This window comes from Curtobacterium sp. VKM Ac-2922 (assembly GCF_022815645.1).
Lineage (GTDB): Bacteria > Actinomycetota > Actinomycetes > Actinomycetales > Microbacteriaceae > Curtobacterium.
On the sequence record NZ_JALGRO010000001.1, the window covers coordinates 1 to 115,343 of the forward strand.

The following is a 115,343-nucleotide window of genomic DNA, read 5'->3' on the forward strand; positions in this document are numbered from 1 at the left end:
TCGCCACGATCGACGTGGGTTGGTAGCGGTGAGACCGTGCACGGCGGACGGGAGGCGCGGCGCCAGCGGCCACCGCGCCACCCGTCCGGCGGTGGTCCGGACCACCGCAGCGCGCTCGTCCGCTCGGGTCAGGCAGCATCCACCGGTGTCGGCCGGACGAGCCCCAGGAACGCGAGGTCGTCCGCGACCTTCGTGATGAGTGCGCGGTCGAGGGACGGGATGTCCGGCGCACCCAGTGGACGGACCGACCGCACGGCCTCGGAGAACGCGTGGGCGGGCACGGACGAGCCGGCATGCGGTTCCTCGGGCGCGGCGAAGGCGTGCAGGAGCGGCAGGACCGAACGCGCCCGGTCGTCGTCGGGCAGCGCGTCCAGTGCCTGGCGGAATCGGTCCAGCCACTGCCCGTGATCGGGGACGCGCTCGATGTCGTGCCCGTCGTCGATGAGCCAGTCGACGAAGGTGTCGAGCGAGACACCGTCGTCGTGCGGGTTCACGACGTTGAACGTGTGGTGCCCCCGGGCGACGGACGCGCCGATCTCGTTGATCGCTGCGGCCGTGAAGTCGGCGGGCAGTCCGTCGTAGTGGGACGGCAGCCGCTCACCGTCCGCGCCGAGCCGGACGAACGACCCCGGTGCCAGCCCGGTGGTCAGCACGCTCCAGATCAGCCGCGTGAAGACGTCGGGCAGGTTCACCTGGCCGCGCCAGCGCGGGTGCGCCAGCACCATGTCCGAGCGGAACACGGCCACGGGGACGCCGTACTGCTCGTGGGCGTCGTGCAGCAGCACCTCGCTCGCCCACTTGCTGGCGCCGTACCCGTTGGCGTACTCGTCGGCGACGGTCCACTCGGGGATGGTCGTGCGGATGTCGGCGTCCTCGTCGAGTGCGCCGGGTGCGGACGGGTCGGCGTCGACGGAAGCGGTGCCTCGTGCACCGCCCGCGACGGCGACGCTCGAGACGAAGGTGACCGGCACGCTGCCGGCTGCGACCGCCAGACGGATGACCTCGGCGGTGCCGACGACGTTCGGGCCGAACAGGGCCGGGTACGGCAGGACGTGGTTCACCAGGGCGGCGGCGTGTGCGACCAGGTCCACGCGGGCGGCCAGGTCGAGCCACCGCTGGTCGTCGAGGCCGAGGTGGTGTTCGCTGACGTCGCCGGCCAGCACCTCGAGCGACCCCGACAGGTCGGCGAAGCGCGCGGCGAACGCCGGATCGGCATCGAACGCGGCCGACAGGCGGCGCCGGGCGTCGGCATCGTCCGCGCCACGCACGATGCACACCAGCGTTCCCCCGACCGGGGCGAGTCGTTCGAGCCAGTCGATGGCCATGAACCGGCCGAGGTAGCCGTTGGCTCCGGTGAGCAGGACGGTGCGGAGTCGCGACGGCGCTGCCGTGGCGCGGGCGACCGGTGTCGGTGCGCCGCCGAGCATCCGCTCGAGCCGCAGGTCGCTGGCGTGGAGCGTCGACGGGCTGGCACCGTGCACGCGGGTCACGGTCGGCCGGTCGTCGGAGGCGGAGCGCTCGACGAACGCGGCGACGGCGGCCAGGTCGTTCGTCGGGTCGGTGATCACGCCGACGGGGACGTCGGTGTCGAACACGTCCTCGAGGATCCCGGAGAAGGTCAGCGCCGAGAGCGAGTCCCCGCCGAGGTCCGAGAAGCGGGCAGCGGCGGCGGTCGCCGGCGGCACTTCTGCCCCCAGGAACTCGCGGGCCGCTCGGACCACGGTGTCGACCGTCGGCTCGTCGTCGGCGCGGTCGCGCAGCGCGGCGACGAGCGTGCCGCTCTGCTGCGCGTCGACGGCGTCGTACAGCGCGGTGAAGCGGTCGCCGTACCGTTCCGTGAGACGCGGGCGCAGGAGCTTCCGGGCGTCGGACAGCAGGCCGTTCTCGACGGTGAAGGGCTCTGGTTCGACGATCACGCCGCGGGGCACCTCGTACGGGGCGAGACCGTGCTCGCGTGCGGTGCGTTGCAGGGCCGCGAGGACCTCGCGCTCTGACGCCCCGGCGACCGTCGGCACGACGACCGCGACCAGGAAGGCGTGTCGGCTGTCGCCGTGCAGCGCGATCTGGTGCACCTCCGGCGTCCCGCCGTACGTCGCTTCGAGTGCGGCCACGGCGACGAACTCCCCCTGGGAGAGCTTGATGACGTTGTTCCGGCGGTCCAGGTACTCGTACGTGTCGGGTCCGGTCTGCGCCATGATGTCGCCGGTCCGGTAGAAGCCGTCCTCGTCGAACACCGTGGCGGTGACGTCGGGCCGCTGGAAGTACCCCGCGATCACGGCGGTGCTCTTGACGAGCAGTTCACCGCGCGGGTGCGGGCGGTCGGTGACGTGGTAGCCGAGTTCGGGGACGTCGACGAGCTTGTGGTCGGTGACGGGAGGCTGCTGGACGACCCCGTCCCGCAGGATGCTGCCCGCCTCGGTGGAGCCGTACAGGTCGTGCAGCGGGGTCCCGAGGCACTGCTCGATGTACGTGCGGAGTTCCGGGGTCAGCGGGGCGCTGGCGCAGATCGCCTGTCGGATCCGTCCGCCGAACGCGCGCACGCGCAGGTCGGACTGGACATCGTCCCGGATCGCCGCCGTGTCCGTGCCGCCGGCTGCGAGTCTGCGCTGTTCCTCGCGGTCGCCCTCCTGCCGGACCATCTCCGCGACGCGGGGCACGAAGACGAACTCCGTCGGCGAGAAGACGCGGAGGTCCTCGAAGAGCGTCGACAGGTCGGTCGAGGTGGCGAGCGCGACCGTGCCGCCGCGGCCGAGGGTGGCGAGCACCGCCGCGCGGCCGGTCAGGTGACTCATCGGCAGGTACGCGTACCCGACGACGTCGGCGGCCGTGGCCGTCCCGGTCGCGCTGTCCGTCTCTGTGTCCGTGTCCGTGTCCGTGTCAGTGGGAACCGCACTGGCGGCGGTCGCGACGGGGTCGGGCCGGAGCGCGTGCCACAGCCGCTCGACCATGGAGCGCGTGTACATCGCCCCCTTCGGTGTGCCGGTGCTGCCGGACGTGTAGAGCAGGAGCGCGAGCGGGTCCTCGCCGGGGGCGGGCTGCCACGGTGTCGGACGCGGCATCCCCGCACCCTGCGCGACGAGGTCCTCGAGCGTCACGTCCATGCCGGCTCCGGCTCCGGCTCCGGCTCCGGCTCCGGTTCCGGTTCCGGTTCCGGTTCCGGTTCCGGTTCCGGTTCCGAGCAGCATCGTCCGCACGGGGTTGCCCGATGTCGCGGCGACCGCCGCGGCCGTCGATGCCAGCTCGTCGGTCGCCGCGATCCAGACCGGTGCGGTCTCGTCGGCGATCGACCGCAGCGCTCCGACCGGCGCGCTCGCCTGCAACGGAACGCCCACGGCGCCGAGGATCCACGACGCCAGGTCGAGCGTGATGACGTCGGCAGTTGCGGCACCCAGGACCGCGATCCGGTCCCCGGCGGACACGGTTGCGCCGAGTGCGGCTGCGAGCGCACTGGCCCGGTCCCACAGCTGCCGGAAGCTCGTGTCCGTGACGGCGGCTCCGGAGCGCTGCCGCAGCGCCGGGCGGTTCGCGTGCTGTTCGAACACCGTCTCGATCGACGTGTCGTGCTGCTGCTGACCCATCATGGTCGTCCTCTCCTGGTTCCTGTCAGCGCGCTCCTGCGCACCGGCTTCCGTGCTCGGCGAGCGCGATGCCTGCCAGAGCCCTCCCCCGATCCAGCACCCACCTGCCGGTCCCCGTGAACACCGGCCCGCGCCGCGCACGAACGGTGAACGACCCGTCGGGCCGGAGCGCGACGTCGGCACCGTCGATGCCGAACCAGCCGCCGTGCGCCGCCGTCCGTGCCTTCGCAACCGCTTCGGCGGCTGCGAACAGGACGCTGTCCGGACTCTCAACCCCGGAACGCCAGAGCGCTTCGAGACCGGCGGCGACGGTTGCGTCCCGCAGGTCCGCCACCCGCGCGAGCACCCCTTCGGGCAAGGGGTGGGCGGGCGTCGCGTCGATACCGATCCCGGCGTGGTCCTGACGTCGTCCCACGGCGCAGGCGCGCAGTCCGGCGCAGTGCGTGATCGTGCCGACGACCCCTGCGGGCCAGACCGGCGCTCCGCTCCGTGCGACCGGGATCGATCCCGGTCCCAGGCCCATGACGGCAAGGGCCCGCCGTCCGAGCACGCGTCCGGTCACGAACTCGGCACGTCGCTCCGGCAGCGCGGTCGCGACCGCGTCACGCTCGTCGACGGCAAGGGTGCCCTCCAGGTCGACCTCGGCGGTCGTGACGACCACCGAAGCCGGCATGATGGCCGCCCACGGAGATCGCCCTTGAAGTTGCATCCTGCAATTAGATGCCTGCTCCCTCGACGTTCCCCGGGTTCCGGTCAGTCGAGCGGTCGCGGCGCGCCGGGTCGTCTGTCGGTCTGGAATGGCGCGACGCCCGGCCCCGCGAGCTGTTCCAGCACATGGAGGAGCACCGCGGGCTCGATGCCGTCGGTGTGGGCGAGCAGGTGTTCACGGACCGCAGCAGCGTGGATCGGTCGGGCCGCGCCGACCAGCTCGGACCCCTCGGCCGTGATCCGGACGAGGACGCCGCCGTCCACGCCGTGACGACTGAGCAACCCGCGCTCCTCCATCCGCGTCAACTGGTGCGAGAGCCGGCTGCGGTGCCAGTGCATAGATGCGCCGAGATCGTTCTGTCGGAGCTCGCCGTCGCCGAGCTCGACCAGCCGGGTCAGGATCCCGAAGTCCGGGTCCGACAGCCCCGTGCCGGCCTTGATCTCGTCGGCGACGCGCTGCCGGACATGCTCGGACGCGGCCTTCCACGCGTGCCACAGGCGTTGCTCTCGAGCGTCCAGCGGTGCCGTCATGCGATGAGCCTACCGACCAGGTGTTGACATGACAACACAGTCGGCGCACGCTGTTGCCATGACAACACCAGCAACGACCACACCACCGGTCGCACTCGTGACCGGCGGCAACAAGGGCATCGGCCTCGCGATCGCGCGAGGTCTCGCCCGGCAGGGCTTCACGGTCCTGCTCGGTGCACGGAGCATCGAGCTCGACCGACGAGCCGCGTCCACGCTCGACGGCGACGTCCGCCCCGTCGTCCTCGACGTCACCCGGCAGGACGACGTCGACGCCGTCGCAGCATCCACAGGGCGCGAGTTCGGTCACCTGGACGTGCTGGTGAACAACGCCGGCGTCAACACGCTGACGTTCCACCCGATGGACCACCTGCCGAAGCCGACCGAGGAGACGGTCGACGACATCAGGAACGTGTACGAGGTCAACGTGTTCGCCGTCGTGCGGACGATGAACGCGTTCCTGCCGCTCCTGGAACGCTCGGACGCACCCCGCGTGGTGAACGTGACCAGCAGACGCGGTTCCATCGGTGACCCGGGGGCCTGGGTCGGGCAGCCCTCGATGGCGTACTCCAGCTCGAAGACGGCACTGAACGCGCTGACGGTGCACTACGCCCGCGAGTTCGCGCACACGGCGATGAAGATCAACGGCACAGCACCCGGACACGTCGCCACGGACTTCAACGACTTCCGCGGCACGAGGACACCCGACGACGGCGCCGCCGTAGCGGTCCGGTTGGCAACGCTGCCCACCGACGGGCCGACCGGTGCGGTCTTCGAGGACGACGAGCAACTCGCCTGACGGGCGCCCGTGACGCTCTGCGCGTCTCGGGCGTGACGGACGGGAGGCCCGGTGCCAGCTGGCACCGGGCCTCCCGTCCGTCGGTGGTCGCGACCCGCGACGGTCGCTCCGGGATCTCGGTGTCAGGCTCCGGTCAGCCGCACCGTGGCGTCGCGCGCCGCGGCGAGCACGTCATCGTCCGACGCTCCAGTTCCCTGCGCGGCGAAGAGCGCGGCACTCACGGTGTCGAACGCCATCTGCGCACGGAGCCGCTCCGCACGCGAGGTGGTCTGCGGGAGCACGCGGTCGACCACGACGTCGAACCAGGACCGGCGGTCGGTCCCCTCGGCGGCCAGTTTCTGCATGATCGGGCGGTTGGCATGGGCGAACCGCATCCCCTGCACACGGTCGCGGCCGGTGGACTCGACCCACCGCAGCGCAGCCCGTCGCACCAGATCGGCGCCGGGTTCCTGCTCGTCGACCCACGCGATCAGGTCGTCGATCTCGTCACGCCGACCGTCCAGCAGCGCACGGACGATCGCCTCCTTGTTGGCGAAGTGGTAGTACAACGACGACTTCGTGATGCCGAGTGTCACGGCGAGGTCGCGGATCGAGGTGCCCTCGTACCCGCGCTCGGTGAACTGCTCGAGGGCCACTCGCAAGATCTCCGCTTTCGTCTCGCTGCCGCTCCTGCGTCGCGTCGTCTCGTCCATGCCTCCATCGTACTTGCAGAACGATCGTTCGGTCAGTAGTGTCCACAACTGCCGAACGATCGTTCGGTCAGTGAACGGAGTCGACCATGACACACCCCAGATCCAGCCCGACCATCGCCGTCGTCGGGGCCGGCCCCGGTGGACTGCTCGCCGCCCGAGTCCTCCAGCTCGGCGGCCTGTCCGTCACCGTGTACGACGCTGACGCCTCGCTCGATGCCCGCGACCAGGGCGGGACGCTCGACCTGCATGCCGACAGCGGTCAGATCGCGATCGAGGATGCACGGCTGACACGGGAGTTCACGGCGATGGCTCGACCCGAGGGACAGGCCCACCGCCTGCTCGACCCCGACGGCACGGTCCTGGTCGAGCAGGTCCCGGAGGCGGACCAGACGGCCGCGCCGGAGATCGATCGTGCACAGCTCCGCCGGATGCTCGCCGATTCCCTGACCCCTGGCACGATCCGCTGGGGAACCCGGGTCACCGCTGTCTCCACCGGCAGGACGGCCGGGGTCGGCGACGCCGGCGTGGTCACGCTCGAGGACGGGACGACCGAGACCGCCGACCTGGTCGTCGGAGCGGACGGTGCATGGTCGCGGGTCCGTGCCGCGCTCACCGATGCGGTGCCGACCTACACGGGCGTCACCTTCGTCGACGCGCTGTTCACCCACGCCTCTGAACGGCACCCCGAGATCGCCGCACTCGTCGGCGACGGCCACATGTGGGCGAACGGCGACGGGCGGACCCTCGTGCTCCAGCGCAACAGCGGCGACGTCATCCGCGGGTACATCTCCATGCGTACCGAGCTCGACTGGCTCGCATCCGCCGAGCTCGGCACGGCCGACGGGCGCGGTGGCGTCGTCGACGCGAACGGCACCCAGACGACGGACACCGACCGCGTTCGCCGCGTCCTGCGCCAACGCTTCGCGGGCTTCGCGCCAGCGCTGCTCCGCATCATCGACGACAGCGAGGGGACGCTGCCGAACCGACCGATCTTCGCGCTCCCGACACCGACCGTCTGGGGACACCGCGCCGGGATCACGCTCCTGGGTGACGCGGCGCACGTCATGTCACCCTTCGGCGGGAACGGGGTCAACCTCGCACTGCTCGACGGTGCCGAACTCGCCCGAGCCGTCGTGTCGGCGGTCGACACAGGTGCACCCCTCGACGACGTGATCCGCGCGTACGAGACGCGGATCACCGAGCGGGGCGCTCGCATCGGACGGGCCGCCAACGACGCGATCGTCGAGCACTACGCGGTGGGTGGCCCCGACCCCGACGGGATCCCGGGCTTCGACGATCAGGCCCAGCGCTGGCAGGACGGCGCCGACGCGTACCGCGCACACGAGCGCCAGCGGTGACCGCCGACGCACACCATGCCTGGTGTCCGTCCGTGGTCCGGACCGTCAGATCCCGGTCAGCGCTGCCTCGTCGGCCGCGGCCTTCTGCACCGCGAACTGGGTGCGGTGCAGCTCCTCGTACCGCCCGCCCGCGGCGAGCAGTTCCTCGTGCGTCCCGCGTTCGACGATCGAGCCGTCCTCGACGACCAGGATCAGGTCGGCGCTGCGGATGGTCGACAGGCGGTGGGCGATGACCATCGCGGTCCGGCCCTCGAGCGCCTCGCTGAGTGCCGCTTGCACCGCCGCCTCGGACGTCGAGTCCAGCGCGGCGGTCGCCTCGTCGAGGATGACCACGCGCGGCTGCGCGAGCAGCAGCCGGGCGATCGTCATCCGCTGGCGCTCCCCGCCGGACAGCCGGTAGCCGCGCTCCCCCACCATCGTGTCGAGCTGGTCCGGCAGCGAGCGGATGAGCGGCTCGAGCCGGGCACGACGCACGGCGTCCCAGACCTCGTCGATCGACGCCTCGGGCCGGGCCAGGCGCAGGTTCGACAGGATCGTCTCGTGGAACAGGTGGCCGTCCTGCGTCACCATGCCCAGCGTGTGCCGCATCGAGGCGAAGGTGACGTCGCGGACGTCCGTGCCGCCCAGACGCACGGCACCGCTGTCGACGTCGTACAGGCGCGACAGCAGTTGGGCGACGGTGGACTTGCCCGCGCCGGACGTCCCGACCAGGGCGACGGTCTGCCCGGGCTCGATCCGGAACGACACCCCGTGCAGCACCTCGTCGCCGCCGCGGGTGTCGAGAGTGGAGACCTCCTCGAGCGACGCCAGGGACACCTTGTCCGCTGACGGGTAGGCGAAGCGGACGTCGTCGAACTCGACCGCGACCGGGCCGTCGGGCACGGTGCCCGCATCGGGCTTCTCCTGGATGAGCGGCTCGAGGTCCAGGACCTCGAAGACCCGCTCGAAGCTCACGACGGCACTCATGATCTCGACCCGGGCGTTCGCCAGGCTGGTCAGCGGCGCGTACAGACGGGTGAGCAACAGCGCCAGGGTGACCACGTCGCCGGTGTTCAGCCCGCCACCGAGCGCGAGCGACCCGCCGACCCCGTAGACCAGCGCGAGTGCGAGCGCGGAGACCAGGGTGAGCGCGGTGACGAAGACGAACTGCAGCAGTGCGCTCCGGACCCCGATGTCCCGGACGCGGGCGGCGCGGACACGGAACTCCTCGGCCTCCTCGTCGGGACGGCCGAACAGCTTGACCAGGGTGGCGCCGGGTGCCGAGAACCGCTCGGTCATCTGCGTGCTCATCGCCGAGTTGTGGTCGGCGGCCTCACGGCGCAGTGCAGCGAGACGGCTGCCCATCCGGCGTGCGGGGATCAGGAAGACGGGGAGCATGACCACCGCGAGCACCGTCACGAGCCACGAGGTGCTGAGCATGACGACCAGGGTGAGGACCAACGCCACGATGTTCGTGACCACGCCGGACAGCGTGCCGCTGAAGGCCTGCTGCGCGCCGATCACGTCGTTGTTGAGCCGGCTGACGAGCGCACCGGTGCGGGTGCGGGTGAAGAACGCGATCGGCATCTTCTGCACGTGGTTGAACACGGCGGTGCGCAGGTCGAGGATGACGCCCTCACCGATCCGTGCCGAGTACCAGCGGGTCACCAGTGACGTGGCGGCGTCGGCGACGGCGACCAAGGCGATGACGACCGCCAGCCAGACGATCGTGCCGACCGCGCCCCGGGCCGCGATGACGTCGACCACCTGGCCGGCGAGCACCGGCGTCGCGACCGCCAGGAACGCGCCCACGACCGACAGGACGATGAAGACCACCAGCTTGGCCCGGTAGGGCACCGCGAACGTCATGATCCGCCGAACGGACTCGCGGGAGATGCCGTGCTTGCCGTCCCGGGCGGTGGAGATCTTGTAGAGCGAGCTCCAGGCCACGCCTTCCATGCTCATTGCGGTTCCTTCCGTGGGCACCAGGTCGCACTCAGGCGGTGTGGTGCCCGGGCTCGGGCTCCGTCGCGGTGACGGCGAGCCGGGAGCAAGGATACGGCGCCGTCGGCGCCGCCGACGGGCCGGTGTCCGCAACGGGTCGGCGGCGGCGCGGTTCCGCCGGGGGCCCGCCGCGGGTAGTCTGGCGCGCCATGACGGACGACACGGTGGTCGCGTGGCTGCTGGACTCGGACCCGGCGCTGCGCTGGCAGGTCGAGCGCGACCTGGTCGGTGCTCCCGCAGCGACGTGGCAGGCGACCCGGGCGCGGGTCGCGACCGAGGGCTTCGGTGCAGCGCTGCTGGCCCACCAGGACCCGGACGGCCAGTGGGCCGGCGGCGCGTACTTCCCCGCCGACCCCGAACCCGAGGGGACGGCGGGCCAGCCGTACACGGCGACGACCTGGTCCCTCAACACGCTGCGCGACTGGGGGCTCGACGCCGCCGTGCTCGGGGACACCGCGGCGCGCCTCGACGCGAACAGCCGATGGGAGTACGACGACCTGCCGTACTGGGGCGGCGAGGTGGACTGCTGCATCAACGCCTTCACCCTGGCCAACGGCGCCTGGCTCGGCGCGGACGTGGACGGCGTCGCCGACTGGGTGCTCGAGCACCAGCTCACCGACGGCGGGTGGAACTGCGAGTGGGTCGACGGGTCGACGGTGTCGTCGTTCCACTCCACCCTCAACGTGCTCGACGGGCTGCTGCAGCACGAGCAACTGACCGGCGGCACGCACCCCCGTGCCGCGGAACTCCGCGCGGCGCGACACCGTGGGGCCGAGTACCTGCTCGAGCGCCGACTGCTGTACCGGAAGTCCGACGGCGAGCTCGTCGGGCCGTGGGTGCGCCGCTTCGCGTACCCGTCACGATGGGTCTTCACGGCGCTGCGCGCGACCGATCACCTGCGAGCCGCCTGGTTGCAGGACGGCACACCACCAGACCCGCGTGCCGCCGACGCGGTCGAGCTGGTCCGGGGTGCCCGGAACCCGGACGGCACCTGGCCCCAGGGCGAGCGACCACCCGGCCGGCAGTGGTTCGAGGTCGACGTGCCACCCGGCCAGCCCTCGAAGTGGCTCACGCTGACGGGAACGCGCGTGCTGCGGTCGTGGGACGAGGCAGACGCCTGACCCTGCTCCGGCTGCCGCGCCGGACGGTGCCGCCGTACGCTGACGCCATGACCCAGATCCGCACCGGCTGCGACCTGGCCTCGGCGGACGACGTCCGCGCGGGCATCACCGCCCACGGCGAGCGCTACCTGTCCCGCGTGTTCACGCCGCGGGAGCGTGCCGACACGGGGGACGACCCGGAGCGCCTGGCGGCGCGGTTCGCCGGCAAGGAGGCGGTGGTCAAGCTCCTGCGTCCGTCGCCGTCCGACGCGGTGCCGTTGCAGGACGTCGCGATCGTCCTCGACGCGCACGGTGCGCCCGTCGTCGAGCTCTCCGGCGCAGCCGCCGACCTGGCCGGATCGGTGGGCATCTCGTCCATCGACGTCTCGTTGTCCCACGAACGGGGGCTGGCGCTCGCGACGGCCGTTGCCCTCTCGCAACGCTGATCCGCCGAGGCCCCGGCGAGCCTGTGGTCCCGCTCAGGGACGCGTCCCGACAGTGCGGGTTCCCGCACCCGCACGGCGGTTTCCCGAGGCACCCCGCTCCCTATCGTTGCTGCCATGCACCAGGACCAGAACACCGCAACGACCTCGGATGCCGTCACTGACCCGTCCGTCGAACGGGCCGTCCGCCAGGCCCTCGCCGACCACGGACGCCTGACCGTCGACGCCGCGGAGGTCGCACCGACCGCCGACCTGTACACGCTCGGGCTCACCTCGCACGCCACGGTGAACGTCATGCTCGCGGTCGAGAACGACCTCGACGCGGAGTTCCCGGACAGCGTGCTGAACCGCGCGACCTTCGCCTCGGTGGACGGCATCGTCGCCGCAGCCGCGCTGGCGACCTCGTGACCATCACGCAGGCGGACGGCGCGGTGCTGGCGCCCGTGACGGTCACCGCCGACCGGTTCGCCGAGCGCACCGCGGCGGTCGCCGCGATCGCCGCGCAGCACGCCGACGAGGTCGACCGCGACGCCCGTCCCCCGCGCGAGGCCATCGCCGCGATGCGCGAGTACGGCCTGCTCGCCGCAGCCGTGCCGACCGACCTGGGTGGCGAGGGCGCGACCGTGACGGAGCTGTCGACGATCGCGACCGAGCTCGGGCGTGCCTGCGCCGCGACCGGCATGGTGTTCGCGATGCACCAGGGCCAGGTCATGGCGCTCTGGCGACACGGTGGCGACGGTGCCGGCGTGCTCGCGATGGTCGCAGCGGTCCGCGACGGTGCCCTGGTGGCTTCGTCGACGACCGAGAAGGGCGTCGGCGGTGACGCACGTCGTTCCACCTGCGCCATCGAGGCGGTCACGTCGACCGACGCACACGAGCTCGGCACGCACCGCGACGACCTGGTCCAGAAGATCCGCCTGCGCAAGGACGCGCCGGTGATCTCCTACGCCACCGAGGCCGACGTCGTCCTGGTCACCGCACGCCGTGACCCCGACGCCGCGGGTTCCGACCAACGCCTGGTGGGGTGCTGGACGAAGGACACCGTCCTGACCCAGACGTCGACGTGGGACACCATGGGCCTGCGCGGCACGTGCAGCAACGGGTGGGTGCTCGACGCCGAGACCACCTCGGACGCCGTGTTCCGCGACGACTACGCCGCGATCTCCGCGCAGACCGTGCTCCCCGTCTCCCACGTGCTGTGGGCGTCGGTGTGGCTCGGCATCGCCGCGTCCGCAGCCGAGCGTGCCCGGGCCGCGGTCCGCAAGCAGGCCCGCGCGTCGGTCGGCACCACGCCGCCGAGCGCCCTGCGCCTGGCCGAGCTGCTGGTCGACCTGCAGTCCCTCGCCGACACCGTGCGCCACGCCGCGGAGCGCTTCGACGGCGTCGCCGACGACCCGCAGGCGCTGGAGTCGAGCGCGTACGCCCTCGCCGCGAACGCGCTGAAGATCGGCGCCTCGGAACGGGTGACCGACCTGGTCACGAAGGCGCTGCGCATCGTGGGGATCGCCGGCTACGCCGCGTCCGGTCCGATGAGCATCTCCCGACACCTCCGAGACGCCCACGGTGCCGCCGTCATGGTGAGCAACGACCGTCTCCTGCAGAACGACGCCGGACTGGCGCTCATGACCGGAGTGATCCTGTGACCATCACGGAACCCACCACCCGCACCGGGTCGACGAGCACCCCGCTCGACGCCGCCCGTGCGGACCTGCGAGGGCGGCTGCTCGCCGACCGGGTGCTCTTCGACCTCGGCTCCCCCGGCCTGTACGGGCGCAGCGCCGTGTTCGAGCGGGTGTACGCGGGCATCGACGCCGCCGGGGTCCGCGCGATGGCGGACCTCGACCTCGAGGTCGTCCGCTTCCCGCCCGTCGAGCCGCTCGCCGCGTTCGAGCGCACCGACTACATCGCGTCGTTCCCCGATCTTGCCGCGTCGATCTCCGGGTTCACCGGCGACGACCGCAAGCACCGTGCGCTGCTGGCCGCCCGCGAGCGCGGCGACCGGTGGGAGGACTTCCTCGACCCCGCCGACCTGATGCTGACGCCCGCCGTCTGCCACCCGCTGTACGGCACGCTGACCGGCACGATCCCGCAGCAGGGGCGCACGTTCGACGTCCTCGGCGACTCGTTCCGCCGCGAACCGTCGCTCGACCCGATGCGCCTGCAGGCGTTCCACATGCACGAGTTCGTGCACGTGGGGACGCCGGCGTCGGCCCGGGCGCACCGCGACGACCGGATCCCCGTGATCCGTGACCTGCTGACGTCCTTCGGCCTCGAGATCGACGTGGTCGCCGCGAACGACCCGTTCTTCGGCCGCGTCGGCACGATGCTCGCCCGCAACCAGGTCGAGCAGTCGCTCAAGTACGAGTTCGTGACCCCGGTCTACGGCGAGGCCGGCGAACCGACTGCGATCGGCTCGGCGAACCTGCACGAGGACCACTTCGGCACCTCGTTCGACATCCGGACCGCCGACGCCCAGGTCGCCCACAGCGCCTGCGTCGCCTGGGGTCTGGAACGCGTCACGATCGCCCTCTTCGCCGCGCACGGCACCGACCCGGCATCGTGGCCGGCCGACGCCCGCCGCGCGCTGGACCTGTGACCACGACGCACGGGTGGTCGGGTTCCCCGGCCGTCCGTGTCGCGGTGCAGACGCCGCCGTCGGCCCGCGCCGGCGTCGTCCTGTGCACCCCGCTCGGCCAGGAGGGCGTGATCGCGTACCGCACGCTGCGCCTGCTGGCAGACCGCCTGGAGGCCCGTGGCATCGCCTCGGTGCGCTACGACCCGTCCGGACGTGGGGACTCCGACACCGACACCGACCCCGACGCGCTGGTGCGGTCCGCACAGCACGCGGCGGCCGTGCTCCGCACGACCGGCATCGCGCAGGTCGTCTTCGTCGGGCTGGCCTCGGCGGCGCTCGTCGCGTCGGCTGCGGCCACGGACGACGACGCCCTGGTGCTCTGGGACGCGCCGGAGTCCGGCCGCGCCTGGCTCCGCCGTCAGCGGGCGCTCGCGACCATGACGATCGGCCCCGACCGCACGGTCGACGGGGTCGAGACCCTGATCGGCATCGACCTCGACACCGACCAGGTCGCTGCCGTCGCTGCGCTGCGCCACGGCCCGCGTGCCGACCGCACGCTCGTGCTCGTGCGCCCCGGTGCCCGTGCGCCGAAGGGCCTGGGCGACGTCCCGGTGGTCCAGGTCCCCGGCAGCGCCGAACTGCTCGACGCCACGAGCATCCACGCCCGTATCCCCGCGGCAGCCGTCGACACGGTGGTCGCCTGGGTTGACGAGCTCGTACCGGACACCGCGGTGCCGACGTCCACGCCCGACGTCGCAGCCGTCCTCGACCTGGACGGCGGCGTGTCCGAACACGTCGTGCGGCTGGGACCCGACCAGCTCTTCGCGGTGGAGACCGTGCCGGCCGGCGTCGGCGAGGACGCCCCCGTCGTCGTCCTGCACAACGGCGGCGCCGAACACCGTGTCGGCGCATCGGACTACCAGGTCGCCCTCGCACGCGCACTGGCGCGCGACGGAGCCCGTGTCGTGCGGGTGGACCGCCGCGGCACCGGGGAGAGCAGCCCGGTCGCGGCCGACGAACGCGACTTCCTGTTCGCGCAGGAGTGGGTGGACGACCAGTCCGCCGTCGTCGCGGCGCTCGATGCCCCGCACGACCGACTCGCCCTGGTCGGGATGTGCTCCGGCGCCTGGGTGGCCGGCCGGTCTGCCACCGAGGCCCCGCGGCTCGTGGTCGAGATCAGCCCGAACGACTACCGGCGACGTCCCGCGCAGCCCGGCAGTCACAGTGACGCGGTCCGCGCGGTGGACTCCCCCTCGCCCGCGCGGCAGTGGGTGCGCGACCGGTACAACGTCGTCGTGCCGAAGGCGGTCCGCGAACGCATCGCCCGTCGCGACCGGGTCGGCGGGGTGCTCGAGCACGTCCGACCGCTCGTGACGAACGGCACCGACGTCGTGCTCATCGCCGCCGACGAGGACGCGGCACTGTTCGCCCGGCTCGGCGGTCCCGCCGCGCTGCAGCGCTACGCGCCCGGTGGCCGGGCGGGTTCGGTCACGATGGTGCACGTCCCCGGCGGCGACCACGCCCTGTTCTCACCCGGCATGCGGCGGGCCGTGGTGGCCGAAGTCCGCGCACGGGTCGCGGCGACGTTCCCGGTGCGCGCCTGAGCGTGTAGGCACGAGGGGTGCGACGAGCGACGGTGACGGTGATGGCGGCGGCGCTCGTGGTGCTGCTGACGGGGTGCTCGGCACCGCAGGGCGCTCCGCCGTGGCCGCGTCCGACCGACCTGGCCGCGCGCGCCGAGGCCGCCGGCCTGCACGACGTCTGGGGGCAGCGGCTCGCGGAGCACATCCACACACACCTGACGATCACCGACGGTGACGACCCCGTCGTGGTGCCGGGAAACATCGGGCACTCCGAGTCACGGAAGTTCGCCGCCGAGATCCACACGCACGACACGTCGGGCATCATCCACGTGGAGTCCCCCGAGCGCCGGCAGTTCACACTCGGACAGTTCTTCGACGAGTGGGGCGTGTCCCTGGGCCCGGACCACGTCGGTGGGCTGCACGGCGACGTGACGATCTGGGTCGACGGCGACCGGTTCTACGCGAACCCGCGGTCGATCACGCTGCGCGACCTCGAGCAGGTCGACATCGTCGTCACGACGTTCGGGCAGGCGCCGCACCGGCCTGCGGCGTTCGACTGGCCGCCGCAGTACCACTGACACCTCCGGGTCCGGCGAGGGCGTCGACGACCGCCTGCGGGTGCTCGACGTGCGCGAAGTGCCCGCAGTCGTCCAGCAGCACGGTCCGGACGTGCGGCAGCACCCGGATCAGCGCCGCGAGGTCGTCGACGCGGGCGAACACGTCGTCGCGCCCGGCCACGGCGGTCACCGGGCAGCGGATCGTGCGCCAGCGGTCCGTGTCGTAGGAGGCGGCTGCTGATGCCGCGCCGAGGAACCCGAGGGGGCGGAACTCGTCGACGAAGGCGTCGAGCACGCTCCGGTCCAGTGCCCGCACGTGCGTGAAGACCGGCGCGGCGAGCAGTCGCAGCAGCCCGACGCGCGCCAGTCCACGCAGCATCGACACCGCCGCGCCGCGGGTCACCGCGAGACCGGCACGCAGCAGGGCGAAGGCCGGCAGGGACAGGAGCCCGCGGAGTGGATGACGGGCGGCATGGACAGCTGCGAGTGTCGTCCCCGAGACGATCCCGATCGACCTGACCCGCTCCGGGGCCACGACCCCCAGGTGCAGGGCGATGAACGCGCCCATCGAGTGGCCGACGACGTCGACGGTCGTCACGCCCAGCGCGTCGAGGACCTCGGTCAGCACCCGGGCGGCGTCGTCGACGTCCAGTGGGATCGCGGGCGCCGGGGACGAACCCCACCCGGGCAGGTCGACCAGCACCAGCCCGCGGTCGCCGAACCCGTGCGCTGCCCGCAGCAGGGGCGTCCACGTGGTCCACGACCCCGCGACGCCGTGCAGCAGCAGGACCGGGCGGTCACCGGGGCGCGCGTGCACGACCACCGGGCCGGACGAGGTCGCCACGACCGACCGCGTCAGCGACCACGCGCCGGGGTCGGACGTCAGCGGGAACGGTGCGTACGCGGTGGCGGCGACCACGTCGCGGCGCTGCCGGTCGTCGACGTTGTGCACCGTGCCTCCTGTCCGGTGCGGACCGCACACCCTGCACAGGGTTCGGAACCGACCGCGTCAGCGGTGGCTACGCGGCGGCGACGGGAGCGGTGCAGGCGGCCAGCCGGTCGAGCGCTGCGCGGTACTCGGTCACGTCCCGGGCCACTCCGGGCTCGGAGATGATCGACGCGCGGACCCGGCCGGTGACGTCGATGACGAACGTGGCGCGGTTCGCGAAGCCCTTGTGCTCGAGGAACACGCCGTACTCCTTGGCGACGGCGCCGTGCGGCCAGAAGTCCGCCAGCAGCTCGAAGTCGTAGCCGTTCTGGTCGGCGAACGAGCGGAGCGTGGCCTTGGAGTCGACCGAGATGCCGATGAGCTCGATGCGGTTGTCCTGGAACATCGCGATGTTGTCGCGCAGGTCGCAGAGCTCGGTCGTGCACGTCGACGAGAACGCCAGCGGGAAGAAGACGAGGGCGACCGGGCGGGTACCGCGGAAGTCGCTGAGGCGGACGTGCTCGCCGAACTGGTTCGGGAGCTCGAAGTCCGGCGCGAGTGAGCCGATCTCCAGTGCCATCGGTGCGTACTGCTTCCTCGGGCTGCGGGTGTGCCCGTCGATCCACGCCCCCGCGGGTTCGCGTGGGCACGATCGGCAATCGTACGCCGACGACACGCGAATGCAAGCGGTGCTCGGGATGCGTCTCATCAGGTGACTGGTCGGTGGTGGGGCCTAGAGTGGACGGCGGCCCCACCGCCGGTCGCGACCCGATCGATCGGTGGACCACACATGTCCACCACCACGAGAACGAACGAGGTCAAGGGTGACGGTGAACGACCAGGACCCGCGCAGCATCGCAGGGACCGACCAGGACCCGGAAGAGACCGCAGAGTGGCGTGAATCGCTCGACGGACTCGTCGCGACGCACGGCCACCAGCGGGCCCGCGAGATCATGCAGAGCCTGCTGAAGCGCTCGAACGAGCTGCACCTCGGCGTGCCGATGGTCCCGACGACGGACTACGTCAACACGATCGCGCCGGAGAACGAGCCCGAGTTCCCCGGGGACGAAGAGCTCGAGCGCCGCTACCGCCGGTGGATCCGCTGGAACGCGGCCATCACGGTGCACCGCGCGCAGCGCCCCGGCATCGCGGTCGGTGGCCACATCTCGACGTACGCGTCGAGCGCCGCCATGTACGAGGTCGGCTACAACCACTTCTTCCGCGCGCAGGACCACCCGTCCGGCGGCGACCAGGTCTTCTTCCAGGGCCACGCCTCCCCCGGCATGTACGCCCGCGCCTACATGGAAGGGCGCCTCGGCGAGGACCAGCTCGACGGCTTCCGTCAAGAGCAGTCGCACGCCGGCGGCGGCCTGTCGTCGTACCCGCACCCGCGGCTCATGCCCCACTTCTGGCAGTTCCCGACCGTGTCGATGGGCATCGGCCCGATCAACGCGATCTACCAGGCGCAGCAGGCCAAGTACCTGTCCAACCGCGGCATCAAGGACGCCATGGACCAGCAGGTCTGGGCGTTCCTGGGTGACGGCGAGATGGACGAGGTCGAGTCCCGCGGCCAGCTGCAGGTCGCGGCCAACGACGGCCTCGACAACCTGAACTTCGTCATCAACTGCAACCTGCAGCGACTCGACGGACCGGTGCGCGGCAACGGCAAGATCATCCAGGAACTCGAGGCGTTCTTCCGCGGTGCGGGCTGGAACGTCATCAAGGTCGTCTGGGGCCGCGAGTGGGACGACCTGCTCGCCCGCGACACCGAGGGCGCGCTCCTCAACCTGATGAACCAGACGCCGGACGGCGACTACCAGACGTACAAGGCCGAGAACGGCGCCTACGTCCGCGAGAACTTCTTCGGGCGCGACCCGAAGGCGCTCGAGCTGGTCAAGGACTACACCGACGACCAGATCTGGAACCTCAAGCGCGGTGGCCACGACTACCGCAAGGTCTACGCGGCGTTCAAGGCGGCGACCGAGCACAAGGGCCAGCCGACCGTCATCCTCGCCAAGACCGTCAAGGGCTACGGCCTGGGCCCGAGCTTCGAGGGCCGCAACGCGACCCACCAGATGAAGAAGCTCACGCTCGACAACCTCAAGCAGTTCCGCGACGAGATGCGCATCCCGATCTCCGACGCGCAGCTCGAGGAGAACCCCTACACGCCGCCGTACTACCACCCCGGTCACGACGACGAGGCGATCCAGTACATGCACGAGCGCCGTCGGGCCCTCGGTGGGTACGTGCCGGAACGCCGGACCAAGTACACGTCGATCACTCTGCCGGACGACGCCAAGTACCAGGTCGTCAAGAAGGGCTCCGGCAAGCAGGAGATCGCCACGACCATGGCGTTCGCACGCCTGCTCAAGGACCTGCTCCGCTCCCCGGACTTCGGCAACCGCGTGGTGCCGATCATCCCCGACGAAGCGCGCACCTTCGGCATGGACGCGTACTTCCCGACGGCGAAGATCTACAACCCGAACGGGCAGCACTACACCTCGGTGGACCGTGAGCTCCTGCTGGCCTACAAGGAGAGCCCGCAGGGCCAGATCATCCACGTCGGCATCAACGAAGCCGGCGCCATGGCCGCGTTCACCGCGGTCGGCACCTCGTACTCGACGCAGGGCGAACCACTCATCCCGGTCTACGTCTTCTACTCGATGTTCGGGTTCCAGCGCACCGGCGACGCGATCTGGGCCGCCGGCGACCAGATGACCCGTGGGTTCATGATCGGCGCCACCGCGGGTCGCACCACCCTGACCGGTGAGGGCCTGCAGCACGCCGACGGACACTCGCTGCTCCTCGCGACGACGAACCCGGCGGTGGTGTCCTACGACCCCGCGTACGGCTACGAGATCGGGCACATCGTGCAGGCCGGCCTCGACCGGATGTACGGCACGAACGAGGACGGCTCGCCGAAGCACGCCGACCCGAACGTCATGTACTACCTGACGGTCTACAACGAGCCGATCGTCCAGCCGGCCGAGCCCGAGGGCATCGACGTCGACGGCATCGTCAAGGGCATGTACCTGCTCAAGGCGAGTGAGCACGACGGCCCCAAGGCCCAGCTGCTGGCGTCGGGTGTCGCCGTGCCGTGGATCCTCGAGGCGCAGCAGCTGCTGGCCGAGGACTGGGGCGTGTCCGCCGACGTGTGGAGCGTCACGAGCTGGGGCGAGCTCTACCGCGACGGTCTCGCGGCCGAGCAGCACGCGTTCCTCAACCCGAACGAGCAGCCGCGCACGCCGTACGTCACCGAGCGTCTGCTCGGCACCGAGGGGCCGGTCGTCGCCGTCAGCGACTTCATGCACCAGGTGCAGGAGCAGATCCGCCCGTTCGTGCCGACCGACTACGCCACGCTCGGCGCCGACGGCTTCGGGTTCTCGGACACCCGTCCGGCCGCTCGCCGCTTCTTCCACATCGACGGCCCCTCGGTCGTCGTGCGGACGCTGCAGCAGCTGGCGCGCCAGAACAAGGTCGACGGTTCCCTCGTCCAGCAGGCGATCGACAAGTACCGCCTGCACGACGTGACCGCCGGCACCACGGGCAGCGCCGGCGGCGAGAGCTGACACTGCCTGTGACGACACCCCGCACCGACCCTGCCGCGGGCCAGCAGAACGATCGCGAACGCGCGCTCTCCTGGCTCCGGCAGGTGTCGGGCGAACTCTCGACGGCCACCATCAAGCGGCTCGAGGACACGCTCCCCTGGTACAGCGAGATGCCACCCGGTCGCCGGTCCGCCGTCGGCATGGTGGCGCAGGCCGGCATCACGTCGTTCATCTCGTGGCTCGAGGGCAGTGCGTCGACGCCGTGGATCGCCGCCGCCGACGTCTTCGGGTCGGCGCCGCGCGAACTGCTGCGTTCGGTGAGCCTGCAGCAGACCCTGCAGCTCATCCGCGTCGTGGTCACCGTGGTGGAAGAGCGCGCCAACGACGACGAGATGCTGCAGGAAGCCATCCTGAAGTACTCGCGCGACATCGCGTTCGCGGCCGCCGACGTCTACGCGCGTGCCGCCGAGGCCCGTGGGCTCTGGGACGCCCGGCTCGAGGCACTGGTCGTCGACTCGATCCTGTCCGGCGAGTACGACGACGAACTGCCGTCCCGGATCGCCGCGCTCGGCTGGCACGGACATGGCGAGGTCGCGGTGCTGGTCGGCACCGCACCGAAGCAGCTCGAGGTCGACCAGGTCCGGCGCAGCGCCCGGCACATGGACGCCGACGTGCTCATCGGCGTGCAGGGATCACGGCTCGTCGTGGTGATCGGCCGGTCGACCCCGCGCGACGACGTCCCCGACGGCGAAGAACCCGTGTCGTTCATGGCCATCGCGCAGGCCCTCGAACCCCTGTTCGGCGAGGGCCACCTGGTGCTCGGCAACGAGGTCTCGGGCGTCGTCGACGCGTCGACCTCGGCCAAGGCGGCACTCGCCGGGTTCGCCGTCGCACGCGCCTGGCGCGGCGCGCCCCGACCGGCACTGGCCGACGACCTGCTGCCCGAGCGTGCCCTGGCCGGCGACCCGCTCGCCCGGTCGGCACTGGTCCAGCGCATCTACGTCCCGCTCAAGGACCAGTCCACCGAGCTGCTGCAGACGCTCTGGTGCTACCTGGACACCGGCCGCTCGCTCGAGGCCACCGCGCGCGAGCTCTTCGTGCACCCGAACACCGTGCGGTACCGTCTGCGCCGCGTCGCGGACATCATCGGCTGGGACGCCACCCATGCCCGCGACGCCCTGATCGTGCAGTCGGCGCTCATCCTCGGCGCGATGTCCGAGTCGGCATCCGGCCGCCGGCGCCCCGTCCGCCGGTAGGGGTCCCACAATGTCGCGGCCCGATCTGTGTCGGGAGTCCACACGGGTGTTGATCGACACGCCAGACAGGATTGTCCGGTGATCGTCGTCGTCGCGCCCGGACAGGGCTCCCAGACCCCCGGCTTCCTCGCGCCCTGGCTCGAGGACGCCACCGTCCGCGAACGCATCGGACAGTGGTCCGAGGCGATCGGCGTCGACCTGGCCCACCACGGCACCGAGTCGGACGCCGACACGATCAAGGACACCGCCCTGGCGCAGCCGCTCATCGTCGCGGCGGGGATCATCACCGCCGACGCGCTGCTGGCCGACGGCCGACGCGCCCTGGTCGGCGGCGTCGCCGGACACTCGGTCGGCGAGTTCACCGCCGCGGCCGTCGCCGGGGTGCTGCAGCCGACGGACGCCGTCGCGCTGGTCGCCGAGCGGGGTCGCGCGATGGCTGACGCCGCCGCGCTCGAACCGACGTCGATGGCCGCGGTCCTCGGCGGTGACCCGGAGACGCTCGCGCAGGCGCTGGACGCCCACGGGCTGGTCCCCGCGAACCACAACGGCGGCGGCCAGACCGTCGTCGCCGGCACCGCCGAGGCGATCGCCGCGCTCGCTGCCGATCCCCCGGCCAAGGCCCGTGTCGTGCCGCTCGCCGTCGCCGGTGCCTTCCACACCCGGTACATGGCGTCCGCGGTCGACCGGGTCGCCCCCGTGGCCGCCCGGACCGTGGTCACCGACCCCACCCTGCCCGTCTGGACGAACGCCGACGGGTCCCGTGTGGACGACGGTCGGCAGTTCGTGGACCTGATGGTGCGTCAGATCGCCAGCCCCGTGCACTGGGACGCCGTCATGGCGTCGTTCCAGCAGGCCGGCGTCTCCGGGATCATCGAACTCGCTCCGGCCGGCGCGCTCGTCGGGCTGGCCAAGCGCGGCCTGCGTGGCACCGCCACGGTCGCGATCAAGTCGCCCGACGACCTGCCGGCCGCGATCGAACTGCTGCAGCGCGCCCAGCGCGCCGAGACCACCGAGGTGACCGCGTGACGGACGCAACCAACGACGACGGCCCGGCCACGAGCCTCCAGGCCGACGCGACCACCTCAGGCCGACCGGTCCTCACGCAGCGCCGCGGCCACGAGTTCAGCCGCATCCTGGGCTTCGGTGCCGCGCGCGGTGACCACACCGTGCCGAACGACGACCTGATCGGACCGATCGACTCGTCCGACGAGTGGATCCGCCAGCGCACCGGCATCGTCACCCGCAAGCGAGCGGGCGCGGACGTCGATGCCGTGGACCTGGCCCAGGCCGCCGCGCTCGAGGCGATCGCCACGGCCGGCATCGCGCCCGAGCAGATCGGCGTCGTGCTCGTCAGCACCGTCACGCACACCGTCGCCACGCCGTCGATGGCGTCGTTGCTCGCGGAACGCATCGGCGCCACGCCGGCCGCCGCCTACGACATCAGCGCCGCGTGCGCCGGGTACGCATACGGCATCGCCCAGGCGGACTCGTTCGTCAAGTCCGGCATCGCCGACCACGTGCTGGTCGTCGGCGCCGAGAAGCTCAGCGACGTCGTCGACCCGACCGACCGGTCGATCTCGTTCCTGCTCGGCGACGGTGCCGGCGCCGCGATCGTCGGCCCGAGCGACTTCCCCGGCATCGGTCCGACCATCTGGGGATCCGACGGCTCGAAGTGGGACGCCATCGGCATGACCGCGACGTACAACGAGTGGGCCGCCGGCGCCCCGCGTCCGACCATGCGGCAGGCCGGACAGACCGTGTTCCGCTGGGCCGTCTGGGAGATGGTCAAGGTGGCACGCGAAGCACTCGAGGCAGCCGGGGTCCGCCCCGACCAGCTCGCGGCGTTCGTGCCGCACCAGGCGAACATCCGCATCATCGACGAGTTCGCCAAGCAGCTCGGCATCCCCGACACCGTGATGATCGCCCGCGACATCACGACGACGGGCAACACCTCCGCCGCGAGCATCCCGCTCGCGACGCACCGCCTGCTCGAGGAGCACCCGGACCTGTCGGGCGGCCTCGCCCTGCAGATCGGGTTCGGCGCCGGACTCGTGTTCGGTGCGCAGGTGGTCGTCCTGCCCTAGGACGCGCTCGACTTCCCACAGAGCCGCCCGGCGGCGGGCGCGGAACCACCCCGTGCCCTAGGCTGGTCCACGGTCAAACGACACCCCCCTCAAGGAGACACCATCATGGCCCTGTCCAACGAAGAAGTCCTCGCCGGCCTGGCCGAGCTGATCAACGACGAGACCGGCATCGCGACCGACACGGTGCAGGCCGACAAGTCGTTCACCGATGACCTCGACATCGACTCGATCTCGATGATGACCATCGTCGTCAACGCCGAAGAGAAGTTCGACGTCAAGATCCCCGACGAAGAGGTCAAGAACCTCAAGACCGTCGGTGACGCCGTCGACTTCATCGTCAAGGCCCAGGCCTGACACGAACTTCCCGAGCGCCGTGGTCCGGCCTGACCTGATCGGTCCCGGGCCGCGGCGCTCACCATGTCCACCTCAGCAGAAACCAGTCGTTCCATGACCAACAAGACCGTCGTCGTCACCGGGATCGGTGCGATCTCCCCCCTTGCTGCGACCGCCTCGGAGACCTGGGACGCCCTGCTCGCGGGCAAGTCCGGCATCACCAAGATCGAGGACCCGCGCTTCGCCGCCCTCGAACTCCCGGTCGAGTTCGCCGGCCAGGCCCGCCACTGGATCACCGACCAGCTCACCCGACCCGAGACCAAGCGCCTCGACCCGTCGTCGCAGCTCTCGCTCATCGCCGCGCGCGAAGCCTGGGCTGATGCCGGCATCGACAACGCCACCGTCGTGCCCGAGCGGCTGATCGTCGACTGGGCCACCGGCATCGGCGGGGTGAACACCCTGCTCGACGCCTGGGACACCCTGCGTGAGAAGGGTCCGCGCCGCGTCCTGCCGATGACCGTGCCGATGCTCATGGCCAACGGTCCGGCCGCGGCCATCGAGATGGAGTTCGGCGCCCGTGGCGGTGCCCGCACGTACCTGTCGGCCTGCGCGTCCTCGACCGAGTCGCTGGCCGAGGCCTACCGCCACGTCGCGACCGGCGAAGCCGACATCGTCATCGCCGGTGGTGCCGAAGCCGCGCTGCACCCGATGCCGTTGGCGTCGTTCGCCGCGATGCAGGCGCTGTCGCGTCGCAACGACTCCCCCGAGACCGCGTCGCGTCCGTACGACGTCACGCGCGACGGCTTCGTGCTCGCCGACGGCGCCGCGGCGCTGATCCTCGAGACGAAGGAACACGCCGAGGCCCGCGGCGCGACCATCTACGCCGAGGTCGCCGGTGCCGGCATCACCTCGGACGCGTTCCACATCACGGCGCCCGACCCCGAGGGCAGCGCGGCCGCCCGTGCCGTCCTGATGGCACTCGAGCACGCCGGTGCCGCCATCCAGGACGTCGCGCACGTCAACGCCCATGCCACGTCGACCCCGGTCGGGGACATCGCCGAGTACCACGCCATGCGCCGCGTGTTCGGCGACCACCTGGACTCGGTCGTCGTCTCCGCCACCAAGGCGTCCACCGGGCACCTGCTCGGCGGTGCCGGCGCGCTCGAAGCCGCGTTCACGGTCCTGGCCCTGCACAACCGGGTCGCCCCGCCGACGATCAACCTGACCGAGCAGGACCCGGAGATCGTCATGGACGTCGCCACGTCCGCGCGCGAGCTGCCGGCGGGCGACCTGCTCGCGCTGAGCAACTCGTTCGGCTTCGGTGGGCACAACGCGGTCGTCGCGTTCCGCTCCGCCTGACACGGTCGTCCCGCCACGGGCACGGCGCCACGCGATCGCGTGGCGCCGTGCCCGTTCCGCGTCGCTTGGTCGCCGTTCCCCGTTCGGCGTTCCGCGTTCCCCGTTCCCCGTGCCCTGCTCAGCCCTGCCGACTGGTCGCAACACCCCGCTCACGTGCGCCGAGTGGTCACGTACCGTCGGTCGGGGGCGGGACGAGCGACAGAACGCGACCAGTGAGCGAACCGGCAGCGGGGAGTCGTGACCAGTCAGGTCGGAAAGGAGGCCCGGGGTGCCTCCGCCACACCGACTCGGCACCGACCGCGGCCCCGGCCACACGGCCCGGGCCCAGCGTCGGTCCCGAGCACACGGCCCGGGCCAGGCGATCGGCAGGGGACGCCTACGCGAGTGGTCACGACACCCCGCTCGGGTGCGCCGAGTGGTCACGTACCGTCGTCGGCGCGCCTCGCGAGCGACGAATCGTGACCGGTGGACGAATGGGGAGCGGGGAGTCGTGACCAGTCAGAGCCGGACGGGAGGCCAGGGGCGGCCCCGCCACCCGGGCCCGGCCTGGCACCGCACGCGGCCCCGGCCGACACCGCACGCGGCCCCGGCCACGGCCCGGGCCCGGCGTCGGTCCCGGCGATCTCGGCCGGGGACGCCCACGCGAGTGGTCAGGACTCCCCGCTCAGGTGCGCCGAACGGTCACGACTCCCCGCTCGGGTGCGCCGAGTGGTCACGATCCGTCGGTCAGGGGCGGGACGAGCGACAGAACGCGACCGGTCAGCGAACCGGCAGCGGGGAGTCGCGACCAGTCAGAGCCGGCCAGGAGGCCCGGTGCGCCTCCGCCACGACGGTTCGGGCCCGGCACCGACCCCGGAAACACGAGACGCCGCCGTGTTCGGCGGCGTCTCGCGGGTTCGGAGGAGTCGAGTGTGCTCGTGCGGCGGCGGTCAGCCCACGCGGTGGAGCCAGACGACGGGATTGCCCTCGGCGGCGTGGCGGAACGGCTCGAGCTCGTCGTCCCAGGCCTGGCCGAGTGCCAGACGGAGCTCACGGTGCAGTTCGAGGGCGTTGCTGCCCGCGACCTCCATCGCGTAGCGGACGCGGTCCTCGGGGATCACCATGTTGCCGGTGACGTCGGTCTGCGCGTAGAACACACCGAGGTCGGGCGTATGCATCCACCGCCCACCGTCGGACGCCGCGGTGGGTTCCTCGGTGACCTCGTACCGAAGGTGTTCCCACCCGCGCAGCGCTGATGCGATCGACGCACCGGTGCCGACCTGGCCGGTCCAGGTGAACTCGGTCCGACGGGCGCCGTCCTGAGCTGGCTGATCAAGCCAGGAGAAGTTCACGGCGCGACTCATCGCGCGACCTGCTGCCCATTCAACGTGGGGGCAGAGCGCGCGTGGGGAGGAGTGCACGTAGAGCACTCCCGACGCAGTCCCGGTCATGGTTCCTCCGATCATCAGGTGCGACTTCCCCATCGACCTGTGCAGGAGGCCCCTCGGCCAGTGCTGGAGGACCCGTGGACGACGCTGAGCGGCGCCGCGGGACCATCGATATGCGATTGTGATGTCCTGTCGGACACGCCCATTATGCAGCGCGCCCGCTGGGAACAGCAAGGGCGCGGGCGGGATCAGTGGAAGACGGCGCCGTCGACGTCGAGCGGGTGCCGCTCCCCAGACGTGATCCGCACGCGCAGGCGGTTCTCCGGCGGCGGGATCGGGCACGCGTACTGGTACGAGAACGCACACGGCGGCAGCACGAGTCGGTTCCAGTCGAGTTCGACGTCGGCCTCGATGTCCGGGTCGTCGAGGAACAGGAACCGACCCATCGAGTACGAGCTGTCGGGGTCGGTCTCCGGCAGTGCACTCGTGCCGTCCTGCACGATGAGCTGCAGTCGTGCGCTCCCACCGAACGGCGCTGAGCGCACCGCAACGAGTTCCGCAGCCTGCCCGCCGATGGTGGTCGTGACCGTACCCGCGACCACGAGCGGATCGCCGGCGGCGTCGAGGACGTGACCCGGAGCCTCCAGAGCGGACACCGGGACGTACCTGCCGGAAGTGACGTACTCGTCCGACACCGGGAACCGGTCGATGCGCGCGAAGCGGGCGATCGACTCCGAAGCGGGGTCCCAGACACGCAGGGTGTGCCCGTCACCGGAGCGTCCGACGGTCCCGGCGCGCCCCTCGGGGAACGTCACGGTCGACGGCACCACGGCGTCGTCGCCCGCCACCAGGACGGTGCCGTCGACCGGCACGCCGTCCACGACCACACCGTCCTCGGGGAATGCGGTCACCACCAGTCCACCGGCGGCCGGAGCCCACTGGCCGGGCACGGGCCACACCTGCTGCGGCTGGTCGACGCGCTGGGCATTGACCAACGCGAGCGGCCCCCGCGCGCTGCGCGCCCACCGGTCGCGAGCCGCCGCGGCGTCGTCGAGCTCGGTCACGCCAGTTCCTGACGCGGGTAGATGACCTTCTGCACGATGATGATCACCGATGCGGCGACCGGCACCGCGACCAGCGCACCGAGCACCCCGCCGATCGTGGCTCCGGTGACCGCGGCGATCACGACCAGGGCGCCGGGCACCTGCACCGCGCGCGACATGATGCGCGGCGAGATGATGTACGACTCGACCTGCATGTAGATCAGGTAGTAGATCGCCGCGGCGAGGGCGGTGGCCGGCGAGGCGAACAGGCACAGCAGCGAGATCACCACCGCAGCGCTGACGGTGCCGACGAGCGGGATGAGCGATCCGAGGAACGCGAACGTCGCCAGCAGCACCGGCAGTGGCGCCCCGATGATGAGCAGGAAGACCAGACTCAGGATCCCGTTGATGCCGGCCTGGCTGATCTGGCCGACGACGTAGCGGCCGACCGACGAGGTCACCTCTTCGCTGACGTCGATGTAGTTCTGCCGACGCGACGCCGGCACGAAGCGGTACATCATGCGCTTCATGCCCCGCATCGAGGCGAGGAAGTAGAGCATCAGGATGATGACGATCAGCGCGCCGGTCAGCCCGGACAGGATGCCGGTGCCCACCGCCAGGATGCCGCCGCCGAGGCTCAGCAGGTTGCCCGGGTCCTCGACGAAGGTCTGCACCGACTGCAGCGCGTGGTCGACGTCGAACGAGCCGGCGAACTGCTGCGACAGGTCCTGGACCCACTCGAGCTGCGAGATGTTCCGCACGATGTCCGGGAAGTTCTGCACCAGGTTCGTCGCCTGGTCGATGAGGATCGGCAGCACGGCGAAGACCACGCCCGCGAACCCGGCCAGCACGACCACGACGACGCCCAGGATCGCCAACCAGCGCGGGATGTAGCGCTCGAGGAAGGTGACGAGCGGGTCGAGCCCGAGCGCGATGAACAGGGCGACGCCGATGTAGACCAGCACGGTCGAGAGCTGCCCGACCAGGGAACCCGCCAACAGTGCCAGGAGCACGCCGATGCCGCCCATGAAGCCGATCCGGAAGGCGTTCACGCGCACGCCGGTGCCCCCCTTGGAGGCCTCGAACGTCACGTTCGGGGTGGGGCCTTGGCTGTCGGCCACGTCGTGTCCGTGGCTCTTGTTCTTGCGTCGCAGGTGCACGTGGGGCGGGCGGGACTCGAACCCGCGAATCGTTCCGTTATGAGCAGACTGCCTTGACCAGCTTGGCTACCGCCCCTCGTCGGCAGACCTAGGCCACCGGCTCCCCACGATACAGCGCCTCGAACGTGGTGAGCGTGCGGTTGATGTCGTGCGCCTCGATCATGGCCAGGCTGCGCTGCCGCATTGCGACGTAGTCCTCGTCCGACGCCGTCAACACCTGCCCGAGCTTGTCGGCGAGGTCCCGCTCGCTGCCCGGCGTGAACAGGAACCCGTTGCCGTCGATCAGGTGCGGCAGCGCCATCGAGTCCGCCGCCACGACCGGCAGTCCAGAGGCCATGGCCTCGAGTGACGAGATGCTCTGCAGCTCGGCGGTCGACGGCATCGCGAACACCGCAGCGTCCGTCAGCGCCCGGTACTTGACCTCGTCCGACACGAACCCCAGGAACCGGACGCGGTCCTCGACGCCGAGCTCCTTGGCGAGCGCCGTCAGCTTCGGGATCATCTCGCCGTCGCCGACGATCGTGATCGTCGCGTGCAGTTCGGCGGGCAGCAACGGCAGCGCCCGGAACAGCACGTCGAGGTTCTTCTCAGGGGCGACGCGACCGACGAACACGATGTCGTTGTCAGCGGGCCGCCCCTCGCGCGCCTGGTAGTGGGTGGCGTCGATGCCGCACGAGATCGCCAGCACCCGCTGCCCGGCGATCGCCCGCCGCAGGTAGTCGGCCGCCAGGTTGGTCGGGGTGGTGATCGCGTCGGCCAACCGGTAGGTCTTGGCGGCGTCACTCCAGGCGATCTTCAGCGCGATCGGCAGCGTGAAGCGGCCGAACGGGGTGTACTCGAGCAGGTTCTCGGGCATGAAGTGGTTCGTCGCGACGATCCGGATGCCGCGGTCATGGGCTTCGCGGGCGAGCCCACGGCCGACGATCAGGTGCGACTGGATGTGCACCACGTCGGGCTTCAGGGCGTCGACGATCGGCGCGACGTGGTGGCGGACCCGCCAGGGCCACGCGAACCGCAGCCAGGCGTGCAGCGGCCACTTGTAGGACGGCAGACGGTGCACCACGAGGGTGACGCCGTGCAGCTCTTCGTCGTAGGTGCCGTGGTGACGGTTGGCGGCCGGTGCGATGACGTGGACTTCGTGGCCCCGCTGCGCCAGGCCGACGGCGAGCTGCTCGGTGAAGGTCGCTGCGCCGTTGACGTCGGGCGCGAAGGTGTCGGCGGCCATCAGCACCCGCAGTGGGCGGTGCTCCGTCGGGTGGTCGAGCGGGGCGGGGGTGGCGTCTCCTGACACGGCGGGCGTCGTCCTCTCCTGGGCCTTCGTCCGGGACCCGTCGCTGGTACGGGTACCGGGCTGGTCGGGGTGAAACGCTACCGTACGCCGATCTGCGGGTGCGTCCGCCGCGCGGTGGACCCACCCCCTGCCACCGGAGGACACTGCCAACGCCGTGCCGCCTCGGGGTACTGCTAGCGCCGTGCCGCCTCGGGGTGGTGCTTGGCGAGCAGGAACACCCCGGTGACGGCGATCGCGCCCGCGACGACGAACCCCAGGACCGCGACGACCGGCGCGCCCGTCGCTTCACCCAGCACGACCACGCCGATGCCGACGGCGACGATCGGGTCCACGACGGTCAGGCCCGCGATGACCAGGTCGGCCGAGCCCGTCGAGTACGCGTTCTGCACGAAGTACCCGCCGAGCGCTGCCGCGACGACGACACCGACGATCGCCAGGACCGTGACCCCGTCGAACGTGTGGTTGACGAACCGGTTGAGCGTGACCTTGGCGAGCGTCGCGACGAAGCCGTAGAGCACCCCCGCGCCGATGATGTAGTACAGCGCGTTCTTGCGCTTGGCGACCAGTCGGAACGACACCAGCACCAGGACGAGCACGACCGCCAGGATCACCAGGACCGTGACCAGCTGCGACTGGGTGATCGGGCTCTCGTGCCCGACGAACGCCGCGATCGCGACGAAGATCCCGACGCCGATGATGCAGGTCCACACGGCCCGGCGAGCCCGCTGCCCCAGGGGGATGCCCGACGACCGCGACGAGAACCAGGTCGTGATGACGAGCGCGACCGCTCCCAGGGGCTGGACGACGATGAGCGGGGCGAAGGTGATGCTGATGAGCTGCAGGACGACGGCGATCCCGAGCATGAGCGTGCCGAGCACCCAGTACCCACTGCCGAGCAGGGCCATCACGTGCCCGATGCTCAGGCCCGTGGACTGTTTGCCGAGCTTGGCCTCGACGCGCTGCACCCCGCGCGACTGGAACTGCGCACCGAGCGACAGGAACACGGCGCCGATCAGGGCGACCGGGATCATCAGCGCCTGGAAGGGCGTGAGGTTGCTCACTGCCGCGGGCAGCTGGAGGTCCGTCGTCACGCGTCGAGGCTAACCGACAGGGCCGGATAACCTGGGTGAATGGCCGTCCTTGCGATCCGGATCACCGGTGAACCCGTCCTGCACGAACCCGCCACCGAGGTCACCGACTTCGACGACGCGCTGCGCGCCCTGGTGGCGGACATGTTCGAGACGATGGACCTGGCACCCGGTGTCGGGCTGGCCGGGCCCCAGGTCGGCGTCGGCAAGCGGCTGTTCGTGTACGCATGGACCGATGATGACGGCGTGCTGTGGCGTGGGGCGGCGATCAACCCCGTCCTGTGGATCACTCCCCCGCAGCCCGAGTCGGTGGAGGAGCTCGACGAGGACGAGGAGTCCGAGGGCTGTCTGTCGATCCCGGGCGACCGGTTCCCGCTGCGGCGGAGCGAAGGCGCCCTGCTGCGCGCGTTCGACGAGCACGGAGAGCCCTTCGAGATCGAGGCGCACGGGTGGCTCGCCCGGGTCTTCCAGCACGAGTACGACCACCTGGACGGCATCCTGTACGCCGACCGGCTCGTGCACCCGTGGGCGAAGCAGTCGCTGAAGTCGATCCGGAAGCACAGCTGGGGCGGTCCTGGACAGTCGTGGCTGCCCGGCCGCGACCACCCCGAGGGCTGAGCGCACCGAGCACTGAGCACCGCACGGTCTGAGCACACCGAGGACTGAGCACCGCACGGTCTGAGCGCACCGAGGACTGAGCACCGCACGGTCTGAGCACACCGACAGCGCCGCAGCGCGAGAACCGGACAGCAGGCACCGGACAGCGGGCCCCGGCCAGCAGGTGCCGGCCAGCTGCCTGGAGGCCCGGCTCAGCCCCGGTACGCCGCGATCGCGTCACGCAGGTGCGCCATCGCCGGATGCCCCGGGCAGTAGCGCACCAGGCCGTCCGCGACCCGCGCCTCGGCTTCGCTGGTCACCGCCGTCGTCCACGGTCCCCCCGAGGTCCGGGCGCAGACGGTGGCGAGCTCCTCGAGCGTCGCCGAACCACGCGTCGCCGCCACCGCGTCACGCTGCTGGTCGGACATCTCGGTGCCGGTGATCCGCCTCGCACGGCAGTCGACCGTGCGGTCGTCGTCCCACACCGCCGAGTAGGTCGTGAACGTCTCGGTCCGCCCGGACCCGTCCGTGCCGCACACGAAGGCGAACACGATCGGCGCGGTGCCCGTGGGGACGACCGCTGCCGACGCCGCGCTGTCGACGGAGTCGTCGGGTTCGGACTCGGCGGTCGTCGTGCACCCGGCCAGCACCACGGCGACGGCGAGCCCGAGCGCTGCGGCGGCGGATCGACGGAGGACGTGCACCTGTGAACGCTAACAGCTTCAACCGGAGTCCTGGCCGTGAAGAGCGGCCGACCACGACCCGCGCAGGAGAACAACGAAAAGGCCCCCACCGCGAACGGTGAGGGCCTGACGCTCCCCGAGTTGGACTCGAACCAACAACCTGCCGGTTAACAGCCGGCTGCTCTGCCAATTGAGCTATCGAGGATCAGTTGCCGCTCCGGGTGACCCCGTCCGGACAACGGGTACCAGCATAGCAGGACATCGGAACGGCCCCGCGCATCGGCACCGCAGCCCGGGCGTGCCGCAGGTCAGTACCCGGCGACCGGGTCGACGACGCCCACGAAGCCCTGCCCCGCGCCGCCGAGGAACGCCGTCACGTTCACCCGCACGCGCTCGGCCAGCAGCGGCTCGACCATCTCCGGCGTGTCGGCCTGGTGCGGGGTGATGATCGCGCCCGGGGTCTCCCAGAGGGGATGCCCGTCCGGCAGGGGTTCGGGATCGGTCACGTCGACGCCCGCGCCCGCGATCTCGCCCGTGCGCAGTGCCGCCACCAGGGCGTCGGTGTCGACCAGGCCACCGCGGGCGATGTTCACCAGGCGTGCCGACGGCTTCATGATCGAGAACTGGTGCGGACCGAACAGCTTCGCGGTACCGGACGTCATCGCCGCCGCGATCATCACCACGTCGGCGTCGGGCAGCACCTCGTCGAGCTGGTCCGTCGTCACGGTGCGTGCGGCACCCTCCACCGGCGAAGCCGACCGGCGGACGACCGTGACGTCGACGTCGAAGGGCGCGAGCAGGCGCAGGTACTCGAGCGCGATCCCGCCGGCACCGATGACGACGACACGACGTCCGTACAGCGAGACCCCCTCGGGCTCCGTCGCCCACGAAGAGGCGCGGGCCCGGGCGGGCAGCACGCGCAGGGTCGCGAGGGTCAGGGCCAGGGCGTGCTCGGCCACCGGTTCGGCGTAGGCGCCCTTGGCCGAGGTGAACAGCACGGTGTCGCCGTGCGCACCGATCAGGTCGGCGAAGGCGTCGACGCCGGCGAACGGCAACTGCACCCACGTCACCGACGGCGCGGCGTCGAGTGCGTCCTGCAGGCCCGCCGGGTCACGCGGGTCGAGCCAGACGATGGCCCGGGTGTCGTCGTCGAGCGGGGCGACGGTGCCGCCGGCGCCCGTGACCGCCGCGACGTGCAGGTCGGCGGGCGACGGCAGGATCGCGACGGGGCCCGGGGACGGCGGAGCCACGGGCAACGGCGCCCCGGCATCGGTGACGACGGCGCGGTGGCCGCGGAACTGGACGTCGGTGTCGGTCACGCGTTCTCCTGTCGGGGTGCGCGGCCGCCGGTACCGGCGGCCGCGGGGGACGATGTCGGGGCAGACGAGCGGCGGGGCGCCGAGGTGGCACCGCCGGGCCGCTTGACCGGTCGCGCCGCGGTGGCCGCGAGCGTCCGGACGTAGGGGTCGACGGGGCTGTCGAGCACCTCGTCGAAGGTGCCGAGGCCGACAAGCCGGCCCTCGTTCATGACGGCCACACGGTCGGCCAGTGCCCGGGCCTCGCGCAGGTCGCTGGACACGACGACGGCCGAGAACTGCCGGTTGCGCTGCAGCCCAGCGAGCGCTTCGAGCACGGCCTGGCGCACCAGGACGTCGACACCACGGGCGGGTTCGTCGGCGACGAGCAGCTGCGGCTCGAGCACGAGCGCCTGCGCCAGGGCCACGCGCTGCCGCTGCCCGCTCGACAGCTCCCACGTGTTCAGCCGCATCACGCCGAGCGGCAGGTGCACCGCGTCGACCAGACGGGCCACGATGAGCCCGGCTTCCTTGCGGTCGAAGCGGCGGTCGCGGACGTAGATGGGTTCGGCGATCGCCTCACCGACGGTCAGGTCCGGGCTCAGCCGGTCGGCGGCGTCCTGGGACAGGTACCCGATCCGACCGGTCAGCCGGGCCAGACGACGGGACGACGGGCGCAGACCGCGCATCCGCTGTCCGAGCACCGTCAGCTCGCCCCCGACGATGTGCCGACGGTGCGCACCCTCGCCCTCGCCGCGGGCGCCGAGCTGTCCCGCGACGGCCGCCGCGAAGCTGGACTTCCCCGATCCGGACTCCCCGAGGACGGCCAGGATCTCGCCGCTGCGGACGGTCAGGCTGACGCCGCCGACCGCGCGGATCGGGCGCGACCCCGGCACGCGGTACTCGATGGAGACGTCGTCAGCGACGACCGCCGGGTCGTTCAGCCCGATCATGGAACCCCTTCCGCGCCGCCCCTGGCGACGCAGCGCGGACCGTCAGGGGTCCGCGCGACGGACGTGGTGCACCGGAGCCGCCGGCCTGGAGGCGCGACCCGCGTCGCGGACGTGCGTCGCGCCTCCTGGACGGTCCGGCCCCACACCGGCACTGCGGCAACGCAGGCAGGTCAGGAACCAGCCTGCTCCAGTCGCTCAAGCGTACGCCGTCGCTCGGCCTGCTCGACCGGATCGGGCACGGGCAGGGACGCGAGCAGGCGCTGCGTGTACGGGTGCTTCGGCGCACCGAGCACCTCGGCCGTCGTGCCGGTCTCGACCAGGTCGCCGCGGTACAGCACCGCGATCCGGTCGGACAGCGCGCCCACCACGGCCAGGTCGTGGCTGATGAACAGCGACGCGAACCCGAAGTCCTGCTGCAGCTCGAGGAACAACTCGAGCACCCGGGCCTGCACGGACACGTCGAGCGCGCTCGTCGGTTCGTCGGCGATGAGCAGCTTCGGCCGGAGCGCGAGCGACCGGGCGAGCGAGGCGCGCTGACGCTGCCCGCCCGACAGTTCGTGCGGGTACCGGTCGCCGTAGGCGGCGGGGAGCTGCACGGCCTCCATGAGCTCGTCGACCTGCTTCCGCGCCGCACGCGGCGAGGACGCCACCCCGTGCACGATGAGCGGCTCGGCGACGCACTCCGCGATCGTCAGCAGCGGGTTGAACGACGTCGCCGGGTCCTGGAACACGAAGCCGATGTCCTTGCGCAGCTTCTTGAAGTCACGCTCGCGGTAGCCGAGCATCTCGGTGCCCAGCACCTCGAGCGACCCGCCGGTGACCTTCGTCAGACCGGCGATGGCCCGCCCGATCGTGGTCTTGCCGGAGCCGGACTCCCCCACGAGCCCCAGGACCTCGCCCGGGCGGATCGCCAGGTCGACGCCCTTGACGGCCTTGAACGCGTGCGCTCCGAGCCGTCCGGGGTACTCGATCTCCAACCCCGTCGCCCGGACGACCGGCGCGACGTCCTCGGCGATGATCGCGCGCCGGGCGATGCCGGTGCTCGCCTCGAGCCGGGGCACCGCGGCGAGCAGGCGCTTGGTGTAGTCGGCCTTCGGCGCGCTGAACAGCTCGGTGACCGAGGCCTGTTCGACGACCTCGCCCTGGTACATCACGGCGACGCGATCGGCCAGGTCCGCGACCACGCCCATGTTGTGCGTGATGATCACGATCGCGGCCCCGAACTCGTCGCGGCACCGGCGCAGCAGGTCGAGGATCTCGGCCTGCACGGTGACGTCGAGGGCGGTGGTCGGCTCGTCGGCGATGATCACGCTCGGCTCGAGGGCGAGCGCGCTGGCGATGACCACGCGTTGCTTCTGCCCGCCGGAGAACTGGTGCGGGTAGTGGTCGACCCGGGTCTCGGGGTCGGGGATGCCGACCCGTCGCAGGTACTCGATCGCGGTTGCGCGAGCGTCCTTCTTCGACACGCCGCCGTGCGCGCGCAGGCCCTCGGCGATCTGCCACCCGACCGTGAACACGGGGTTCAGGGCCGTCGAGGGTTCCTGGAACACCATCGCACCGGCGGTCCCACGCAGCTCGCGCAGCTTCTGCGACCCGACCGACACCACGTCCGTGCCGTCGAGCAGCACCGCGCCGCCCAGGGTCGCCGTCTCCGGCATCAGGCGGAGCATGCTGCGCGCGGTCACCGACTTGCCGGACCCGGACTCGCCGACCAGTGCCAGCACCTCACCGGGCCGGACGTCGATGCTGACGCCCCGCACCGCGTCCACGGCGCCACCGTCGGTCGCGAACGTCACGGTCAGGTCGTCCACGACGACGACGGGCTGGTCGGACTTCGTGGTGCTCATGCTGCTGTCCCTGCCGCGCCGGTGCCCGCGTCACGGGTGCTCACCAGCTGCTTCAGCCGCCGGCGCGCACGCAGACGGGGATCGGAGATGTCGTTGAGGCTCTCGCCGATGAAGGTCACGCCGAGGACCAGCACGACGATCGCGACACCCGGGTAGACGCCGGTCCACCACACGCCCGACGCGACGTCGGACAGCGCCCGGCTCAGGTCGTAGCCCCATTCGGCGCCCGCGGTCGGGCCGATGCCGAAGCCCAGGAAGCCCAGGCCCGCCAGCGTCAGGATCGCGTCACTCGCGTTCAGGGTCAGGATGAGCGGCAGGCTCCGCGTGGAGTTCCGCAGCACGTGGCGCGTCATGATGCGCCACGGGTTCGACCCGATCACGCGGGCGGACTCGACGAAGGCGTCGTTCTTCAGACGGACGGCCTCGGCGCGCACCACGCGGAAGTACTGCGGGACGTAGACGACCGTGATCGAGATCGCCGCGGCCGTGATGCCGCCGTAGTAGCTCGAGTTGCCGCCCGACACCACGATCGAGACGACGATCGCCAGCAGCAGGGACGGGAACGCGTAGATCGCGTCGGCGATGACGACCAGGATCCGGTCGAGCCACCCGCCGAGGTAGCCCGACACCATGCCGAGCAGGACGCCGACGATGATCGAGACGACCACCGCGACGATGACGACGAGCACGGCCGTGCGGGTGCCGAACACGACGCGGCTGAACACGTCGAAGCCGCCGACCGTGGTGCCCCAGACGTGCTCGGCGCTCGGGGCGCCCGTGCGGGGGAAGCTCTGGCCGTCGGCACCCTGCAGCTGGCCGAAGCCGTACGGGGCGATGAGCGGGGCGAACACCGCGACCAGCAGGTACACGGCGCAGATGACCACACCGACGATGAGCATGGCGCGCTGCCAGCCGGTGCTCTTGCGGAGCTGGACGACGACGGGCAGTCGCTTCCACAGGGGCTCGTGGCGGTCGACGAGGGTGATGTCGGACATCGTCAGAACCTCACTCTCGGGTCGATCAGGGCCGCGACGACGTCGACCACGAAGTTGGTGACGGCGACGATGACCGCGAGCATCGCGACGATGCCCTGGACCGCGACGAAGTCACGGGCGGACAGGTACTGGTTGAGCTCGAAGCCGAGCCCGCGCCACCCGAAGGTGGTCTCGGTCAGGACCGAGCCACCCAGCAGCATGGCGATCTGCAGGCCCATCACCGTGATGATCGGCACCAGGGCGGGACGGAACGCGTGCGTCCGGACGAGCCGGGATTCGCGGACACCGCGCGATCGGGCGGCATCGACGTACTCCGAGCCGAGCGTGCCGATCATGTTGGCACGCACCAGCCGCAGGAAGATGCCGGCGGTGAGCAGCCCGAGCGTCAGCGCGGGCAGCACCGCGTGGGACAGCACGTCGCCGATGATCTGCCCGTTCCCGGTGCGGATCGCGTCGATGATGTAGACGCCGGTGGGGTTCTCGATGCGGTCGAGGACCAGCTGGGCGCGGGTGGACGCCCGGTCGCCGAGCGGCAGCCAACCGAGCCAGACCGAGAACACCAGCTTCAGCAGCAGCCCGCCGAAGAACACCGGCGTCGCGTAGGTCAGGATCGCGAGCGCGCGCAGCAGCACGTCGGGCCACTTGTCGCGCAGGTACGCCGCGAGCATGCCGAGCGGGATGCCGAGCACCAGGGCGACGACGAGCGCGTAGAAGACCAGCTCGGCCGTCGCACCGCCGTACTGCAGGATGATCTCGGTCACCGGGCGGTTGTCCGTCACCGACGAACCGAAGTCACCGCGGACGATCTGCCCGAGGTACTCCGCGTACTGCACGATCACGGGCCGGTCGTAGCCGGCGGCGTGCAGACGGTCCTGCAGCTGCGACGGGGTCAGCCGACCGCCGACGCTGGCGGTGATCGGGTTCCCGATGACGCGCATCAGGAAGAACACGAGCGTCACCAGGATGAAGACGGTCGGGAAGATGAGCAGGAAGCGGACGAGGACGTACCGACCGATGCCGCCGCCGGCACGTCGCTGTGCCTGCGGTTTCGTCGGTTCGGAGTCGATCGCCTCCGGGGTCGTGAGGGTCACGGGGTTGGAGCCTTTCGCGGGAGGGTCACGGTGTGGGTGCCGTTCGCGTGACGCCGACAGGGGGCGCTCCTGGTGGGAGCGCCCCCTGTCGGGTGTCGGGGTTACTTGGTGATCGTGCCGTAGCGGAACTTGAACGACGCGTCGAGCTCGACGCCCTTGACGTCCTTGCCGGCCACTGCGACCGACTTGCCCTGCAGCAGCGGCAGCGTCGAGATCTGCGAGGCCTGACGCTCCTGCGCCTGCTCGATGATGTCGGCGCGCTTGGTCTTGTCGGACTCTTCCTGCTCGTCCGCGATCAGCTTCTGGATCGTCGGGTCGTCGTAGTGGTTCTGCACGAAGTTGTCCTTCGTGAAGAACGGCGACAGGTAGTTGTCCGCGTCCGAGAAGTCCGGGAACCAGCCGAGCTGGTACTCCGGGTACGCGTCCTTGGTGCGCTCCGTGGCGTAGGTGGTGTAGACCGTCGACTGGATGTTGACGGTGAACAGACCCGAGGCCTCGAGCTGGGACTTCAGCAGCGCGTACTCGTCGTCCGAAGCCGAGCCGTAGTGGTCCGGTGCGTACTGGATGTTCAGCTCGATCTTGCCGCTGACGCCCGCGTCCGACAGGGTCTGCTTCGCCTTGTCGACGGACGGACCGCCGCTGCCGTTGCCGTACATCGACTTGAACGGCGTCGCCGCACCCGTCAGCCCGTCCGGCACCATCGAGTACACGGGCGAGTAGGTGTCGTTGTAGACCTCCTTCGCCAGGGCGCTGCGGTCGACGACGTCGGCCACGGCCTGGCGGACGGCCAGTGCCTTGGCCTCGTCGGCGTCGGTCTGCCCGGTCCCGAAGGGCTGGGTCTTGAAGTTGAAGACCATGTAGCGGATCTCGCCGCCGGGGCCGTCGATGACCTGGAGCTTGCTGTCCTTGCGCAGCGACGTGATGTCGGTCGGCGTCAGGGAGCGGTACGCCACGTCGACGTCGCCCTTCTGCACGGCGAGCTTCAGGTCGGTCTCCTTGGTGAAGTACTGGGCCGTGACGTCCTTGGTCTTCGCCTTGTCGAGCACGCCGTCGTACTTGTCGTTCGCCTGGTAGGAGATCAGGTCGTTCTCCTTGTAGGACTTGATCACGTACTGGCCGGCGAAGGCGTTGCCCTTGACGATGTCGGCGGAGCTCGTGAGCTTGTCGGCCGAGAAGACGTCTTCGTCGACGATCGGGCCGGCCGGGCTCGAGAGCACCTGGGGCCAGGTCTGGTCAGCGTGGTCCAGGTGGAACACGACGGTGGTGGGGTTCGGCGTGTCGATGCTCTTGAGGTTCGCGAGCAGCGACTGCGGGCCGTTCGCGTTGTTGATCTTGATCTCGCGGTTGAACGAGAACTTGACGTCGCTCGAGGTCAGCTTGTGGCCGTTGGCGAACTCGAGCCCCTTCTTCAGGGTGACCTCGTACGTCGTCGGGTCGGTGAACTCGCCCTTCGTCGCGATGTCCGGCTTGACGTCCGGGCTGCCCGTCGGGGTGTTCATCAGGAACGGGAACACCTGGTTCTGGACGGCGAACGAGCCGTTGTCGTACGAGCCCGCCGGGTCGAGCGACGTGATCTTGTCGGTCGTGCCGATGATCAGGCCGTTCAGGTCGCCGGAGCCGCCGCTGCCGCCGCCCGCGCAGCCGGTCAGGACCAGTGCCGTCGCTGCTGCGCCGGCGCCGATCGCGAGGGCGCGCTTGCCCCACGTGGCGCGGTGGTTGGTGAACACGGATGCCATGTTCGATGCCTTCCTGGTGGTGGTTGCAGGTTCCCTGGACCGGAGGTGGATCGACTGTGTGACCGGTCAGGGACACTCATTGAGAGACACCATGCCACGGAACGGATTCCGGCGGGGGCGATTCTTTTACACCGCTGTAACGCAGGAGACGAGCGCGTACCGCATCATTCCGCCTGCGCGGATCGGCGCGTCGCGCAGGTTCGTTGCGCGGCGCAACTCCGCGGGGTGCTCCGCTCCCCGCTCCCTCCCCGCTCCCCGCTCCCCCGTGCCCTCCCCGCTCCCGGCGCCGCGTGCCCGAGTGGTCGCAACACCCCGCTCACGTCCGCCGAGCGGTCACGAATCGTCGCGCAGGCCGCGCACCACCGACAGACTCCGACCACTCGGCGCGCACCCGACGGGGTGTCGTGACCAGTCAGCGACGCGTCGAGTCACCTCCCCCACCGCCCCGTCTCCGTCGCCGCTCGTCCCCGCTCCCCGCTCCCCGCTTCCCTCCCCGCTCCCGGCGCCGCATGCCCGAGTGGTCGCAACACCCCGCTCACGTCCGCCGAGTGGTCACGAATCGTCGCGCAGGCCGCGCTCCACCGACAGACTCCGACCACTCGGCGCGCACCCGACGGGGTGTCGTGACCAGTCAGCGACGCGTCGCCGGACAGGAGGCCCGGCGCAGCACGGCAGCGCCGGTTGCGCGGGCAGTGCTGGGCGCTCGTCACGCGGCCGAGTCTCAGCAAGGCGGACATCGCGCGACCGCCGGACAGCGTCAACGGTCCGCACGGCCGAGCCTCGGCCAGGCGGACCGCACGCGATCGCCGCACCGTGGCGGCCGCGGCACGACCGCCGGACAGCGGCGGCCGTCCGCACGGCCGAGTCCCACCGGACGGGAGGAGCGTGGCGGGCTGGCAACGAGCCTCCCGTCCGGGGCACAGCCGCCCGGTGCGGCTAGGACGCTTCGGCGTCCGCCCGCAGGCGCATGCGCTGCGCATCGAGGTCGACGAGCTGTCGCTGGATCTCGGCGCGACGCTCGACGTTGCCGTTCGGGTCTGCACGCTGCAGCTGCCCGAGCAGTGACGCCTTGCGCGCGAGCAGGTCGCGTTCGACCAGCGCCACGACGATGCCGCGACAGTAGATCGCCAGGTCCTCGTCGTTGCGGGCGGGGATCGGGGCGAGCGCGAGCTCGGACACCAGGCCGCGGACGGGTGCCGGCACGTCCGAGGACAGCCGGTCGAGCCAGTCCGTGCCGCCGAGCGCGTCGACGTTGGCGACGACGGCGTCGCGGACCACGGCGAGCATCGGCGCCGAGAACGTCGCCGCGGCCGCAAGCCCCAGCAACGGGGCCCCCACCGAGGTCGGCTGCTGCACCATCGCCATCACGGCGTCGCGTTCCATGCGGGTGATCGGGTCGTTCGGCAGTGACCGGATGCCGGCGACGGGCTCGTCGGCGGGCGTGGCGATCTGTCCGCCCGGGCCGGCCTGCCCCTGCGGGACCGAGCCCTGCCCGCGCGCGTGGTCCGCCGACGCCCGCGACCGCGCCCCCTCGACCGCGCGACGGACCTCGCCCATGTCCATGCCGAGCCAGCCGGCCAGTTCGCGCACGTAGCCCTGCGTGAGCGAGCGGTCACGGATGCCTGCGAGCACGGGCGCGGCCGACCGCAGCGCGCTGACCCGGCCCTCGACCGTCTCGAGGTCGTGGCCGTCCAGGGTGCGCCGGATCATGAACTCGAACATCGGGCGCTTGTTCGTGACGAGCCGGCGGATCGCGTCGTCGCCCCGGGCCAGGCGCAGGTCGCACGGGTCGAGGCCGCCCGGCGCGACGGCGACGTAGGTCTGCGCGGCGAAGCGCTGCTCTTCGGCGAACGCGCGTGATGCCGCCCGTTGTCCGGCTTCGTCGGGGTCGAACGTGAAGACGACCTCGCCGTTGGCGTTCGGGTCGCCGCCGCTGACGTCGCCGAGCATCGGCCGCAGCGCCTTGATGTGGTCGACGCCGAACGACGTGCCACACGTGGCCACCGCGGTCGTGACGCCGGCCAGGTGGCAGGCCATGACGTCGGTGTAGCCCTCGACGATGACGACCTGCTTCTGCTTCGAGATGTCGCGGCGGGCCAGGTCGATCCCGTAGAGCACGTGGCTCTTGTGGTAGATCGGGGTCTCGGGGGTGTTGAGGTACTTCGGGCCCTTGTCGTCCTCGAGCAGGCGCCGGGCACCGAAGCCGATCGTGGCACTGGTCACGTCGCGGATCGGCCACATCAGACGCCCACGGAACCGGTCGTAGGGCGAACGGTCCCCCTGGCTGACCAGTCCGGCCGAGACGATCTCCTCGATCGTGAAGCCCTGCCCGCGCAGGTGGTCCCGGAGCACGTCGAACGACTTCGGGGCGAACCCGACGCCGAAGTGCTGCGCCGCCGCCGGGTCGAACCCGCGCTCGCCCAGGAACCGGCGGGCGGGCTCGGCCTGCGGGGTCGTGAGCTGCGCGACGTAGAACTGCAGCGCGGCTTCGTTGGCGGCGATCAACCGCGCACGGGTGTTGTAGTCGGTGCGGGGGCCGTCGCCTTCTTCGTAGTGCAGCGTGAAGCCGATCTTGGCGGCCATCCGCTCGACCGCTTCGGAGAACGTGGTGTGGTCCTGCTTCATGATGAAGCTGAAGACGTCGCCGTCCTCGCCGCAGCCGAAACAGTGGTACCGACCCACCTGGGGACGGACGTGGAACGAGGGTGACCGCTCGTCGTGGAAGGGGCACAGGCCCTTGAGTGAACCCACCCCGGCGGACTTCAGTGTGACGTAGTCACCGACGACGTCGGCGATGTTCACGCGCGCGCGGACCTCGTCGATGTCGTTCCGCGCGATGAGTCCAGCCACCCCACGATCCTAGTTCGCGTGGCTGACGCGCAGGACCGCTCAGACGGGGATGTGGACGGCCTCGCGCTCCCCCACGACGAGCCGCTTGTGCCAGGCGATCGCGCCCTGGTCGGTCAGGTTCGCGACCTGGTCCACCACGGCCCGCAACCGGCCCGCGTCGTCGTGGGCGCCACGCCAGTCGGCCGCGAATCCGGGCTCGAGCGCGTCGTCGGCGCGGGCCGCGACGGCGTCGAGCAGCTCGGTCAGGATGCGGCGCTGGTCTTCGTACACCGGCTGCCGGTCGCCCTGGGTCATCACGAACGCCGCCACGATGCCCTTGAGCACGGCGATCTCGCCGATGATCTCGGGCGGGGTGACGACCGAGGCCGCGAACCGCACGAGCGACCCGGACGCGTACGCCTGCCGCGTGGCGCTGGTGGCCGTCCGCGCGAAGCGGCCGATCAGTTGCGACGTCAGGTTCTTCAGCCGCGCCGCATCCCGCCGTGAGCCGTCGTACGACGTCATCCACAGTGGCAGCGCGCGCAGCCGGTCGAACGCCTCGAGCAGTTCGTCGCGGCTCAGGTCGTCGCCGACCCAGGCGTGCATGGCGGACACGATGTCGTTCTCGCCGACCCGGTCGCCGAGCGCGGCCACGTCGATGAAGCCCGCCACCACGGCGTCCTCGAAGTCGTGCACCGAGTACGCGATGTCGTCGGACAGGTCCATCACCTGGGCCTCGATGCAGCGCTGCCGGCGGGGTGCCCCGTCGCGCAGCCAGGCGAACGCGTCGTGGTCGTCGTCGTAGAACCCGAACTTCGTGCGACCGGACGATGCCTCGCCCACGCCCTGCGACGCCGGCCACGGGTACTTGCACGACGCGTCGAGCGATGCCCGGGTCAGGTTGAGACCGTAGGCACGATCGGCATCGGGCCCGGAGCCGTACACCTTCGGCTCGAGCCGGGTGAGCAGCCGCAGGGTCTGCGCGTTGCCCTCGAAGCCGCCGATGTCGGCCGCCCAGGCGTTCACCGCGGTCTCGCCGTTGTGCCCGAACGGCGGGTGGCCGATGTCGTGCGCCAGACAGGCGGTGTCGACGACGTCGGGGTCGAGCCCGAGCGAGTCGGCGAGCTCGCGGCCGACCTGCGCGACCTCGAGCGAGTGCGTCAGCCGGTTGCGGGCGAAGTCGAGCCCGGTCGTCGGGCTGAGCACCTGCGTCTTGGCGGCGAGCCGACGGAGCGCGCTGGAGTGCAGCAGGCGGGCGCGGTCGCGGGCGAAGTCGCTGCGGCGGTTGCTGTGCTGCTCGGGCAACCACCGCTCGGCGTCGGCCGGCCCGTACGAACTGGTGCTCATCCGCCGCTGTGGTGCAGCTCGGCGGCGGCGAGGACCTTGCGGAACTCGGCGTCGACGTGGCGGCTGTCGAGCCAGCGGTCGGGCAATGCCGTGCGCTTGGGGTGTCCGGCGCGACCGCGGGGCCCCTCGGCGTCGGCGCCCGGGTACGGCGCGTCGTGGTCGAGCTGGCCGAGCAGGTCGGCGATCTCCTGCAGCGAGGATGCCATCGACAGCCCGGACCGGACGTCGCCGCCGATCGGGTACCCCTTGAAGTACCAGGCCACGTGCTTGCGCATGTCGCGGCAGCCCTGGTCTTCGGACCCGAAGAACTCGACGAGCAGCTCGGCGTGCCGCTGGAACGCGACCGCGACCTCGCCCAGGGTCGGCATGTAGCGCAGCCCTTCGCCCCGGAACGCCGCGGCCAGGTCGCCGAACAGCCACGGACGCCCCAGGCAGCCGCGTCCGACGACGACGCCGTCGCAGCCGGTCTCGTCGACCATGCGCAGGGCGTCGGCGGCGGACCAGATGTCGCCGTTGCCCAGCACCGGGATGTCCGTCACCGCTTCTTTCAGGGTGGCGATGGCGGACCAGTCGGCCTGGCCGGAGTAGTGCTCGTTCGCGGTGCGGGCGTGCAGCGACACCGCCGCGACGCCGGCATCCCGCGCGATGCGGGCGGCGTCGAGGTAGGTCAGGTGGTCGGCGTCGATGCCCTTGCGCATCTTGACGGTGACGGGGACGTTGCCCGCGGCCCGGACCGTCTTGGTGACCAGGTCGCGGAACAGGTCGGTCTTCCACGGCAGGGCGGCGCCACCGCCCTTGCGGGTGACCTTGGGCACCGGGCACCCGAAGTTCAGGTCGATGTGGTCGGCACGGTCCTCGGCCACCAGGATCGTTGCGGCTTCGGCGACGGTGTTCGGCTCGACGCCGTACAGCTGGATCGAGCGCGGGGTCTCGGACTCGTGGTGCTGGATGAGCTGCATCGACACGGGCGTGCGTTCGACGAGCGCTCGCGAGGTGATCATCTCGCACACGTAGAGCCCAGCGCCGTACTCGCGGCAGAGCCGGCGGTACGCCATGTTCGTGATGCCCGCCATCGGCGCGAGCACGACGGGCACGTCGACCTCGATGGGGCCGATGCGCAGGGGCTTGCGGGGCGCTTGTGTGATCGTCATACCGGTTCCATCCTCCCACGTCGGCGCCCGCCGGTAGCGTTCTCCACATGACGACCGACGCCATCGCCCGCTTCGACGCCGACGCAGCAGCCCGCGGGCTGCAGGTCGACGTGGTCGAACGTCCCGCAGCCGACTCCCTGGCCCAGGCCGCCGAGCTGCTCGGCATCGACCCGGGCGACATCGTGAAGACCCTGGTGGTGAAGCGCCACGACGGAGACTTCGTGCTGGCGCTGGTGCCCGGCGGCCGCAGCATCGCGTGGAAGAAGCTGCGCGGCGTGGTCGGGGTGAACAAGCTCTCGATGCCCGACGCCGCGACGGCGCTGCAGGCATCGGGCTACGAGCGCGGCACCATCACGCCGATCGGTGCGACCGGTGCGATGCCGGTGTTCGCGGACGAACGCATCGTCGGTCGCCGGGTCGCCCTGGGCGCCGGCCGCCACGGCGCGAGCGCCTTCGTCGACGCGGACGCCCTGATCACCGCCTACGACGCGACCGTCGCGGACATCACCGACGAGGAACCCCAGCGCTAGTCGGGTACCTCGGACCAGTCGCCCTCGGCGCCCGGAACGAAGCACGAGTCGCCCTCACACACGACCGCGTCCGCCAGCAGCGGCTGCAGTCCCGGTACTGCCTGGAGGCCCGGTGCGGCCACCGCGCGCACGTCGAGGTCCGTCATCGGGTCGCCTCCACACCGGCGGCGGCGTCCGCGCTGGCGGTGGCGTCGTCCGCGCTGGCGTCGTCCGTCGCACGCTCGGTCGCCGACGCGACCTCGTCCGGCGTGGTCTCGCGCAGCGCGACGACCTGCCGCAGCACCTGTTCGAACGCCGCCGGGTCCTGTGCCCCGGACACGCCGTACTTGCCGTCGATCACGAAGAACGGCACGCCGTTGATGCCGTACGCCTGGGCCTGCTCCTGATCGGCACGGACGTCGGCGAGCTTGCTGTCGTCACGGAGCGTTGCCAGGACCTCGTCGCGGTCGAGTCCGACCTCGGCGGCCAGGTCGGCCAACGAGGAGTCCTGCCCGACGTGCTCGCCGCGCTCGAAGTAGGCGGTGAACAGCCGCTCCACCATCTCGAGCTGCTTGCCGTGCTGCTTCGCCAGGTGGATCACCTGGTGCGCCTTGACGGTGTTCGTGTGGTGCATCGCATCGAAGTCGTACTGCAGCCCGACCGACCCGGCGATCGCGGTGACCTGGTCGAGCATCTGCTGCGCCTGGTCGACCGGCATGCCCTTGTGGCCCGACAGGAACTCGGCCTCGGTGCCCTCGAAGTCCACCGGGGTGTCCGGGCTCAGCTCGAACGAGTGGTACTCGACCTCGACGCTGCGCCCGTTGTCGTCGGCGCCGAAGGCCCGGACCCCGGCCTCGAACTTGCGTTTGCCGATGTAGCACCAGGGGCACGCGATGTCCGACCAGACATCGACCTTCACAGAGTCATGCATGCTCAACGACAACGCGGCCGCGCCACCGGCATTCCCGGCAGCACGACCGCGTCGTGGGTGGTTCGGCTACGCGCCGATCAACCGCTGCGCGAGGTACCCCTGCAGCTGGTCGAGCGCGACGCGCTCCTGGCTCATCGTGTCGCGCTCACGCACGGTCACGGCCTTGTCGTCGAGGGTGTCGAAGTCCACCGTGATGCAGAACGGCGTGCCGATCTCGTCGTGGCGGCGGTAGCGACGGCCGATCGCGCCGGCGTCGTCGAAGTCGACGTTCCAGGTCTTGCGCAGGTCGTCGGCCAGGCCGCGGGCGACGGGCGACAGCTGCTCGTTGCGGGACAGCGGCAGCACGGCGGCCTTGACGGGCGCCAGACGCGGGTCGAGCCGCAGGACGGTGCGCTTGTCGACGCCGCCCTTCGCGTTCGGGGCCTCGTCCTCGTGGTAGGCGTCGAGCAGGAAGGCCATCAGGGCACGGGTCAGTCCGAACGACGGCTCGATCACGTACGGCACGTACTTCTCGTTGGCCGCCTGGTCGAAGTAGCGCAGGTCCTTGCCCGAGGACTCGATGTGGTTGTTGAGGTCGAAGTCGGTGCGGTTCGCGACGCCCATCAGCTCGCCCCACTCCGAGCCCTGGAAGCCGAAGCGGTACTCGATGTCGGCGGTGGCGTCAGAGTAGTGCGCACGTTCGCCGTCCGGCACGTCGAAGCGGCGCAGGTTCTCCGGGTCGATGCCCAGGTCGGTGTACCAGGCGATCGAGTCCGCGATCCACTGCTCGTAGTGGGTCTGGGCCTCGGCCGGCGGAACGAAGTACTCGATCTCCATCTGCTCGAACTCGCGCGTGCGGAAGATGAAGTTGCCGGGCGTGATCTCGTTGCGGAACGCCTTGCCGACCTGGCCGATGCCGAACGGGGGCTTCATGCGGCTGGTCGTGACGACCTGCGCGAAGTCGACGAAGATGCCCTGCGCGGTCTCGGGGCGCAGGAAGTTCAGGCCCTCTTCGGACTCGACCGGGCCCAGGTAGGTCTTGAGCATGCCGGAGAACTCACGGGGCTCGGTCCACTGGCCGCGGGTGCCGCAGTTCGAGCACGCGATCTCGGCCATGCCACCCTCGGGCGGACGGCCCTTCTTGGCGGTGAACGCCTCGATCAGGTGGTCCTCGCGGAACCGGTGGTGGCAGTGCAGGCACTCGACCAGCGGGTCGGTGAACGTCGCGACGTGGCCAGAGGCCTCCCACACCTTGCGGGGCAGGATGACGGCCGAGTCCAGGCCCACCATGTCGCCACGGCCGCGGACGAACCGCTGCCACCACTGGCGCTTGATGTTCTCCTTCAGCTCGACACCGAGGGGCCCGTAGTCCCATGCGGAGCGGGATCCGCCGTAGATCTCACCCGACTGGAAGACGAACCCGCGGCCTTTGGCGAGGGCGATGACCGAGTCGAGACGGGAGGGCTGAGCCAAGGAGAACTCCATCGGGGTCGCCGAGCTGGATGCCCGGTGCAGGAAAGGTACCGGGCCAGACTAACGGGCGCGCGCCGGGGCCAGCACGTCGGCCACGGCGTCGACGTCCGTGGTGTCGTTCCAGTGGTGGAACGCCAGCCGCAGCCGTCCGGCACGCCCCGACGCGGTGATGCCCGCCGCCGTCAGCGCTGCCAGCCCCGCGCCGGACGGGTCGGGCAGGGTCATCACGGCCTGCGACTGCCGACCCACGCCGAGCGCGTCGGCCAGCTGGTCCGCGAGACCGGCACCGTGCCTCCAGACCGCAGCCATGTCGAGCGACGCGACGTGCCGCAGGGCGGCGACCGCGCCGGGCCAGGCCTGCCAGGCCGGGGACACGTCGAACTGTCGGGCATCGTCGGCCAGCTGCATGGCGGGGCCGTAGCACGACGACCACACGTCGGCACCGGCGTACCAGCCGGCCTGGGTCGGACGCAGCCACGCGAGCGCCGCGTCGGAGACGGTCATGAAGGCGACGCCGCGTGGGGCGCAGAGCCACTTGTAGGCGTGCGTGACCGTGACGTCGTAGGGCGCGGCGTCGACGGGCAGCACCCCGGCCGCCTGCGTCAGGTCACACAGCGTCCGGGCACCGACGTGCTGTGCGGCGCGGACGACGGCTGCGGAGTCGACCACCGCTCCGGTGGCGGACTGCACGGCCGACCACGCGACCAGTGACGTGTCGGTCGTCAGCGACGTCGCCAGGGACGCGAGCGGGACACTCCGGACCCGGATGCCGCGGTGGGCCTGCGCCAGGAACGGGAAGACGATCGAGCTGAAGTCGCCGTCGGGCACCACGACCTCGGCACCGTCCGGCAGCGCGGCAGCGACGACCGCGGTCATCGCCGAGGTCTGGGACCCGGTCGCGACCCGGTCGGCGGTGACCCCGACGATGTCGGCGAACAGCGCGCGGCCCTCCTCGACCAGGGCGCCGTACCGCACCGGGCTCGACGCGGCGCGTTCCCACTCGGCCAGGTCGGCGCGCATCGCCGCGAGGGTGCCGTGGGTCGGCAGCCCGGCGGTGCAGGCGGCGAGGTAGCCGCGTCCGTCGACGTAGGAGTCCATGTCGCCCATGGTCGGCCTGAGAGACCCATCACACCAGGGCAGGATCCTTTGCCCTGCCATAACATGACGTTGTGGAGACGATCGACCTGCAGCTGCTCAAGGTCCTGCGTGCCGTGGCGGACGCGGGCTCGATCACCGGAGCCGCTACCGCCCTCGGGTACAGCCAGCCGGCCGTCAGCCAGCTGCTCCAGCGCGCCGAGCAGCGCCTGGGGCACGCGCTCGTTCTCCGTGGGGCCCGTGGCGTGACCCTGACCGAGTCCGGGCGGGTCCTGGCCGACCACGCCCTGCACGTGCAGGCGGCCCTGGCTGCGGCGCGCGAGGACTTCGACGCCGTCGGGGGACTCACGCGCGGTCGGGTGCGGATCGCCGGGTTCCCGAGTGCGTCCTCCACCCTGGTGCCGGCGGTCCTGGCCACGATGGCGGCGACGGTGCCGGGCGTGAGCACGACGTACGTCGAGGTCGAGCCGCCCGAGGCGCTCGGCATGCTCCGTCGCGGCGAGGTCGACGTCGCGCTGACCTTCACGTACGTCGGAGACGAGGTCGTGGTCGATCCGACGCTGCTGACGCGGGCGATCGGGCGGGACCCGCTGGCGCTCGTGCGGTCAGGAGGCTCGGCACCGTCCGACGCCGGGGCTGCGGCGGTCGTCGACCTGGCGACACTGCGGGACGCGCGCTGGATCGGCGGGTGTCCGCGGTGCCGTGGCCACCTGCTCGCCTCGTGCGCGACGGCCGGGTTCACGCCGGACATCGTCCTCGAGACCGACAACGCGGCGGCCGTCGTGGGACTCGTCGCGGCGGGGCTCGGCGTGGCGCTGCTCCCCCGGCTGGCGCTCGCGACGACGGTGATCCCCGACGGCGTCACGGTCGACCCCGTGCACGACGACCTGGCCCGGCGCGTCGAGGTCGTCGTCGCGAGCGGGGCCGAGCGGGTGCCGAGCGTCGGTGCGACCCTCGAGGCCGTGGCCTCCGCGTCCGCGCTGCTGGAGTAGCGCGGGCGCGCCGCTGGCGGAGCGCCGCCGCGCTGCTGGCGTAGCGCGGGGACGGCGCGGGCCGAGCGCCGCCGCGCCGCCCACCCATCTGCCGGATCGCACCCACTGGCGGACATCGCGCCCCGGCGCACCAGGGCGCGATGTCCGCACCGGGGTGCGACGCGACCCACCGCGGGTCCGGACCGCCGTGCCGGACGTGCGCCGTGCCTCCCGTCCGGTGATCGCGCAGCGGACCGCGTCAGGCGGTCGGCGTGTCGACCGCGCCGCCGAAGCGCCGGTCGCGACGGGCGTACTGCTCCACCGCGGCCCACAGGTCCGCGCGCCGGAAGTCCGGCCAGAGCCGGTCGAGGAACACCATCTCGGCGTACGCGGACTGCCACAGCAGGAAGTTGCTGGTGCGCTGCTCACCCGAGCTGCGCAGGAACAGGTCGACGTCGGGCATCTCCGGCACGTACATCCGCTTGGCGATCGCCTTCTCGGTGACCTGGCTCGGCTTGAGCCTGCCGCTGGCGACGTCCTCGGCCAGGGAGCGCACGGCGTCGGCGATCTCGTTCCGACCGCCGTAGTTGACGCACATCGTCAGGGTCAGGACGTCGTTGTTCGCGGTCATCTGCTCGGCGGTCTCGAGCTCGTCGATGACACTCCGCCACAGCCGCGGTCGTCGCCCGGCCCAGCGCACCCGGACACCCCACTCGTTGAGCTGGTCTCGGCGGCGGCGGATCACGTCGCGGTTGAAACCCATCAGGAACCGGACCTCTTCCGGGGAGCGCTTCCAGTTCTCGGTCGAGAACGCGTACGCGCTGATGTGCCTGACCCCGACCTGGATGCCCCCGGCGACGACGTCGAGCAACGAGGCCTCGCCGGCCTTGTGGCCTTCGATGCGTGTCAGCCCGCGGCCGTTCGCCCACCGGCCGTTGCCGTCCATGACGATCGCGACGTGCTCGGGGACGAACCGCTGCGGGATCGCCGGGGGTGTCTCGCCCGTCCAGTCGATCGGCCGGAAGGGGTCGGCGGCGTCGGATCGGCGGGGGCTCATGCGGTGGGGTTCCTTCGCTGGCGGGCGGGTGACGAGGCGGTGGTTCGGGAGCGGTGCCGCGCCCGGTCAGTGGTCGGGCTGTGGGACGGGTGGTGCCGGTGTTGCCGTGACGGCGCGCGCGACCGCGGCCACCCCGTCGTGGCCCGACCCGTCGTGCACCGGCACCACGGCGGGGTGTTCGGAGCGGTCGACGTGCGGCAGCGACTTGAGCGATCGTTCCAGGTGCCACTGGGCGTAGGCCGCGACCACGCCGGAGGCTCGCGAACGCGTCCGCTCGTCCGCCACGTCGACGCTCGCCCAGTCCCCCGCCAGCAGCGACCCGAGGGTCGCCAGGGTCGCCAGGTCGAGTCGCGGCGACCCGGGAGGCGCCGCGCTGTTCGCGACGACCCCCCCGAGCTGCACCACGAACGCCGAGTGCGGTCCGGGCTCACCCGTGACGGCGCAGTCCGAGAACGACGGCGCCCACCCCGCGATGCTCATCGCCCGCAGCAGGTACGAGTCGAGCGTCGCGCTCGGCATGTGCTCGCCGCGGGACAGCGACCGCAGCGCGCCGACGAGCAGCAGGTACTGCTGCAGTCCCGCGTCCGCCTCGCTCAGTCGGTCGGCGGTCTCGACCATCGCGCTGGCGGCCGTGTACGCGCCGTAGTCCGCGACGATCTGCGCGCCGTACGAGCCGAGCGACTCGGCCTGCGTGACGATGTCGAGCGAGCGCCCCTCGTAGAACTGGGCGTCGACCACCATGAAGGGCTCGAGGCGGCTGCCGAACTTCGATCCGGTCCGACGGACACCCTTCGCGACGGCGCGGATCTTGCCGTGCTGCCGGCTGAGCATGGTGACGATGCGGTCCGCCTCACCGAGCTTGTGGGTGCGGAGCACGACGCACTCGTCCCGGTACAGCGGCATGCCCCCAGTATCCCCCGTGCCCACGACACCGCGCGCCGGGGTGGGGTCGGCGCGGGGTCGGTCGGATCACGCGTGGTGGGTCGATCCGCGCATGGTGGGTCGGATCTTCCGGCCCACCACGGGCGATTCGGCCACCTGCGGCACGCAACGACACGGGACCGGCACCGGGCCGGCGCGGGTGGCGGCGGGCCGGCGCGGGTGGCGGCGGGCCGGCGCGGGTGGCGGCGGGCCGGCGCGGGTGGCGGCGGGTGGGTCGTTCCGGCACCGGACAGGAGGCGCGGTGCGCGTCGGACCCGCACCGCGCCTCCTGGCCGTGGTGGCGCCCACCGCACGGACCGCGCCCCCGCAACGACATCGCGCCCCGTCAGGACGGGGCGCGATGCGTGGAGCGGGGTGCGACGCCTAGGCCGAGACGAGCTCCGGGGCAGCACCGGAGGCAGCGCCGGCACGCACCGCACGGTTGACGGCCGAGACGATCGCCTTCAGCGACGCCGTGGCGATGTCGGCGTCGATCCCGACGCCCCACAGGCGGACCCCGTCGACGTCGAGCTCGACGTACGACGCGGCCTTGGCGTCACCCGAGGCGCTCATCGTGTGCTCCGAGTAGTCGTACAGCGTGACCGCGACGCCCTGCTCGCGCATGACCGACAGGAACGCGTCGATCGGCCCCGTGCCCGCGGCGTCGGCGGTGACGGCACCGTCGTCGACGCGCATCGCGACGGACAGCTTCGTCGTGCCGTCGAAGTCGCTCGACGTCGCGGTCTTCGTGATCTCGTACCGGCCCCACTTGTCGTCCTCGATGGAGGACGGCAGGTACTCGTCGCGGAACAGGTCCCAGATCTTGTCCGAGGTGAACTCGCCGCCCTCGACGTCGGTGCGCTGCTGCACGACGCCGGAGAACTCGATCTGCAGCTTGCGGGGCAGGTCGATCGCGTGGTCGGTCTTGAGCAGGTAGGCCACCCCGCCCTTGCCGGACTGGGAGTTGACGCGGATGACCGCCTCGTAGGACCGGCCGATGTCCTTCGGGTCGACGGGCAGGTAGGGAACCGCCCACGCGACGTCGTCGATGGACCCGCCCGCGGCGTCGGCCTTGGCCTGCATCGCGTCGAAGCCCTTCTTGATGGCGTCCTGGTGCGAGCCGCTGAACGCCGTGTACACCAGGTCGCCGGCCCAGGGCTGCCGCTCCGGCACGGGCAGCTGGTTGCAGTACTCGACCGTGCGCTTGACCTGGTCGATGTCCGCGAAGCTGATCTCCGGGTCGATGCCCTGCGTGAACAGGTTCATGCCGAGGGCGACCAGGTCGACGTTGCCGGTGCGCTCCCCGTTGCCGAACAGGCAGCCCTCGATGCGGTCGGCCCCGGCCATGTAGCCGAGTTCGGCCGCGGCGACGGCGGTACCGCGGTCGTTGTGGGGGTGCAGCGACAGGATGACGTCCTGGCGGTGGGACAGGTTGCGCGACATCCACTCGATCGAGTCGGCGTAGACGTTCGGCGTCGCCATCTCGACCGTGGCAGGCAGGTTGATGATGACCTTGCGCTCGGGCGTCGGCTGGAAGACCTCGAGCACGGCGTTGCAGATCTCCAGTGCCACGGGCAGCTCGGTGCCGGTGTACGACTCGGGCGAGTACTCGTAGTAGATCGTCGTGTCGTGCTGCAGTGTGGCTTCGGCGGCCTTGCACAGCTTCGCTCCGGCGACCGCGATGTCGACGACGCCCTGCACATCGGTGCGGAAGACGACCTCGCGCTGCACGATCGACGTCGAGTTGTACAGGTGCACGATGGCCTGCTTCGCGCCGTCGATCGCCTCGTAGGTGCGCTGGATCAGGTGCTCACGAGCCTGGGTCAGGACCTGGATCGTGACGTCGTCGGGGATCGCGCCCTGGTCGATCAGGCTGCGGACGAAGTCGAAGTCGGTCTGCGAGGCGCTCGGGAACCCGACCTCGATCTCCTTGTAGCCCATCCGCACGAGCAGGTCGAACATCGCGCGCTTGCGTTCGGCGTCCATCGGGTCGATCAGGGCCTGGTTGCCGTCACGCAGGTCGACGGCACACCAGCGCGGGGCCTTGTCGATGCGCTTCGTGGGCCACGTGCGGTCCGGCAGGTCGACGGCGATCTGCTCGTGGAAGGGGACGTACTTGTGGATCGGCATCCCGGAGGGGCGCTGCGTGTTCTGCATCGGTCGTTCGCTTTCGGTTCGTCAGGTGGTGTCGGCCGACGACAGACTCCGCGACGAGGTGGGCCGTTGTCAGGCCTCGTCGCGGCAGCGAAGGAGGAGGAGCGCCGAGTACATCGATCCAACGGTAGCACCGGCGCGACCCCGTGTGACAGGGCAGTCCGTGCGGGGGTCACGGGTTCCTGTTCGCCGGTCGACCGGTCGACTGGTCACGACACCCCGAGCGCTGGCGCTCACTGGTCGCAGAACGTCGCTGGAGCAGCCCCCGATCGACGTTCCATGACCAGTCGGTGAACGCGAACGGGGTGTTGCGACCTCTCGCGAGCGCCCACACCGGATCGACGGCGGACCGCAGTCCGCGCGGACGCCAGCGCCACAGGCCGCGCGTCAGTCGACCGCGAGCGCCTCGGTCGGCGGCACGCGCATCGCGCGCCGCACCGGCGCGACCGTCGCCGCGACGGCGAGGAGCAGCGCGCCGACGACCACGATGACGATCGTCATCGGCGGCAGCACGGGCGCTCCGACGCTGCCGAGCGACCCGAGCAGGGTCTGCCCGCCGACCCAGCCGTACAGGGTGCCCAGCACGAGCCCGGTCAGGACTGCTGCGACGACCATCTGCACCGCCTCGGTGATGATCATGCGGCGGACCTGTGCGCCGGTCAGCCCGAGCACCCGCAGCAGACCGAGCTCGCGGCGCCGCTGCAGCACGCCGAGCGCCAGCGCGTTCACGACCCCCACGGCAGCGATGACCGCGGAGAACCCGACGATGACGCTGACGACGCCGTTCACCTGCACGAAGAAGTCCCGCACCGCCTGCACCTGTTCGGCACTGCCACCCTGCACCTGACCGCTGACCTCGGCTTCGAGCACGCGCTGCATCATGCCGAGCGCGACCGCGAAGGTGACCAGCAGCGTGACGCCGATGACCAGGCCGATGGTGGCGCGGGCCGCACGGCCGGGGGCGCGCAGGGCGTTGCGGCCGGCGAGCAGCACGACGGGGTCCTTCGCTCCGATCCGTCCGATCAGCGCCAGCACCGGGGGCATCACGATGGTCGACCCGACGGCCACGCCGGCGAAGGACACGAAGCCGCCGAGCGCTGCCGGCAGCACCGCGACCGGGGTCGATCCGCTGAGCACCAGACCGAGCAGCATGAGCGCGCCGCCGCCGGCCATCAGGATGATCGCCCAGACCTTGCGCGCCGTGCCGGAGCGCAGGTCGTCGTGGCTCGGTTCGATGCCCGAGGAGAGCGCCTGCAACGGGGTGACGCTGAGCACGCGCTTCGATCCGACGGCGAACGCTGCCCAGGTGGCGAGCACCACGGCGACGATCGGCAGGACGAGCTGCCACGGCACGAGCGTGTACGAGGTGTCCGGCAGGAAGCCGTTCTGCCGCAGGATCGCGACGAACAGGGCGCTGAGACCCGTGCCGGCGACCGTTCCGACGAGTCCGCCGACCACGCCGACCACCAGGCCCGCACGGGTGATCCGTGCCCGGAGGGACGCCCCGGTCGCGCCGACCAGACGCTGGAGTGCGATGACCCGGGTCTGCCCGGCGATGAGCGTGGCGCACGTGTTGGCGGTGACGATCGCCCCGACGTACAGGGCGATGCCGAGGAACAGCCACCCGATGACGTCGAGGATCGACTTCACCGCGGCGAGGTCCGACAGCCCGGCCGCGCCGAGCGCCTGGGTCACGATGCCGGGCGCGATGACCAGGGCGGACCCGAAGGTGGTGCCGAGTGCTGCCACCAGGATCGTGGCGCGGAAGTCACGGAGGGTGTTCACGCTGCGGCCTCCATCCCCAGCATGGTGGCCGAGATGTCGGCGGCGGACATGGCGGGTCGATCGGCCACGATGCGACCGTCGGCCAGGAACAGGATGCGGTCCGCGTTGGCGGCTGCGGACGGGTCGTGCGTGACCATCACGACGCTCTGCCCCCACTCGGCGACCGCACCGCGCAGGATGGCGAGCACGTCGCGTCCGGTGCGGGAGTCGAGGGCGCCGGTCGGTTCGTCCGCGACCACGACGGCCGGACGCGATGCCAGCGCACGGGCGATCGCGACGCGCTGCTGCTGCCCACCGGACAGCTGGTGCGGACGGTGTGTCAGCCGGTCGCCGAGCCCGAGCTGGTCGACGAGTCGGTCGATCCAGGCGGTCTCGTCCCGTGAGGGCTTGTGCCCACCGAGCAGGAACGGCAGCTGGATGTTCTCGCTGACGTCGAGCGTCGGCACGAGGTTGAACGACTGGAACACGAACCCCAGACGACGGCGCCGGAGCTCGGTCAGGTCCTTGTCGCCGAGCTGGGTGATGTCCGTGCCGTCGATCTGGATGCGGCCGGCCGACACGGCGTCGAGCCCGGCCGCGACGTGCATCAGGGTCGACTTGCCCGAACCAGAGGGCCCCATGACCGCGGTGAACTCGCCCGCGCCGATGTCGACGCTGACGTCGTCGAGCGCGGTCACCCGGCGCGCGGCGTCGCCGTAGTGCTTGGACACGTGGTCGAGTCGGATGATCGGAGCGTGGCTGGTGGTCATGGGTCAACCATGGCTGCCGGGAGGCCATGCTCGCGTCGGTCCTGCGACTCCTGTGGATGGATCGCTGTGTCCACATCCACGGCCGCGGCTCATCCTGTCGGATGACACCGCCGTCGTGCCGACGGCGACCGCCGGGTCACTCCTTCGTGACCAGCCCGTGCTCGTGTGCGAACACGACCAGGCGGACGCGGTCACGCAGCCCGAGCTTGGTGAGCACGCGCGACACGTGCGTCTTGACGGTCGCCTCGCTGACGTACTCGTGCTGGGCGATCTCGCTGTTGCTGAACCCGCGGGCCGCCAGGTCGAAGATCTCCCGCTCGCGCGGCGTCAGGTCACCCACGGACGCCGGCACGTTCGCGGCACGCTCGGCGGTGTCGTCGTAGCGGCGCAGGAGCTCGCGGGTGGCAGAGGCGGCGAACACGGCGGTCCCCGCGTGCACGGTCCGGACGGCGGCGAGCAGGAACTCGGGGTCGGCGTCCTTGAGCACGAACCCGCTCGCACCGGCGCGGATCGCCTTCGCCGCGGCCTCGTCGAAGTCGAACGTGGTCAGCACGAGCACCTTGGTGCCGTCCGGGCCCGAGTCGTCGACGATCGCCGCCGTCGCGGAGATGCCGTCCATCACCGGCATCCGGACGTCCATCAGCACGACGTCGGGCCGGTGCCGTCGGACGAGTTCGACGCCCTCGGCGCCGTCGCCGGCCTCGCCCACGAACTGCAGGTCGGGCTGGGAGTCGATGAGCATGCGGATGCCGGTGCGGAAGAGCGCCTGGTCGTCGACGAGTGCGACGCGGATGGGGGTGGTGGTCATCGGGCGGTGCGCTCCTGGTCCATCGGGGTGACGAGCCCGCGGGGCATCTGTCCGCTGGCGGGGTGTGCGGGCATCCGGACGGCGACGGCGAAGTCGTCCCCGCGGGGCCCCGCGGTCATGCTCCCCCCGGACATGGTGGCACGCTCCCGCATGCCGACCAGACCGTGTCCGGTGCCCGGTCCAGCGCGTCCGTCGTCCGCGCGGCGGTTCACCACGTCGATCTCGACGGTGTCGGGGCGGTAGGTCAGGGTGGTCTGCACGGGTGTCCCCTGCTCGCCGTGCTTGTACGCGTTCGTCAGGCTCTCCTGCACGATCCGGTACACGGCGAGCTGGGTGGACGTCGGCAGCTTCGTCGGGTCGCCGCGTCGTTCGACCCGCACGTCGAGTCCGACCTGGCGCATCTCGCCCACGAGTCGCTCGATGTCGTCCACGTCGGGTGTGGGGGTGGTGCCCTGCTCGTGTCGGAGCGCGCCGAGCAGTTCACGGACGTCGCCGAGCGCCCGACGCGCGGTGCCGGAGATGGTGTCGAGTGCCTGGTCCGCGATGGCGGGATCGGCCTTCAGCGCGTACCGGGCGCCGTCGGCTTGGGCGATCACCACGGCGAGCGAGTGCGCCACGATGTCGTGCATGTCGCGGGCGATCCGCACGCGCTCTTGCTCAACGGCCACGGCGCGGTCGGCCCGGGCGGCGTCGCGCTCGGCCAACAGCTGCGCTTCGCGGCTCATCCGGGCGGTCTGCCGGGTCCGGGCGACGATCCCGGCCAGCCAGGGCAGCAGCAGGACCGCGAGCACGACGGCCAGCGTCGCGATGGTGACCTGCGCGGACTCCTGCAGGGGCGTCGTCATCGACGGTGCGCTGATCCGTCGGAGGTAGTCGGGGATGCCGATGTACGCGGCTGCGACGAACCCGCCGAGGATCGCGGACACCAGTCCGGCGATCCGGACGCGCCGACTGCCGTAGGCGGCCGTCGTGTAGACGACCGCGGGGATGAACAGGTCGGCGGCGTCCGGCTGCTGCATCGTCGCCATCTGCAGCACGGCCCCGACCCAGGCGATCGCCAGGGCGAGCCCCGGGGAGAGCCGTCGGAACGCGAGCGCCACGGTCAGGACGACCACGACGACGTACGACACGGGCCCGTCGATGCCCCGAGCGGTCAGGACGCTGACGAGCAGCCCGAGCAGGACGGCGACCGACACGTCGGTGACGATCTGGACGCGCAGCAGGGGACGGAACACCCGTCCACGGTACGTCGAGCCGGTCACCCGCGCGTCGTTCGCCGGGATGACCCGCACCCGCCGGTCAGAAGCCGAGCCGACCGAGCTGCTTGGGGTCACGCTGCCACTCCTTGGCGACCTTGACGCGGATGTTCAGGTAGACGTGGCGACCGCCGAGCAGCGCCTCGATCTCCGCGCGGGCCCGGGTGCCGACGTCCTTCAAGCGTTCGCCCTTGTGGCCGATGACGATGGACTTCTGGCTGTCCCGCTCGACGAACAGGTTCGCGAAGATGCGCAGCGGACCGTTCGGGTCGTCGTCGGGGTCCGGCTCGACCATGTCCTCGATGAGCACGGCGAGCGAGTGCGGGAGTTCGTCGCGGACACCCTCGAGCGCGGCCTCGCGGATGAGCTCCGAGATGCGTTCCTCGTCGGTCTCCTCGGTGATCGCCTCGGCGCCGTAGAGCGCCGGGGACTCGGGCATCAGCTTCGTGATCTCGCCGAGCAGGGCCTCGAGCTGCGTCCCCTTCGTGCCCGACGTCGGCACGATCGCGTCCCACTCACGCAGGGCGGACACCGCGAGCAGCTGCTCGGCGATCTTCTCCTTGCCAGCGCGGTCGATCTTGGTGACGATCGCCACCTTCTTGGCGCGCGGGAAGTGGTCGAGGGTCTCGTTGATGAACCGGTCACCCGGGCCGATCGGCTCGTTCGCCGGCACGCAGAACCCGATCACGTCGACGTCGCCGAGCGTGGACTGCACCAGGTCGTTGAGCCGTTCACCGAGCAGGGTCCGCGGGCGGTGCACGCCCGGGGTGTCGACGATGATGACCTGCCCGTCGGGACGGTGCACGATCCCGCGGATCGCCCGCCGCGTGGTCTGCGGCTTCGACGAGGTGATCGCGACCTTCTCGCCGACCAGGGCGTTCGTCAGCGTGGACTTGCCGACGTTCGGCCGACCGACGAACGAGACGAAGCCGGCGCGGAAGACGGGGGTGGAGGCGGAGTCGGAGTCGGGGGTGCTCATGCGTGCGTCGTTCCTGTCGTGGTCGGTGCGGTGCCGTCAAACGCCCGCTCGGCGCCGGAGAGGGCGTCGGTGCGCTCGGCGAGCACGGAGATGAGGTGGCGGCGTTTGCCCTCGACGCGATCGGCCGTCAGCACGACGCCGGACACCGTCACGGACTCGCCGGCCGTGGCCAGGTGGCCGAGCTCCTTGGTCAGCAGGCCACCGGCGGTGTCGACGTCGTCGTCGTCGAGGTCGACACCGAACAGGTCGCCCAGGTCGTCGATCGGCATCCGGGCCGAGATGCGCCAGAGGCCGGCCGAGACCTCGACCCGGTCGATCACGGTGCGGTCGTACTCGTCGGAGATGTCACCGACGAGCTCTTCGATGAGGTCCTCCATCGTGACCAGCCCGGCGACCCCGCCGTACTCGTCGACGACCAGCACCAGGTGGTTCTTTGCCGCCTGCATGTGCCGGAGCGTCTCGTCGGCGTGCTTGGACTCCGGGACGAACTCGGCCGGGCGCAGCAGCGAGGTGACGACCCGTCCGCCGGCGTTCTTGCTCTCGTACAGTGCGCGGGCCAGGTCGCGCAGGTACACCACGCCCAGGACGTCGTCGCTGTCGCGGCCGGTGACGGGCATGCGCGACACACCGGTGGCCAGGAACTGCTCCATCACGGCGGACAGGGTGTGCGCGGCGTCCGCCGTGACCATGTCCGTGCGCGGGACCATGACCTCGCGCACCAGGGTGTCGCTGAACTCGAACACCGAGTGGATCAGTTCGCGGTCGTCGACCTCGAGCACGTTGCTCTCGGTGGCTTCGTCGACCAGGGACAGCAGCTGCTCTTCGCTCGAGACGCTCGACGTGCTGCCGTTGCGCCCGGGGGTCACCCGGTCGCCGATCAGCACGAGCAGGTCGGCGAGCGGTCCGAGCACGATGCGCACACCGTGCACGAGTCCACCGGTCGCCCCGACCAGGGCGTCGGCGTGCGCCCGGCCGACGCTGCGCGGGCTGGAGCCGACCAGGACGAACGACACCGCGGTCATGATCGCCGCGGACACGATGAGCGCGACCCACCAGGTGTCGAGCACCGTGAACAACGCGATGGTCACCAGGACGGCCGCGGCCGTCTCGGCGAGCACCCGGAAGAAGTTGAGCGCGTTGACGTGCGCCCCGACGTCGTCGGCGATGGCCTCGATCGCCCGTCGGCGCTTGTGCCCGCGGGCGATCTCGTCGAGGTCGGCTCGGGAGAGCACGCCGAGCGCGGCGTCCGACGCGGCGAGCAACCCGCCGAGGACGACGAGCACGAACGCCACCGCGAGCAGGACGGCGACGAGCAGCACTGCGGTCACCGCCCCCGACGCTGTGCGGCGAAGGCGGTCAGGATCTCCCCCTGCAGCCCGAACATCTCGGCCTTCTCGTCGGGTTCGGCGTGGTCGAACCCGAGCAGGTGCAGGATCCCGTGGCACGTGAGCAGCAGCAACTCGTCGGTGGTCGAGTGCCCGGCGGTCTTCGCCTGCGCCTCGGCGACCTGCGGGCAGAGCACGATGTCCCCGAGCAGTCCGGCGGGGGTGGGGTCGTCCTCGGTGCCCGGTCGGAGCTCGTCCATCGGGAAGCTCAGGACGTCGGTGGGCCCGGGTTCGTCCATCCACCGCACGTGCAGCTGCTCCATGGCGCCTTCGTCGACCAGCACGATCGCGAGTTCGGCGTCGGCGTGGACGTGCATCGCGTCGAGCGCGAAGGCGGCGAGCCGCTGGACGGCGTCGTCGTCGATCTCCACGCCGGACTCGTTGTTGAGCTCGATGCTCACCGGGGGCCTCCTCGGTTGTCGTCCGTCGGCCAGGGGCTGCCCTGGCGGTCCTGCGGCGGGCGTCCGCGACGTTCCGCGCGGTTCACACCGGCCGGGTTCGGCGTCGGTGGGGTGCCGCGTCCGCCCGGTCGGTGTCCGGCCTGTTCGGCGAGTCGCTGCTCGTCGTAGACGGTGTAGGCGTCGACGATGCGCCCGACCAGGGTGTGTCGCACCACGTCTTCGCTGCCGAGCCGGGCGAAGTGGATGTCGTCCACCTCGGACAGGATCTGCGTGACGATCCGCAGACCGGAGACGTTGCCGGGCAGGTCGACCTGGGTGATGTCACCCGTGACCACCATCTTCGAGCCGAAGCCCAGGCGGGTCAGGAACATCTTCATCTGCTCGGGCGTCGTGTTCTGCGCTTCGTCGAGCACGACGAACGAGTCGTTGAGCGTCCGCCCACGCATGTAGGCGAGCGGCGCGACCTCGACCGTGCCGGCCGCCAGCAGCTTCGGCACGAGCTCGGGGTCCATCATCTCGTTGAGCGCGTCGTACAGCGGCCGCAGGTACGGGTCGATCTTGTCCGTCAGGGTGCCGGGCAGGAACCCGAGCCGTTCACCGGCCTCGACCGCCGGCCGGGTCAGGATGATGCGGGTGACCTCGCGCCGCTGCAGGGCCTGGACGGCCTTCGCCATCGCCAGGTAGGTCTTGCCGGTCCCCGCGGGTCCGATGCCGAACGTGATGGTGTTCTCGTCGATGGCGTCGACGTAGCGTCGCTGCCCGTCCGTCTTCGGGCGGACCGACTTGTTGCGGCTCGACACGATCGGCGCACCGAACACGTCGGCGGGGCTGCGCGCTTCGTCGATGATGCGCGCCGAGGTCGGGATGTCGCCCTGGCCGATGTCCTGGCCACGCTTGACCATGCCGACGAGCTCGTCGACGAGCGCGCGGGCACGGGCCACGTCGCGCTCCGGGCCGGTGAGGGAGACCTCGTTGCCACGGACCAGGACCCGGACACCCGGGTACTGGCGTTCGACGGTCTTGAGCAACCGGTCCTGCGGACCGAGGAGCTGGACCATCGCGATCCCGTCGACGCTGAGTTCCGAGACCGCTTCGGTCTCGGTGGGTGCGGATTCGTCAGCTGGCAAGGGTGCCTTCCTGCAGGTCGCCTGCGAGTACGTGCGCGTGCACGTGGAACACGGTCTGTCCGGCGGCTTCGCCGGTGTTGAAGACGAGACGGTACTGTCCGCCAGCGCGCTCGTCGGCGATGCGCTGTGCGGTGGCCACGATGTGGGCGAGGAGTCCGGGATCCCCGGCGGCGAGCTCGGTCACGTTGGCGTAGTCCTCGGTCTTGGGGACGACGAGCACGTGCACGGGCGCCTTCGGGGCGACGTCCTCGAACGCGATGACCCGGTCGTCCTCGGCGACGACGGTCGCCGGGATCTCACGCGCGATGATCTTCGAGAAGACGCTGCTCATGGTCCCATCGTAGGACGCGCCACCGACCGGCACACCGGGCGTCACCAGCGTCCGAGCCGGGCCTGCAGCACCGCGAGGGCGGCCGGACCGGCGGTGGAGGTCCGCAGCACCGTGTCGCCGAGCCGGACCCGGACGGCACCAGCGGCTTCGAGCCGGTCGAGCTCCGAGCCGTCGATGCCCCCTTCGGGCCCGACGACCAGGACGATCTCGGTCGCGTCGGACGGCGGTTCCCAGGTCGCGAGCCGCACCGTGGCGGTCGGGTCGAGCACGACCGTGACGACCCGGGCCTCCAGACCGGACGCACCGGACGCACCGGACGCACCGGACGGACCCGATGGACCGGGCGCACCGGACGGACCGGACGCACCCGACGCACCAGGACCACCGGCGGCCACCGACCCCGCCAGCGCTGCCGTCGTCACGGGCGCCGACACCGACGGCACCCGCGAGCGGATCGCCTGCTTCGCCGCCTCGTGCGCGATCGCCGCCCACCGGGCCTGCCCCTTGGCGACCTTCGGGCCCTCCCACCGTGCGACGCTGCGCGCGGCCGACCACGGCACCACCCGGTCGACCCCGATCTCGGTCGCAGCCTGCACTGCCATCTCGTCGCGGCCGCCCTTGGCCAGTGCCTGCACGAGCGTCAGCAACGGGACCGGCACCGGCGAGGTGTCGAGCGACGCGACGGTCAGCACGAGCGTGTCCCGGTCCACGGACGCCACCGGTCCCACCACGACGGTGCCCTGACCGTCCGAGATGCGCAGGGTCTCCCCGACGCGGACCCGGGACACGGTGACCGCGTGCCGGCCCTCGGCGCCGTCGAGCGTCACCGCGCCGCCGACGGTCGCGCCGTCGAGCGAGTCGACCAGGTAGAGCGATGCCATCAGAAGTTGAAGAAGCGGTCGCGCAGCTTGCCGAACATGCCCTGCTGGAAGCGGGCGAGCTGCGGCGGCGCGGCCTTGTGCGACTTCGCCAGCTGCTCCACCAGACCGCGCTCCTTGTGCGAGAGCTTGGTCGGCGTGACGACCTGCACGCCGACGCGCAGGTCGCCGCGGCCGTTCCCGCGCAGCTTCGTGACGCCGCGGTCCTTGAGCACGAGCACGTCGGCGCTCTGCACACCCGGACGGATCTCGAGCTCGACCGGTCCGTCCAGGCCGTCGATCGTCGTGGTCGTGCCGAGCACGGCGTCGGTCATCGCGACCTCGAGGGTGGCGAGCAGGTCGTCGCCGTCGCGGCTGAAGACGTCGTGGTGCCGCACGCGGATCTCGAGGAACAGGTCACCCGAGGGTCCGCCGGCGGGACCGACCTCGCCCTGCCCGGACATCTGCAGGCGCAGGCCGGAGTCGACGCCGGCGGGCACGTCGACCGGGATGGTCCGACGCGCGCGGACGCGCCCCTGGCCCTGGCAGGTCGGGCACGGGTTCGGGATGACCGTGCCGTAGCCACGGCAGGTGCCGCACGGTGCGCTGGTGACCACGTTGCCGAGCAGCGAGCGGACCTGACGCTGGATCGAGCCCGACCCGCCGCAGATGTCGCAGGTGCGCGGACCGGTGCCGGGCGCGCAGCACGAGCCGTTGCACGTCTCGCAGAGCACCGCGGTGTCGACCTCGACGTCCTTGTGCGTGCCGAAGACCACCTCGTCCAGGTCGACCTCGATGCGCAGCAGGGCGTCCTGCCCCCGCTCGGCGCGGCTGCGGGGGCCGCTGCCGCGTCCGCCGCCGGCACCGCCACCGAAGAAGGCGTCGAAGATGTCGCTGAACCCGCCGGCACCGCCACCACCGAAGGGGCTGTCGGCCGAGGGGCCGGCGTCGTAGCGCCGGCGCTGCTCGGGGTCGCTCAGCACGTCGTACGCGTGCGTCACGTCCTTGAAGCGCTCGGCCGCGTCGGGGCTCGGGTTCACGTCGGGGTGGAGTTCGCGCGCGAGGCGTCGGTACGCCTTCTTGATGTCGGCGTCGGCCGCGTCACGCGGGACACCGAGGACGTCGTAGTGGTCTGCCACGTGTTCCTCAGGAGGTTTCGTCGGTCGTGTGGATGGATCGGTCTGGAGGCCCGGGGCGCGTCCGCCTGGTCGCGCCCGTCCCCGGGATGGTCGTCAATTCTCTCCGAGCAGCCTGGACAGGTACCGCGCGACCGCGCGGACCGCGGCCATGTTCGACCCGTAGTCCATGCGGGTCGGCCCGAGGACGCCCAGCCGGGCGACCTCGCCGCCGGCCGCGACGTACCCGCCGGCGACGATGCTGGTGGCATCGAGCCCGTACTCGGCGTTCTCGACGCCGATCCGTGCCGTGACGGCGGCGTCGTCGAGCTGCATCTCCCCGAACAACCGGAGCAGGGTCACCTGTTCCTCGATCGCTTCGAGCACGGGGAACAGCCCGCCGGAGAAGTCCGACTCGCTCTTGGCCAGGTTGGCAGCGCCCGCCATCAGCAGGCGGTCCTGCCGGTTGGCCGCGACCTGCTCGATGAGCGTCGCCACGACGACCCCGGCCAGGGTCTGCGACTCGGGGCGGATCTGCGCGGGGACCGCTCGGAGTGCCGCGGGGACGTCGTGCAGCAACAGCCCGACGGACGCACCGTTGAGCACGGCGCGCAGTTCGCCCAGGGCCGGTTCGTCGAGGCCGACGTCGGTCTCGAGCACGCGCTGCTCGACGCGGGCGGTGTCGGTGATCAGGACGACCATGAGCCGGGTGTCGCCGAGCCGGACGAGTTCGACGTGCTGGACCCGTGCGCGCACCATCGACGGGTACTGCACCAGGGCGACCTGGTTGGTCAGCTGGCTGAGCAGCCGCACCGTGCGGCTCAGGACGTCGTCGAGGTCGTTCGACGCGCCCAGGAAGGTCTCGATGGCCTGACGCTGCGCGCTCGACAGGGGCCGGGCAGCGGCCAGGTGGTCGACGAACAGCCGGTAGCCCTTGTCCGTGGGGACCCGCCCGGACGACGTGTGCGGCGCGATGATGAGCTGTTCGTCCTCGAGCAGGGCCATGTCGTTGCGGATCGTCGCCGCGCTGACCCCGAACGCGTGACGCTCGACGATGGTCTTCGAGCCGACGGGCTCGCGCGAGGCGACGTAGTCACGCACGATGGCCTTGAGGACCTCGAGGGAACGTTCGCTGACCATCGGGATCCTTCCTGTCGGACTGGCGGTGCACGGGCTCTGGCACTCGGACGTGTCGAGTGCTGATCCTACGCCCGGGCACCGACGTCCCCACACTCCAGCGCACCGGTGTCGATACGCTGTCGGCCATGAGCTACGGACAGCCGCCGAACGGACCCCAGGGCTACGGACAGCAGCCCGGCGGGGGGCAGTACCAGCCGCCGCAACCGATGACCCCGGAAGACCAGCGCCTCTGGGCGACGCTGACGCACATCGGCGGCATCTTCTTCAGCTTCGTCGCGCCGCTCGTGGCGTACTTCGTGCTGCGTGACCGGGGACAGTTCGTCCGCGAGCACACGCGCGTCGCGCTGAACTTCTACATCACGATGGCGATCGCCGACGCGATCGGTGCGATCACCAGCTGGCTGGGGATCGGCGTGCTGATCATCCTGGCCGTGCGCGTGGTCACGATCGTGTTCGGGATCATCGCCGCGGTCGCCGCCAACCAGGGCCGGCACTACCGCTACCCGCTGGCGATCGAGTTCGTCAAGCAGTGAGCCCGGCCCGCCGCTAGTCGAGCAGCTCGCGCACCACCGCGTCGGCGAGCAGCCGGCCCCGCAGGGTGAGTTCGAGCCGGCCGGGGGCACCCGGCCGGCCGAGCGCGCTGCGGCCGTCCACGAGTCCCCGTGCGATGAGGCCCGCGACCCGGCCACGCGCCTGCGGGCGGAGGTCGTCGGTCGTCAGCTCACCGCGGACCCGCGCGGCGAGGAGCACGCGCTCGACGTAGCGTGTCTCGTCGTCGATGCTCTCGCGTCCCGCCGCCGGTGACGCGTCGGCGAGCACCCGGGCGGCGTACGCGGCCGGGTGCTTGACGTTCCACCAGCGGGTGCCCGCCACGCTGGAGTGGGCGCCGGGGCCGATGCCCCACCAGTCGTGGCCCTTCCAGTAGGACAGGTTGTGCCGGCTGGCGTGCGCGTCGCCGCGCGCCCAGTTGGAGACCTCGTACCAGCCGTAGCCGGCGTCACCCAGGACCTGGTCGGCCAACTCGTACATGTCGGCGGCCAGGTCGTCGTCCGGTGCCGGCAGGTCACCGCGCGCGACGGCACGCCCCATCGCGGTGCCGTCCTCGACGATGAGCGAGTACGCCGACACGTGATCAGGGGCGCAGGCGATCGCCGCGTCGAGCGAGGTGCGCCAGTCGTCCAGGGACTCCCCCGGCGTCGAGTAGATCAGGTCGAGCGAGACGTCGAGCCCCAGCTGCTTCGCGAGGTCGACGACGATCGGCACGCGCTCCGGGTCGTGGGTGCGGTCGAGGGTGGCGAGCACGTGCGGCACCGCCGACTGCATGCCGAAGCTCATCCGGTTGAACCCGCCGGCACGCAGGGTCTCGAGTGCTGACGCGTCGACCGAGTCGGGGTTCGCCTCGGTCGTGACCTCTGCCCCCGGCAGGATCCCCCACGTGTCGTCGATCGCCCGGAGGATCATCGCCAGGTCGCTCGCCGGCAGCATCGTCGGGGTGCCGCCCCCAAAGAAGACGGTCGACACCGGCCGCCGGGGCACACCGGATCGGTCGAGCACCGACGCCGCCCACGCGATCTCGCGCACGGCGTGCCCGGCGTAGTCGTCACGGCGCACCCCGCGCAGCTCGGAGGCCGTGTAGGTGTTGAAGTCGCAGTACCCGCAGCGCACCCGGCAGAAGGGCACGTGCACGTAGACGCCGAACGGCACGTCCCCCGCTTCGGGCCGCGGCACCAGGAGTCCGTCCGCGGGTGCCGGATCAGCGATCGGGAGAGCACTCGGCATGGAGACCATTCTCCGCCATGATGGAGCCATGGAGCACCACCCCGTCCCGACCACGGTGCTGTGGGACATCGACGGCACCCTCGTCCGCAACGCGACGTCGCCGGGCAACCTCTACCACCAGGCGCTCGAGCGTGCGACCGGCGCCGACCTCCCCCAGCTCGTCGGCCACCAGCACGGCCGCACCGACGCCGGCATCATCGCCGAGCACGTCCGCGCGCACGACCTGGGCGACGACGTGATCCCGCTGGTCAGCCGGCACCTGCGCGACCTGTCCGAGGAACGGCACCGCTCGGGTGAGCACCGCGTGGCTGCTCCCGGTGCCGCCGCACTCGTCGCACGCTTCGCCACCCTGGGTTGGCGCAACGGCCTGCTGACGGGCAACTCGGCCTACCGCGCGCGCGTGAAGCTCTCCGGCGCCGGGTTCGACGTCGACGCCTTCGACTGGGAGCACTCGTACTTCGGTGACGAAGAAGTGGAGCGTGCGGGCGTCACCGCGCTGGCCGCCGCGGACCTGGTGGGCACCCGTGCCGTGATCGTCGGCGACACCCCGCGGGACGGCGACGCCGCCGATGCCGCGGGGATCCCGTTCCTGGCCGTCGCGACCGGGGTCTACGACGTCGATGCCCTGCGGCACACGAACGCCGTCGCGATCGCGCGCGACTGCGTCGCCGACGCCGCACTGATCGAGGACGCGATCGCGGCGCTGCCGCCGCTGCGCTGACCTAGTCCCCGCGCAGCGCCCCGAGGTACTGCTCGGCCATGACCCGCTGCTGCCGACGCAACAGCGGTGCGACGAACCGCCACTTCGCGCTGGCCGGCCGCGAGAACTGCCGGATCTGCAGCCACACCGAGCCGTCCGCGGTGCGCTCGACGACGAAGGACTCCTCGCCCGACAGCGGGTGGCCCTCGAGCGTGCCGTAGGCGAAGCCCTTGCGGTCGGCCTCGTCGATGATCGACACGACCCGGACCGGCGCATGGACCGTCTGGCCGAACGCGTGCATCGTCAGCACCGCGCTGGTCCCCGCGGTGACGAGCGGGGTGCCGTCCGCGGCGAACTGCTCGACCCGGGGTGCGCCGATCGAGGCCGGCTTGATCGGCACGCCCTGCTCGTCGAACGTGACCGGGTTGTAGCGGACCTCGTCGTCGTCCGGGGCCTGGTCGACCCGGACGCCGATGCCGCTGCGCTCCTGGATCTGCCACGTGAGCGTCTGCGTGACGGCGGTCTCGAACCGCTGGTCGCCGTGGCCGATCCGCGCGCGCGACTCGGCCGGCGTGAAGCCCTCGGGCGGGTAGGTCATCAGGTCGGGTGCCTGGGTCGCACCGACGGCGCCGTACGTCAGTGCGGTCAGGTAGCCGCCGCGGTTGCTCACTTCTTCTTCTCCTCGACGTCGCCCGACAGTGCCGCGATGAAGGCCTCTTGCGGGACCTCGACCCGGCCGATCGTCTTCATGCGCTTCTTGCCCTCCTTCTGCTTCTCGAGGAGCTTGCGCTTGCGGGTGATGTCACCGCCGTAGCACTTCGCCAGGACGTCCTTGCGCATCGCCCGGATGCTCTCGCGGGCGATGATCCGGGCACCGATCGCGGCCTGGATCGGCACCTCGAACTGCTGCCGCGGGATGAGCTTGCGCAGTCGCTCGGTCATCAGCGTGCCGTAGGCGTACGCCTTGTCGCGGTGCACGATCGCGCTGAACGCGTCGACCTGGTCGCCCTGCAGCAGGATGTCGACCTTGACCAGGTCGGCCGCCTGGTCGCCGACGGGTTCGTAGTCCAGGCTGGCGTAGCCCTGCGTCTTGCTCTTGAGCTGGTCGAAGAAGTCGAACACGATCTCGCCGAGCGGCATCTGGTAGCGGATCTCGACGCGGTCCTCGCCCAGGTACTCCATCCCGAGCAGGGACCCACGCCGCTGCTGGCACAGCTCCATGATCGCGCCGACGTAGTCCTTCGGCGCCAGGACGGCGGCGCGGACCATGGGCTCGCGGACCTCGATGATGCGGCCGGTCGGGAACTCGGACGGGTTCGTGACCTCGGTGACGGTGTTGTCCTCGTTCGTGACCTCGTAGACCACGCTGGGCGCCGTCGTGATGAGGTCGAGGCCGAACTCGCGGGACAGGCGTTCGGTGATGATCTCGAGGTGCAGCAGGCCGAGGAAGCCGCAGCGGAACCCGAACCCGAGCGCGACGCTGGTCTCCGGTTCGTAGACGAGCGCGGCGTCGGACAGCTTGAGCTTGTCGAGGGCTTCGCGCAGGTCCGGGTAGTCGGAGCCGTCGATCGGGTACAGGCCCGAGAACACCATCGGCTTCGGGTCCGTGTAGCCGGGCAGGGCCTGTGTCGCGGGTCGCTGGGCACTCGTGACGGTGTCGCCGACCTTGGACTGCCGGACGTCCTTCACACCGGTGATCAGGTACCCGACCTCGCCGACGGACAGGCCCCTCGTGGACTTCGGCTCGGGGCTCGACACCCCGATCTCGAGGATCTCGTGCGTCGACTTGGTGGACATCATCTGGACCTTCTCGCGCGGGGCGATCGAGCCGTCGATCATGCGGACGTAGGTCACGACGCCGCGGTAGCTGTCGTAGACGGAGTCGAAGATCATCGCGCGCGGGGCCGCGGCAGCGTCGCCGACGGGGGCCGGCACGGTGCGCACCACACGGTCGAGCAGCTCGGGCACGCCGACACCGGTCTTGCCCGACACCCGCAGGACGTCCTCGGGCTTGCCCCCGATCAGCTGCGCGAGCTCGGCCGCGTACTTGTCCGGCTCGGCGGCCGGCAGGTCGATCTTGTTCAGGACCGGGATGATCTCGAGGTCGTTCTCGAGCGCCAGGTACAGGTTGGCGAGCGTCTGGGCCTCGATGCCCTGTGCGGCGTCGACGAGCAGGATCGCGCCCTCGCACGCAGCGAGCGACCGCGACACCTCGTACGAGAAGTCCACGTGCCCCGGCGTGTCGATCATGTTCAGCGCGAAGGTCTCGCCGTCGAGCTCCCACGGCATACGGACGGCCTGCGACTTGATCGTGATGCCGCGCTCGCGCTCGATGTCCATCCGGTCGAGGTACTGCGCGCGCATCGCCCGGTCCTCGACGATGCCGGTGATCGACAGCATGCGGTCGGCCAGCGTCGACTTGCCGTGGTCGATGTGCGCGATGATGCAGAAGTTGCGGATCGCCGCGGCCGGAGTCGCGGCGGGCTCGAGCGGGGTGGCTGCTTGTGGGCTCACGGTTCCTCGTCGGTGGGTGCTGCTGGGTGGCGCGCCCGTGGGCAGGACGGCTGACGTCGATTGTCCCATGCCCCGGACCAGGACCGGACGGGAGGCGCGGTGCGGCCTGGCACCGCGCCTCCCGTCCGTCCGGCCCGTCGCCCTCCTGCACCGCTCACGGTCGCGCGTCCGCGCGCCGGGTTCGGACGGCGCGCCGGTGCCGGCGGCGTGCCGCAGCGGATCACGTGGTCGAGCCGGAGAACTGGAACTCCACGTCGAAGGTGCCCGGTGTGGCGCTGTTCCGGACGGCCAGCGGCGCCGTCCACCGCAGCTGTCCTCCGGCCGGCAGGTGCACGCTCGTGCCCGTGCCCAGGACGGTCCCGCGCAACGACGTCCCTCCGGGCCCGAGGACGACCGTGGCGGAGATCGCCGGTACGGCGGTCCACGGGTCGTCCGGACTCGCCCGGTACGCGCCGACGAGCTTGCGCGTCCCCACGACGAAGTTGGTCCCCTGGGGTGCGGTCGCCTGGAAGACGGTCTGCCGCAGCGCGTCGATCGGCGCGGTGGTCGTCATCCCGAACGACACGTCGACGGTGTCGCCGACCCGGACGGTCGCCGGGGTGCCGTCACCGACGGGGGCGATCCCGCCGTTGACGGGCGGCGTCACCGTGCCGTCGCCGGTCAGGAACGACGTGTCGACCGTGCCGATCGGGTACCCACTGCCGTCGTCGCCCTCGAGCACGTCGTCGTTGCCGCCGCGGTTCCCCGTCCCGATGTGGAACCCGGTCAGCACGTTCTGCAGCGCCAGGCCGCCGTCGTGGGCAACCCACCGCCAGTCCTGCACTGCCGAGCCGTTGCACGGCGCGACGGAGAAGACCAGCCCGTACCCGGTCAGACACGCCGTCGGTGCGCTCGCGACGGAGAGCGGTCCGACGCTGTCCAGGACCGGTGTGGTCCACGCCGGCCCCCGGGCAGCGGCGGCAGCCGCCGACGTGCCGGCGAGGGCGCGACCGGCGTACCCGTTCTCGACCGCGGCGGCGAACCACTGCAGCTGCCCGGTGGAGTTCGAGGGCACCGTCGAGAACACGAGCGGTCCGGTCAGGCGCGCTGCCGTCGGCGGTGCGTCCGTCGGGGCGACGTTCGACGGGGCGGTGTCCGACGGGGCGGTGTCCGACGGGGCGGTGTCCGACGGAGTCGCGAGCGCGGGCTCCGCGCTCGGCGTGAGGGCGACAGCAGCGGCGATGGCGGCGGGGAGGACCACGGCGGTCGTCGCCGCGACGGAGACCGCGCGGAGCAAGCGGCGCACGGAGATGTTCCTGTCGTTCGGCACCGTGGTCAGTCCGTCTGCCCGGAGATCGTGAAGGCCAGGTCGTACGTGCCCGGTGTCGCGCTGTTCCGGACGGTCAGCGGAACGGTCCACCGGATCTGGCCGCCGGCGGGCAGGTGCACGCTGCTCGTGGCCGGGACGGTCCCGACGAGCGAGGTCCCCCCGGCCGCCAGGCGCACGGTGGCGGACAGCGCCCCGGACGTCACCCACGGGGCGTCCGGGGCGGTGCGCCACGCACCGACGATCGTGCGGGTCCCCACCACGAACCCGGCACCGGCGGGTGGCTTCGCGGTGATCCCGATGTCCTGCAGCGCGTCGATCGGTGCCGTGGCCGTCATCCCGAACGACACGTCCACGGTGTCGCCGATCCGGACGGTCGCCGGGGTGCCGTCGCCGACCGGCGCGATCCCGCCGTTGACGGGCGCCGTCACCGTGCCGTCGCCGGTCAGGAACGACGTGTCGACCGTGCCGATCGGGTAATGCGTGCCGTCGTCGCCCTCCAGGACGTCGTCGTTGCCGCCGCGGTTGCCTGTCCCGAGGTGGTTGCCGGTCTGCACGTTCTGCAACGCCAGGCCCGAGTCGTGGCCCACCCACCGCCAGTCCTGCATCGCCGAGCCGTCACACGACTGGACCGCGAAGTATCCGGTCAGGCACGACGTCGGCGCACTCACCACCGAGAGCGGCCCGACGCCGTCGAGCGACGGGGTCGTCCACGCCGGGCCTCGGGCTGCGGCGGCAGCGGCACTCGTGGCGGCGAGCGCACTGCCGTGGTACCCGTTCTCGACCGCGGCGGCGAACCACTGCAGCTGGCCGGTGGTGTTCGACGGCACGGTCGAGAACACGAGCGGCCCGGTCAGGCGCGCCGCTGTCGGATCGGCCCTCGACGGATCGGTGTTCGTCGGGGCGGTCGTCGTCGGTGCGTTCTTCGTCGGGACGGCCTTCGTCAGGACGGCGTCGGACGGGGCCGCAGGGGCGGGCACCGCGTTCGGAGTGAGGGCGACAGCAGCGGCGACCGCGGCAGGGACGACCACGACGGCGGTCGCTGCGATCGAGACCGCGCGCAGCAGCCTGCGCGGGGATGGGAGGTGGAGCACGTGATGGTCCTGTCGTTCGGTGGGGCCGGGTCAGTTCGTGGTGCCGGGTCAGTTCGTGGTGCCGGGTCAGTTCGTGGTGCCGGGTCAGTTCGTGGTGCCGGCGATGGTGAAGGTCAGATCGGACGTCCCCGGGGTCGCGGTCGCCGACGCCGTCAGCGGCACCCGCCATCGCAGGTCGGCTCCCTCGGGGAGCTGCACCGCGGCAGTCGGCTCGGCGATCGTGCCGGTGAACGTCCGCCCGTCCGCCGACACCGACCCGGCCGCCCGGAGTGCGGCCTGCGTGGCCCACGCGTCGGACGACGCCGGTCGGAGCGCGCCGTCGAGCGCGGTGAGCGCCGGGTCGAACGTCGTGCCGACGGGCGCCTGCACCGTGATCGTCGTGGCGTGCAACGCCGTGATCGCCGACGTCGTGCGCACGCCGACGAAGACGTCGGTGGTGCCGCCCGGGGCGACGGACGCCGGGGTGCCCTGTCCGAGCGCGTCGATGCCGCCGTTCGCGGGCGGGGTGACGGCACCGCCGCCGTCGGGCGTCAGGCGCGACAGGTCGTACAGGCCGGCGAACCCGACGCGGGGGAACCCCTGCAGGTAGTCGGAGTACGTGGCGTCCAGCGCCCCGGTCGACAGGTACCTCCCGGTGGCGGGGTTCTGCAGGGTGGTCCCGCCCGGGATCGTCGTCCACGCGAATTGCTGCTCGGGTGAGCCGTCACAGCGGAGCACGTGGTAGAAGACGCCGTACGTGTCGTCCGTCAGACAGCCGTCGTCGGACGTGCGGATGAGCGGTCCGGTTCCCCCGACCACCGGCGTGGTCCACTCGTCCCCCTGCGGGAGTGCAGACGCGCTCGTCGCGAACTCCGCGAACGCCGATCCCTGGTCCTCCCCCTTCGCGATGAACCAGCCGGTGCCGTCGGCGTTCGAGAAGACGAGTTCACCGCGCAGCCTGTCAGCCGCGGGCTGTGCGTCGGTCGCCGGGGCCGCCGGGCTCGCCGGGCTCGCCGGTGCAGCGGTCGCCGGGTCGGCTGTGCTCGCCTGCGCAGCGAGCACGGCGGACGCGAGGGTGGCCGCGACGACGGTCGCGGTCACGAGTCGGTGTGGGGATGGGCGGAAGGGCATGGTCGTCCTGTCGTGCGTCGATGTGGTCGGTGTGTGCTGTGGGTCGGATGCGGGTGCGGGTCGTGGTCGGTGCCTGTCGGGCACTCGCCCCGTCAGTCCGTGGTGCCGCTGATGGTGAAGCGCATGTCGACGGTGCCCGCGGGCGTGGTCGCGCCGGCGACGAGCGGGGCGCTCCACCGCAGCTCGGCGCCCTTCGGCAGCCGCAGCTGCGTCCCGGTGTCGCTGATCGTGCCCTGGAACGTGGTGCCGTCGGCCGAGAGCGATCCCGACACGGTCAGCGCCGGCTCGACCGTCCACGGGGCCGCGGCGTCCGACCGGACGGAACCGGCGAGGCTGGCGGTGCCCGGCCGGAACGACAGTCCCGCGGGTGCCGTGACCGTGACGCTCGACCGGTGCAGCACGCCGACGGCCGCGGTGGTGGTCATGCCGAACGCGACGTCCACCGGTTCCCCGGGCGCGACGGTCGCGGGGACGCCGATGCCGACCGGGTCGATCCCGCCACCCGTGGGCGGTGTGCCGCCGGACAGACGGGCCGTGTCGATCGCGCCGGCGTAGAACGCCCCGATCGAGCCCTGCAGAGAGTCGTCGTACCCGTTCGAGGCCGTCCCGAGGAAGGTCCGCGTGTCGGCGTTCCGCAGTCCGCGTCCGTTCGGCACGGTGTCCCACGAGTACCGCTGTGCGTCGCTGCCGTCGCACGCGACCAGGATCATGGCCGGGTCGTGCATCTGCAGGCAGCGGCCCGGGTCCTCCGCCGGTGAGATCACACCGGTGGCACCCTCGGCGGGGACGGTCCAGGTGCTGCCGGTGGGCAGACCCGCTTCCGTTGGCGACCAGAGGGCCTCCACGAACCCCTGGCCCTCTCGTGTGTCGCCGGCGATGAACCAACCGCTGCCGCCGGGGAAGAGCGTCTGGAACGCGAGCTCCCCGGTCAGTCGGTCGTCGGCTCGCGGGGCCGCGGGCGTCCCCTGGGACGGCAGCGCCTGCACGGAGACGATCGCCGCGGACACGATCGCGACGGCAGCAGCGGTCAGGGCGATCCCGGTGCGGGACCGGCGTGTGCGGTCGCCGCTCATCGGTTCGCCCCTGCGAGCGTGAACTCCAGGTCGTCGGTACCGGCGGCCGCCCCGGCGTCGGCCGTGACGTCGATCGTCCAGCGCAGCTCGGCGCCCGCGGGCAGCCGGACCGGGCTGCCCGTGTCGGCGATCGTCCCGGTGAACGTCCGCCCGTCCGCGGCGACGGAGCCGCCGACCTGCAGCCCGGGGTCGAACGTCCAGCCGTCCGTCGCGGCGGCTCGTGTCACGCCGTCGATGCTCGTCAGGTCCTTCGCGAACGTGGTGCCCGTCGGCGCGTGCACGGTCACCGTCGTCGCGGGCAGGGCGGCCACGGGCGCGGTCGTCCGGGCGCCGAAGTGCACCGCTGCCGAGTCCCCCGCGGCCACCGTGGCCGGTGCGCCCTGTCCTGCCGGGTCGAATCCACCGTTCGCCGGCGGCGTCGTCGCGCCCGCCGACCGCAGGAACGACGTGTCGACCACTCCGACGGGGATCGTCGAGCCGTCGTCGCCCTCGAGCAGGCCGTCGCCCGAGGTGCTGCTCGTCCCGACGTGGAAGCCCGTGTCGACGTTCTGCAGCGCGGTCCCGCCGGGCACGTCCACCCACGTCCACTGTTGCGGCGGCGTGGTGTCGCACGGGTGCACGGTGAGGACCTGGCCGTGCCCCGACAGGCACGACCCGGGGTCGTCGACGGGCGTGAGCGTCCCCGTCCCACCGAGAGCGGGCGTCGTCCACTCCGCTCCACTGCCAGCGGCGTCGATGGCGCTCGAGCCGGCGTTCGCCAGGCCGAGGCCCTGGTCGACCGCCGCCGCGAACCACAGCGTCCGGCCGGCCGGCGCGGTCGAGAAGACGATCGGGCCCACCAGCCGGTCGTCAGCGCGAGCCGACGCCGCGGCCGACCGGGCGTCGGGTGTCGCGTCGGCGACGGCCGGTCCGGCGACGGCCGACGCGGCGATCGCGCTCGACAGCAGCAGTGCGGCGACGACGGTCGCGGCCGTCGTGGGGCGAGGCGGGCGGAGGAAGGGGGTCATGCGGCAGGTCCAGTCGTGCGGGGGCAACGGAGCCGTCCCGACGCGTGACCACATCCGGACGAACACTTCGTATTCTACATATTGCTTGTCCGACCCGTGACACCGACGACACGACCCGTGCGCGTTGTCCCGCTCCCGCCATCCTGGTAGTGTTGCTTGCTGGCTTGCGCGTTCCCCGCCCACGGGTGGAACGCGAGACGACCAAGGGCCCCTCTACCCAGCGGTCGCATTCACCCGTACGAGACGAAGCAGGAGCACCACATGGCGAACATCAAGTCGCAGATGAAGCGCATCAAGACCAACCTGAAGGCCCAGGAGCGCAACAAGGCCTACAAGTCCGAGCTCAAGACGCTCATCCGTCACACCAACGAAGCCGTCACCGCTGGCGACAAGGAGAAGGCTGCTGCCGCTCTGGTCACCGCGACGAAGAAGCTCGACAAGGCCGTCAGCAAGGGCGTCCTCCACAAGAACCAGGCAGCGAACCGCAAGTCGGCCATCGCGAAGAAGGTCGCGTCGCTCTGACGCACCGATCCCCTCGGAAGCCCCGCACCCTTCGGTGCGGGGCTTCCGTCGTTTCCGGGGCCCGTCTGGTTCCGCCGCTTCCGGACGGAGGCGCGACCCGCCTCAGCGCGCCTCGCCGCGTCGGGCGATGGTCCGGACCATGACCTCGAGTGCGTAGTGGGCGTCGCGCGACCCGCCCTTCACCGCGGTGTCGGCCTCGGCGATGCTGATGATCGCGTTCGCCAGCCCGGATTCACTCCACCCGGCGACGTCGCGCTGTGCACGCTGCACCTGCCACGGCGCCATCCCAAGGGCGGCGGCGGCCTGCCCGCTGGACCCGCGGAACGCACTGACCTTGGCCATCGTGCGGATCTTGCTGGCGAACGCGGCCACGATCGGTACCGGGGCCTCTCCGGTCGCGAGCGCATGCCGCAGTTCCACGATCGCGGGCGCGGACCGCCCAGCGAGGGCGATGTCGGCGACCTTGAACGCGTTCGTCTCGACCCGGCCGCCGTAGTACTTGTCGACGACCTTGTCGGTGATCTCCTGCGCTTCGTCCGCCAGGAGCTGCCGGCAGGCCGCGGCCAGTTCGGCGAGGTCGTCGGCGAAGGCGGCCACCAGGGTCCGGACCGCCGACGGCGCGATCGCACGACGGGCAGCACGGAACTCGGCGTTGACGAAGTCGATGCGGTCGGTCTCGCGCTTGAGCTCGTCGCACTGCACCTCGATGCCGCCCCCGACACCGCCGCGGATCGTGTCCAGCAGCTTCTTGCCGCGGACGCCGCCACCGTGCCGGAGCACGAGGGTGACGTCGTCTGCGGGGGCGCCGAGGTACGAGATCGTCTCGGTGATGAACGCGTCGGTGCACTTCTCGACGTTGGTGACCCGCACCATCCGCGGTTCGCCGAACAACGACGGGCTGGCAAGGGTCGCCAGCAGGCCGGGCGCGTACTGGTCGGCTTCGAGGTCGTGGACCTCGAGCGCGGGGTCTTCGCCGACGAGCAGGTCGCGCAGCATGCCGGTGGCGCGCTCGGCCAGGAAGGTCTCGGGGCCGGTGACCAGCACGACGGGCGCGGGACGGATGCCCGACCACGGGACCTGATCGATCTTCGCGGCGGCGCGCGCGGGCTTCTTGGCGGGCATGCGTTCCTTCCGGTGGTGCGGGACCGAGTCTACGGGCCGCCGCCGACGAGGGCTGCCCTGCGGGGTCGGACGGCCGGTCGTCATGCCGCTCGGTCCAGACCTGGGGTCCGTCGGGGCCGCGGCGAACGACGATCGTGCCCTGCAGGTCGGTGCGGAACGGGGTCGTCCCCGCGGCCGCCAGCATCGCGAGGGCGCGTGCCGTCGGATGCCCGTAGGTGTTGTCCGCACCGACACCGATCAGGCCGACCGGTGCCGCAAGCTGCCGGTACAGTGCCGGGTCCTGGTCCGCGGACCCGTGGTGCGACACCTTGACCACGTCGACGCTCCCCGGCTCCGTCGTGCCCAGGAGCCGCCGCTGTGCCCGCTCGTCCAGGTCGCCGAGCAGCGTCGTGGACAGGCACGCGTCGCACCCGGGGGCACCGGACGTCGTGACGACGATGCTCGCGGCGTTCCCGCTGTCCGTGTCGCCGGCCGGCGGCCAGACGACCCGCCACGCGAGGGTGCCGAGCATGCCCGCGGTCTGGTCGTCGGCGCGCCGGACGTCCACCCCCGCACGCACCAGGTCGTCCACGACGGCCTGGTCTGCGGGACGACCGGTCGGGCCGACCAGGGCGACGTCGGACTGCGCGGCGACCTCGGCCACGGCGCCGACGTGGTCGCGGTCGAAGTGCGTCAGGACCAGCAGGTCGACGTGGTCGATGCCCAGCAGGTCGAGGCAGCTGCGCAGACGGTCCGGGTCGTCGCCCACGTCCACGAGCGCCGTCGCTGCTCCGTTGCGCAGCAGGGTGGCGTCGCCCTGCCCCACGTCGCACGCCGCCACGCTCCAGTCCGCCGGCAGCGATGCCCGCACGACGATCGTCGGCACCACCGTCGACGCGACCCCGACCACCACGACGACCCCCGCCACCAGCAGCACCCGCACGCGCAGCACGGCGCGGACCAGGACGGCGACGACGACCGCCGCGCTGACCACGACGGCCGCCCCCACCCCCACGATCCCGACCGGCCAGGGGACGGACGCCGCCGGGAGCGCGGCGGCAGCGTGGGCGAGCACTCCGATCGCCGCGGCCGGGGCCCAGGCGACCGCAGCGATCACCGACGCGCCCGCGGGCCAGACGGGCGCGAGCAGACAGGCGGCGAGTCCGAGCACCGTGACGACCGGCGCCAGGGGTTCGGCGAGCAGGTTCGCCGGGACCGCGTAGGTCGGCAGGGCCGGGGCCAGCGGGATCGTGAGCGGCCAGCACGCGACCTGCGCGGCGATCGGCACCGCCAGGGCAGCGGCGACCGGCGGCCAGCACCACCGACCGATCAGCACGGTCAGCGGTGGCGCCACGACGACGATGCCCGTCGTCGCCAACAGGGAGAGCCCGAACGCGAACGAGCGCGCGGTCCACGGGTCGACGACGAGCATGCCGAGTGCGGCCAGACAGATGAGCGGCACACCGCGGACCGGGCGACCGACCAGGTGGACGACGAGCACCACGACCGCCATCACCGTCGCCCGCACGATCGAGGGGTCCGGACGGACCAGGACGACGAACCCGACGAGCAGCACGACGGCGCATGCAGCACGCGGGAACCGTCCGAGCCCGGCAGCACGCCCGAGCAGCACGACGAGCGCCACGACGACGGCGCAGTTCGAACCGGAGACCGCCGTCAGGTGTGTCAGGGCGCTGGCCTCCATCGCGGTCTCGGTGTCCGCGTCGAGGCCACTCCGGTCGCCGATGGCGAGTCCTCGGAGCAGGGCGCCGCCGGGCTGCGGCAGGCTCGCGGTCACGGTGGCGAAGGCCGCGCGGACACGGTTCGTCGCCCCGACCATGCCCGCGGCGTCCGCCACCGTGGGCGTCCCGCGCAGGAACACCACGAACGCGGTCGCGGCGCCGGGATCGTCGGGTTCGACCGCGGCCGTCCCCGTCAGCGTCGCGCCCGCGCCGATCGTCCGGTGCCGTTCCGTGCCGAGCGGCGGGACGACCCGGACCGGCACGTCGAGGGCCGTCGCGTCGGCGACACCATGCAACGTCGCGAGGACCGAACGGTCGGGGGCGGCCAGGTCGCGGTCGAGGACGACCCGCACCGGGACGACGCCGGTGCCGCCGTGCACGAGGACGGCCGGGCTGCGCCGCACGTCCCCGACGGCCACCGCGACCCCGACCAGGGCGACGAGCAGCCCCGTCGCCCCCATCATCGCCCCGAGTGCCCGCAGGCGACCCGTCGTGGACCGTCCGGACGCCAGCAGCACCGCGCCGAGCAACGCGCTCGTCAGGGCGACCCACCACGCGGCCTGCGGGACGGCGACCAGCACCGCAGCCGCGACCCAGGCGGTGGCGACCGGCCCGGCGATCCGCAGGTCGGTCCGGCCCGGCGCGACGATCACACGCGCACCAGCGGCTGCAGCTCGGCGAAGCGGACGTCGCCGATGCCGCTCACCTCGAGCAGGTCCCGCGGCGACGAGAACCCGCCGTGTGCGTCGCGCCACGCCAGGATCCGCTGCGCCAGTGCCGGGCCGATGCCGGGCAGGGTCTCGAGCGCTGCCTGGTCCGCGGTGTTCAGGTCGACGACCGTGGTCGCGGCGTCGCCGCCCCCACCACCCGGCGAGGGAGCACCGCCACCCCCGTCACCGTCGAGCGCGGCCGGGATCTCGGTCTCCCCGACACGCGGGACGTACAGGCGCTCACCGTCCACGAGCGCCCGCGCCAGGTTCAGCCGGGCCAGGTCGGCGTCCGGCTCGGCTCCGCCGGCGGCGTCGAGCGCGTCGGCGACCCGGCTGCCGCTCGGCAGGGACACGAGTCCGGATCGAGCGACGGCACCGAGCACGTGCACGACGACCGGCGTGGCCGAGGCGGACGCCGCGCCCGACGGCGGGCCGGACGTGCCGCCGACGCCGCCGCCGCTGCCGCTGCCGCCACCGGACGGCGAGTCCCCCGCATGTGAGGAACCGGATGGACCGGGCGACACCGGGGCGGCGCCCGAGACCGACACCGTGCCCCCGGCGTCGCTCCCCCGTGCGCCGAGCACGATCACCAGCAGGGCGACCACGACGACGACCGCCGACAGGACGATCGCGGCGCGCGGGCTGAGCGTGAACCGGGACATGCCGGAACGCTACGGAGCCCGGCCGTCCGACCGGGCTCCGTGGCATGCGGCTGTGGAGCGGCGTCGACCGCCCCGGGGATGTGGAGGAGGCGCTACCCCTTGATGGCGATGTTCACGAGCTTCGGCGCCCGGACGATCACCTTCACGACCTCGCGGTCACCGATGTACCGCTGCACGTTGGCCGAGGCCCGCGCGAGCTGCTCGAGCTCGTCGGCCTCGATCGACTTGGACACCTCGAACGAGTCGCGCACCTTGCCGTTGACCTGCACGACCGCGGTCAGGGTCTCCTGCACGAGCAGCGTCGGGTCGGCCTTGCGCCACCCGTACGTCGCGACGGTGGTGTCGTACCCGAGCTGCTCCCACATCTCCTCGCCCGTGTACGGCGCGAAGACGCTCAGGCCGAGCGCGATGGTCTCGGTCGCCTCGCGCACCGCGGGGTCACCGGCGCCGGGGCCGCTGTCGATCGCCTTGCGGGTCACGTTCACCAGGTCCATCAGCCGCGCGATCACGACGTTGAACTTGAACGACTCCATCATCCCGGGGGCGTCGGCCAGGAACCGGTGGGTGACCTGGCGCAGGCCACGGTCGCCGTCCGCCCAGACGGCGTCGGGTGTCGAGGTGACGTCGGTCGCCAGGCGGTAGGCCCGGGCGAGGAAGCGCGCCGACGCGGCCGGTGAGACGTCCTCCCAGTTGATGTCGTCCTCGGGCGGGCCGGCGAAGCCCATCACCAGACGGATCGCGTCGACACCGTGCGCGTCGAGCTCGTCACCGAGCGAGACACCACCCTTGGACTTCGACATCTTCGAGCCGCCCGACAGCACCATGCCCTGGTTGAGCAGGGCCGAGAACGGCTCGGTGAAGTCGAGGTAGCCCAGGTCGAACAGCACCTTCGTGACGAACCGCGCGTACAGCAGGTGCAGGATCGCGTGCTCGACCCCGCCGATGTACTGGTCGACGGGTGCCCACTTGTTCACCAGCGCCGGGTCGAAGGCCCGGGTGTCGTCGTTCGCGGACAGGAAGCGCAGGAAGTACCACGACGAGTCCACGAAGGTGTCCATCGTGTCGGCGTCGCGCTTGGCTGGCGTGCCGTCGACCGGGTTCGGGACGTTCACCCAGTCCGTGGCGCCACCGAGCGGCGACGTGCCCTTCGGCTTCAGGTCGAGCCCCTCGGTGGAGGGCAGCACGACGGGCAGCTGGTCCTCGGGCACCGGGTACTCGGTGCCGTCCTCGCCGTGGATGATCGGGATCGGGGTGCCCCAGAAGCGCTGGCGCGAGATGAGCCAGTCGCGCAGGCGGTACGTCTTGGCGGCGCGACCGGTGCCGCGCTCGTCGAGCAGGGCGATCGCTGCGGTGATGGCGTGCTGCTTCGACATGCCGTCGAGCGGCCCGGAGTTGATCATCCGGCCCTGGCCGGTCAGCGCCTGGCCGGTCGACGCGGGATCGAGCGTCGGCAGGTCGAAGTCGTCGAGCGTCGCGCCCTCGGGGATCACCGGGATCGCACCGGTCACCGGCTGGTTGGTGTCGACCACGACCCGCACGGGCAGGTCGAACGCCCGGGCGAAGTCCAGGTCGCGCTGGTCGTGCGCGGGCACGGCCATCACCGCTCCGTGGCCGTAGTCGGCCAGCACGTAGTCGGCGGCCCAGATCGGCAGCCGTTCGCCGGTGAGCGGGTGGATCGCGAAGCGACCGGTCGGCACACCGGTCTTCGGGCGGTCGGCGTTCTGCCGGTCGATCTCGGAGGTCTTCTGCGTCGCCACCAGGTACGACTCGAATCCCGCGCGGGTCTCCTCGGAGACCGACGGGTCGGCGATCAGTTCGGCGGCCAGGTCAGAGTCCGGCGCGACGACCAGGAACGTCACGCCGTGGATGGTGTCCGGCCGCGTCGTGAACACCGTGACCGGCTCGTCGCGGCCCTCGATGACGAAGTCGACGTCGGCCCCGACGGACCGGCCGATCCAGTTGCGCTGCATCGCGATGACCTTGGACGGCCACCGCCCCTCGAGCTGGTTGAGGTCGTCGAGCAGGCGGTCGGCGTACTGCGTGATGCCGAAGTACCACTGCGTCAGCTTCTTCTTGACGACGACGGCGCCGGAGCGGTCCGAGGTGCCGTCGGGCAGCACCTGCTCGTTCGCCAGCACGGTCTGGTCCACCGGGTCCCAGTTCACCCAGCTGTCCTTGCGGTAGGCCAGGCCCTTCTCGTACATCTTCAGGAACAGCCACTGGTTCCACTTGTAGTACTCGGGGTCCGAGGTGTGGATCTCGGTCGACCAGTCGAACGACGGCGCGTACCGCTTGAACGAGGCCTTCTGCTGCTCGATGTTGGCGTACGTCCACGCCTTGGGGTCGACGCCGCGCTTGATCGCCGCGTTCTCGGCGGGCAGCCCGAACGAGTCCCAGCCGATCGGGTGCAGCACGTTGAAGCCCTGCTGCCGCCAGTAGCGCGCCACGAAGTCACCGAGCGCCCAGTTCTCGGCGTGGCCCATGTGCAGGTCGCCGGACGGGTACGGGAACATCTCGAGGATGTACTTCCGGGGTCGGCGGTCGTCGTGGTCGGTGGTGAAGAGGCCGAGCTCTTCCCAGCGGCCCTGCCACTTGTCCTGGATACGACGGAAGTCGTAGGCGGTCGGGTCCTCGACGTGCTGCTCGATGGTCACGGAACTCTCAATCGGTCTGGAGGCGCGGTGCACGCCGTCGGGGACGGGCGCCGGTCACCCAGATTACAAGGCACGAGCGACGGTCGCGGACGCGCCCGGCTCACGTGACGAGGCGGCCGTCCCGCATCCGGAGCGTCCGGGTCACCAGGTCCGCCGGGACGGGCACGTGTGAGACGACGAGGACGCTCCGACCGGCGCCCCGAGCGGTGGTCACCAGGTCGCGCAGCACACGGTCGCCGAGGTCGGGATCGACGTCGGCCGTCGGTTCGTCGAGCACCAGCACCGGGAACGCGTGCAGCAGCGCCCGCGCCAGGGCGAGCCGGTGCGCCTGTCCGCCGGACACCAGCCCACCGCGCTCCCCCACGCTCGCGTCCAGGCCGCCCCGAGCCCGGACCCAGGCGGCGAGGCCCACCCGGTCCAGCACCGCGAGCAGGTCGTCGTCCGTGGCGGTGTCCCGCGCGAACAGCAGGTTCTGCCGGATCGACTGGTCGAACACGAACGGGTCCTGCTCGATCAGCCCGATCCGCGCGCGGACGGCGTCGGGGTGCATCGCACGCGCCTCGACACCGTCGAGCGTGCAGCTGCCCCGGTGGTCGACGAACCGGACCAGGGCGTCGACCAGGGTGGACTTGCCGGCACCGCTCGGCCCTTCGAGCACGACGACCTCGCCCGGGTGCAGGTCGAACGACACGTCCTGCACGGCTGCTCGTTCCGCACCGGGCCAGCGCACCGTCATCCCCCGCACCGACAGGGTCACCGGCCCGTCGACCACCAGGTCGGCCGGGTCCGCGGGCTCGGCGGGCTCCTCGACCAGTCCGTCCGGCAGCGCGGACGGCACGACCTGGTCGACCCGTTCCGCTGCAGCCCGGACCCGTCGGAGCGTCAGCACCGCGAGCGGCACCGTGCCGACGACCTCGAACAACGCGAGCGGGACGAACACCGCCAGCGCCCAGAGCGGCCCGTCCAGGGCACCCGAGGCCACGTTCGGTGCCCCGACGGCCAGGATCCCGATCACGGCGCCGCCACCGACGAGCCCGACGAGCGCGCCCACGAGCGACTCCACCGTCGCGCGACGACGCACCGCGTGGGTGACGCGCCGGTCGAGCTCCTCGACGTGCCGCAGCCGTTCGTCGAGCGAGCCGTAGGCCGCGAACACGTCGAGCGTCCGCACGGTGTCGAGCACGAGGTCGGCGACGTGTCCCCGGTCGGCGGCCGTCGCGCGGTCGCTCGACCGGGCGATCGACGCCGTCACGACCGAGCCCACCAGCGCCGCGACCAGCAGGGCGACGAGCAGCACGAGCGCTGCGGGCAGCGACACGAAGGCCACGGCGACGACGGACAGCACGGCGGTCGTGCCGGCCGACACCAGCGGCCCGACGACCCGGATCGGCAGGTCCTGCAGCCGGTCGGTGTCGGTGACCAGCCGGGTGACCAGGTCACCGCGGCCGGTCGTGCCGAGCCCGGCCGGCGCGACGGAGACCAGCCGTCGGTACATCTCGGTGCGGACCACGGCGAGCTGACGGAAGGACGCGTCGTGCCCGGCGAGCCGGTCGACGTACCGCAGGGCGGCCCGTCCGAGTGCGAACGCGCGGACCCCGACCATCACGAGCGTCAGGTACAGGATCGGCGGATGCTCCGCGGCGCGCGTGATGAGGTAGCCGCTGGCAGCCAGCAGCGCCACCGCGCACAGCGCACTGAGCACGCCGGCGGCGACCGCCTTCGCCCAACCGGACCCCGTCGGCATCGCGAGCCGCAGGACCGAGCCGGGCCGAGCCTCCTGTCCGGTGCTCATGCGCGCACCCGGAGCGACGACGTGGCGACCGAGCCGGACGCGTCGACGGTGACGTGGACGTCCGCTGCGGCGACGACCGCCGGTCGGTGGCTGGCGACCACGACGACCGCACCCTGGTCGGCGAGTCGGCGGATCGAGCGGACGACCTCGGCCTCGGCGTCGGCATCGAGGGCCGACGTCGGCTCGTCGAGCAGCACGAGTCCGGTGCCGACGCGCTGGTGCCGGTACAGCGCTCGCGCCACGGCGACCCGCTGCGCCTGGCCGCCGGACAGGCCGGCACCGCCGGATCCGACCGGGAGGTCCGGGTCGAGTCCCAGCCCCAGCGCACCGAGTGCGGTCCGCACTTCCTGGAGCACGGGGGTCGCGCTGAGCGCGACGTTCTCGGCGACGGTGCCGCGCACCAGACGCGGGCGCTGGTCGGCCCACGCGATCCGGTCCGCGCGGGTCGTGCCGGCCGACCCCGGCACCGTGACGACGCCGTCGTGCGGCAGGACCCCGCGGATCGCGGCGATCAGGCTCGACTTGCCCGAACCGCTCGGGCCGGTCAGCGCGACGACCGTGCCGCGGGGTGCCTCGAGGTCGACGGGGCCGATCAGGGTGTCGTCGCGGCGCACGGTGACCCCGCGCAGGACGAGGACGTCCGTCGCGGGTTCGTGCTCGGGCTGGAGCTCGGCAACCGGGGCGTCGGTGTCAGCGTCCGCGTCCGCAGCGTCGTCGAGGACGTCGAGCACGGCCCCCGCAGCCGCGACGCCGTCCTGCGCCGCGTGGAAGTCGGCGCCGACCTGCCGGATCGGGGCGAACGCCTCGGGCGCGAGCACCAGCACGAACATCGCCGCACCGAGCCCCATCGACCCGTCGACCAGCCGGATGCCGATCGTCACCGCGACCAGCGCGACCGACAGGCTGGCGGCGAGTTCGAGGGCGAAACCGCTGACGAACGACAGCCGCAGCAGGCCGATCGTGCCGCGGCGGTACTCGTCGGTGATGATGCCGATGCGGCCGACCTGTCGCCGGGCGCGGCCGAACACCTTGAGCGTCGCGAGCCCCTCGACCGCCTCGGTGAAGGCGCCGCCCAGTCGAGCGAGCGCGTCGGCCTGGCGTTGCTGCATCGACTGGGTGGCCATCCCGATCAGGGCCATGAACACCGGGATCACCGGCAGGGCACACAGCACGATGAGGCCGCTCGTCAGGTCCCCCACGCCGATCGCCACCAGCAGCACGGGCGTGGCGACCGCGGTGAGCGCGAGTTGCGGCAGGTACCGGCCGAAGTAGGCGTCGAGCGCGTCGAGTCCCGGGCCGAGCGTCGTGGCGAACCCCGCGCTCGAGCGCTCCGCCAGCCACGCGGGCCCGCGCGCCGCCGCGCGGGCCAGCACCCGCGTGCGCAGTTCGCTCTTGACGGTGGCCGCAGCACGGGCCGCCAGGTCATCGGTCGCCCACGCCGCGACCGCACGGACCACGAACGCGGCGCCGAGCAGCGCGACCGTCGGGACGAACGCGGCCGGCACCACCCCGCCGTGCCGGACCACGTCGACCACCTCGGTCACCGCCGCAGCGATGCCCCAGGCGATCCCGACGGTCGCCACGGTGCGGAGCAGCCCCGTGGCAGCGGCGGCCAGGACGAAGCCCCGAGCGGACCGCGACAGACGCAGCAGACGCGGATCGAGCGGCTTCATCGTGTGGCCTCTTCCCGGTGGGTCAGTGTGCGGCGGCGGTGACGTGGGCGCGGGTGACGCGCTTGCGGAAGATCCAGTAGGTCCACGCCTGGTAGGCCAGGACGAGCGGCACGAAGACCAGCGCCACCCAGCTCATCACCGTGAGCGTGTAGGTCCCACTGCTGGCGTTGACGACCGTCAAGCTGTTCGCCGGGTCGTTCGACGCGGGCATGACGTCCGGGAACACCGCCGTGAACATCGCGAGCACCACCGCGGCGATCGTGACGGCCATCAGCGCGAACGCCCGGCCCTCGCGACCCCAGGCGGTGCAGAGCACCGCGAGCACCAGGGCCAGGGCGGCGACCACGGAGAGCACCAGGCTCGCCGGGGTGGCACGGACGACCGCCAAGCTGACCAGGAACGCCGCTGCCACGACGATGGTCACGATGCCGGCGCGGGTGGCCAGGCGCTTCGCCCGGGCACGGATGTCGCCCTCGGTCTTCAGGGCGATGAACACGACGCCGTGCGTGAAGAACACCAGCAGCGTCGCCAGCCCGGTCAGCACCGCGAACGGGTTGAGCAGGTCGAACACGGTGCCGGTGTAGTTGTGCCCGGCGTCCATCGGGATCCCCCGCACGACGTTGCCGAACGCGACGCCCCACAGGAACGACGGCAGGGCGCTGCCCACGATGATCATCAGGTCGAACCGGCGCTTCCACGCGAGTTGCTTGTCCTGGTGCCGGTACTCGAAGGACACCCCGCGGACGATGAGTGCCGCCAGGATCAGCAGGAGCAGCAGGTAGAAGCCGGAGAACATCGTGGCGTACCACTCCGGGAACGCCGCGAACAGGCAGGCGCCGGCGACGATCACCCAGGTCTCGTTGAGGTCCCAGACCGGGCCGATCGTGTTGATCATGACGCGGCGGTCGGTGTCGTCGCGGCCCAGGAACGGCAGCGCCATCCCGACACCGAAGTCGAAGCCGTCCAGCACGAAGTACCCGACGAAGAACAGTCCGACGATCGCGAACCACAGAACGGGCAGGTCCATCTCAGTACACCGTCACTTCGTGCTTGACCTCGCCGGTGGTCTCGTCGACCTCGGCCGGCGCGGCGGGACCCTCTTGTGCGACCTTCTTGATGAGCCGGAACTCGACGACCGCCAGGCTGCCGTAGATGAGCGTGAACACGACGAGCGAGATCAGGACCTCGAGCCCCGTGACGTTCGGCGACACCCCGTCTGCGGTCTTCAGCAGCCCGAACACCAGCCACGGCTGCCGGCCCATCTCGGTGAAGATCCAGCCGACGATCATCGCGGCCATCGGCAGCGGCACCGCCCACGTCGCGATCCGCCACACCCAGCGCTGCGTCGGGAACCGGCCCTTGCGGGTCAGCCACAGGCCGGCGAGGGACACCATCACGGCGCCGACGCCCAGCGCGATCATCCAGCGGAACGACCAGTAGGTGACCCAGATGACCGGCTTGTAGTCGCCGGGGCCGTAGACCTGGCTGTACTCGGCCTGCAGGTTGTTGATCCCCTCGACCGTGCCCGTGAACGTGTGCGTCGACAGGAACGACAGCAGGTAGGGCACCCGGATCGAGAACAGCTCGTGCACGCCGTCGGGTGTGCCGAGCGTGAAGATCGAGAACGAGGCGTCCTTGCCGGTCGCCGTGTTGTACAGCGCCTCGGCCGAGGCCATCTTCATCGGCTGCGTGTCGACCATCGTGAGGCCGAGCTGGTCCCCGGTCAGCACCGTGAGCGCACCGGCCGCGACCATCGTCCACAGGCCGAACTTCAGCGCCGGCAACATCGTCTCCAGGTGCTGGTTGCGCGCCAGGTGGTACGCCGCGACCGCGATGATCACGCCGGCCGCGACCATGAAGCAGGCGAACAGGGTGTGCGGGAAGGCTGCCAGTGCGACCTTGTTCGTCAGGACGGCCCAGATGTCGGTCAGCTCGGCGCGGCCCTTCGCCTGGTTGATGACGTACCCGACCGGGTGCTGCATGAAGGCGTTGGCGGCGATGATGAAGTACGCCGACATGATCGTCCCCGCGCTGACGCACCACATGCTCGCCAGGTGCAGGCCCTTCGGCAGGCGGTCCCAGCCGAAGATCCAGATGCCGATGAACGCGGCCTCGAAGAAGAACGCCAGGATGCCCTCGAGCGCCAGCGGAGCGCCGAAGACGTCCCCGACGAAGCGGGAGTAGTTCGACCAGTTCATGCCGAACTGGAACTCCTGCACGATGCCCGTGACGGTGCCCATCGCGAAGTTGATGAGGAAGATCCGGCCGAAGAACCGGGTGAGCTGCAGGTAGTGCGCCCGGCCCGTGCGGTACCAGGCGGTCTGGAACACGGCGACGACCACCGCCATCCCGATGGTGAGCGGGACGAACAGGAAGTGGTAGATCGTCGTCAGGCCGAACTGCCAGCGCGACAGGATCAGGGGATCGAGGATGTCGTTCATGCGGCTGGACCGGTCGGGCACGCCGCGCGCAGGTGCTGCACGTCAGTTGCTTCCTGTAGGAGGGCACTTGTTGCCGTCACACCGTCGGGACACCTCCACGCTACCCATCGGACACCATGTTCGACAAGTTGTAGAACCGGCGGCTGCACGAACGTGCACAGGCGGTGCACGGCACAACCGTGCGGAACTGATGTGCCTGTGATGCGCTCCTGATGTACCTGGGCGAACGACGACAGGTGCCGGGCTACTGCCCGACACCTGTCGTCGTACTACCGGATCGTGCTGACTACAGCAGACCCTTCTCGGTCAGGAAGTCCTTGGCGATCGTGGACGCCTTCTCCTTGTCCGAGGTGCTCTTCGTGTTGAGCTCGATGAGCGCATCGGTCGTCAGGACCTTGCTCACCTTGTCGATGTCGGCAGCGGCCTTGTCACTGACCTTGCTCGAGACGACCGGCGTGACGTTCTGCGGCAGGATCAGGTTCTTCGGGTCCTTGAGGGACACGAAGTCGTTCGCCTTGATGCTCGGGTCGGCGCTGTAGATGTCGGCGAGCTGCACCGTGCCGTCCTTGAGCGCCTTGACCGTCAGCGCCCCGCCCGAGTCTTCGATCGCCTTGAAGTCGACGTCGACGCCGTACTCGGACTGCAGCCCCTTCGGGCCGTACGGCCGGGTCTGGAACTCGGAGTTCGCGCCGACGGTGAGCTTGTCGCTGACCTTCGACAGGTCGGACAGGCTGGTGACGCCGTTCTTCTCGGAGAAGTCCTTGGTCACGGTGTAGCTGTCCTGGTCGGTCGCATCGGCGGCGTCGAGGGCACGCAGGCCCTTCGGCAGCGCCTTCTCGAGGCCGGCCGAGATCTCCGACGCGGTCTTCGCGGTCGAGTTCTTGTCGTAGTACTGCAGCAGGTTGCCGCTGTACTCCGGCATGACGTCGATCGCGCCCTTCTGCAGCTGCGGGAGGTAGACCTCGCGCTGGCCGATGTTGAAGTTGCGCTTGACGCTGAAGCCGTCCTTCTCGAGGACCTGGGAGTACAGCTCGGCGATGATCTCGTTCGAGTAGTACTGCTGCGAACCGACGACGATGGTCTTCGAGTCGGACGAGGCGCTGGAGCCGCTGTCGAGCGGGCTGCTGGACGAGCAGCCGGCAAGCGCGGCTGCGACGCCCACGGCCAGCGCTGCGGCGATGCCGGCGCGGATCTTGGGTGCTGTGATCACGAGGGGGTTCCTTCCGGGATGGGATTGCGGGCTCGCTCGCGCGATCCCTTGCGTCCCCCCGCGGTCCGGCCGGAGACGCCCGCGGGCACCACCGCCCGCTGCAACAGGGAGAAGACGATCTCGAACGCGATCGCGAGCGCGATCACGAGGATGGAGGCGCCGAGCATCTCGGCGTAGTCCTGGGTCTTGAGCCCGAGGAACACGTAGCCGCCCAGGCCACCGGCGCCGACGTACGCGGCGAGCGTGGCCGTTGCGACGACCTGCAGCACGGCGGCGCGGATGCCGCCGATCAGCAGCGGCAGCCCGAGTGGGACCTCGACCTTGGTCAGGATCTGCCACCCGGTCATGCCCTGGGCACGGGCGGCGTCGACGGTGACCGGCTCGACGGACTCGATGCCGGAGTAGGCCCCCGCGAGCACCGACGGGATCGCCAGGATCACCAGCGCCAGCAGCGGTGCCTGCAGGCTGACGCCGAGCACGAGGCCGAACAGGGTCAGCACGCCCAGCGTCGGCAGGGCGCGGATGCCGCCGGACAGGGCGATGGCCACGCCACGGGCACGACCGGTGTGCCCGATGAGCCAGCCGAGCGGCACGGCGATGACCGACGCGATGAGGACGGCGAGCAGCGAGATCCAGATGTGCTCCCCGAGCCGGGTCGGGATCGCGTTGTAGCCGGAGTAGTTGGTCGGGTCGAACACCCAGGCGAAGGCCTGTCCGATGATCACGAGGTCACCTCGGCCGCCTGCAGCACACGACGCGCCTGCCGCTTGGAGACGGTGGTCTTCCGGGTCCACGGCATCACGAGCCGGCCGAGCAGCACGAGCAGCCCGTCGATCGCGAACGCCAGCACCAGGACCATCACGATGCCGGACACGATCTCCTCGGTGATGCCGCGACCGATGCCGTCCGTGAACAGGGACCCGAGGCTCTGGATGCCGAGCACCGCGCCGACCGTGGTCAGCGAGATCGTCGACACCGCCACGACGCGCAGGCCGGCGAGCAGCACCGGGCCGGCGAGCGGCAGGTCGACGCGGAAGAACCGCTGCGCTCCGGAGTAGCCCATCGCCGTCGCCGCGGACACCGTGGGCGCGTCGACGGACTCAAGCCCGTCGACCGTGGACCGGACCATCAGCGCGAGGCCGTAGAGCGTCAGACCGATGACCACGTTGACCGGGTCCTGCAGACCGGTTCCGAGGATGCTCGGCAACGCGATGAACAGCGGCAGCGACGGGATCGCGTAGAGCAGCCCGGCGACGGTGACGATGCCACCGCCGACGCTGCGCGTCACCGGACGGCCACCTGCCCGGCGCAGCCGGACGACCAACCAGCCGATCGGGATCGACAGCAGGAAGCTGATGATGATCGGCGGGATCGCGATCGTCAGGTGTGCGACGACGTCGTCCCAGATCGTGTCGGTGTTGGCGAGCACCCAGTTCACCGGGCGCTCCCACCCTGCGCCGGAGCACCCGTTGCGTCGGAGGACGCAGCGGCCTTGTTCGTGGCGGACGGTTCACCCTGCACGGCGGCAGCAGCGTCGACCACCGGAGCGGGGCCGGTGAGGACGCCGGCCGCGCGACCGTCGCCGTCGACGACGATCGGACCGGTGGGGGTCTGCTCGATGCGCAGCGCACGGCGACCGCGACCGGCACCGATGAAGTTGGCGACGAAGTCGTCGGCGGGCTCGGAGAGGATCTGTGCCGGGGTGCCGAGCTGGGCGATCTCGCCGCCCTTCTTCAGGATGACGACCTGGTCGCCGAGCTTGAAGGCCTCGTCGATGTCGTGCGTGACGAACACCACGGTCTTGCCGAGCTCACGCTGCAGCCGGATCAGCTCGTCCTGCAGGTCGTTGCGGACCAGCGGGTCGACTGCACCGAACGGCTCGTCCATCAGCAGGATGTTCGGGTCGACCGCCAGCCCGCGGGCGACCCCGACGCGCTGCTGCTGTCCGCCCGACAGCTGCGACGGGTACCGGTCCGCGAACGCCCGGTCGAGTCCGACCGTGTCCATCAGCTCGAGTGCGCGCGACCGTGCCTCGGCCTTGGCGACGCCGGTCAGCAGCGGCACGGTGGCGATGTTGTCGACGACCTTGCGGTGCGGCAGCAGGCCGGAGCTCTGCATGACGTAGCCGATGCTGCGGCGGAGCTTGACGGGGTCGACGTCGGCGACGTCCTTGCCGTCGATGGACACGGAACCCGACGAGGGGTCGACCATCCGGTTGATCATGCGGAGCAACGTCGTCTTGCCACAGCCGCTGGACCCGACGAAGACCGTCGTGGTTCGGGAGGGGATGACGAGGTCGAACCGCTCGACGGCGTTGGTGCCGTCCGGGTACGTCTTGCGCACGGAGCGGAATTCGATCATGGGGTGGGTGCCCTTCTGGTGGGAGGTAGCCCGACTCCGAGTGAGAGTACCCGTCAGGACCGACACCGGTTGCACCGCGTGTCGAATCGTGACGTGTCGCGGACAGCCCGGCTCCGCCGGAGGACGCTCAGGAGGCTGCGACGACCTTCTCGAGGTAGCCGCGGCTCATGACGCGGTACGCCTCGATCAGCGCGGTGTCCGGGTGCTCACGGTCGCGGTGCGCACGAGCGAGCAACGCGTGCGAGGACTCGGCCAGGACCACCCAGGCGCGGGTGACGTCCTCGTTGTCCGGCATGCCGAAGCGTTCGTGCAGGATCCCGCCCACGGCGGCACCGAGCGCCGCCATCCGGTCGTCGTCGGCGCCGACACCGGCGTCCGCCGGGTCGCCGAACCGGATCGCCCGGAAGCCGGGCTCGGTCCGGTACATCTCGCTCGTCATGTCGATGAGCGCGTCGCAGGCTTCCTGCCAGGTCGTGGCCGCGCTGGACTCGAGGGCCTGCACGAACCGGGCAGCCAGACGCTGCGTGGAGCGGATCGCCAGGGCTTCGACCACGGCGATGCGGTCCGGGAAGTACCGGTAGACCGTGCCGATGGACGCCCCCGCCCGCTCGGCGACCATGGCCGTGGTGAGCCGTTCGAACCCGATCTCGTCGATCACCGCAGCAGCGGCGTCGAGGAGTCCGGCGAGGCGCGCCGAACTGCGGGCCTGGACCGGCTCGTTCCTGAGCAGTGATGATCCCCCCGGCAGTGCGTTCGAAACCTCGGTGACGAGCACGTGAACTCCTTCTCGCGGCGACCGCGGGCTGATTGTGTGACGGGGCAACTCTCGCAGAGCCCGCCTGGAACATCGCTGCGATTCACAGGGTGTCGGAACCGGATCGTGGACCGATCCACGCTGGTCGGGACCGGATCGCCCGACGATCCACGGGTGTCGGGGCGGATCGTGGACATCCGGACGCCCCCGCATGGGATGATGGGCCGATGCCCGACCCGACGTCCCACGAACCGTCGTTGGCCGAGCCCATCCTGCACCGAGCCGCCCGGATCGAGGACGCCGTGCAGGAGTTCCGCGAACAACGTGCTCGGCGTCGCGGCCAGGTACCGACGGTGATCCCCTACACGGGCTATGGCGCACCGGGGTGGATCCGCGTGCTGTGCCGCGTCCTGCTCACCCGTCGCGGGCTGGCGTCCGACGTGTCGTACGAGGGTGTCCGCGGGTGGAAGTCCTTCACGAGCGTGGCCGTCGACCACGCCGAGGTGACCATCACCGCCGGCGGGTCGTCGCACACCGTGCAGTCCGACCGGGGCGGGGTCGTCGACGCCATCGTGCCGATCGACCTCGAGCCGGGGCGGCACACCATCCGCCTGACCGCCGGTGGCCAGCGCGACGTCGAAGCGGACGTGTTCGTCGTCCACCCCGACACCCGCTTCGGCCTGCTGTCCGACATCGACGACACGGTGATGGTCACGGCGCTCCCCCGCCCGTTGCTGGCCGCGTGGAACTCCTTCGTCGTCACCGAGCACGCGCGCCGACCGGTGCCGGGGATGTCCGTGCTGTACGAGCGGGTCCTCGCGCAACACCCCGGCGCACCGACGGTCTACCTGTCGACCGGGGCCTGGAACGTCGCACCGACGCTGCAGCGCTTCCTGACGCGCAACATGTACCCGTCCGGCACGCTGCTGCTCACCGACTGGGGGCCCACGCACGACCGGTTCTTCCGGAGCGGGCAGATGCACAAGCGCGAGAACCTGCGACGTCTGGCGCGGGACTTCCCCGACGTCCAGTGGCTGCTCGTCGGCGACGACGGGCAGCACGACGAGTCGCTGTACGGCGAGTTCGCCCGTGAGCACCCCGACAACGTCGCCGGGGTCGCGATCCGTCAGCTCTCCACGAGCGAGGCCGTCCTGGCCGGTGGCCGGTCCCGCGCGCAGGAGCGTTCCCGCGACTCGAGCGCCCCGTGGGTCTTCGCCCCGGACGGTGCCGGCCTGTGGAAGGAACTCGGACGCATCGGGCTCGCCGACCTCGGCGACCAGCCAGAAGTCTGAGCCCACCCTCAGTCGATCACTCCGGCAACCGGTGGACCATCGGCGGTCGGTGGTTCGATCAGGGGCATGGCCCAGCGAATCGAAGACCACGCGATCATCGGCGACTGCTACTCGGCAGCGCTCGTCGACCGCGCCGGCACCATCGACTGGGCGTGCCTGCCCCGCTTCGACAGCCCCTCGACGTTCGCGGCGCTGCTCGGCGACGAGCACGACGGACACTGGACCCTCCGACCGACCGACCCGGACGCCACCGCCCACCGGCACTACGCGAAGGACTCGCTGGTGCTGCGCACGGTGTGGACGACCGCCACCGGAGTCGTCGAGGTCACCGAGTTCATGCCGATCGGGGCGCACCGGGCCAGCATCGTGCGCCGGGTCCGTGGGCTGCGCGGCTCCGTCGACCTGCGCCAGGTCCTGCGCATCCGGTTCGACTACGCGCGGGCGCTGCCGTGGGTCCGCCAGATCGGCGACGACGACGGGCCGGCCCTGCTGGCGACCGCAGGACCGGACTCGGTCCTGGTCCGTGGCTGCCGCTTCCACGCCGACGACCACCGGCACGTCGCCGACGCGACCGTGCACGACGGCGACGTCCTGGACACGGTGCTCACCTGGTACCCCTCGCACCGCGAACCCCCCGAGCCGCTCGACGTCGACCAGGCGCTCGCCCGGACGACCGACTGGTGGCACACGTGGGCCGGCAAGACCCAGGTCGACGGCCCCTACGCCGACGCCACCCGGCAGTCGCTGCTGTTCCTCCGGGCGATGACCCACGCCGAGACCGGTGGCGTGGTGGCCGCCGTGACCACGAGCCTGCCCGAGGACCCGGGCGGCGAGCGGAACTGGGACTACCGGTACGTGTGGCTCCGGGACGCCTCGCTCGCCCTGGCCTCGCTCATCGCCCACGGCTACCAGGACGAGGCCAAGCACTGGCGAGGCTGGCTGCTCCGCGCGATCGCCGGCGACCCGGCCGACGTGCAGATCATGTACGGGATCGCCGGCGAGCGGGAGCTGCCCGAGCGCGAGCTCGACGAACTGTCCGGGTACGCCGGTTCCCGGCCGGTGCGCATCGGCAACGGCGCCTTCACGCAGTACCAGGGCGACGTGTTCGGCGAGGTCCTGGCGGCGCTGCACGACGCCCGCGAACTCGGGCTCGAGGAGAACGCGGACTCGTGGGCGCTGCAGCGGGCCCTGCTCGGGTACGTCGAGCAACACTGGAAGGAACCCGACAACGGCATCTGGGAGATGCGCGGACCCCGCCGGAGCTTCACACACTCGCGCGCGATGATCTGGGCCGCCTTCGACCGCGGCGTCGCTGCGGTCGAGGAGTTCGGGCTCGAGGGACCGGTCGCCCGCTGGCGGCAGCTCCGCGACGCCGTCCGTGCCGAGATCGACGAGCACGGGTGGAACGCTGACCGCGGGGCCTTCCGGCAGCACTACGACACCGACGAGGTCGACGCCAGCCTGCTCGTGCTCCCCCAGATCGGCTTCTGCAAACCGGACGACCCGCGGATGCTCGGCACGGTCGCCGCGATCGAGCAGGACCTGCGCGTCGGCGACGACGGGCTCGTGCTGCGCTACCGCACCTCGTCCGGCTTCGACGGCCTGAGCGGCAGTGAGCACCCGTTCCTGGCGTGCTCGTTCTGGCTCGTCGAGCAGTACGCGGCGTCGGGACGGGTCGACGACGCCGAACGTCTGATGGACGTCCTGGTCGGCTACGCCAACGACGTCGGCATGCTGTCCGAGGAGATCGACGTCGCCACCGGCCACCACATCGGCAACACCCCGCAGGCACTGTCGCACCTGACGCTGGTGTCGGCGTCCGACGCGATCAACCGTGCACGCGGCACGGCGGCCGGCCACCGCACGCGCGTGTCCCAGCACGACGGCTCGACCCGGTCCGCAACCGGCGAGGGCGAGCGCGCCGGCACCCCGGCCTGAGGCCGGACCGCGCACGACGGGTCGAACTGCGCGTTGGTGGTCGGATCTTCTGGCAACCAACGCACGTTCAGTCTGACCGGGTGAGCGGAGACAGACGGGAGGCCCGGTGCCAGCTGGCACCGGGCCTCCCGTCTTCCTTGCAACGACCTCGACAACATGCAATATGCAAAACTGTGATGTTGCGGATCATGTGTTTCCCCTTGTACGTTAGCCACGACGCATCGAGGGGGGTGACACATGAACGAACAGAACGCGACGTCGGAGGACGTCTTCGAGATCGAGGAGATCGCGGGCGGGGCTGACCGGCAGGTCCACCGCTGCTGACCGAATTCTTTTGGGGAGGGCGCACCGCGCCCTCCCCATCTGCTCGTGAGGTGACCATGATGATGTACAGGCTGCGTCCGGGGTGGTTCCGGCGCCACGAGGGCGACCACTGCGTGGTCTTCTTCGACGAGGATCGGGAGATCACGGTGACGGGCGCTGTCGTCGACGCGGTCGATTCGCCCAGACCCGGGCTCTTCACCGCGAGGACCAACGGACAAGCGAGGTTCCTGGCAGAGCTCCGCCGAAGAGGCGCGCTCGTACCGCACGACCCCTGCGACGCGACGACCGACGCGTCCGCCGCACCGCAAGCGGAGTACTTCGCCGCATTCTGTGACGATCCGCAAGCCGCGCAACAGGCCCTCGAACGGTCCCGGTTCATCGTCCTCGGTCTGGGCGGCACGGGTGCGGAGTTCCTCCGACTTGTCGCGGCGGCCGGCGTCCGTCGGTTCGTTCTGGTCGATGCCGACGTCGTCGAGGAGTCGAACAGCAACCGCCAGACCATCTACCAGAGGTCTGACATCGGACTGCCCAAAGCCGAGGCTGCCGCGCGGTACCTCGAGGCCCGGTACGCCACCGTCGAGACGATCTCGCTGCACACGAGGGTCCGCGGGGACCAGGCCCTTCGTGACATGCTCGTCGCACACGCTCCAGATCTCGTCTTCATCGCCGTCGATGAACCGATCGACACGATCGTGTCCGAACTCGCCGCTGAACTCCGGGCGCTGCAGGTGCCGTTCCTGGTCGCCGGCGTCGGCATCCGGCACGGCCACGTCCACGCAGTGTCAGATGCGCCGGCCGCCGATACGACGCTGCTGCCGACACGGGCGTCCATCGCCACGACGAACACGATGGTTGCTGCCTGTGCGGCGCACGCCGCCATCGAGCACGTCACTTCGCTCCACCTTCCGTTCGACCTGAAACGGCCTTGACGTGCTTCGGATCGTCCTGGATCGGCGTCCGGATGGAATCGGAGTGCATGCCACCGACTGGGCCGGCATGCAGCTGTCGAGGCTCTGGGCGACACCGCTGGTCGAACGCGAGGCTTCGTCGGGCCGTCACCGACCGATCGGAGTCACGAGCGTCGAGCGGGTCGCAGACCGCTGCTGGTCGCTCGGAGTCGACGGTGACCGGCTGCGTTCCGCGAGTGGGCTGCTCGAGGACTGGCGGATGTCGTCTTCGGTCCGCGGGTCCGACGCGTTCGCGTTCATCGAGCGCGTCTGGGTGGAATCTCCACGGTTCCTGCGCTTCACCACGCGGTCGTCGCACGATGACGTCCGCCCCTTCCTCGACTGCTACTCCCTGTGGGGAGGTCTCCGCGAGGCCGATCGAGCGGCAGTACAACGACGGCGACATCGATTCGCTGACATCTACGAGTGGCGTGACGCGGAGGTCGCGGTCGTGACGGACGCCGACGCACGGTCGTCTGGCGACGACGGCTGGACAATCGCGGCGGGACTGCCAGCATCGAGTCGCTGGAGCACACACCTGACGGAGACCGAGTTGACCTTCGCGACGGTACCGGCCTCGCCCATGCACCTCGCGCCCGTGGACCCGGCGGCGGTCCTCGCATCCTTCGGACCACCGGATCCTCGTCGCGGATTCATCCCGTTGGCCAAGCCGGTTCTTCCGATGCCGCTCCGTCCTGCTCAACCGACGCTCGAGCACACCGAGTTCTTCCCCAACCGTGATGTGGCAGATGCGCTCCGCCGCGCCGTGCATCGACGCCCCGGGCAGACCCCGCTGCGGCTCGAGGAACGGCGATTCCGCGAGCGGCGGGCCCACACGTTCCGCTCGGGGGTCGCGCTCGTGATCCTCATCCCGCTCAACTCCGCGCCCAGCGGGTTGCTCCGGGCGCTCGGGCCCCCTGCCGAGACGTCGGACATCGCGGCGTTCCGCCGGCTCTGCGACGCAATCGATCTGCGTCCGCAGTCCCGGCACGACGACGTTGCACGCGTTTGCGGTGTCGGCTCCGTCGCTCGGTACGTCGCCGGGAGTTCGAGCCCGCCGGAACTCGTCCGTTCGATCTCGTCCCGGGGCTTCTTGGCCCTCGAGAACCTGGAGGAACCATGAACCATCGCGCCATCGGGGTCGGTGGGCTCGCAGGGTGCGAGAGTGCGAGCGCCGTCGGCCTGCAGATCACCTACTTCGCCGTCCCACTCATCGCCATCGAGCGGTTCAACGCAGACGCAGTGTCCATCGGTGCGCTGAACCTCATGGACTCGATCGCTGCGCTCCTCTTCGGACTCGTCGCCGGAAACCTCATCGACCGAGCGGGTGGCGTGTTCGCAGTCGGCGCCGCCAACGTGCTCCGAGCGAGCGCGCTGTGCCTCCTCGGCGTCGCACTCGTGAACAGCCCGCAGATGTGGATGTTGTACGTGACGATGCTGCTCGTCGGGATCGCCTCGCTCACCCACGAGGCTGGGCTCTCCACGGCTGTGCAACAGCTCGGCGTGCGCTCGAGTCGTTCGCTGAACCGGGTCAACGCCCTGCTCCGCGGGAGCTCGGTTGTGGCGGAGCTCGCCGGACCCGGGCTCGCCGGGGTGGTCGTCGTGCTGGTGGGTTTCGGCGCTGCGCTCATCATCGGCGGAATCGCGTTCGCCGTCGCGGCGGCGGTCTGTGTCGCTTTCTGGTTCGTGATCGACCGACCCTCCGTGAACCAAGAACACGACTCAGCATCGGGGCCGGAGGGTGAGCGAGGGTCACGCTTCGCCGACGGGCTCCGGTTCATCTTCGCCGACCGAGTCCTCCGTGACCTCACCCTGTCATCGACACAGTTCAACCTGTTCAGCGCAGCCTTCCAGGCGGTCTTCCTGATCTACTGCGTCCGCGTCCTCGACCTGGGAACGCCGGGAGTGGCGGTCCTGGGCGTCGCCGCTGGCATCGGTGGGCTTCTCGGGTCGTTCATGGCGGCTTCGGGTGCAGTGGCACGCCGACAGAAGACCTGGTACCTCTGCGCTCTGGGTGTCCCGGCCGTCTGCGTTCTCGCGATCGTCGGTGCGAGCAGCTTGTCCCACGGGGTCTCCTTGGTCGTCGTCGCTGTTGCGGAGGCGGTGTTCTCGTCGTGCATGGTCCTGTGCATCGTGCTCTTCAACACACTCCGGCAGATGCGCAGCCCTGAAGCCCTGGCCGGACGAATCGCGGCGTCCGAGCGTGTGCTGGCACTCGCGGGGGAGGTTCCCGGCGCGCTGCTCGGCGGATTCCTCGGGGTGGTCGTCGGCGTGCACGCGCCGATGGTCATCGCGGCCGTGGGGATGTCAGCATCCCTGTTCTGGGTCCTGCGTGTGCCGGACTGGTCCGAGCGCCGACCGCTCGAACCAGTCGGAGGCTGAGGATCTCGACGACGACGGCCCGGAGGAGCAACGTCCGGTGTCCGCCTGCTACAGGGAGTCGGCGAACTCCCGCACCAGGTGGCGGACGACCTCGCGCAGGTCGCCGTCGTGCTGCTGCGCGACCACGAGCTGCCGCTGGTACGACGCCCCCCGCTCGATCATCGTGTCCAGGTGGTGCAGCTCGTCGACGCACCCGAGCCGCTCGGCGATCGGGTCGAGCCGGGTCACCAGGTCGTGCACCTCGTCGGTGACCAGTCGTTCGTCGCCGGCCACGTTGGTGATGATCTCGGCGTCCATGCCGTAGCGGGCCGCACGCCACTTGTTCTCGCGGACGAACCACGGCTGCATGGTCGGCAGGGTCTCGCCCGCGTCGAGCCGGTCGGAGCACGCCGTCACCAGACACTGCACGAGCGCGGTGACCGCCCCGACCTCGTGCAGGGTGGACAGGCCGTCGGAGACCCGGTTCTCCAGCGTGCCCCACCCCGGTGACGGTCGGATGTCCCACCGCAGGTCCTTGACGCCCTCGATCACACCGGTGTGGGTCAGGTCACCCACGACCTCTTCGAAGTTCGCCCACGCACCGAGCTGCGGGGGCAGACCGCCGGTGGGGAGCTGCTGGAACATGAGCGCCCGGTTCGACGCGTACCCGGTGTCGGTGCCGCCCCAGAACGGACTCGACGCGGTGAACGCCTGCAGGTGCGGCACGTAGGCGAGCATCGCGTTCATGATCGGGATGGCCTTGTCGCGGTCGTCGATCCCGACGTGCACGTGGACACCCCAGATGAGCATCTGCCGTCCCCACCAGCGCGTGCGGTCGATCAGCGTCGTGTAGTGCTCGCTGTCCGGGGTGATCTCCTGCTGGTCCCACACCGCGAACGGATGGGTGCCGGAGCACATCACCTGGGCGTCGAGGGGTGCGGCGGCGTCGATCACCTCGCCGATCGTGCTCGACAGCTCCGCGGTGGCTCCCGCGACGGTGTCGTGCACCCCGGTGACGACCTCGACCGTGTTGGTGAGCAGTTCTTCGGTCACCTTCTCGCGGTCGCCCAGGCGTTCGTGCACGGCGGCGATGACCGCGGGGGCCCGGGGCGCCAGGTCCCCGGTGTCCCGGTCGACCAGCGGGAGTTCCCACTCGACGCCGATGGTCGACGGGCGGGACTCGGTGAAGCGGATGTCCATGCTGTACATCCTGCCCGGCTCCTTGTCGGACACGCACAACCAACGCCCGTCCCGATCGTGCGGTTCCGGTTCTCAGCACTTCCCCACCGGGTTTACCGTAGAAGCGCAGCCGAAGGGGAAGAAGGACGCATGCAGTTGGTCGTTCGTGGGACGTCCGCACCGCTCATCGGGGAACTCGACGTTCCCGTCTCCAAGTACCACGCGCACCGCGCCCTGGTCCTCGCGTCACTGGCGCCGGGGACCAGCATCGTCTCCGGGATCAGTTCGACCCGCCAGGTCGAGTGGACCGTGGGGACGCTCCGCGCCCTGGGCGTCGACATCAGACGCCGGGGGAACGCCTACCACGTCACCGGTCTCGGGGGTCGGTACCAGGCGACCGACGTCGTCGACCACGGTTCGCGCGGCGCCGACGGCCTGCTCAACATGGGATCCTCGGGCACGACGCTGTACTTCATGACCGGGCTCGCGTCGCTGGCCGACAAGCCCATGACGCTGTCGGGGATGAAGTACTTCCAGCGCCGACCGATCAAGGCGCTGCTGACCTCGCTCACCCAGATGGGGATCGAGCTCGAGGCCACGCACGACTGCCCGCCGGTCACCGTCCAGCCCCGACGGCCGCGCGGTGGCGACGTGCAGATCGCCGGCACGTTGTCGCAGTGGATCTCCGGGCTGCTGCTCGTCGCGCCGTTCGCCGACCACGAGACCCGCATCCACGTCACCGGCGGCCGGCTCAACGAACAGCCCTACGTCGAACTGACCGTCCGCATGATGCGGGAGTTCGGCCTGCGCGTCGAGGTCTCCGACGACTGGCTGGAGTACCGCATCCCCGCGGGCCAGCAGGCCACGCCGCACGACTACGTCATCCCGCCGGACATCGGCTCGGCCGCGTTCGGCATCGCCGCCGCCGGCATCCGCGAGTCGAACGTGCTGCTGCGCGGCATGACCTCGTTCCGCACCGCGGACACCGACCACCCGGAGAGCGAGTTCCTCGACCTGGCCACGGCGATGGGCGTCCCGATGCGCATCGACGACGAGACCGGGTTCGTGCGCATCGAGCACGACGGCTCCCCGCTCCGACCGCTCGACATCGACTGCCAGCCGATCCCCGACCTGCTGCCGGTGCTGTCGACGATGGCGACCTTCGCCGAGGGCACCACCCGGCTGTGGAACGTCGCGCACATCCGGCTCAAGGAGTCGGACCGTGTCGCCGCGATGCTGCAGCTGAACCGGATGGGCGGTCGCGCCGAACAGGGAGCGGACGAGCTCCGCGTGACCGGGGTCGGCGCCGGCGGACTGCACGGGGCGTCGATGTCCTCGTTCAACGACCACCGCGTCCTGATGTCGCTCGCCGTCGCGGCATCCCGGGCCGACGGCGTGTCCGCGCTGACCTACCCCCGCGCCTACCGCATCTCGTACCCCACCTTCCTCGAGGCGATGAACTCGGTCGGTCTCGACATGGAGGTCGGCGACGCGCTCGCCGCGACGGCCGAAGCCGACGAGCGCGCGGGCCGCATCGAGCGTGCCGACGTGCCGGACCAGACGACCGACCTGGGCGACGACCCCACGCGGGCCGCCCGAGACGACGCCCCGTCCGCACGCACCGGCGTGGACGCCCGGTCCGCTCGCCCCGGCGTGGACGCGCTGTCCGAGCGCACCGGTGTGGACGCCGACCCACTGGTCCTCAGCGAGCGGGTCCGCGCCCTGGCCGACACCGAGCCCGAAGGTCTGGCCGTGATCGAGGTCGGCGGCCCCGAGCCGGTGGACACCACGTGGCGCGAGCTGCAGGACGAGGCCGACCGGGTCTCGGCGCTGCTGCTCGAACTCGGCGTCCGCCGCGGTGAGTCCGTCGCGATGCAGCTGCCGAACTGGCGCGAGTTCGTCGCGATCACCCTGGGCGCCATCCAGATCGGCGCGGTGACGACCCCGATCATGCCGGTGTTCGGTCCGCGCGAGACGACCATGACGCTCGCCCGGTCCCGCGCCCGCGTGGTGTTCCTGCCGAACGTCTTCCGCAAGCGTCGCCCCGCGCTCGAACTGCTCGACGTCATCGACGAGGCGGCGGCCCAGCAGCGCCGTCTCGCCGTCGAGCACGTCGTCGTGATCCGGTCCGAGGCGCGCGGCCAGGGCGACACCCCCACGAACCAGCCACCGCTGCCCGCCGACGCGTCCGCGCGCGTCGCCGCAAGCGAGTGGAACTGGCGCTACTACGACACCGCGCTCAGCAGCGTGCACGTGGACGTCGAGCAGATCACCGCGCACGCCCCGACGCCCGACGACGTCTGCCAGCTGCTCTTCACCTCGGGCACCACGGGCGAGCCGAAGGGCGTGCAGCACCCGCACCGCACGCTGGGCCTGGCCACGGCCATGCACGTGGCACAGTCCGGGTTGACCAAGGGCGACCGCATCTACATCCCGTCCCCGCTGGCGCACCAGACCGGGTTCCTGTACGGCATGCTGCTGGCCTTCCGGCTCGGCGCCGCCCAGGTCATCCAGCCCGTGTGGGACGGCCGTGCCGCGCTCGACCAGGCGTTCGGCGTCGCCGGTGCGACCTTCGTGCAGTGCGCGACCCCGTTCCTGACCGACCTGGTCGACCTGGTCGAGGCCGGTGCGCCGGCTCCGGCGTCCCTGCGGGTCTTCGTGCCGACGGGCGCGGCCGTGCCCCGTGCGCTCGCCCAGCGCGCATCGACGGTGCTCGGCACCGCGATCCTGGGTGCGTTCGGCACGAGTGAGACGTGTCTCGGTGCGCTGTCCAGCCCGACGGACGACCCGGCCGACGCGTACGGCCACGACGGTCGTGCGCTGCCCGGCATCCGGCTGCGGATCGTCGACGACGAGGGCAACGAGCTGCCGGCGGACACCGAGGGCAACTTCGAGCTGCACTCGCCGACGATGTTCGACGGGTACCTCGACCGACCGGACCTGACCGACGACGTCTTCACCCAGGACGGCTGGTACCGGACCGGGGACCTGGCGAAGGTCGATGCCAAGGGCTTCCTGTCCATCACCGGTCGCATCAAGGACGTCATCAACCGCGGCGGCGAGAAGATCCCCGTGGTCGAGATCGAGAACCTGCTGTACCAGCACCCGCTCGTCACCGACGTCGCCATCGTCGCGATGCCCGACGACCGGCTGGGGGAGCGGGCCTGTGCGTACGTCGTGTCCGCCCGTGCCGACGAGCCGCTCGACTTCGGCGCGATGCAGCGGTACCTCGAGCACGCCGGTGTCAGCAGGTACTACTGGCCCGAGCGGCTGGAGTACCTCGACGAACTGCCCCGCAACGCGGTGGGCAAGGTCCAGAAGAACGTCCTGCGCGAGCATGCGGCGGCGCTCGTGACGACGAAGGAGAACGAACGATGACGATGGTCACGGAACCCGCGGTCGAGCAGGACTTCGCGCAGCTCAAGGCCGAGGTCACCGCGTGGGTGCGGGGCCGCGGCGAGGAGTGGGCGAACGAGATCGAGCGCACCGGCACGGTCGCGCCCGAGCTGTTCCAGGAACTCAAGGACAAGGGGTGGCTGAGCCTGGCCGCGCCGCCCGAGCTGGGCGGCCGGGGCATCCCGTTCTCGCGCTACCTCGAGGTGATGGAGATCGTGTCCCGTTCGCACGCCTCGATCCGGATGCTGGTGCACGTCATCAACGGCACGTGGCGCGCCATGGCCCCCTACGCCACCCCCGAGCAGATCGAGCGGGTCGTCAAGCCCAGCGTGGCCGGCGACAAGCTGGTCGCCTTCACCCTCACCGAGGCCACGGCCGGCACGGGCGCGGACATCCGCACGACGGTCCGTCGCGAGGGCGACACGTACGTGATGAACGGCGAGAAGCACCTCATCACGTTCGGCGTCAAGTGCGACTACTGGCTGATCGCCGCACGGCTCGAGGGCACCACGGGCCAGGACGGCACCGTCGCGTTCCTGATGCCGAACTCCGGGCTGCCCGGGGCCGAGGTGATCGACGACTCCGACACGATGGGCATCCGCGGCACCGACCACGCGATCCTGCGCTTCACCGACACGCCGATCCCCGCGAGCGCCCGCCTGGGCGACGAGGGCCAGGGGCTCGAGGTCGCCCTCGGTGGCTTCCTGCTGCCCAGCCGTGTGTCGGTCGCGATGAGCGCCGTCGGGCTGGCAGAGCGCGCGAACGAGCTGGCCGTGGAGTACGCGAACGAACGCGAGACCTTCGGGAAGAAGCTCTCGACCCGCCAGGCGATCCAGTTCTACCTGGCCGAGAACTACGCCGACATCGCCGCAGCCCGTGCCCTGGTGCTCGAGGCCGCCCGCGCGTACGAGGAGGGCCGCCCCGACGCCGGCACGCTGTCGAGCGCCTCGAAGATGGTCGCCGTCGACATGCTGGCCCGCGTCACGGACAAGGCCCTGCAGGTGCACGGCGGGCAGGGCTACTGGAAGCGCAACGCCATCGAGCGCGTCTACCGTGACGCCCGCGCGCAGCGCTTCGAAGAGGGCACGAACGAGATCCAGAAGCTGGTCGTCGGCCGCGCCGTCGTGACCGGCCAGGCCGGCTTCTAGCCGCACCCCAGAACGCAACGGGAGGCCCGCGGCGGGCCCGCCACGGGCCTCCCGTCCGCCACCACCCACGTAGAGGACCCCAGTGACCGACTCCACCACCGCACCCATCGCGCTCATCACCGGAGCCTCCCGCGGCATCGGCCGCCTGCTCGCGCAGAAGCTCGGCCAGCGCGGCGTCACCGTCGTGGTGACGTACAAGGGCAACGCCGACCTGGCCGAGCAGTCCCTCGCCGATGTCAAGGCCGCCGGCGGCGACGGCATCACGGCGCAGGTCGACATCGAACAGCCCGAGTCGATCGACGCGCTGTTCGACCTGGTGCGGGACACCTACGGCCGGCTGGACATGTTCGTCGCGAACGCCGCCGCCAGCGCCTTCAAGCCCGTCGCGCAGCTGAAGCTCCACCACCTCGACCGCAGCTACGCCACGAACGCCCGCTCGTTCGTCCTCGGCGCGCAGCGTGCCGCCGAGCTGATGGACCGTGGCGGCCGGATCGTCGTCGTGACCTCGTACGGGTCGCTCCGTGCGTTCCCGACCTACGCGGCCCTCGGCGCGGCGAAGGCGATGACCGAGGCGTACACGAAGTACATGGCGGTCGAGTACGGCCCCCGGCAGATCACCGTCAACGCGGTGAACGGCGGGCTCATCGACACCGACTCGCTGGACTACTTCTACAACGCGGTGCCGGGCATGGCGCCGATGGAGACGGTGATCGAGAAGCTGCCGCTGCAGCGCCCGGGCACCGCGGACGACATGGCCGACGCCGTGGACTTCCTGCTGTCCGACAAGGCGTCGTACATCACGGGCCAGACCCTGTCGGTGGACGGTGGGCTGACCGTCATCGCACCGCCGTACTGGGCCGACACGACCTCGCCGCTCCGGGACGCGGTGCTCCCCACGGCGCCCGCTGGGGCAGAGTAGGGGCATGAGCACCGTCGCCGTCCCGGACCTCGCCGTCGTCGCCTCGCCCTGGACGCTCGGACCCCTGACGCTGCCGAACCGGGTCGTCATGGGGTCCATGCACACCGGGCTCGAGGTGCACGACGACGGCGGTGCCGGGCTGGCGGCGTTCTACCGCGAGCGCGCTGCGGGCGGGGCGGCGTGCATCATCACCGGCGGCATCGCGATCAGCGACGAGGCGCGCGGTGGCCCGGACTTCGCGGTGTTCGGGGTCGACGGCGCGGACGAGCGGTTCCGGGTCGCGGTGCAGGCCGTGCACGACGAGGGCGGCACGATCCTGGCGCAGCTGTTCCACGCTGGCCGGTACGCCCTGGTCGGCGGCATGGTCGACCGGCACGGGGAACCCCAGCGTGCGGTCGCCCCGTCGGCACTGCCGTGGGCAGCGGCACGTGGGGTCATCCCGACCGAGCTGACCCCGGCAGAGGTCGAGCAGACCGTCGAGGACTTCGCCGCGGCAGCACGGAGCGCCCGGGACATCGGCTTCGACGGCGTCGAGATCATGGCGTCCGAGGGCTACCTGATCAACCAGTTCTGCTCGCCGCTGACGAACCTGCGGACGGACGCGTGGGGCGGCACGGCGGCGAAGCGTCGGCGGTTTGCGGTGGCCGTCGTGCGGGCGGTCCGTGCGGCGGCGCCCGACCTGGCCGTGACGATCCGCCTGTCGGGCGCCGACCTGATGCCGGGCTCGACGACCGACGACGAGGTCGACGCGCTCGTCCACGACCTGCTGCCCCTGGGGCTCGACGGCATCTCGGTCGGCATCGGCTGGCACGAGTCCAGGACGCCGACCGTGCAGGCCGCCGTGCCACACGGTGCCTGGCTGGCCTACGCCTCGCGGATCGCCCGGGTGGTCCGCGCGTCGGAGCACCCCGACGTGCGGGTGATCGCGTCGAACCGGATGACGGACCTGCGGGACGGCGAGGCCGTGCTGGCCGACGGGCTGGTCGACGCCGTGGCACTGGCGCGACCGTTCCTGGCCGACCCGGACATCGTCGCGCGGTCGGTCGCGGGTCGGTTCGACCTGGTCAACACGTGCATCGGCTGCAACCAGGCGTGCCTGGACCGCTCGATCATCGGCGCACCGGTGTCGTGCCTGGTGAACCCCCGCGCCGGCCGCGAGGTCGCGTTCCCGGTCCGGCCGACGTCCGAGCCCAGGCGGGTCGACGTCGTCGGTGGGGGACCGGCCGGACTGGCCGCCGCCGTGGACGCCGCCCGCCGCGGGCACCGCGTGACGCTCTGGGAGGCCGCCGACGAGCTCGGCGGCCAGTTCGGCCTGGCCGCACTGATCCCCGGCAAAGAGGACTACGCGGCGACCGTCCGCGCCGCACGCGCCGAGCTCGCCGAGCGCGGGGCGACCGTCCACCTGGGCCGAGCCGCGACCGCCGCGGACCTGACCGACAGCGACGCCGTCGTGCTGGCGCCGGGCGTCGTCCCGCGCACCGTCGACGTCCCGGGCGCCGAGCTGCCGCACGTGCAGACGTACGAGCAGGCGCTCCGCGACGGGGTCCCCGCGGGCACCGTCGCGGTCATCGGTGGCGGCGGCATCGGCGTGGACACCGCGGCGTTCCTGACCGAGTCGCCGGACGAGTCGCTGCGCGCGCGGGCGTTCGCCGAGCGGTGGGACGTGACCGTGGCCGACGACGTGCTCGGGCCACTGCCCCAGCGCCAGCCGGCCGCCGTGCGGACGACCCGTCCCGGCGACCAGGTCACCGTGCTCCGGCGCTCGGGCAAGTTCGGCCAGGGGGTCGGGCTCACCTCGCGGTGGGTCGCCCTCGGACGGCTCCGTGACGCGGGGGTGCACCTGGTCGGCGGCGTGCAGGAGTACCTGCGCATCGAACCGGGTGCCCTGTGGATCCGCGACGAGGCCGGCGTCGAGCGCTCGGTCCCGGCCGACCGCGTGGTGGTCTGCGCCGGACAGGAGTCCTCGGTCGACGGCGCGGGGGACGGTGCCGACGGACAGCCGGACGCGACCGACGGCCCGCTGGACGGGTCTGGCGGACTGGTGTCGGGCCTCCAGGCGGCCGGCGTGCCGTTCGCCGTGGTCGGTGGCGCCCGCGACGCGCGCAGTGTCGACGCGGTCCGCGCGACGTCCGAGGCCCTCGAAGCGGTCCGTTCCCTCGCCCCGTAGCGCCGCGCCGTGGTCGCTGGCTCGCTTCTGGCCCCGACATCTGCAAGAATGAACGGTCGAATCGTGTCCGCTCGACCCTCTATCCAGCGGATGACGATCTCATTCGAGCTTCCACCGCGCGTGCCCCCACGCCCGCGGTTCCGGTTCAACCACAACAACACGCAACAGGAGCATTTGTGGCTGTCAAGATCCGTCTCAAGCGTCTCGGCAAGATCCGAGCACCGTACTACCGCATCGTCGTGGCCGACTCGCGCACCAAGCGCGACGGTCGCGTGATCGAGGAGATCGGCAAGTACCACCCGACCGAGGAGCCCTCGTTCATCGAGGTCAAGTCGGACCGGGCGCAGTACTGGCTCGGCGTCGGCGCGCAGCCGACCGAGCAGGTCGCTGCCCTTCTCAAGCTGACCGGCGACTGGGCCAAGTTCAAGGGCGAGAAGGACACCGAGTCCAAGGTCAAGGTCAAGCAGCCGAAGGAGCCCTTCACCGTCGACTCGTCGAAGAAGGCCGTCCTGAAGCCCAAGTCGGAGAAGAAGGCCCCGGCCGCTCCGGCCGAGGCCGACGCTGACGCAGCAACGACCGAGGCGTGACTCCTTGCTCGCTTCTGCGCTGACGCACCTCGTCAAGGGGATCGTCGATCACCCTGACGACGTGCGCGTCGCCAGTTCCACCTCCGCGCGGGGCGAGGTCCTCGAGGTGCGCGTGCACCCCGAGGACCTCGGCCGCGTGATCGGACGCGCCGGTCGGACCGCCAAGGCGCTCCGCACCCTCGTCACGGCTCTGGCCGATGGCAAGCGGGTGCGGGTCGACGTGGTCGACACCGATTCCTGACGAGGCGACCCAACTCCGGGTGGGTCGCATCACCAAGGCGCACGGGCTCAAGGGCGGTCTCAAGCTCGAGCTCTACACCGACGACCCGGATCGTCGGTTCACGCACGGAGCGGTCTTCTCGCTCCAGGTTCCCGACGACTCACCGTGGTCGGGCAAGACCATCGCCATCGACGAACTCCGCTGGTACAACGGTCACGCGGTCGCCTTCTTCGAGGGCATCGCCGACCGTGACGCCGCCGAGACGCTCGCGCGGGCGATCCTGTGGGTCGACCAGGACCCCGACGAAGAGACCGGCGAGGACGACGCCTGGTACGACCACCAGCTGGTCGGCCTCGACGTCGTCCGTGACGGTGTCTCCGTCGGCACCGTCGCACGCGTCGACCACCTGCCCGCGCAGGACCTGCTCGCCGTGACGACGCCGGACCGCGGCGAGGTGCTCGTGCCGTTCGTGTCGGCCATCGTGCCGAGCGTCGACATCGCCGGGCGCACCGTCACGGTGACCCCGCCGACGGGCCTGTTCGAGGACCCCGAGGACATGTCCCGCCCCGAGACGGTGACCCCGGCTCGGGAACCCCGGGACTGACCGTGCGGATCGACATCGTCACGATCTTCCCGGAGTTCTTCGGCGTGCTCGACGTCTCGTTGCTCGGCCGCGCCCGGCAGGGCGGCCTGCTCGACCTGCACGTGCACGACCTGCGTTCGTGGACGACCGACCGGCACCGCACCGTCGACGACACCCCGTACGGCGGTGGCGCCGGCATGGTCATGAAGCCCGAGCCGTGGGCGCAGGCGCTGTCGTCGATCCTGCGGTCGGACGGCTCGTCGACGCTCGTCGTCCCCACCCCGGCCGGCACGCCCTTCCGGCAGTCGATCGCCCGGTCGCTGGCCGACCACGAGCACCTGGTGTTCGCCTGCGGGCGGTACGAGGGCATCGATGCTCGGGTGTTCGAGTGGGCCGCTACGCGCAGCACCGTCGTCGAGCTCTCGCTCGGCGACTACGTGCTGAACGGCGGCGAGGTCGCGGCGATGGCCATGATCGAGGCCGTCGGACGCCTGGTCCCCGGAGTCGTCGGCAACCCCGAGTCCCTGGTCGAGGAGTCCCACGAGGACGGCCTGCTCGAGTACCCCTCGTACACCAAGCCGGCATCGTGGCGCGAGCTCGACGTCCCCGACGTCCTGCTCAGTGGCCACCACGGCCGCGTCGCCGCGTGGCGGCACGAGCAGCAGCTGGAGCGGACGCGGCGCGTCCGACCGGACCTGCTGCCCCAGGACGGCGCGTAGGCAGTCGAACCGCGCGTTGGTGGTCCGGATTCCGGACCACCAACGCGAGGTTCGGCCTGCTGTGCGGGAGGCCTGCTGTGTGTGCGGCCCCTTCTGGCTGGCTGGAGGCCCGTGGCCAGCTGGCACCGGGCCTCCTGTCCGGCTACTGGTCGCGCTGGGCGCGACGGAGCGTCAGGATCTCCGGACCGTGTTCCGTGACCGCCACCGTGTGCTCGACGTGCGCGGCGCGCGAGCCGTCGACGCTCTTGAGCGTCCAGCCGTCGTCGTCCTGGTACAGCTCGTCGGTGCCGCGCATCAACCACGGCTCGATCGCGACGACGAGTCCCGGGCGGAGCTTCAGGCCGCGGCCCGGTCGTCCGTCGTTCGGCACGTGCGGCTCGCCGTGCATGGTGCGGCCGACGCCGTGCCCGCCGAACTGCAGGTTGACGTCGTAGCCGCCCTGGTGTGCGACCGCGCCGATCGCGTGCGAGACGTCGCCGAGCTTGTTGCCCGGACGCGCCTGGGCGATCCCGGCCACGAGCGCGCGCTCCACCGTGTCGATCAGGCGTTGGTCCTCGGCGTCGGGGGTACCGACCTGCACCGTGACGGCGGAGTCGGCGACCCACCCGTCGACACTCGCGGCGAAGTCCATGCTGACGACGTCGCCGTCCTGCAGGCGGTAGGCGTGCGGCAGCCCGTGCAGGGCGGCGTCGTTGACCGAGGTGCACAGGTTCCGGCCGAACGGCGACCGGCCGAACGACGGGTGGTAGTCGACGTAGCAGCTGACAGCACCGCGGTCCGCGATCATCCGGGCCGCCACCTGGTCGAGGTCGAGCAGGTCCACGCCGACGTCGACCGTGGTGAGCAGCTCGTCGAGCACGTCGGCGACGAACCGGCCCGCGGCTCGGAGTCCGTCGAGTTCGGCGGGGGTGCGGAGTTCGATCATGCGTCCATCCTGGTCGGTGCGGATCCGTTTGGCTGCAGCCGGGCGATGTGGCATCATGGATCGCTGTGCCCTGGCTGGACTCTGCCACGGGGGAGTCGCCGACACCGGGCACATCACCACTTCGTTTCCGAAACCGATCCGCGGCGACCCGTGTGCGTCCGCAGAGAGTGACCCAACCATGAGCCAACTCCTCGACAACGTCGACGCAGCATCGCTGCGGACCGACGTCCCCGACTTCCGCGCGGGAGACACCGTCAAGGTCCACGTCAACATCATCGAAGGCACGCGCTCGCGCGTCCAGGTCTTCCAGGGTGTCGTCATCGGCCGTCAGGGCCACGGGCTCGGCGAGACCTTCAAGGTCCGCAAGGTCAGCTTCCAGGTCGGCGTCGAGCGCTGGTTCCCGGTGCACTCGCCGATCATCGACCACATCGAGATCGTCACCCGCGGTGACGTCCGTCGCGCGAAGCTGTACTACCTCCGCGAACTCCGCGGCAAGGCAGCCCGCCGCAAGATCAAGGAGAAGCGCGACAACTGATCGCCTTCACAGTGAGGTCCGCGAGCCGGACACCGCTGACGGCCCCCGGTCCATGTACGGTTGTGCATCGGGCTGGGGGCTTCCCTGTTCCCTGCTTCTCCTGACCTCGAGGGTGGAATGACCGACACGATCGAGAACGACGGGCGTCGGCCGCGTTCCACCAAGCAGCGGAACGGTGTGCTCACCTTCCTGCGCGACCTGCTCATCATCTTCATCGCGGCACTGCTGGTCTCGTTCCTGGTCAAGACCTTCCTGATCCGCTCGTTCTACATTCCGTCGGCGTCGATGGAGAACACACTGCAGATCAACGACCGTGTGATCGTCAACGAACTCGTGCCCGATGCGGTCAAGCTGAAGCACGGTGACGTCGTCGTGTTCAAGGACCCGGGCGGGTGGCTCACCGGTGCCGAGGTGCCGAGCGTCACGCCGACCTCGCAGCCGGCGAAGGCGATCGACTGGCTGCTGACCCAGGTCGGTCTGGGCACCGGCGACAGCGACGACCACCTCATCAAGCGCGTGATCGGTCTGCCGGGTGACAAGGTCGCCTGCTGCAACGACCTGGGACAGATGACCGTCAACGGGGTACCGCTCAAGGAGCCGTACCTCAAGCTGCCCGCGGGGGAGACCCGGGCGTCGGGGACGAACTTCTCGGTCACTGTGCCGAAGGGCACCATCTGGGTGATGGGCGACAACCGCTACGACTCGAAGGACTCCCGGTACAACGGGGACACGCCCTCCAAGGGGTTCGTGCCGATGTCGGACGTCACCGGGCGCGCCTTCGTGATCTCGTGGCCGACCAGCCGCTGGACCTGGCTCAACGACTACCCCGACGTCTTCGCGGGGGTCGAGGAGAAGAGCGGGTGACGCCCGTCCGTCCCTCGCTCCGGGTCGAGAAGTCGCACTTCGCGGCCGGACGGGTGACGGTCATCGGTGTGGACGAGGTCGGACGCGGCGCGATCGCGGGGCCGGTCGCCGTCGGGGTCGCCGCCG

General features: G+C 71.2%; 100 protein-coding genes, 2 tRNA genes and 1 pseudogene (1 of these 103 running past the window's edge). 37 read left to right on the forward strand and 66 right to left on the reverse strand.

Going from position 1 to position 115,343, the window contains the following annotated elements; translation table 11 throughout:
• Nucleotides 1–128 precede the first annotated feature (128 nt).
• The 3 genes from MT346_RS00005 to MT346_RS00015 form a co-directional block, all read right to left on the reverse strand.
• Nucleotides 129–3,581 (reverse strand): thioester reductase domain-containing protein, encoded by a 3,453-nt coding sequence (locus MT346_RS00005; protein ID WP_243560490.1) that lies wholly within the window; start codon nucleotides 3,579–3,581, stop codon nucleotides 129–131.
• 22 nt (nucleotides 3,582–3,603) lie between these two features.
• A complete protein-coding gene (locus MT346_RS00010) occupies nucleotides 3,604–4,251 on the reverse strand; it encodes a 4'-phosphopantetheinyl transferase (RefSeq protein WP_243560491.1) in 648 nt (215 codons plus the stop codon).
• An 80-nt stretch (nucleotides 4,252–4,331) separates the two neighbouring features.
• Nucleotides 4,332–4,817, reverse strand: a complete 486-nt coding sequence (locus tag MT346_RS00015) for a MarR family winged helix-turn-helix transcriptional regulator (protein ID WP_243560492.1) — start codon at nucleotides 4,815–4,817, stop codon at nucleotides 4,332–4,334.
• Nucleotides 4,818–4,875: 58 nt separating this feature from the next.
• On the opposite strand from MT346_RS00015, the gene MT346_RS00020 reads away from it, so the two are divergent.
• Nucleotides 4,876–5,613 carry an SDR family NAD(P)-dependent oxidoreductase gene (locus tag MT346_RS00020; RefSeq protein ID WP_243560493.1) on the forward strand — a complete coding sequence of 246 codons (738 nt, stop codon included), beginning with the start codon at nucleotides 4,876–4,878 and terminating at the stop codon, nucleotides 5,611–5,613.
• A gap of 122 nt (nucleotides 5,614–5,735) precedes the next feature.
• Here the strand turns inward: MT346_RS00020 and MT346_RS00025 are convergent, their stop codons facing one another.
• Nucleotides 5,736–6,305 carry a TetR/AcrR family transcriptional regulator gene (locus tag MT346_RS00025; RefSeq protein ID WP_243560494.1) on the reverse strand — a complete coding sequence of 190 codons (570 nt, stop codon included), beginning with the start codon at nucleotides 6,303–6,305 and terminating at the stop codon, nucleotides 5,736–5,738.
• Between the two features lie 86 nt (nucleotides 6,306–6,391).
• Between MT346_RS00025 and MT346_RS00030 the strand changes: the two genes are divergently transcribed.
• Entirely contained in the window at nucleotides 6,392–7,663 is a 1,272-nt protein-coding gene (locus tag MT346_RS00030) for an NAD(P)/FAD-dependent oxidoreductase (protein ID WP_243560495.1), read from the forward strand.
• 45 nt (nucleotides 7,664–7,708) lie between these two features.
• On the opposite strand, the gene MT346_RS00035 is transcribed toward MT346_RS00030, so the two are convergent.
• Nucleotides 7,709–9,607 (reverse strand): ABC transporter ATP-binding protein, encoded by a 1,899-nt coding sequence (locus MT346_RS00035; RefSeq protein ID WP_243560496.1) that lies wholly within the window; start codon nucleotides 9,605–9,607, stop codon nucleotides 7,709–7,711.
• Between the two features lie 188 nt (nucleotides 9,608–9,795).
• Between MT346_RS00035 and MT346_RS00040 the strand changes: the two genes are divergently transcribed.
• From MT346_RS00040 to MT346_RS00070, 7 genes are all read left to right on the forward strand, one after another.
• Entirely contained in the window at nucleotides 9,796–10,767 is a 972-nt protein-coding gene (locus MT346_RS00040; protein WP_243560497.1) for a squalene cyclase, read from the forward strand.
• A gap of 47 nt (nucleotides 10,768–10,814) precedes the next feature.
• Nucleotides 10,815–11,192 (forward strand): holo-ACP synthase, encoded by a 378-nt coding sequence (locus tag MT346_RS00045; protein WP_243560498.1) that lies wholly within the window; start codon nucleotides 10,815–10,817, stop codon nucleotides 11,190–11,192.
• Between the two features lie 114 nt (nucleotides 11,193–11,306).
• Complete coding sequence (locus tag MT346_RS00050; protein WP_243560499.1) at nucleotides 11,307–11,597, forward strand: acyl carrier protein; 291 nt, start codon at nucleotides 11,307–11,309, stop codon at nucleotides 11,595–11,597.
• The gene (locus MT346_RS00055) at nucleotides 11,594–12,832 is read left to right on the forward strand and encodes an acyl-CoA dehydrogenase family protein (protein WP_243560500.1); all 1,239 of its coding nucleotides are present in this window, start codon (nucleotides 11,594–11,596) and stop codon (nucleotides 12,830–12,832) included. Before MT346_RS00050 ends, MT346_RS00055 begins: the two co-directional genes overlap by 4 nt.
• On the forward strand, nucleotides 12,829–13,785 hold the full coding sequence (locus MT346_RS00060) for an amino acid--[acyl-carrier-protein] ligase (protein ID WP_243560501.1): 957 nt from the start codon (nucleotides 12,829–12,831) through the stop codon (nucleotides 13,783–13,785). The genes MT346_RS00055 and MT346_RS00060 overlap by 4 nt, the downstream gene beginning before the upstream one ends.
• Nucleotides 13,782–15,368, forward strand: coding sequence for an alpha/beta fold hydrolase (locus MT346_RS00065; protein WP_243560502.1), 1,587 nt, complete (start codon nucleotides 13,782–13,784; stop codon nucleotides 15,366–15,368). Before MT346_RS00060 ends, MT346_RS00065 begins: the two co-directional genes overlap by 4 nt.
• A gap of 17 nt (nucleotides 15,369–15,385) precedes the next feature.
• On the forward strand, nucleotides 15,386–15,925 hold the full coding sequence (locus MT346_RS00070; RefSeq protein WP_243560503.1) for a hypothetical protein: 540 nt from the start codon (nucleotides 15,386–15,388) through the stop codon (nucleotides 15,923–15,925).
• Here MT346_RS00070 and MT346_RS00075 read toward each other — a convergent pair.
• Together MT346_RS00075 and MT346_RS00080 are read right to left on the reverse strand one after the other, a co-directional pair.
• A complete protein-coding gene (locus tag MT346_RS00075; RefSeq protein ID WP_243560504.1) occupies nucleotides 15,861–16,856 on the reverse strand; it encodes an alpha/beta fold hydrolase in 996 nt (331 codons plus the stop codon). The two genes, MT346_RS00070 and MT346_RS00075, sit on opposite strands and share 65 nt — an antisense overlap.
• A gap of 67 nt (nucleotides 16,857–16,923) precedes the next feature.
• On the reverse strand, nucleotides 16,924–17,412 hold the full coding sequence (locus tag MT346_RS00080; RefSeq protein ID WP_243560505.1) for a peroxiredoxin: 489 nt from the start codon (nucleotides 17,410–17,412) through the stop codon (nucleotides 16,924–16,926).
• Between the two features lie 244 nt (nucleotides 17,413–17,656).
• Between MT346_RS00080 and aceE the strand changes: the two genes are divergently transcribed.
• The 6 genes from aceE (at nucleotide 17,657) to MT346_RS00110 (ending at nucleotide 25,412) form a co-directional block, all read left to right on the forward strand.
• A complete protein-coding gene (gene aceE, locus MT346_RS00085) occupies nucleotides 17,657–20,401 on the forward strand; it encodes a pyruvate dehydrogenase (acetyl-transferring), homodimeric type (RefSeq protein ID WP_243560506.1) in 2,745 nt (914 codons plus the stop codon).
• An 8-nt stretch (nucleotides 20,402–20,409) separates the two neighbouring features.
• Nucleotides 20,410–21,636: a CdaR family transcriptional regulator gene (locus tag MT346_RS00090; RefSeq protein WP_243560507.1), complete on the forward strand. Its 1,227-nt coding sequence runs from the start codon at nucleotides 20,410–20,412 to the stop codon at nucleotides 21,634–21,636.
• A gap of 78 nt (nucleotides 21,637–21,714) precedes the next feature.
• Nucleotides 21,715–22,662, forward strand: a complete 948-nt coding sequence (locus tag MT346_RS00095) for an ACP S-malonyltransferase (RefSeq protein WP_243560508.1) — start codon at nucleotides 21,715–21,717, stop codon at nucleotides 22,660–22,662.
• Between the two features lie 104 nt (nucleotides 22,663–22,766).
• Nucleotides 22,767–23,720, forward strand: a complete 954-nt coding sequence (locus MT346_RS00100) for a beta-ketoacyl-ACP synthase III (RefSeq protein WP_243561060.1) — start codon at nucleotides 22,767–22,769, stop codon at nucleotides 23,718–23,720.
• A gap of 105 nt (nucleotides 23,721–23,825) precedes the next feature.
• Nucleotides 23,826–24,074, forward strand: a complete 249-nt coding sequence (locus MT346_RS00105; protein WP_056125310.1) for an acyl carrier protein — start codon at nucleotides 23,826–23,828, stop codon at nucleotides 24,072–24,074.
• 93 nt (nucleotides 24,075–24,167) lie between these two features.
• Nucleotides 24,168–25,412: a beta-ketoacyl synthase gene (locus MT346_RS00110; RefSeq protein WP_243560509.1), complete on the forward strand. Its 1,245-nt coding sequence runs from the start codon at nucleotides 24,168–24,170 to the stop codon at nucleotides 25,410–25,412.
• A gap of 929 nt (nucleotides 25,413–26,341) precedes the next feature.
• Here MT346_RS00110 and MT346_RS00115 read toward each other — a convergent pair.
• The 6 genes from MT346_RS00115 to MT346_RS00140 all read right to left on the reverse strand — a co-directional run bounded on the left by MT346_RS00115 (nucleotide 26,342) and on the right by MT346_RS00140 (nucleotide 31,364).
• On the reverse strand, nucleotides 26,342–26,842 hold the full coding sequence (locus MT346_RS00115; RefSeq protein WP_243560510.1) for a DUF3145 domain-containing protein: 501 nt from the start codon (nucleotides 26,840–26,842) through the stop codon (nucleotides 26,342–26,344).
• Nucleotides 26,843–27,027: 185 nt separating this feature from the next.
• Nucleotides 27,028–27,843, reverse strand: coding sequence for a DUF1684 domain-containing protein (locus tag MT346_RS00120; protein ID WP_243560511.1), 816 nt, complete (start codon nucleotides 27,841–27,843; stop codon nucleotides 27,028–27,030).
• Complete coding sequence (locus MT346_RS00125; RefSeq protein WP_243560512.1) at nucleotides 27,840–28,943, reverse strand: AI-2E family transporter; 1,104 nt, start codon at nucleotides 28,941–28,943, stop codon at nucleotides 27,840–27,842. Before MT346_RS00125 ends, MT346_RS00120 begins: the two co-directional genes overlap by 4 nt.
• A gap of 40 nt (nucleotides 28,944–28,983) precedes the next feature.
• Nucleotides 28,984–29,058: transfer RNA gene (locus MT346_RS00130), tRNA-Ile, on the reverse strand.
• A gap of 12 nt (nucleotides 29,059–29,070) precedes the next feature.
• Nucleotides 29,071–30,273: a glycosyltransferase gene (locus MT346_RS00135; protein WP_243560514.1), complete on the reverse strand. Its 1,203-nt coding sequence runs from the start codon at nucleotides 30,271–30,273 to the stop codon at nucleotides 29,071–29,073.
• Nucleotides 30,274–30,446: 173 nt separating this feature from the next.
• Complete coding sequence (locus MT346_RS00140; RefSeq protein ID WP_243560516.1) at nucleotides 30,447–31,364, reverse strand: multidrug DMT transporter permease; 918 nt, start codon at nucleotides 31,362–31,364, stop codon at nucleotides 30,447–30,449.
• Nucleotides 31,365–31,403: 39 nt separating this feature from the next.
• Between MT346_RS00140 and def the strand changes: the two genes are divergently transcribed.
• On the forward strand, nucleotides 31,404–31,979 hold the full coding sequence (gene def, locus MT346_RS00145; RefSeq protein ID WP_243560518.1) for a peptide deformylase: 576 nt from the start codon (nucleotides 31,404–31,406) through the stop codon (nucleotides 31,977–31,979).
• Nucleotides 31,980–32,170: 191 nt separating this feature from the next.
• Here the strand turns inward: def and MT346_RS00150 are convergent, their stop codons facing one another.
• The 11 genes from MT346_RS00150 to dusB all read right to left on the reverse strand — a co-directional run bounded on the left by MT346_RS00150 (nucleotide 32,171) and on the right by dusB (nucleotide 45,885).
• A complete protein-coding gene (locus tag MT346_RS00150; RefSeq protein ID WP_243560520.1) occupies nucleotides 32,171–32,662 on the reverse strand; it encodes a hypothetical protein in 492 nt (163 codons plus the stop codon).
• 111 nt (nucleotides 32,663–32,773) lie between these two features.
• Nucleotides 32,774–32,846 (reverse strand) — tRNA-Asn (locus MT346_RS00155).
• A 103-nt stretch (nucleotides 32,847–32,949) separates the two neighbouring features.
• Nucleotides 32,950–33,960, reverse strand: a complete 1,011-nt coding sequence (locus tag MT346_RS00160; protein ID WP_243560522.1) for a D-isomer specific 2-hydroxyacid dehydrogenase family protein — start codon at nucleotides 33,958–33,960, stop codon at nucleotides 32,950–32,952.
• On the reverse strand, nucleotides 33,957–34,889 hold the full coding sequence (locus MT346_RS00165; RefSeq protein ID WP_243560524.1) for an ATP-binding cassette domain-containing protein: 933 nt from the start codon (nucleotides 34,887–34,889) through the stop codon (nucleotides 33,957–33,959). The genes MT346_RS00160 and MT346_RS00165 overlap by 4 nt, the downstream gene beginning before the upstream one ends.
• 170 nt (nucleotides 34,890–35,059) lie before the next feature.
• Nucleotides 35,060–36,736 carry an ABC transporter ATP-binding protein gene (locus MT346_RS00170; protein ID WP_243560526.1) on the reverse strand — a complete coding sequence of 559 codons (1,677 nt, stop codon included), beginning with the start codon at nucleotides 36,734–36,736 and terminating at the stop codon, nucleotides 35,060–35,062.
• Nucleotides 36,733–37,731: an ABC transporter permease gene (locus tag MT346_RS00175; protein WP_243560528.1), complete on the reverse strand. Its 999-nt coding sequence runs from the start codon at nucleotides 37,729–37,731 to the stop codon at nucleotides 36,733–36,735. The genes MT346_RS00170 and MT346_RS00175 overlap by 4 nt, the downstream gene beginning before the upstream one ends.
• Nucleotides 37,732–37,733: 2 nt before the next feature.
• On the reverse strand, nucleotides 37,734–38,798 hold the full coding sequence (locus tag MT346_RS00180) for an ABC transporter permease (protein WP_374202494.1): 1,065 nt from the start codon (nucleotides 38,796–38,798) through the stop codon (nucleotides 37,734–37,736).
• 125 nt (nucleotides 38,799–38,923) lie between these two features.
• Nucleotides 38,924–40,558 (reverse strand): ABC transporter substrate-binding protein, encoded by a 1,635-nt coding sequence (locus tag MT346_RS00185; RefSeq protein WP_243560532.1) that lies wholly within the window; start codon nucleotides 40,556–40,558, stop codon nucleotides 38,924–38,926.
• A 936-nt stretch (nucleotides 40,559–41,494) separates the two neighbouring features.
• Entirely contained in the window at nucleotides 41,495–43,408 is a 1,914-nt protein-coding gene (gene dnaG / locus MT346_RS00190; RefSeq protein WP_243560534.1) for a DNA primase, read from the reverse strand.
• Between the two features lie 39 nt (nucleotides 43,409–43,447).
• Nucleotides 43,448–44,734 carry a deoxyguanosinetriphosphate triphosphohydrolase gene (locus MT346_RS00195; RefSeq protein ID WP_243560536.1) on the reverse strand — a complete coding sequence of 429 codons (1,287 nt, stop codon included), beginning with the start codon at nucleotides 44,732–44,734 and terminating at the stop codon, nucleotides 43,448–43,450.
• Nucleotides 44,731–45,885: a tRNA dihydrouridine synthase DusB gene (gene dusB / locus MT346_RS00200; RefSeq protein WP_243560538.1), complete on the reverse strand. Its 1,155-nt coding sequence runs from the start codon at nucleotides 45,883–45,885 to the stop codon at nucleotides 44,731–44,733. The genes MT346_RS00195 and dusB overlap by 4 nt, the downstream gene beginning before the upstream one ends.
• 47 nt (nucleotides 45,886–45,932) lie before the next feature.
• Between dusB and MT346_RS00205 the strand changes: the two genes are divergently transcribed.
• Nucleotides 45,933–46,415 (forward strand): aminoacyl-tRNA deacylase, encoded by a 483-nt coding sequence (locus tag MT346_RS00205; protein ID WP_243560540.1) that lies wholly within the window; start codon nucleotides 45,933–45,935, stop codon nucleotides 46,413–46,415.
• Here MT346_RS00205 and MT346_RS00210 read toward each other — a convergent pair.
• The 4 genes from MT346_RS00210 to MT346_RS00225 form a co-directional block, all read right to left on the reverse strand.
• Nucleotides 46,412–46,561 carry a hypothetical protein gene (locus MT346_RS00210; protein ID WP_243560542.1) on the reverse strand — a complete coding sequence of 50 codons (150 nt, stop codon included), beginning with the start codon at nucleotides 46,559–46,561 and terminating at the stop codon, nucleotides 46,412–46,414. The two genes, MT346_RS00205 and MT346_RS00210, sit on opposite strands and share 4 nt — an antisense overlap.
• Nucleotides 46,558–47,325 (reverse strand): DsbA family protein, encoded by a 768-nt coding sequence (locus MT346_RS00215; RefSeq protein ID WP_243560544.1) that lies wholly within the window; start codon nucleotides 47,323–47,325, stop codon nucleotides 46,558–46,560. Before MT346_RS00215 ends, MT346_RS00210 begins: the two co-directional genes overlap by 4 nt.
• Nucleotides 47,326–47,391: 66 nt before the next feature.
• Nucleotides 47,392–48,777 carry a glycine--tRNA ligase gene (locus MT346_RS00220; protein ID WP_243560546.1) on the reverse strand — a complete coding sequence of 462 codons (1,386 nt, stop codon included), beginning with the start codon at nucleotides 48,775–48,777 and terminating at the stop codon, nucleotides 47,392–47,394.
• A gap of 60 nt (nucleotides 48,778–48,837) precedes the next feature.
• The gene (locus MT346_RS00225; protein ID WP_243560548.1) at nucleotides 48,838–49,875 is read right to left on the reverse strand and encodes an aminotransferase class V-fold PLP-dependent enzyme; all 1,038 of its coding nucleotides are present in this window, start codon (nucleotides 49,873–49,875) and stop codon (nucleotides 48,838–48,840) included.
• Nucleotides 49,876–49,946: 71 nt separating this feature from the next.
• Between MT346_RS00225 and MT346_RS00230 the strand changes: the two genes are divergently transcribed.
• A complete protein-coding gene (locus MT346_RS00230) occupies nucleotides 49,947–50,864 on the forward strand; it encodes a LysR family transcriptional regulator (protein ID WP_243560550.1) in 918 nt (305 codons plus the stop codon).
• A 238-nt stretch (nucleotides 50,865–51,102) separates the two neighbouring features.
• Here MT346_RS00230 and MT346_RS00235 read toward each other — a convergent pair whose 3' ends face one another.
• The 15 genes from MT346_RS00235 to hrcA form a co-directional block, all read right to left on the reverse strand.
• Complete coding sequence (locus tag MT346_RS00235) at nucleotides 51,103–51,900, reverse strand: isoprenyl transferase (RefSeq protein WP_243560552.1); 798 nt, start codon at nucleotides 51,898–51,900, stop codon at nucleotides 51,103–51,105.
• 66 nt (nucleotides 51,901–51,966) lie between these two features.
• Nucleotides 51,967–52,803: a DNA repair protein RecO gene (recO, locus tag MT346_RS00240; protein WP_243560554.1), complete on the reverse strand. Its 837-nt coding sequence runs from the start codon at nucleotides 52,801–52,803 to the stop codon at nucleotides 51,967–51,969.
• Nucleotides 52,804–53,205: 402 nt separating this feature from the next.
• On the reverse strand, nucleotides 53,206–54,978 hold the full coding sequence (leuA, locus tag MT346_RS00245; protein WP_243560556.1) for a 2-isopropylmalate synthase: 1,773 nt from the start codon (nucleotides 54,976–54,978) through the stop codon (nucleotides 53,206–53,208).
• 384 nt (nucleotides 54,979–55,362) lie between these two features.
• Entirely contained in the window at nucleotides 55,363–56,760 is a 1,398-nt protein-coding gene (locus MT346_RS18280) for an ABC transporter permease (protein ID WP_243560559.1), read from the reverse strand.
• On the reverse strand, nucleotides 56,757–57,509 hold the full coding sequence (locus MT346_RS00255; RefSeq protein ID WP_243560561.1) for an ABC transporter ATP-binding protein: 753 nt from the start codon (nucleotides 57,507–57,509) through the stop codon (nucleotides 56,757–56,759). Before MT346_RS00255 ends, MT346_RS18280 begins: the two co-directional genes overlap by 4 nt.
• Before the next feature lie 136 nt (nucleotides 57,510–57,645).
• The gene (locus MT346_RS00260) at nucleotides 57,646–58,317 is read right to left on the reverse strand and encodes a response regulator transcription factor (RefSeq protein ID WP_243560563.1); all 672 of its coding nucleotides are present in this window, start codon (nucleotides 58,315–58,317) and stop codon (nucleotides 57,646–57,648) included.
• Complete coding sequence (locus MT346_RS00265; RefSeq protein WP_243560575.1) at nucleotides 58,314–59,651, reverse strand: sensor histidine kinase; 1,338 nt, start codon at nucleotides 59,649–59,651, stop codon at nucleotides 58,314–58,316. Before MT346_RS00265 ends, MT346_RS00260 begins: the two co-directional genes overlap by 4 nt.
• Nucleotides 59,617–60,552 (reverse strand): GTPase Era, encoded by a 936-nt coding sequence (gene era, locus MT346_RS00270; protein ID WP_243560576.1) that lies wholly within the window; start codon nucleotides 60,550–60,552, stop codon nucleotides 59,617–59,619. Before era ends, MT346_RS00265 begins: the two co-directional genes overlap by 35 nt.
• On the reverse strand, nucleotides 60,549–61,880 hold the full coding sequence (locus MT346_RS00275; protein ID WP_243560578.1) for a hemolysin family protein: 1,332 nt from the start codon (nucleotides 61,878–61,880) through the stop codon (nucleotides 60,549–60,551). The genes era and MT346_RS00275 overlap by 4 nt, the downstream gene beginning before the upstream one ends.
• On the reverse strand, nucleotides 61,877–62,338 hold the full coding sequence (gene ybeY, locus MT346_RS00280; RefSeq protein WP_243560580.1) for an rRNA maturation RNase YbeY: 462 nt from the start codon (nucleotides 62,336–62,338) through the stop codon (nucleotides 61,877–61,879). The genes MT346_RS00275 and ybeY overlap by 4 nt, the downstream gene beginning before the upstream one ends.
• Nucleotides 62,335–63,465, reverse strand: coding sequence for a PhoH family protein (locus MT346_RS00285; protein ID WP_374202491.1), 1,131 nt, complete (start codon nucleotides 63,463–63,465; stop codon nucleotides 62,335–62,337). The genes ybeY and MT346_RS00285 overlap by 4 nt, the downstream gene beginning before the upstream one ends.
• On the reverse strand, nucleotides 63,455–63,796 hold the full coding sequence (locus MT346_RS00290; RefSeq protein WP_243560582.1) for a histidine triad nucleotide-binding protein: 342 nt from the start codon (nucleotides 63,794–63,796) through the stop codon (nucleotides 63,455–63,457). Before MT346_RS00290 ends, MT346_RS00285 begins: the two co-directional genes overlap by 11 nt.
• 41 nt (nucleotides 63,797–63,837) lie before the next feature.
• Nucleotides 63,838–64,677 (reverse strand): 16S rRNA (uracil(1498)-N(3))-methyltransferase, encoded by an 840-nt coding sequence (locus tag MT346_RS00295; RefSeq protein WP_243560584.1) that lies wholly within the window; start codon nucleotides 64,675–64,677, stop codon nucleotides 63,838–63,840.
• Entirely contained in the window at nucleotides 64,677–65,792 is a 1,116-nt protein-coding gene (gene dnaJ, locus MT346_RS00300) for a molecular chaperone DnaJ (protein ID WP_243560586.1), read from the reverse strand. Before dnaJ ends, MT346_RS00295 begins: the two co-directional genes overlap by 1 nt.
• Before the next feature lie 93 nt (nucleotides 65,793–65,885).
• Nucleotides 65,886–66,908: a heat-inducible transcriptional repressor HrcA gene (gene hrcA / locus MT346_RS00305; protein ID WP_243560588.1), complete on the reverse strand. Its 1,023-nt coding sequence runs from the start codon at nucleotides 66,906–66,908 to the stop codon at nucleotides 65,886–65,888.
• Between the two features lie 125 nt (nucleotides 66,909–67,033).
• On the opposite strand from hrcA, the gene MT346_RS00310 reads away from it, so the two are divergent.
• Entirely contained in the window at nucleotides 67,034–67,441 is a 408-nt protein-coding gene (locus tag MT346_RS00310) for a DUF4870 domain-containing protein (protein ID WP_243560590.1), read from the forward strand.
• Nucleotides 67,442–67,454: 13 nt separating this feature from the next.
• On the opposite strand, the gene hemW is transcribed toward MT346_RS00310, so the two are convergent.
• On the reverse strand, nucleotides 67,455–68,687 hold the full coding sequence (hemW, locus tag MT346_RS00315) for a radical SAM family heme chaperone HemW (RefSeq protein ID WP_243560592.1): 1,233 nt from the start codon (nucleotides 68,685–68,687) through the stop codon (nucleotides 67,455–67,457).
• 28 nt (nucleotides 68,688–68,715) lie between these two features.
• Between hemW and MT346_RS00320 the strand changes: the two genes are divergently transcribed.
• Entirely contained in the window at nucleotides 68,716–69,408 is a 693-nt protein-coding gene (locus MT346_RS00320) for an HAD family hydrolase (RefSeq protein WP_243560594.1), read from the forward strand.
• Between the two features lies 1 nt (nucleotide 69,409).
• Here MT346_RS00320 and MT346_RS00325 read toward each other — a convergent pair whose 3' ends face one another.
• The 7 genes from MT346_RS00325 to MT346_RS00355 form a co-directional block, all read right to left on the reverse strand.
• Nucleotides 69,410–70,057 carry a DUF1990 family protein gene (locus MT346_RS00325; protein ID WP_243560596.1) on the reverse strand — a complete coding sequence of 216 codons (648 nt, stop codon included), beginning with the start codon at nucleotides 70,055–70,057 and terminating at the stop codon, nucleotides 69,410–69,412.
• Nucleotides 70,054–71,901, reverse strand: coding sequence for a translation elongation factor 4 (gene lepA / locus MT346_RS00330; protein ID WP_243560598.1), 1,848 nt, complete (start codon nucleotides 71,899–71,901; stop codon nucleotides 70,054–70,056). Before lepA ends, MT346_RS00325 begins: the two co-directional genes overlap by 4 nt.
• 220 nt (nucleotides 71,902–72,121) lie before the next feature.
• On the reverse strand, nucleotides 72,122–73,186 hold the full coding sequence (locus tag MT346_RS00335) for a hypothetical protein (RefSeq protein ID WP_243560600.1): 1,065 nt from the start codon (nucleotides 73,184–73,186) through the stop codon (nucleotides 72,122–72,124).
• A 29-nt stretch (nucleotides 73,187–73,215) separates the two neighbouring features.
• The gene (locus MT346_RS00340; RefSeq protein ID WP_243560602.1) at nucleotides 73,216–74,301 is read right to left on the reverse strand and encodes a hypothetical protein; all 1,086 of its coding nucleotides are present in this window, start codon (nucleotides 74,299–74,301) and stop codon (nucleotides 73,216–73,218) included.
• Between the two features lie 84 nt (nucleotides 74,302–74,385).
• Nucleotides 74,386–75,411: a hypothetical protein gene (locus tag MT346_RS00345; RefSeq protein ID WP_243560604.1), complete on the reverse strand. Its 1,026-nt coding sequence runs from the start codon at nucleotides 75,409–75,411 to the stop codon at nucleotides 74,386–74,388.
• Between the two features lie 92 nt (nucleotides 75,412–75,503).
• Nucleotides 75,504–76,484: a hypothetical protein gene (locus MT346_RS00350; protein WP_243560606.1), complete on the reverse strand. Its 981-nt coding sequence runs from the start codon at nucleotides 76,482–76,484 to the stop codon at nucleotides 75,504–75,506.
• Nucleotides 76,481–77,491 carry a hypothetical protein gene (locus MT346_RS00355; protein ID WP_243560607.1) on the reverse strand — a complete coding sequence of 337 codons (1,011 nt, stop codon included), beginning with the start codon at nucleotides 77,489–77,491 and terminating at the stop codon, nucleotides 76,481–76,483. The genes MT346_RS00350 and MT346_RS00355 overlap by 4 nt, the downstream gene beginning before the upstream one ends.
• A 261-nt stretch (nucleotides 77,492–77,752) precedes the next feature.
• On the opposite strand from MT346_RS00355, the gene rpsT reads away from it, so the two are divergent.
• Nucleotides 77,753–78,013 (forward strand): 30S ribosomal protein S20, encoded by a 261-nt coding sequence (rpsT, locus tag MT346_RS00360; protein WP_243560609.1) that lies wholly within the window; start codon nucleotides 77,753–77,755, stop codon nucleotides 78,011–78,013.
• Nucleotides 78,014–78,115: 102 nt separating this feature from the next.
• Here rpsT and holA read toward each other — a convergent pair whose 3' ends face one another.
• The 13 genes and pseudogenes from holA to MT346_RS00425 all read right to left on the reverse strand — a co-directional run bounded on the left by holA (nucleotide 78,116) and on the right by MT346_RS00425 (nucleotide 95,134).
• Nucleotides 78,116–79,135, reverse strand: a complete 1,020-nt coding sequence (gene holA / locus MT346_RS00365) for a DNA polymerase III subunit delta (RefSeq protein ID WP_243560611.1) — start codon at nucleotides 79,133–79,135, stop codon at nucleotides 78,116–78,118.
• A 658-nt stretch (nucleotides 79,136–79,793) separates the two neighbouring features.
• A pseudogene (locus MT346_RS18550) lies at nucleotides 79,794–81,320 on the reverse strand (ComEC/Rec2 family competence protein); the annotation flags it as partial.
• A 185-nt stretch (nucleotides 81,321–81,505) separates the two neighbouring features.
• Nucleotides 81,506–82,228, reverse strand: a complete 723-nt coding sequence (locus MT346_RS00375; RefSeq protein WP_243560614.1) for a ComEA family DNA-binding protein — start codon at nucleotides 82,226–82,228, stop codon at nucleotides 81,506–81,508.
• A 92-nt stretch (nucleotides 82,229–82,320) separates the two neighbouring features.
• Complete coding sequence (gene leuS / locus MT346_RS00380; protein ID WP_243560617.1) at nucleotides 82,321–84,882, reverse strand: leucine--tRNA ligase; 2,562 nt, start codon at nucleotides 84,880–84,882, stop codon at nucleotides 82,321–82,323.
• A gap of 100 nt (nucleotides 84,883–84,982) precedes the next feature.
• On the reverse strand, nucleotides 84,983–86,674 hold the full coding sequence (gene cydC, locus MT346_RS00385) for a thiol reductant ABC exporter subunit CydC (RefSeq protein ID WP_243560619.1): 1,692 nt from the start codon (nucleotides 86,672–86,674) through the stop codon (nucleotides 84,983–84,985).
• On the reverse strand, nucleotides 86,671–88,347 hold the full coding sequence (gene cydD / locus MT346_RS00390; protein WP_243560621.1) for a thiol reductant ABC exporter subunit CydD: 1,677 nt from the start codon (nucleotides 88,345–88,347) through the stop codon (nucleotides 86,671–86,673). The genes cydC and cydD overlap by 4 nt, the downstream gene beginning before the upstream one ends.
• 22 nt (nucleotides 88,348–88,369) lie before the next feature.
• Entirely contained in the window at nucleotides 88,370–89,374 is a 1,005-nt protein-coding gene (gene cydB / locus MT346_RS00395) for a cytochrome d ubiquinol oxidase subunit II (protein WP_243560623.1), read from the reverse strand.
• Between the two features lies 1 nt (nucleotide 89,375).
• On the reverse strand, nucleotides 89,376–90,788 hold the full coding sequence (locus MT346_RS00400; RefSeq protein WP_243560624.1) for a cytochrome ubiquinol oxidase subunit I: 1,413 nt from the start codon (nucleotides 90,786–90,788) through the stop codon (nucleotides 89,376–89,378).
• A 286-nt stretch (nucleotides 90,789–91,074) separates the two neighbouring features.
• Entirely contained in the window at nucleotides 91,075–91,998 is a 924-nt protein-coding gene (locus MT346_RS00405; RefSeq protein ID WP_243560626.1) for an ABC transporter substrate-binding protein, read from the reverse strand.
• Nucleotides 91,995–92,723 (reverse strand): ABC transporter permease, encoded by a 729-nt coding sequence (locus tag MT346_RS00410; protein ID WP_243560628.1) that lies wholly within the window; start codon nucleotides 92,721–92,723, stop codon nucleotides 91,995–91,997. The genes MT346_RS00405 and MT346_RS00410 overlap by 4 nt, the downstream gene beginning before the upstream one ends.
• The gene (locus MT346_RS00415; protein WP_243560630.1) at nucleotides 92,720–93,436 is read right to left on the reverse strand and encodes an ABC transporter permease; all 717 of its coding nucleotides are present in this window, start codon (nucleotides 93,434–93,436) and stop codon (nucleotides 92,720–92,722) included. The genes MT346_RS00410 and MT346_RS00415 overlap by 4 nt, the downstream gene beginning before the upstream one ends.
• The gene (locus MT346_RS00420) at nucleotides 93,433–94,359 is read right to left on the reverse strand and encodes an ABC transporter ATP-binding protein (RefSeq protein WP_243560632.1); all 927 of its coding nucleotides are present in this window, start codon (nucleotides 94,357–94,359) and stop codon (nucleotides 93,433–93,435) included. The genes MT346_RS00415 and MT346_RS00420 overlap by 4 nt, the downstream gene beginning before the upstream one ends.
• Nucleotides 94,360–94,486: 127 nt before the next feature.
• Complete coding sequence (locus MT346_RS00425; RefSeq protein ID WP_243560634.1) at nucleotides 94,487–95,134, reverse strand: TetR/AcrR family transcriptional regulator; 648 nt, start codon at nucleotides 95,132–95,134, stop codon at nucleotides 94,487–94,489.
• Nucleotides 95,135–95,340: 206 nt separating this feature from the next.
• Here MT346_RS00425 and MT346_RS00430 point away from each other — a divergent pair, with 206 nt between their 5' ends.
• From MT346_RS00430 to MT346_RS00450, 5 genes are all read left to right on the forward strand, one after another.
• A complete protein-coding gene (locus tag MT346_RS00430) occupies nucleotides 95,341–96,405 on the forward strand; it encodes an App1 family protein (RefSeq protein ID WP_243560636.1) in 1,065 nt (354 codons plus the stop codon).
• Between the two features lie 66 nt (nucleotides 96,406–96,471).
• Nucleotides 96,472–98,343, forward strand: coding sequence for a glycoside hydrolase family 15 protein (locus MT346_RS00435; RefSeq protein WP_243560638.1), 1,872 nt, complete (start codon nucleotides 96,472–96,474; stop codon nucleotides 98,341–98,343).
• Between the two features lie 380 nt (nucleotides 98,344–98,723).
• On the forward strand, nucleotides 98,724–99,596 hold the full coding sequence (locus MT346_RS00440) for a ThiF family adenylyltransferase (RefSeq protein ID WP_243561062.1): 873 nt from the start codon (nucleotides 98,724–98,726) through the stop codon (nucleotides 99,594–99,596).
• A 700-nt stretch (nucleotides 99,597–100,296) separates the two neighbouring features.
• On the forward strand, nucleotides 100,297–100,737 hold the full coding sequence (locus MT346_RS00445) for a hypothetical protein (protein ID WP_243560640.1): 441 nt from the start codon (nucleotides 100,297–100,299) through the stop codon (nucleotides 100,735–100,737).
• Nucleotides 100,734–101,996 carry an MFS transporter gene (locus MT346_RS00450; RefSeq protein ID WP_243560642.1) on the forward strand — a complete coding sequence of 421 codons (1,263 nt, stop codon included), beginning with the start codon at nucleotides 100,734–100,736 and terminating at the stop codon, nucleotides 101,994–101,996. Before MT346_RS00445 ends, MT346_RS00450 begins: the two co-directional genes overlap by 4 nt.
• Nucleotides 101,997–102,044: 48 nt before the next feature.
• On the opposite strand, the gene MT346_RS00455 is transcribed toward MT346_RS00450, so the two are convergent.
• Nucleotides 102,045–103,184: a glutamate--cysteine ligase gene (locus tag MT346_RS00455; RefSeq protein ID WP_243560644.1), complete on the reverse strand. Its 1,140-nt coding sequence runs from the start codon at nucleotides 103,182–103,184 to the stop codon at nucleotides 102,045–102,047.
• A gap of 120 nt (nucleotides 103,185–103,304) precedes the next feature.
• On the opposite strand from MT346_RS00455, the gene aroA reads away from it, so the two are divergent.
• The 8 genes from aroA to trmD all read left to right on the forward strand — a co-directional run bounded on the left by aroA (nucleotide 103,305) and on the right by trmD (nucleotide 112,893).
• Nucleotides 103,305–106,532 carry a 3-phosphoshikimate 1-carboxyvinyltransferase gene (aroA, locus tag MT346_RS00460; RefSeq protein WP_243560647.1) on the forward strand — a complete coding sequence of 1,076 codons (3,228 nt, stop codon included), beginning with the start codon at nucleotides 103,305–103,307 and terminating at the stop codon, nucleotides 106,530–106,532.
• Nucleotides 106,529–107,698, forward strand: coding sequence for an acyl-CoA dehydrogenase family protein (locus MT346_RS00465; RefSeq protein WP_243560649.1), 1,170 nt, complete (start codon nucleotides 106,529–106,531; stop codon nucleotides 107,696–107,698). The genes aroA and MT346_RS00465 overlap by 4 nt, the downstream gene beginning before the upstream one ends.
• 82 nt (nucleotides 107,699–107,780) lie before the next feature.
• A complete protein-coding gene (locus MT346_RS00470) occupies nucleotides 107,781–108,617 on the forward strand; it encodes an SDR family oxidoreductase (protein ID WP_243560651.1) in 837 nt (278 codons plus the stop codon).
• A 4-nt stretch (nucleotides 108,618–108,621) separates the two neighbouring features.
• Nucleotides 108,622–110,784: an FAD-dependent oxidoreductase gene (locus MT346_RS00475; protein WP_243560653.1), complete on the forward strand. Its 2,163-nt coding sequence runs from the start codon at nucleotides 108,622–108,624 to the stop codon at nucleotides 110,782–110,784.
• Nucleotides 110,785–110,960: 176 nt separating this feature from the next.
• Nucleotides 110,961–111,371, forward strand: coding sequence for a 30S ribosomal protein S16 (rpsP, locus tag MT346_RS00480; protein ID WP_243560655.1), 411 nt, complete (start codon nucleotides 110,961–110,963; stop codon nucleotides 111,369–111,371).
• A 4-nt stretch (nucleotides 111,372–111,375) separates the two neighbouring features.
• Complete coding sequence (locus tag MT346_RS00485) at nucleotides 111,376–111,612, forward strand: RNA-binding protein (protein WP_056126038.1); 237 nt, start codon at nucleotides 111,376–111,378, stop codon at nucleotides 111,610–111,612.
• A complete protein-coding gene (gene rimM, locus MT346_RS00490; RefSeq protein ID WP_243560657.1) occupies nucleotides 111,569–112,195 on the forward strand; it encodes a ribosome maturation factor RimM in 627 nt (208 codons plus the stop codon). The genes MT346_RS00485 and rimM overlap by 44 nt, the downstream gene beginning before the upstream one ends.
• 2 nt (nucleotides 112,196–112,197) lie before the next feature.
• Entirely contained in the window at nucleotides 112,198–112,893 is a 696-nt protein-coding gene (gene trmD, locus MT346_RS00495; RefSeq protein ID WP_243560660.1) for a tRNA (guanosine(37)-N1)-methyltransferase TrmD, read from the forward strand.
• Nucleotides 112,894–113,035: 142 nt separating this feature from the next.
• On the opposite strand, the gene map is transcribed toward trmD, so the two are convergent.
• The gene (gene map / locus MT346_RS00500; protein WP_243560661.1) at nucleotides 113,036–113,818 is read right to left on the reverse strand and encodes a type I methionyl aminopeptidase; all 783 of its coding nucleotides are present in this window, start codon (nucleotides 113,816–113,818) and stop codon (nucleotides 113,036–113,038) included.
• Nucleotides 113,819–113,996: 178 nt separating this feature from the next.
• Here map and rplS point away from each other — a divergent pair, with 178 nt between their 5' ends.
• The 3 genes from rplS to MT346_RS00515 form a co-directional block, all read left to right on the forward strand.
• Nucleotides 113,997–114,353 (forward strand): 50S ribosomal protein L19, encoded by a 357-nt coding sequence (rplS, locus tag MT346_RS00505; protein WP_243560663.1) that lies wholly within the window; start codon nucleotides 113,997–113,999, stop codon nucleotides 114,351–114,353.
• Between the two features lie 117 nt (nucleotides 114,354–114,470).
• Nucleotides 114,471–115,217, forward strand: coding sequence for a signal peptidase I (gene lepB, locus MT346_RS00510; RefSeq protein WP_243560665.1), 747 nt, complete (start codon nucleotides 114,471–114,473; stop codon nucleotides 115,215–115,217).
• A protein-coding gene (locus MT346_RS00515; RefSeq protein WP_243560667.1) for a ribonuclease HII crosses the window boundary here: on the forward strand, nucleotides 115,214–115,343 show its 5' end (the start). The gene runs 590 nt beyond the window's last position; only the first 130 of its 720 coding nucleotides appear in the window; the start codon lies at nucleotides 115,214–115,216; the stop codon falls past the right edge of the window. The genes lepB and MT346_RS00515 overlap by 4 nt, the downstream gene beginning before the upstream one ends.

Bases quoted from the DNA above. Each gene is read 5' to 3' on its own strand.
- MT346_RS00260 (WP_243560563.1), bottom strand. From the start codon at position 58,317: ATGACCACCACCCCCATCCGCGTCGCACTCGTCGACGACCAGGCGCTC.
- leuA (WP_243560556.1), bottom strand. From the start codon at position 54,978: ATGCAGAACACGCAGCGCCCCTCCGGGATGCCGATCCACAAGTACGTC.
- MT346_RS00205 (WP_243560540.1), top strand. From the start codon at position 45,933: ATGACGACCGACGCCATCGCCCGCTTCGACGCCGACGCAGCAGCCCGC.
- MT346_RS00165 (WP_243560524.1), bottom strand. From the start codon at position 34,889: ATGATCGGGCTGAACGACCCGGCGGTCGTCGCTGACGACGTCTCCATC.
- MT346_RS00355 (WP_243560607.1), bottom strand. From the start codon at position 77,491: ATGACCCCCTTCCTCCGCCCGCCTCGCCCCACGACGGCCGCGACCGTC.
- MT346_RS00195 (WP_243560536.1), bottom strand. From the start codon at position 44,734: ATGAGCACCAGTTCGTACGGGCCGGCCGACGCCGAGCGGTGGTTGCCC.
- MT346_RS00320 (WP_243560594.1), top strand. From the start codon at position 68,716: ATGGAGCACCACCCCGTCCCGACCACGGTGCTGTGGGACATCGACGGC.
- MT346_RS00345 (WP_243560604.1), bottom strand. From the start codon at position 75,411: ATGCCCTTCCGCCCATCCCCACACCGACTCGTGACCGCGACCGTCGTC.
- MT346_RS00400 (WP_243560624.1), bottom strand. From the start codon at position 90,788: ATGAACGACATCCTCGATCCCCTGATCCTGTCGCGCTGGCAGTTCGGC.
- MT346_RS00255 (WP_243560561.1), bottom strand. From the start codon at position 57,509: ATGACCACCAGCCACGCTCCGATCATCCGACTCGACCACGTGTCCAAG.
- rpsT (WP_243560609.1), top strand. From the start codon at position 77,753: ATGGCGAACATCAAGTCGCAGATGAAGCGCATCAAGACCAACCTGAAG.
- MT346_RS00035 (WP_243560496.1), bottom strand. From the start codon at position 9,607: ATGAGCATGGAAGGCGTGGCCTGGAGCTCGCTCTACAAGATCTCCACC.
- MT346_RS00185 (WP_243560532.1), bottom strand. From the start codon at position 40,558: ATGGCATCCGTGTTCACCAACCACCGCGCCACGTGGGGCAAGCGCGCC.
- MT346_RS00010 (WP_243560491.1), bottom strand. From the start codon at position 4,251: ATGCCGGCTTCGGTGGTCGTCACGACCGCCGAGGTCGACCTGGAGGGC.
- cydC (WP_243560619.1), bottom strand. From the start codon at position 86,674: ATGAGCACCGGACAGGAGGCTCGGCCCGGCTCGGTCCTGCGGCTCGCG.
- MT346_RS00290 (WP_243560582.1), bottom strand. From the start codon at position 63,796: ATGAGCAGCGTCTTCTCGAAGATCATCGCGCGTGAGATCCCGGCGACC.
- MT346_RS00375 (WP_243560614.1), bottom strand. From the start codon at position 82,228: ATGTCCCGGTTCACGCTCAGCCCGCGCGCCGCGATCGTCCTGTCGGCG.
- MT346_RS00430 (WP_243560636.1), top strand. From the start codon at position 95,341: ATGCCCGACCCGACGTCCCACGAACCGTCGTTGGCCGAGCCCATCCTG.
- MT346_RS00025 (WP_243560494.1), bottom strand. From the start codon at position 6,305: ATGGACGAGACGACGCGACGCAGGAGCGGCAGCGAGACGAAAGCGGAG.
- MT346_RS00435 (WP_243560638.1), top strand. From the start codon at position 96,472: ATGGCCCAGCGAATCGAAGACCACGCGATCATCGGCGACTGCTACTCG.
- MT346_RS00040 (WP_243560497.1), top strand. From the start codon at position 9,796: ATGACGGACGACACGGTGGTCGCGTGGCTGCTGGACTCGGACCCGGCG.
- rimM (WP_243560657.1), top strand. From the start codon at position 111,569: ATGGCAAGCGGGTGCGGGTCGACGTGGTCGACACCGATTCCTGACGAG.
- MT346_RS00465 (WP_243560649.1), top strand. From the start codon at position 106,529: ATGACGATGGTCACGGAACCCGCGGTCGAGCAGGACTTCGCGCAGCTC.
- cydB (WP_243560623.1), bottom strand. From the start codon at position 89,374: ATGGACCTGCCCGTTCTGTGGTTCGCGATCGTCGGACTGTTCTTCGTC.
- MT346_RS00225 (WP_243560548.1), bottom strand. From the start codon at position 49,875: ATGGACTCCTACGTCGACGGACGCGGCTACCTCGCCGCCTGCACCGCC.
- era (WP_243560576.1), bottom strand. From the start codon at position 60,552: ATGAGCACCCCCGACTCCGACTCCGCCTCCACCCCCGTCTTCCGCGCC.
- MT346_RS00080 (WP_243560505.1), bottom strand. From the start codon at position 17,412: ATGGCACTGGAGATCGGCTCACTCGCGCCGGACTTCGAGCTCCCGAAC.
- MT346_RS00045 (WP_243560498.1), top strand. From the start codon at position 10,815: ATGACCCAGATCCGCACCGGCTGCGACCTGGCCTCGGCGGACGACGTC.
- MT346_RS00420 (WP_243560632.1), bottom strand. From the start codon at position 94,359: ATGATCGAATTCCGCTCCGTGCGCAAGACGTACCCGGACGGCACCAAC.
- MT346_RS00475 (WP_243560653.1), top strand. From the start codon at position 108,622: ATGAGCACCGTCGCCGTCCCGGACCTCGCCGTCGTCGCCTCGCCCTGG.
- MT346_RS00235 (WP_243560552.1), bottom strand. From the start codon at position 51,900: ATGAGCCCCCGCCGATCCGACGCCGCCGACCCCTTCCGGCCGATCGAC.
- recO (WP_243560554.1), bottom strand. From the start codon at position 52,803: ATGCCGCTGTACCGGGACGAGTGCGTCGTGCTCCGCACCCACAAGCTC.
- map (WP_243560661.1), bottom strand. From the start codon at position 113,818: ATGATCGAACTCCGCACCCCCGCCGAACTCGACGGACTCCGAGCCGCG.
- MT346_RS00015 (WP_243560492.1), bottom strand. From the start codon at position 4,817: ATGACGGCACCGCTGGACGCTCGAGAGCAACGCCTGTGGCACGCGTGG.
- lepB (WP_243560665.1), top strand. From the start codon at position 114,471: ATGACCGACACGATCGAGAACGACGGGCGTCGGCCGCGTTCCACCAAG.
- cydD (WP_243560621.1), bottom strand. From the start codon at position 88,347: ATGAAGCCGCTCGATCCGCGTCTGCTGCGTCTGTCGCGGTCCGCTCGG.
- dusB (WP_243560538.1), bottom strand. From the start codon at position 45,885: ATGACGATCACACAAGCGCCCCGCAAGCCCCTGCGCATCGGCCCCATC.
- MT346_RS00210 (WP_243560542.1), bottom strand. From the start codon at position 46,561: ATGACGGACCTCGACGTGCGCGCGGTGGCCGCACCGGGCCTCCAGGCA.
- MT346_RS00215 (WP_243560544.1), bottom strand. From the start codon at position 47,325: ATGCATGACTCTGTGAAGGTCGATGTCTGGTCGGACATCGCGTGCCCC.
- MT346_RS00440 (WP_243561062.1), top strand. From the start codon at position 98,724: ATGATGATGTACAGGCTGCGTCCGGGGTGGTTCCGGCGCCACGAGGGC.
- MT346_RS00295 (WP_243560584.1), bottom strand. From the start codon at position 64,677: ATGGCATCGCTCTACCTGGTCGACTCGCTCGACGGCGCGACCGTCGGC.
- holA (WP_243560611.1), bottom strand. From the start codon at position 79,135: ATGCCCGCCAAGAAGCCCGCGCGCGCCGCCGCGAAGATCGATCAGGTC.
- aroA (WP_243560647.1), top strand. From the start codon at position 103,305: ATGCAGTTGGTCGTTCGTGGGACGTCCGCACCGCTCATCGGGGAACTC.
- hrcA (WP_243560588.1), bottom strand. From the start codon at position 66,908: ATGGTCAGCGAACGTTCCCTCGAGGTCCTCAAGGCCATCGTGCGTGAC.
- MT346_RS00310 (WP_243560590.1), top strand. From the start codon at position 67,034: ATGAGCTACGGACAGCCGCCGAACGGACCCCAGGGCTACGGACAGCAG.
- MT346_RS00115 (WP_243560510.1), bottom strand. From the start codon at position 26,842: ATGACCGGGACTGCGTCGGGAGTGCTCTACGTGCACTCCTCCCCACGC.
- MT346_RS00110 (WP_243560509.1), top strand. From the start codon at position 24,168: ATGACCAACAAGACCGTCGTCGTCACCGGGATCGGTGCGATCTCCCCC.
- MT346_RS00105 (WP_056125310.1), top strand. From the start codon at position 23,826: ATGGCCCTGTCCAACGAAGAAGTCCTCGCCGGCCTGGCCGAGCTGATC.
- MT346_RS00020 (WP_243560493.1), top strand. From the start codon at position 4,876: ATGACAACACCAGCAACGACCACACCACCGGTCGCACTCGTGACCGGC.
- MT346_RS00350 (WP_243560606.1), bottom strand. From the start codon at position 76,484: ATGAGCGGCGACCGCACACGCCGGTCCCGCACCGGGATCGCCCTGACC.
- MT346_RS00455 (WP_243560644.1), bottom strand. From the start codon at position 103,184: ATGTACAGCATGGACATCCGCTTCACCGAGTCCCGCCCGTCGACCATC.
- hemW (WP_243560592.1), bottom strand. From the start codon at position 68,687: ATGCCGAGTGCTCTCCCGATCGCTGATCCGGCACCCGCGGACGGACTC.
- MT346_RS00050 (WP_243560499.1), top strand. From the start codon at position 11,307: ATGCACCAGGACCAGAACACCGCAACGACCTCGGATGCCGTCACTGAC.
- MT346_RS00175 (WP_243560528.1), bottom strand. From the start codon at position 37,731: ATGTCCGACATCACCCTCGTCGACCGCCACGAGCCCCTGTGGAAGCGA.
- MT346_RS00445 (WP_243560640.1), top strand. From the start codon at position 100,297: ATGCCGCTCCGTCCTGCTCAACCGACGCTCGAGCACACCGAGTTCTTC.
- MT346_RS00170 (WP_243560526.1), bottom strand. From the start codon at position 36,736: ATGAGCACCACGAAGTCCGACCAGCCCGTCGTCGTCGTGGACGACCTG.
- MT346_RS00030 (WP_243560495.1), top strand. From the start codon at position 6,392: ATGACACACCCCAGATCCAGCCCGACCATCGCCGTCGTCGGGGCCGGC.
- def (WP_243560518.1), top strand. From the start codon at position 31,404: ATGGCCGTCCTTGCGATCCGGATCACCGGTGAACCCGTCCTGCACGAA.
- rplS (WP_243560663.1), top strand. From the start codon at position 113,997: ATGAGCCAACTCCTCGACAACGTCGACGCAGCATCGCTGCGGACCGAC.
- MT346_RS00450 (WP_243560642.1), top strand. From the start codon at position 100,734: ATGAACCATCGCGCCATCGGGGTCGGTGGGCTCGCAGGGTGCGAGAGT.
- MT346_RS00005 (WP_243560490.1), bottom strand. From the start codon at position 3,581: ATGATGGGTCAGCAGCAGCACGACACGTCGATCGAGACGGTGTTCGAA.